At 59.8% G+C, this 113058-nt stretch carries 114 protein-coding genes and 2 pseudogenes (2 of these 116 cut by a window edge); 47 read left to right on the forward strand and 69 right to left on the reverse strand.

Annotated elements, in window-relative coordinates; all coding sequences use genetic code 11:
* The 3 genes from AF70_RS17360 to AF70_RS17370 all read right to left on the reverse strand — a co-directional run.
* Positions 1-279, reverse strand: partial view of a LysE family transporter gene (locus AF70_RS17360; RefSeq protein WP_019580514.1) — the start only. The gene continues 354 nt to the left of window position 1, outside the view; only the first 279 of its 633 coding nucleotides appear in the window; its start codon is at positions 277-279; its stop codon lies off the left edge, out of view.
* Between the two features lie 117 nt (positions 280-396).
* A complete protein-coding gene (locus AF70_RS17365) occupies positions 397-987 on the reverse strand; it encodes a mechanosensitive ion channel family protein (protein WP_018927552.1) in 591 nt (196 codons plus the stop codon).
* Positions 987-2897 carry an ATP-binding cassette domain-containing protein gene (locus AF70_RS17370; protein ID WP_019580513.1) on the reverse strand — a complete coding sequence of 637 codons (1911 nt, stop codon included), beginning with the start codon at positions 2895-2897 and terminating at the stop codon, positions 987-989. The genes AF70_RS17365 and AF70_RS17370 overlap by 1 nt, the downstream gene beginning before the upstream one ends.
* A 50-nt stretch (positions 2898-2947) precedes the next feature.
* On the opposite strand from AF70_RS17370, the gene AF70_RS17375 reads away from it, so the two are divergent.
* Positions 2948-3412 carry a TIGR02444 family protein gene (locus tag AF70_RS17375; protein ID WP_019580512.1) on the forward strand — a complete coding sequence of 155 codons (465 nt, stop codon included), beginning with the start codon at positions 2948-2950 and terminating at the stop codon, positions 3410-3412.
* On the opposite strand, the gene AF70_RS29655 is transcribed toward AF70_RS17375, so the two are convergent.
* Positions 3409-4611: an AlgP family protein gene (locus AF70_RS29655; protein WP_028939134.1), complete on the reverse strand. Its 1203-nt coding sequence runs from the start codon at positions 4609-4611 to the stop codon at positions 3409-3411. The genes AF70_RS17375 and AF70_RS29655 overlap by 4 nt on opposite strands.
* Positions 4612-4803: 192 nt before the next feature.
* On the opposite strand from AF70_RS29655, the gene AF70_RS17390 reads away from it, so the two are divergent.
* Positions 4804-5469, forward strand: coding sequence for an FKBP-type peptidyl-prolyl cis-trans isomerase (locus tag AF70_RS17390; RefSeq protein ID WP_028939135.1), 666 nt, complete (start codon positions 4804-4806; stop codon positions 5467-5469).
* A 61-nt stretch (positions 5470-5530) separates the two neighbouring features.
* Here the strand turns inward: AF70_RS17390 and AF70_RS17395 are convergent, their stop codons facing one another.
* From AF70_RS17395 to AF70_RS17425, 7 genes are all read right to left on the reverse strand, one after another.
* On the reverse strand, positions 5531-6001 hold the full coding sequence (locus AF70_RS17395) for an Rsd/AlgQ family anti-sigma factor (RefSeq protein WP_019580509.1): 471 nt from the start codon (positions 5999-6001) through the stop codon (positions 5531-5533).
* Between the two features lie 180 nt (positions 6002-6181).
* Positions 6182-6733, reverse strand: a complete 552-nt coding sequence (locus tag AF70_RS17400; RefSeq protein ID WP_019580508.1) for a disulfide bond formation protein B — start codon at positions 6731-6733, stop codon at positions 6182-6184.
* Positions 6734-7094: 361 nt separating this feature from the next.
* Positions 7095-8333, reverse strand: coding sequence for a heme biosynthesis protein HemY (locus AF70_RS17405; protein ID WP_018927545.1), 1239 nt, complete (start codon positions 8331-8333; stop codon positions 7095-7097).
* Positions 8330-9484: a uroporphyrinogen-III C-methyltransferase gene (locus AF70_RS17410; protein ID WP_019580507.1), complete on the reverse strand. Its 1155-nt coding sequence runs from the start codon at positions 9482-9484 to the stop codon at positions 8330-8332. The genes AF70_RS17405 and AF70_RS17410 overlap by 4 nt, the downstream gene beginning before the upstream one ends.
* A 16-nt stretch (positions 9485-9500) precedes the next feature.
* Positions 9501-10268 carry a uroporphyrinogen-III synthase gene (locus AF70_RS17415; protein ID WP_019580506.1) on the reverse strand — a complete coding sequence of 256 codons (768 nt, stop codon included), beginning with the start codon at positions 10266-10268 and terminating at the stop codon, positions 9501-9503.
* A complete protein-coding gene (gene hemC, locus AF70_RS17420) occupies positions 10265-11206 on the reverse strand; it encodes a hydroxymethylbilane synthase (RefSeq protein WP_028939136.1) in 942 nt (313 codons plus the stop codon). Before hemC ends, AF70_RS17415 begins: the two co-directional genes overlap by 4 nt.
* Before the next feature lie 136 nt (positions 11207-11342).
* Complete coding sequence (locus AF70_RS17425; RefSeq protein ID WP_007899317.1) at positions 11343-12089, reverse strand: LytTR family DNA-binding domain-containing protein; 747 nt, start codon at positions 12087-12089, stop codon at positions 11343-11345.
* Positions 12090-12551: 462 nt separating this feature from the next.
* Between AF70_RS17425 and argH the strand changes: the two genes are divergently transcribed.
* Positions 12552-13946 (forward strand): argininosuccinate lyase, encoded by a 1395-nt coding sequence (gene argH / locus AF70_RS17430; protein WP_019580504.1) that lies wholly within the window; start codon positions 12552-12554, stop codon positions 13944-13946.
* Between the two features lie 108 nt (positions 13947-14054).
* Here the strand turns inward: argH and AF70_RS17435 are convergent, their stop codons facing one another.
* Entirely contained in the window at positions 14055-14714 is a 660-nt protein-coding gene (locus tag AF70_RS17435; RefSeq protein WP_019580503.1) for a glutathione S-transferase family protein, read from the reverse strand.
* Positions 14715-14839: 125 nt separating this feature from the next.
* Between AF70_RS17435 and AF70_RS17440 the strand changes: the two genes are divergently transcribed.
* From AF70_RS17440 to AF70_RS17450, 3 genes are all read left to right on the forward strand, one after another.
* Positions 14840-15124 carry a hypothetical protein gene (locus tag AF70_RS17440; protein ID WP_018927538.1) on the forward strand — a complete coding sequence of 95 codons (285 nt, stop codon included), beginning with the start codon at positions 14840-14842 and terminating at the stop codon, positions 15122-15124.
* 177 nt (positions 15125-15301) lie between these two features.
* Positions 15302-15547: a TIGR02647 family protein gene (locus AF70_RS17445; RefSeq protein WP_007894898.1), complete on the forward strand. Its 246-nt coding sequence runs from the start codon at positions 15302-15304 to the stop codon at positions 15545-15547.
* 207 nt (positions 15548-15754) lie between these two features.
* On the forward strand, positions 15755-18601 hold the full coding sequence (locus AF70_RS17450) for a class I adenylate cyclase (RefSeq protein WP_028939137.1): 2847 nt from the start codon (positions 15755-15757) through the stop codon (positions 18599-18601).
* Positions 18602-18606: 5 nt separating this feature from the next.
* Here the strand turns inward: AF70_RS17450 and rnk are convergent, their stop codons facing one another.
* From rnk to cyaY, 3 genes are all read right to left on the reverse strand, one after another.
* The gene (rnk, locus tag AF70_RS17455) at positions 18607-19017 is read right to left on the reverse strand and encodes a nucleoside diphosphate kinase regulator (protein ID WP_028939138.1); all 411 of its coding nucleotides are present in this window, start codon (positions 19015-19017) and stop codon (positions 18607-18609) included.
* Between the two features lie 307 nt (positions 19018-19324).
* Positions 19325-19543, reverse strand: coding sequence for a DUF1289 domain-containing protein (locus AF70_RS17460; protein ID WP_081791024.1), 219 nt, complete (start codon positions 19541-19543; stop codon positions 19325-19327).
* Between the two features lie 4 nt (positions 19544-19547).
* Complete coding sequence (gene cyaY / locus AF70_RS17465) at positions 19548-19880, reverse strand: iron donor protein CyaY (RefSeq protein ID WP_019580500.1); 333 nt, start codon at positions 19878-19880, stop codon at positions 19548-19550.
* A gap of 238 nt (positions 19881-20118) precedes the next feature.
* Here cyaY and AF70_RS17470 point away from each other — a divergent pair, with 238 nt between their 5' ends.
* The 6 genes from AF70_RS17470 to AF70_RS17495 are packed head-to-tail and all read left to right on the forward strand — an operon-like array spanning position 20119 to position 24729.
* Complete coding sequence (locus AF70_RS17470) at positions 20119-20292, forward strand: lipoprotein (protein WP_007941283.1); 174 nt, start codon at positions 20119-20121, stop codon at positions 20290-20292.
* Positions 20293-20301: 9 nt separating this feature from the next.
* Positions 20302-21549, forward strand: a complete 1248-nt coding sequence (gene lysA, locus AF70_RS17475; RefSeq protein WP_028939139.1) for a diaminopimelate decarboxylase — start codon at positions 20302-20304, stop codon at positions 21547-21549.
* A gap of 4 nt (positions 21550-21553) precedes the next feature.
* On the forward strand, positions 21554-22384 hold the full coding sequence (gene dapF / locus AF70_RS17480) for a diaminopimelate epimerase (RefSeq protein ID WP_018927533.1): 831 nt from the start codon (positions 21554-21556) through the stop codon (positions 22382-22384).
* 13 nt (positions 22385-22397) lie between these two features.
* The gene (locus tag AF70_RS17485) at positions 22398-23123 is read left to right on the forward strand and encodes a DUF484 family protein (RefSeq protein WP_007941280.1); all 726 of its coding nucleotides are present in this window, start codon (positions 22398-22400) and stop codon (positions 23121-23123) included.
* Positions 23124-23125: 2 nt separating this feature from the next.
* The gene (xerC, locus tag AF70_RS17490) at positions 23126-24025 is read left to right on the forward strand and encodes a tyrosine recombinase XerC (RefSeq protein WP_007941279.1); all 900 of its coding nucleotides are present in this window, start codon (positions 23126-23128) and stop codon (positions 24023-24025) included.
* Complete coding sequence (locus tag AF70_RS17495) at positions 24022-24729, forward strand: HAD family hydrolase (protein WP_019580497.1); 708 nt, start codon at positions 24022-24024, stop codon at positions 24727-24729. The genes xerC and AF70_RS17495 overlap by 4 nt, the downstream gene beginning before the upstream one ends.
* An 80-nt stretch (positions 24730-24809) precedes the next feature.
* On the opposite strand, the gene sutA is transcribed toward AF70_RS17495, so the two are convergent.
* From sutA to glnK, 4 genes are all read right to left on the reverse strand, one after another.
* Positions 24810-25133: a transcriptional regulator SutA gene (sutA, locus tag AF70_RS17500; protein WP_007941277.1), complete on the reverse strand. Its 324-nt coding sequence runs from the start codon at positions 25131-25133 to the stop codon at positions 24810-24812.
* Positions 25134-25235: 102 nt separating this feature from the next.
* A complete protein-coding gene (locus AF70_RS17505) occupies positions 25236-25661 on the reverse strand; it encodes a secondary thiamine-phosphate synthase enzyme YjbQ (protein ID WP_018927529.1) in 426 nt (141 codons plus the stop codon).
* 213 nt (positions 25662-25874) lie between these two features.
* Positions 25875-27212 (reverse strand): ammonium transporter, encoded by a 1338-nt coding sequence (locus AF70_RS17510; protein ID WP_007941275.1) that lies wholly within the window; start codon positions 27210-27212, stop codon positions 25875-25877.
* Positions 27213-27247: 35 nt separating this feature from the next.
* On the reverse strand, positions 27248-27586 hold the full coding sequence (glnK, locus tag AF70_RS17515; protein ID WP_002555808.1) for a P-II family nitrogen regulator: 339 nt from the start codon (positions 27584-27586) through the stop codon (positions 27248-27250).
* Between the two features lie 416 nt (positions 27587-28002).
* Between glnK and AF70_RS17520 the strand changes: the two genes are divergently transcribed.
* Positions 28003-28269, forward strand: coding sequence for an accessory factor UbiK family protein (locus AF70_RS17520; protein ID WP_019580496.1), 267 nt, complete (start codon positions 28003-28005; stop codon positions 28267-28269).
* Between the two features lie 397 nt (positions 28270-28666).
* A complete protein-coding gene (locus AF70_RS17525; RefSeq protein ID WP_028939140.1) occupies positions 28667-29194 on the forward strand; it encodes a Bro-N domain-containing protein in 528 nt (175 codons plus the stop codon).
* A gap of 52 nt (positions 29195-29246) precedes the next feature.
* On the opposite strand, the gene AF70_RS17530 is transcribed toward AF70_RS17525, so the two are convergent.
* On the reverse strand, positions 29247-29552 hold the full coding sequence (locus AF70_RS17530) for a HigA family addiction module antitoxin (RefSeq protein ID WP_019580494.1): 306 nt from the start codon (positions 29550-29552) through the stop codon (positions 29247-29249).
* Between the two features lie 8 nt (positions 29553-29560).
* Positions 29561-29839 carry a type II toxin-antitoxin system RelE/ParE family toxin gene (locus AF70_RS17535; protein WP_026331819.1) on the reverse strand — a complete coding sequence of 93 codons (279 nt, stop codon included), beginning with the start codon at positions 29837-29839 and terminating at the stop codon, positions 29561-29563.
* A 248-nt stretch (positions 29840-30087) separates the two neighbouring features.
* Between AF70_RS17535 and AF70_RS17540 the strand changes: the two genes are divergently transcribed.
* Positions 30088-30273 (forward strand): hypothetical protein, encoded by a 186-nt coding sequence (locus tag AF70_RS17540; protein WP_019580492.1) that lies wholly within the window; start codon positions 30088-30090, stop codon positions 30271-30273.
* Between the two features lie 123 nt (positions 30274-30396).
* Entirely contained in the window at positions 30397-31890 is a 1494-nt protein-coding gene (locus AF70_RS17545) for a YifB family Mg chelatase-like AAA ATPase (protein ID WP_019580491.1), read from the forward strand.
* 6 nt (positions 31891-31896) lie between these two features.
* Here the strand turns inward: AF70_RS17545 and AF70_RS17550 are convergent, their stop codons facing one another.
* The 3 genes from AF70_RS17550 to AF70_RS17560 all read right to left on the reverse strand — a co-directional run bounded on the left by AF70_RS17550 (position 31897) and on the right by AF70_RS17560 (position 36376).
* On the reverse strand, positions 31897-33111 hold the full coding sequence (locus AF70_RS17550) for an aldose 1-epimerase family protein (RefSeq protein ID WP_028939141.1): 1215 nt from the start codon (positions 33109-33111) through the stop codon (positions 31897-31899).
* 182 nt (positions 33112-33293) lie between these two features.
* Positions 33294-35270 carry a methyl-accepting chemotaxis protein gene (locus AF70_RS17555; protein WP_028939142.1) on the reverse strand — a complete coding sequence of 659 codons (1977 nt, stop codon included), beginning with the start codon at positions 35268-35270 and terminating at the stop codon, positions 33294-33296.
* Between the two features lie 185 nt (positions 35271-35455).
* Positions 35456-36376 carry a LysR substrate-binding domain-containing protein gene (locus AF70_RS17560; protein WP_019580487.1) on the reverse strand — a complete coding sequence of 307 codons (921 nt, stop codon included), beginning with the start codon at positions 36374-36376 and terminating at the stop codon, positions 35456-35458.
* Between the two features lie 157 nt (positions 36377-36533).
* Between AF70_RS17560 and AF70_RS17565 the strand changes: the two genes are divergently transcribed.
* Positions 36534-37931 carry a NorM family multidrug efflux MATE transporter gene (locus AF70_RS17565; protein WP_018927512.1) on the forward strand — a complete coding sequence of 466 codons (1398 nt, stop codon included), beginning with the start codon at positions 36534-36536 and terminating at the stop codon, positions 37929-37931.
* 104 nt (positions 37932-38035) lie between these two features.
* Here the strand turns inward: AF70_RS17565 and AF70_RS17570 are convergent, their stop codons facing one another.
* On the reverse strand, positions 38036-39700 hold the full coding sequence (locus tag AF70_RS17570) for a bifunctional diguanylate cyclase/phosphodiesterase (protein ID WP_019580484.1): 1665 nt from the start codon (positions 39698-39700) through the stop codon (positions 38036-38038).
* A gap of 262 nt (positions 39701-39962) precedes the next feature.
* Here AF70_RS17570 and rep point away from each other — a divergent pair, with 262 nt between their 5' ends.
* Together rep and AF70_RS17580 are read left to right on the forward strand one after the other, a co-directional pair.
* Positions 39963-41972 carry a DNA helicase Rep gene (rep, locus tag AF70_RS17575; RefSeq protein ID WP_018927510.1) on the forward strand — a complete coding sequence of 670 codons (2010 nt, stop codon included), beginning with the start codon at positions 39963-39965 and terminating at the stop codon, positions 41970-41972.
* Positions 41973-42029: 57 nt separating this feature from the next.
* Positions 42030-42602 (forward strand): xanthine phosphoribosyltransferase, encoded by a 573-nt coding sequence (locus AF70_RS17580; RefSeq protein WP_018927509.1) that lies wholly within the window; start codon positions 42030-42032, stop codon positions 42600-42602.
* 130 nt (positions 42603-42732) lie between these two features.
* On the opposite strand, the gene AF70_RS17585 is transcribed toward AF70_RS17580, so the two are convergent.
* The 6 genes from AF70_RS17585 to dadA form a co-directional block, all read right to left on the reverse strand.
* Complete coding sequence (locus tag AF70_RS17585) at positions 42733-44655, reverse strand: acetyl-CoA hydrolase/transferase C-terminal domain-containing protein (RefSeq protein WP_028939143.1); 1923 nt, start codon at positions 44653-44655, stop codon at positions 42733-42735.
* A gap of 129 nt (positions 44656-44784) precedes the next feature.
* Positions 44785-45213 (reverse strand): cytochrome c5 family protein, encoded by a 429-nt coding sequence (locus tag AF70_RS17590; RefSeq protein ID WP_081625748.1) that lies wholly within the window; start codon positions 45211-45213, stop codon positions 44785-44787.
* A 170-nt stretch (positions 45214-45383) separates the two neighbouring features.
* Entirely contained in the window at positions 45384-45932 is a 549-nt protein-coding gene (locus AF70_RS17595) for a cupin domain-containing protein (protein ID WP_018927504.1), read from the reverse strand.
* A 128-nt stretch (positions 45933-46060) separates the two neighbouring features.
* Positions 46061-47134 carry an alanine racemase gene (gene alr / locus AF70_RS17600; RefSeq protein ID WP_028939144.1) on the reverse strand — a complete coding sequence of 358 codons (1074 nt, stop codon included), beginning with the start codon at positions 47132-47134 and terminating at the stop codon, positions 46061-46063.
* Positions 47135-47245: 111 nt separating this feature from the next.
* Complete coding sequence (locus tag AF70_RS17605) at positions 47246-47599, reverse strand: RidA family protein (protein WP_019580480.1); 354 nt, start codon at positions 47597-47599, stop codon at positions 47246-47248.
* The gene (gene dadA / locus AF70_RS17610) at positions 47571-48875 is read right to left on the reverse strand and encodes a D-amino acid dehydrogenase (RefSeq protein WP_026331818.1); all 1305 of its coding nucleotides are present in this window, start codon (positions 48873-48875) and stop codon (positions 47571-47573) included. The genes AF70_RS17605 and dadA overlap by 29 nt, the downstream gene beginning before the upstream one ends.
* A gap of 156 nt (positions 48876-49031) precedes the next feature.
* On the opposite strand from dadA, the gene AF70_RS17615 reads away from it, so the two are divergent.
* Positions 49032-49520, forward strand: a complete 489-nt coding sequence (locus AF70_RS17615; protein ID WP_003177284.1) for an Lrp/AsnC ligand binding domain-containing protein — start codon at positions 49032-49034, stop codon at positions 49518-49520.
* Positions 49521-49523: 3 nt separating this feature from the next.
* Here the strand turns inward: AF70_RS17615 and AF70_RS17620 are convergent, their stop codons facing one another.
* Positions 49524-49877, reverse strand: a complete 354-nt coding sequence (locus AF70_RS17620; protein WP_007934627.1) for a YkgJ family cysteine cluster protein — start codon at positions 49875-49877, stop codon at positions 49524-49526.
* Positions 49878-50024: 147 nt separating this feature from the next.
* Between AF70_RS17620 and AF70_RS17625 the strand changes: the two genes are divergently transcribed.
* Positions 50025-51338 (forward strand): FAD-binding oxidoreductase, encoded by a 1314-nt coding sequence (locus AF70_RS17625; RefSeq protein WP_028939145.1) that lies wholly within the window; start codon positions 50025-50027, stop codon positions 51336-51338.
* 46 nt (positions 51339-51384) lie between these two features.
* On the opposite strand, the gene AF70_RS17630 is transcribed toward AF70_RS17625, so the two are convergent.
* A complete protein-coding gene (locus tag AF70_RS17630; protein ID WP_028939146.1) occupies positions 51385-51630 on the reverse strand; it encodes a DUF1127 domain-containing protein in 246 nt (81 codons plus the stop codon).
* 179 nt (positions 51631-51809) lie between these two features.
* Between AF70_RS17630 and AF70_RS17635 the strand changes: the two genes are divergently transcribed.
* On the forward strand, positions 51810-53231 hold the full coding sequence (locus tag AF70_RS17635; RefSeq protein ID WP_019580476.1) for a PLP-dependent aminotransferase family protein: 1422 nt from the start codon (positions 51810-51812) through the stop codon (positions 53229-53231).
* 58 nt (positions 53232-53289) lie between these two features.
* Positions 53290-54861 carry a phospholipase D family protein gene (locus AF70_RS17640; protein WP_019580475.1) on the forward strand — a complete coding sequence of 524 codons (1572 nt, stop codon included), beginning with the start codon at positions 53290-53292 and terminating at the stop codon, positions 54859-54861.
* Between the two features lie 16 nt (positions 54862-54877).
* Here AF70_RS17640 and AF70_RS17645 read toward each other — a convergent pair whose 3' ends face one another.
* Together AF70_RS17645 and AF70_RS17650 are read right to left on the reverse strand one after the other, a co-directional pair.
* Complete coding sequence (locus AF70_RS17645; RefSeq protein ID WP_019580474.1) at positions 54878-56020, reverse strand: MFS transporter; 1143 nt, start codon at positions 56018-56020, stop codon at positions 54878-54880.
* Between the two features lie 189 nt (positions 56021-56209).
* Positions 56210-57703 (reverse strand): aldehyde dehydrogenase, encoded by a 1494-nt coding sequence (locus AF70_RS17650; RefSeq protein ID WP_028939147.1) that lies wholly within the window; start codon positions 57701-57703, stop codon positions 56210-56212.
* A 237-nt stretch (positions 57704-57940) separates the two neighbouring features.
* On the opposite strand from AF70_RS17650, the gene AF70_RS17655 reads away from it, so the two are divergent.
* Positions 57941-58303, forward strand: a complete 363-nt coding sequence (locus AF70_RS17655) for a cupin domain-containing protein (RefSeq protein WP_028939148.1) — start codon at positions 57941-57943, stop codon at positions 58301-58303.
* A gap of 84 nt (positions 58304-58387) precedes the next feature.
* Here AF70_RS17655 and rpmG read toward each other — a convergent pair whose 3' ends face one another.
* Together rpmG and rpmB are read right to left on the reverse strand one after the other, a co-directional pair.
* On the reverse strand, positions 58388-58543 hold the full coding sequence (rpmG, locus tag AF70_RS17660; protein WP_003177274.1) for a 50S ribosomal protein L33: 156 nt from the start codon (positions 58541-58543) through the stop codon (positions 58388-58390).
* Between the two features lie 11 nt (positions 58544-58554).
* Positions 58555-58788: a 50S ribosomal protein L28 gene (gene rpmB, locus AF70_RS17665; protein WP_007894701.1), complete on the reverse strand. Its 234-nt coding sequence runs from the start codon at positions 58786-58788 to the stop codon at positions 58555-58557.
* A gap of 446 nt (positions 58789-59234) precedes the next feature.
* Here rpmB and AF70_RS17670 point away from each other — a divergent pair, with 446 nt between their 5' ends.
* Entirely contained in the window at positions 59235-60821 is a 1587-nt protein-coding gene (locus AF70_RS17670; protein ID WP_019580471.1) for an ABC transporter substrate-binding protein, read from the forward strand.
* Between the two features lie 66 nt (positions 60822-60887).
* On the opposite strand, the gene radC is transcribed toward AF70_RS17670, so the two are convergent.
* Positions 60888-61562: a DNA repair protein RadC gene (gene radC / locus AF70_RS17675; RefSeq protein ID WP_019580470.1), complete on the reverse strand. Its 675-nt coding sequence runs from the start codon at positions 61560-61562 to the stop codon at positions 60888-60890.
* 135 nt (positions 61563-61697) lie between these two features.
* Between radC and coaBC the strand changes: the two genes are divergently transcribed.
* From coaBC to AF70_RS17705, 6 genes and pseudogenes are all read left to right on the forward strand, one after another.
* Positions 61698-62906 carry a bifunctional phosphopantothenoylcysteine decarboxylase/phosphopantothenate--cysteine ligase CoaBC gene (gene coaBC, locus AF70_RS17680; RefSeq protein ID WP_019580469.1) on the forward strand — a complete coding sequence of 403 codons (1209 nt, stop codon included), beginning with the start codon at positions 61698-61700 and terminating at the stop codon, positions 62904-62906.
* 5 nt (positions 62907-62911) lie between these two features.
* Positions 62912-63367 carry a dUTP diphosphatase gene (gene dut, locus AF70_RS17685; protein ID WP_019580468.1) on the forward strand — a complete coding sequence of 152 codons (456 nt, stop codon included), beginning with the start codon at positions 62912-62914 and terminating at the stop codon, positions 63365-63367.
* A gap of 65 nt (positions 63368-63432) precedes the next feature.
* Positions 63433-63633, forward strand: coding sequence for a hypothetical protein (locus AF70_RS17690; protein WP_019580467.1), 201 nt, complete (start codon positions 63433-63435; stop codon positions 63631-63633).
* A 17-nt stretch (positions 63634-63650) separates the two neighbouring features.
* Positions 63651-65027, forward strand: a pseudogene (locus AF70_RS17695) (phosphomannomutase/phosphoglucomutase); the annotation flags it as partial.
* A 25-nt stretch (positions 65028-65052) separates the two neighbouring features.
* Entirely contained in the window at positions 65053-65958 is a 906-nt protein-coding gene (gene argB, locus AF70_RS17700; protein WP_018927486.1) for an acetylglutamate kinase, read from the forward strand.
* Between the two features lie 196 nt (positions 65959-66154).
* Positions 66155-66415 carry a hypothetical protein gene (locus tag AF70_RS17705; RefSeq protein ID WP_019580466.1) on the forward strand — a complete coding sequence of 87 codons (261 nt, stop codon included), beginning with the start codon at positions 66155-66157 and terminating at the stop codon, positions 66413-66415.
* A 91-nt stretch (positions 66416-66506) separates the two neighbouring features.
* On the opposite strand, the gene pyrE is transcribed toward AF70_RS17705, so the two are convergent.
* The gene (gene pyrE, locus AF70_RS17710; RefSeq protein ID WP_018927484.1) at positions 66507-67151 is read right to left on the reverse strand and encodes an orotate phosphoribosyltransferase; all 645 of its coding nucleotides are present in this window, start codon (positions 67149-67151) and stop codon (positions 66507-66509) included.
* Positions 67152-67233: 82 nt separating this feature from the next.
* On the opposite strand from pyrE, the gene AF70_RS17715 reads away from it, so the two are divergent.
* Positions 67234-68013: an exodeoxyribonuclease III gene (locus AF70_RS17715; protein WP_007934608.1), complete on the forward strand. Its 780-nt coding sequence runs from the start codon at positions 67234-67236 to the stop codon at positions 68011-68013.
* A gap of 72 nt (positions 68014-68085) precedes the next feature.
* Here AF70_RS17715 and AF70_RS17720 read toward each other — a convergent pair whose 3' ends face one another.
* Both AF70_RS17720 and rph read right to left on the reverse strand, forming a co-directional pair.
* Positions 68086-68454 (reverse strand): DUF4870 domain-containing protein, encoded by a 369-nt coding sequence (locus AF70_RS17720; RefSeq protein ID WP_018927483.1) that lies wholly within the window; start codon positions 68452-68454, stop codon positions 68086-68088.
* Between the two features lie 30 nt (positions 68455-68484).
* Positions 68485-69207 carry a ribonuclease PH gene (gene rph, locus AF70_RS17725; protein WP_007934600.1) on the reverse strand — a complete coding sequence of 241 codons (723 nt, stop codon included), beginning with the start codon at positions 69205-69207 and terminating at the stop codon, positions 68485-68487.
* Positions 69208-69475: 268 nt separating this feature from the next.
* Here rph and AF70_RS17730 point away from each other — a divergent pair, with 268 nt between their 5' ends.
* The 6 genes from AF70_RS17730 (at position 69476) to AF70_RS17755 (ending at position 74780) form a co-directional block, all read left to right on the forward strand.
* Positions 69476-70339, forward strand: a complete 864-nt coding sequence (locus tag AF70_RS17730; protein ID WP_018927482.1) for a YicC/YloC family endoribonuclease — start codon at positions 69476-69478, stop codon at positions 70337-70339.
* A gap of 12 nt (positions 70340-70351) precedes the next feature.
* Positions 70352-70972, forward strand: coding sequence for a guanylate kinase (gmk, locus tag AF70_RS17735; protein ID WP_018927481.1), 621 nt, complete (start codon positions 70352-70354; stop codon positions 70970-70972).
* 167 nt (positions 70973-71139) lie between these two features.
* Entirely contained in the window at positions 71140-71403 is a 264-nt protein-coding gene (rpoZ, locus tag AF70_RS17740; RefSeq protein WP_003177259.1) for a DNA-directed RNA polymerase subunit omega, read from the forward strand.
* 56 nt (positions 71404-71459) lie between these two features.
* The gene (gene spoT, locus AF70_RS17745) at positions 71460-73565 is read left to right on the forward strand and encodes a bifunctional GTP diphosphokinase/guanosine-3',5'-bis pyrophosphate 3'-pyrophosphohydrolase (protein ID WP_007934594.1); all 2106 of its coding nucleotides are present in this window, start codon (positions 71460-71462) and stop codon (positions 73563-73565) included.
* Positions 73566-73589: 24 nt separating this feature from the next.
* Positions 73590-73970 (forward strand): RidA family protein, encoded by a 381-nt coding sequence (locus AF70_RS17750; RefSeq protein WP_003177257.1) that lies wholly within the window; start codon positions 73590-73592, stop codon positions 73968-73970.
* Positions 73971-74039: 69 nt separating this feature from the next.
* Positions 74040-74780, forward strand: a complete 741-nt coding sequence (locus AF70_RS17755; RefSeq protein ID WP_019580464.1) for a hypothetical protein — start codon at positions 74040-74042, stop codon at positions 74778-74780.
* A gap of 140 nt (positions 74781-74920) precedes the next feature.
* On the opposite strand, the gene AF70_RS17760 is transcribed toward AF70_RS17755, so the two are convergent.
* Positions 74921-75778, reverse strand: coding sequence for an SDR family oxidoreductase (locus AF70_RS17760; RefSeq protein WP_028939149.1), 858 nt, complete (start codon positions 75776-75778; stop codon positions 74921-74923).
* Between the two features lie 189 nt (positions 75779-75967).
* Here AF70_RS17760 and exbB point away from each other — a divergent pair, with 189 nt between their 5' ends.
* From exbB to AF70_RS17790, 6 genes are all read left to right on the forward strand, one after another.
* Positions 75968-76966: a tonB-system energizer ExbB gene (gene exbB, locus AF70_RS17765; protein ID WP_028939150.1), complete on the forward strand. Its 999-nt coding sequence runs from the start codon at positions 75968-75970 to the stop codon at positions 76964-76966.
* A 6-nt stretch (positions 76967-76972) separates the two neighbouring features.
* Positions 76973-77401: a TonB system transport protein ExbD gene (gene exbD / locus AF70_RS17770; protein WP_019580461.1), complete on the forward strand. Its 429-nt coding sequence runs from the start codon at positions 76973-76975 to the stop codon at positions 77399-77401.
* A complete protein-coding gene (locus AF70_RS17775) occupies positions 77398-78147 on the forward strand; it encodes an energy transducer TonB (RefSeq protein ID WP_019580460.1) in 750 nt (249 codons plus the stop codon). The genes exbD and AF70_RS17775 overlap by 4 nt, the downstream gene beginning before the upstream one ends.
* A gap of 188 nt (positions 78148-78335) precedes the next feature.
* Positions 78336-79265: a hydrogen peroxide-inducible genes activator gene (locus tag AF70_RS17780; protein WP_008007618.1), complete on the forward strand. Its 930-nt coding sequence runs from the start codon at positions 78336-78338 to the stop codon at positions 79263-79265.
* A gap of 9 nt (positions 79266-79274) precedes the next feature.
* Positions 79275-81350: an ATP-dependent DNA helicase RecG gene (gene recG, locus AF70_RS17785; protein ID WP_018927475.1), complete on the forward strand. Its 2076-nt coding sequence runs from the start codon at positions 79275-79277 to the stop codon at positions 81348-81350.
* Between the two features lie 78 nt (positions 81351-81428).
* On the forward strand, positions 81429-82829 hold the full coding sequence (locus AF70_RS17790) for an aminoacyl-tRNA deacylase and HDOD domain-containing protein (protein ID WP_028939151.1): 1401 nt from the start codon (positions 81429-81431) through the stop codon (positions 82827-82829).
* Between the two features lie 82 nt (positions 82830-82911).
* Here AF70_RS17790 and AF70_RS17795 read toward each other — a convergent pair whose 3' ends face one another.
* Complete coding sequence (locus AF70_RS17795; protein WP_028939152.1) at positions 82912-84276, reverse strand: hypothetical protein; 1365 nt, start codon at positions 84274-84276, stop codon at positions 82912-82914.
* Between the two features lie 289 nt (positions 84277-84565).
* On the opposite strand from AF70_RS17795, the gene AF70_RS17800 reads away from it, so the two are divergent.
* Together AF70_RS17800 and AF70_RS17805 are read left to right on the forward strand one after the other, a co-directional pair.
* On the forward strand, positions 84566-84823 hold the full coding sequence (locus AF70_RS17800) for a hypothetical protein (RefSeq protein ID WP_028939153.1): 258 nt from the start codon (positions 84566-84568) through the stop codon (positions 84821-84823).
* Positions 84820-85581 (forward strand): Fic family protein, encoded by a 762-nt coding sequence (locus AF70_RS17805; protein WP_028939154.1) that lies wholly within the window; start codon positions 84820-84822, stop codon positions 85579-85581. Before AF70_RS17800 ends, AF70_RS17805 begins: the two co-directional genes overlap by 4 nt.
* 36 nt (positions 85582-85617) lie before the next feature.
* On the opposite strand, the gene AF70_RS17810 is transcribed toward AF70_RS17805, so the two are convergent.
* The gene (locus AF70_RS17810) at positions 85618-86001 is read right to left on the reverse strand and encodes a hypothetical protein (protein ID WP_028939155.1); all 384 of its coding nucleotides are present in this window, start codon (positions 85999-86001) and stop codon (positions 85618-85620) included.
* 529 nt (positions 86002-86530) lie between these two features.
* Between AF70_RS17810 and AF70_RS17815 the strand changes: the two genes are divergently transcribed.
* A complete protein-coding gene (locus tag AF70_RS17815; RefSeq protein ID WP_028939156.1) occupies positions 86531-86911 on the forward strand; it encodes a DUF6124 family protein in 381 nt (126 codons plus the stop codon).
* Between the two features lie 72 nt (positions 86912-86983).
* Here the strand turns inward: AF70_RS17815 and AF70_RS17820 are convergent, their stop codons facing one another.
* The 25 genes and pseudogenes from AF70_RS17820 to tssC all read right to left on the reverse strand — a co-directional run.
* Positions 86984-88354 (reverse strand): lysozyme inhibitor LprI family protein, encoded by a 1371-nt coding sequence (locus AF70_RS17820; protein WP_019580454.1) that lies wholly within the window; start codon positions 88352-88354, stop codon positions 86984-86986.
* A 50-nt stretch (positions 88355-88404) separates the two neighbouring features.
* On the reverse strand, positions 88405-89136 hold the full coding sequence (locus tag AF70_RS17825; RefSeq protein ID WP_231380630.1) for a lysozyme inhibitor LprI family protein: 732 nt from the start codon (positions 89134-89136) through the stop codon (positions 88405-88407).
* A 144-nt stretch (positions 89137-89280) separates the two neighbouring features.
* Complete coding sequence (locus AF70_RS17830; RefSeq protein ID WP_026331816.1) at positions 89281-89745, reverse strand: hypothetical protein; 465 nt, start codon at positions 89743-89745, stop codon at positions 89281-89283.
* Positions 89746-89844: 99 nt separating this feature from the next.
* Positions 89845-90276 (reverse strand): hypothetical protein, encoded by a 432-nt coding sequence (locus tag AF70_RS17835; protein WP_231380629.1) that lies wholly within the window; start codon positions 90274-90276, stop codon positions 89845-89847.
* A 17-nt stretch (positions 90277-90293) separates the two neighbouring features.
* A complete protein-coding gene (locus AF70_RS17840; RefSeq protein WP_028939158.1) occupies positions 90294-90725 on the reverse strand; it encodes a hypothetical protein in 432 nt (143 codons plus the stop codon).
* A gap of 274 nt (positions 90726-90999) precedes the next feature.
* Positions 91000-91278 carry a lysozyme inhibitor LprI family protein gene (locus tag AF70_RS17845; RefSeq protein ID WP_081625747.1) on the reverse strand — a complete coding sequence of 93 codons (279 nt, stop codon included), beginning with the start codon at positions 91276-91278 and terminating at the stop codon, positions 91000-91002.
* Positions 91223-91994, reverse strand: a pseudogene (locus AF70_RS17850) (sel1 repeat family protein); the annotation flags it as partial. The gene AF70_RS17845 and the pseudogene AF70_RS17850, both read right to left, overlap by 56 nt.
* 5 nt (positions 91995-91999) lie before the next feature.
* Complete coding sequence (locus tag AF70_RS17855; protein ID WP_028939159.1) at positions 92000-94048, reverse strand: type VI secretion system tip protein VgrG; 2049 nt, start codon at positions 94046-94048, stop codon at positions 92000-92002.
* Positions 94049-94076: 28 nt separating this feature from the next.
* Complete coding sequence (locus tag AF70_RS17860) at positions 94077-95108, reverse strand: serine/threonine-protein kinase (RefSeq protein ID WP_028939160.1); 1032 nt, start codon at positions 95106-95108, stop codon at positions 94077-94079.
* Positions 95105-95833 (reverse strand): PP2C family serine/threonine-protein phosphatase, encoded by a 729-nt coding sequence (locus AF70_RS17865; RefSeq protein ID WP_028939161.1) that lies wholly within the window; start codon positions 95831-95833, stop codon positions 95105-95107. The genes AF70_RS17860 and AF70_RS17865 overlap by 4 nt, the downstream gene beginning before the upstream one ends.
* Entirely contained in the window at positions 95833-99372 is a 3540-nt protein-coding gene (gene tssM, locus AF70_RS17870; protein ID WP_028939162.1) for a type VI secretion system membrane subunit TssM, read from the reverse strand. Before tssM ends, AF70_RS17865 begins: the two co-directional genes overlap by 1 nt.
* 13 nt (positions 99373-99385) lie before the next feature.
* Positions 99386-100261, reverse strand: a complete 876-nt coding sequence (gene icmH, locus AF70_RS17875; protein ID WP_018927447.1) for a type IVB secretion system protein IcmH/DotU — start codon at positions 100259-100261, stop codon at positions 99386-99388.
* Positions 100262-100266: 5 nt separating this feature from the next.
* Complete coding sequence (tssK, locus tag AF70_RS17880; RefSeq protein ID WP_028939163.1) at positions 100267-101598, reverse strand: type VI secretion system baseplate subunit TssK; 1332 nt, start codon at positions 101596-101598, stop codon at positions 100267-100269.
* Positions 101599-101600: 2 nt separating this feature from the next.
* Positions 101601-102101: a type VI secretion system lipoprotein TssJ gene (gene tssJ, locus AF70_RS17885; protein ID WP_028939164.1), complete on the reverse strand. Its 501-nt coding sequence runs from the start codon at positions 102099-102101 to the stop codon at positions 101601-101603.
* A gap of 5 nt (positions 102102-102106) precedes the next feature.
* Positions 102107-103303 carry a type VI secretion system-associated FHA domain protein TagH gene (gene tagH / locus AF70_RS17890; protein ID WP_028939165.1) on the reverse strand — a complete coding sequence of 399 codons (1197 nt, stop codon included), beginning with the start codon at positions 103301-103303 and terminating at the stop codon, positions 102107-102109.
* A gap of 17 nt (positions 103304-103320) precedes the next feature.
* Positions 103321-103461 (reverse strand): hypothetical protein, encoded by a 141-nt coding sequence (locus AF70_RS17895; RefSeq protein WP_007894589.1) that lies wholly within the window; start codon positions 103459-103461, stop codon positions 103321-103323.
* Positions 103462-103554: 93 nt separating this feature from the next.
* Complete coding sequence (locus AF70_RS17900; RefSeq protein ID WP_028939166.1) at positions 103555-105072, reverse strand: sigma-54-dependent Fis family transcriptional regulator; 1518 nt, start codon at positions 105070-105072, stop codon at positions 103555-103557.
* A gap of 10 nt (positions 105073-105082) precedes the next feature.
* Positions 105083-107728 carry a type VI secretion system ATPase TssH gene (gene tssH / locus AF70_RS17905; protein ID WP_028939167.1) on the reverse strand — a complete coding sequence of 882 codons (2646 nt, stop codon included), beginning with the start codon at positions 107726-107728 and terminating at the stop codon, positions 105083-105085.
* Between the two features lie 13 nt (positions 107729-107741).
* The gene (gene tssG / locus AF70_RS17910; RefSeq protein ID WP_019580441.1) at positions 107742-108749 is read right to left on the reverse strand and encodes a type VI secretion system baseplate subunit TssG; all 1008 of its coding nucleotides are present in this window, start codon (positions 108747-108749) and stop codon (positions 107742-107744) included.
* Positions 108713-110500, reverse strand: a complete 1788-nt coding sequence (gene tssF / locus AF70_RS17915) for a type VI secretion system baseplate subunit TssF (protein ID WP_028939168.1) — start codon at positions 110498-110500, stop codon at positions 108713-108715. The genes tssG and tssF overlap by 37 nt, the downstream gene beginning before the upstream one ends.
* A gap of 288 nt (positions 110501-110788) precedes the next feature.
* Positions 110789-111133: a hypothetical protein gene (locus AF70_RS17920; RefSeq protein ID WP_019580439.1), complete on the reverse strand. Its 345-nt coding sequence runs from the start codon at positions 111131-111133 to the stop codon at positions 110789-110791.
* Positions 111123-111947, reverse strand: a complete 825-nt coding sequence (locus AF70_RS17925) for a hypothetical protein (protein ID WP_231508957.1) — start codon at positions 111945-111947, stop codon at positions 111123-111125. The genes AF70_RS17920 and AF70_RS17925 overlap by 11 nt, the downstream gene beginning before the upstream one ends.
* Positions 111948-111961: 14 nt before the next feature.
* A complete protein-coding gene (locus AF70_RS17930; protein WP_028939170.1) occupies positions 111962-112462 on the reverse strand; it encodes a PAAR domain-containing protein in 501 nt (166 codons plus the stop codon).
* 10 nt (positions 112463-112472) lie between these two features.
* Positions 112473-112880, reverse strand: a complete 408-nt coding sequence (gene tssE, locus AF70_RS17935; RefSeq protein ID WP_007894554.1) for a type VI secretion system baseplate subunit TssE — start codon at positions 112878-112880, stop codon at positions 112473-112475.
* Positions 112881-112892: 12 nt separating this feature from the next.
* Positions 112893-113058: the end of a type VI secretion system contractile sheath large subunit gene (tssC, locus tag AF70_RS17940; protein WP_019580436.1), read on the reverse strand. Its footprint extends 1310 nt past the window's final position; the window shows 166 of its 1476 coding nt (coding positions 1311-1476); the start codon falls outside the window, past its right edge; the stop codon is at positions 112893-112895.

Consider the following 113058-nt stretch of genomic DNA (forward strand, 5'->3'; position numbering starts at 1 on the left):
CGCGCGCCATTGCTTGACCGCGAGGTAGACCAGGTAGGCTACGCCGAACCATTTGATCACATAAAAGGCAGTGGCAGAGGCCGCGAGGATCGCACCGACACCGGCAGCGACAATCGCAATCTGCAACGCCAGGCCCAGTTGCAGGCCCAGGGCGTTCCAGTAACCGCGCCAGAAACCGTAGCGCAGACCGCTGGACATCGACGCAATGGCGCCGGCACCGGGGGAAAGACTGATCACCCAGCAGGCGGCAAAAAATGCCAGCCATGTTTGAAGCAGCATCGCACACCTCGACTCAGACTCGTGACAAACGTCTACGCTAATGCGCCTTACGGCCAATGACTATCGATTTTTTGCAGGACAGAGTGACTGCCGACCAGCGTTGATGGCGGTAGCGTCCTATCGAGCCTGTTTTTCGGACCCGTTTGAAGGGAATACATCAGTACCGCGCCAGCGTCGAACCGAGCGCTGGAAGAACAAGCTGTTGGGCACTTGCACCATGGCACTTCCGGTACCGAGTTCTTCGGCTTCGATCAGCGTGGTGTAGAGCAGATTGATCGCCACCACCCGGCCCTTGACGCCGGGCTTGTCGGTGGTGTCCACCAGCTCGACCACATCGCCGATTCGGAATGGGCCGACGGTGAAGATCAGGATCGCGCACAACAGGTTGGACAGCACGCTCCACATGGCGAAAAACGCCACGGCAGCCACCGCCACGAAACCGGACAACGCGGTCCAGAGCACTGTGGCCGACACCCCAAGGCGTTCCAGCACGAAGATCAGCGCGCTGCCCATGATCAGCCAACGCAAACCACCGCGCAGCGGCATCAAGAACTGCGGCGGGAACGGGTAGCGCTCGCCCAGGCGAGTCAGGCATTTGGCGACGACGCGCTGAGCGACATAGCCGGCCAGCAGGATCAGCAGGATTTGCACGACCAGCCAGAGCGGCTCGACCCACATCGCCGGCAACGGCAGCTTGAAGGCCTCCATCAAGACAGCGCCTCCAGCTCCGCCTGCATGCTTTCGAGCAATTCGAGCGCTTCCATCCAGGCTTCTTCCAGCTCGGCTTCACGCACCTTCAGCCGGGCCTGCTCGGCCAGCAGATCACGCAATTCGTTCTTGCGTGCCGGCTCGTAAATATCGCTGTCGCCGAGGCTGACGTCGATCTTCGCCAGTTTCTCGTGCAGCTTGCCCAACTCGGCTTCGAGCTTGTCGGCCTCGCGCTTATGCGGTGCCAGTTGCTGGCGCAACGCGGCGGCGGCCTGGCGCTGGGCTTTCTTGTCGGTCTTGTCCGGGTTGACCGGGGTGTTGCTGACCGGCACGTTGCGCTGACGGTACTCCACCAGCCAACGGGTGTAGTCTTCCAGGTCGCCGTCGAACTCCTCGACCTTGCCGTCTGCCACCAGATAGAAATTGTCAGTGGTGCTTTTGAGCAAATGACGATCGTGGGAGACCACCAGAACCGCACCACTGAATTCCTGCAAGGCCATGGTCAGCGCCAGGCGCATTTCCAGGTCCAGGTGGTTGGTCGGTTCGTCGAGCAGCAACAGGTTCGGCCGGCCCCAGGCGATCAGTGCCAGGGCCAGTCGCGCTTTTTCGCCACCGGAGAAATTCAACACCGGCTCATCGATGCGCGCCCCCCGGAAGTCGAAACCACCGAGGAAATCACGCAGGGTCTGCTCACGTTCGGTCGGCGCCAGGCGCTGCAAGTGCAGCAACGGGCTGGCCTTGGAATCGAGGGAATCCAGTTGATGCTGGGCGAAGTAGCCAACCACGGTGTTCTCGCCCCGGGTCAGTCGGCCCGCCAATGGTTCGAGCTCACCGGAGAGGTTCTTGATCAGGGTCGATTTACCGGCACCGTTGGGGCCGAGCAAACCGATCCGCGCGCCAGGGGTCAGTTGCAGCTTGACCTTCTCCAGCACGGTTTTGTCGCCGTAACCCAGGCGTGCATCCGACAGGTCGATCAGCGGACTGGAAATCTTCTGCGATTCGCGGAAGACGAAGTCGAACGGTGAGTCGACGTGCGCGGCGGACAGTTCTTCCATCCGCTCCAGCGCCTTGATCCGGCTCTGGGCCTGACGGGCCTTGGTGGCCTGGGCCTTGAAGCGGGCAATGTAGCTTTCCATGTGCGCACGCTGCGCCTGTTGCTTCTCGTACGCCTGCTGTTGCTGTGCCAGACGTTCGGCACGGGCCCGTTCAAACGCGGTGTAACCGCCGCGATAGAGGGTGATCTTGCGTTGATCGACGTGAGCTACGTGATCGACCACGGCATCGAGGAAGTCCCGGTCGTGGGAAATCAGCAATAAAGTGCCGGGGTAGCTTTTGAGCCACTCTTCGAGCCAGATGATGGCGTCGAGGTCCAAGTGGTTGGTCGGTTCGTCGAGCAGCAACAGGTCCGAAGGGCACATCAAAGCCTGCGCCAGATTCAGACGCATCCGCCAGCCACCGGAGAAATCTCCTACTTGCCGGTCCATTTGCTCGTTGGTGAACCCAAGGCCCGCCAATAGCTTGCGAGCCCGGGCATCGGCGGTGTACCCATCGGCGCTGTCGAGTTCCGAGTGCAGGCGGGCCTGAGCGGCGCCGTCATGGGCTGCTTCGGCCGCCGCCAGGTCGCGTTGCACCTGGCGCAGGCGCAGGTCGCCATCGAGCACGTAGTCGACCGCCAGGCGTTCGAGGGTGTCGACCTCCTGGCGCATGTGGGCGATGCGCCAGTCAGCCGGCAGGAAGCAGTCACCCGAGTCCGGGTGCAGCTCGCCCCGAAGCAAGGCGAACAGGCTCGATTTGCCGGCGCCATTGGCACCGATGAGGCCGGCTTTGTGGCCGGCGTGCAGGGTCAGCTCGGCGTCTTCTAGCAGACGTTGCGGGCCACGCTGTAAAGTCAGGTTCTGAAGTCGAATCATAATGGCGGCGGAGTCTACCAGCTTCGCTCGCAACTGGCGCGAGTAGCACTATGTCCTCTGACCTGTGGAGCTTTTCCCTCGACACTTACGCCCGTCCCGGCGTTGAACACGCCTGCCTGCAATTACAGGCAGCGGGTGTGAATGTGTGCCTGCTGCTCTGTGGATTGTGGCTGGGGCAACGTGGAGTCGCCTGCAACGAACAACGCTTGCAGCTGCTAGGCGATGTAGCCGGGCCTTGGGACGCGGATGTCGTGCAACCGTTGCGCACCTTGCGCCAGCAATGGAAAGCCGCTGCCAGCGAGGATGCCGGTCTGGATGATTTACGCGAACAAGTGAAGACACTGGAGATGGAAGCCGAAAGGCATTTGTTGCTGCGACTGGAGCGTTTGGCACAGAGTTGGCCGCAGTGTGAAGCGACCGATCTAACGGCCTGGCTGGAAGGTATGGCAGCAGGCGCTGCCAACCTGAGCCGCGACGCGCTGCATCAGCTGCGCGTCGCGGTAACCGGCACTTAGGAAGCGCTGGTTGGGGTAGTGCTGGTGCTCGACGATGCGGCTGGCGTTGGCGCAGGCGAAGCTGTCGAGGTAGTGGCTACCGGAGCCGGTGAAGCCGATGCAGCCGGGGCAGGAGCCGGAGTTGCTGGCTTGACAACAGGTGCGGCAGTCGGCTTCGCAGCAACGACTGGCTTTTTCACAGCCGGTTTTGCTGCTGGCTTGGCGGCAGGTTTTGCAACCGGTTTGGCAGCGGCAGGTTTGGCTGCTGGTTTCGCTACAGCTGGTTTGGCGGCAGTCGCTGGCTTGGCAGCAACGGCAGGTTTCGCAGCAGCAGTTTTGGCAGCCGGCTTAGCGGCGGGTTTGGCTGCAGCTTTTGCAGCAGGTTTCGCCGCCGGTTTTGCAGCAGGCTTGGCTGCAGCGGTTTTAGCCGCGACAGGTTTGGCAGCTGGTTTGGCGGCGGCAGTTTTGGCTGCTGGTTTTGCAGCAGGTTTAGCGGCCGGTTTTGCAGCCGGTTTGGCAGCTGCAGTTTTCGCCACGGCGGGTTTGGCAGCCGTGGTTTTTGCAGCGGGTTTAGCGGCAGCTGTTTTGGCAGCGACTGGCTTAGTGGCAGGTTTGGCAGCTGTCGTTTTAGCTGCTGGTTTCGCAGCGCTGGCAGCGACTGGTTTTTTCGCCGCAGGTTTTGCGGCTGGTTTCGCTGCAGCTTTTACCGGTGCTTTGGCGGCGGTTTTTTTAACAGGAGCCGCAGCAGGCTTGGCCGGTGCTTTTGCAGCAGCCGGTTTGGCAGCGGCTTTCTTCGCAGGTGCCGCGGCTGGCTTGGCCGAACGCAGGGACAACGCCTTGCCGACAGCCTCTTGGACACGACCGACACCCTGGGCCAGTTTCAGGCTTTCTTGAGCGTCGCGTTTGAGTTGCAGGATGTAGCTGCGAGTGTCGGACTGACGAGCCTTGAGGGCGTCGAGCAGGTCCTCAAGTTCTTTCACCGCATCTTTGGCCTTGGCTTGTGCCTTGGCTTTGCCGGCCGCCGCAGCGTCCTGCAATTTGGTGCGGGATTTATGCAGTTTTTCCTGCGCTTTTCCGCGCTGCTTTTCCAGTTTGGCGAGCAGTTTTTCAGCATCAGCCAAGGCTTGGGAACAAGCGTTTTCCAAGTGCTCGAGCAGGCTGCCCGAGAGTTGTTGGAGTAAGTGCAACGGAGTATTTACTGGCTTCTTGGTGGCCGACATGGTTTACCTCCTGGCTGACGTGAATGCGGCTCATACTAGACCTCTGCTGCAACCGCCGCTAGGGCATGTTGACAGTATCGAAAGCGCTGCGTTGCAACGAAGTAAAAATGTTCTGCGCTTACGCAAAACCAGTTCACCTTCGAGAGCATTCACACTGGCATAATCCTGCGCATCTCAGGTCGGAGAGTGCCTATGTCGCGCTACCTTTTTTTATCGCTGTGCATGTTTTTTTCCGTGGTCCAGGCCGCTGAAAAAACCGCCACAAATGACGCTCACGATCTCGCTTACAGCTTGGGTGCAAGCCTTGGCGAACGCTTGCGCCAGGAGGTTCCGGACCTGCAACTTCAGGCGCTGCTCGAAGGTTTGCAGCAAGCCTACCAAGGTAAGCCGCTGGCGCTGAAAGACGAGCAGATCGAACAGATTCTTGCCGAGCACGAAGCCCAGGTCGCCGAGCAACCCGCCGTCGCGCAAAGTGAAGTTGCCCTCGAAAAAGAGCGGCGCTTTCTCGATGAGGAAAAAACCAAACCCGGCGTCCGTCAATTGGCAGATGGAGTATTGCTGACCGAGCTGGCTCCCGGAACCGGCGCGAAGGCAGGACCGAACGGCAAAGTCCAGGTGCTGTATATCGGTCGCCTACCTGACGGCACCGTGTTCGATCAGAACAGTCAGCCGCAGTGGTTCAGTCTTGATAGTGTGATCAGCGGCTGGCGTAGCGCGCTGCAAAATATGCCGGTCGGCGCGAAATGGCGCCTGGTGATTCCATCAGCGCAAGCCTATGGCGCCGACGGTGCCGGCGACTTGATCGCGCCGTTCACGCCGCTGGTATTCGAAGTCGAATTGCGTGGTGCTACAAGCTGAATGCCGGAAACGAAAAACGGTGCGCATTGCGCACCGTTTTCAGTGTCTAGCCGGGAAAGGGTCAGGCCTGAACCGAACTCTCTTCCTTGTGGGCGGTGTGCAGCACTTCGATCAGGCAATCTTCCAGTTCGAAGCGTTCACGCAGTTGGCTGCCCAGCTTTTCCAGCGCTTCGGCGAAACGCTCGGTGTCGTTGCAGTCACCCTTGTGACAATGATCATTGAACGACAGCGCCATCTCGGTGCTCACGTCGATACGCGGGTTGATCTGCTTCACCAGTTCAAGGCCGCCATCGTCGCCAAAGGCCTTGGCCTCATTGACCAGATGCTCACTCACTTCGAAGTGCCAGGCAGAAACGTAATCGACAAGAATCTCGCAGAACCGACCGTTCAAGGACTTGTCGGCAAAAGCCGGTTTGGCATTTCGCAAGTCGTGGAACGACTTTACCAACTCTTCACGCTCTTGTAGCCAGCGGTCAATGAGCTTATGAACCCCACCCCAGCGTTCCTGAGCATTCTGACAACTATCTAACATGGCGATCTCTCTTCCCTAATGGGTCATGCCGTTCTACGCCTGCCCCCAAGACTCGGCACATCCGGTCTTGGTCAGGCAGAACAGCAACGAGCAACATAATTCCAATGATACGTGCGGGCCAGATTATGCCCGCGCGCCTATGGCTTCAAGGTACGCAGGAGATAAAGTTCATACAAGTGTTTAATCGCCCGCCAATACCCGGTGCGACGACTCGTCGCTGAGCGGTCGCTGACACGCGATCCAGACAAGGCGCAGCAATTGATACCCGCCCAGAATCATCATCGCAACGAAGAACAACAGGCTCCATTCCGGGATACTCAGGTCGAACAGCGTCCAGGAAATTTCCGCGCAGTCGGCGGTTCCCTTGAACAACCGTTGCACGGCACACAACCAGGGTGTACTGGCAAACAGATCAGTCAGGTTGGGCGAGCATGCCGAAAGCTGATGCACCGGATCGCTCTGCAACACAACCTGCCGCCACGCCGTGACGGTACCCGCCACACTGCATAGCAGACCCAGTAGCCAATACAGGAATGATCCCAAGCGACCAGGCCCCTGCACCGAAGCCGTCAGGCAGACACCCGTGAGCAGCGCCAGGCAAACCCGCTGCAACAGGCACAACCCGCAAGGCTTGAGGCCGACCGCATATTCCAGGTAATAGGAAACGCCCAAGGCCAGGGCACCTGCAATGAAAACCATGAAAAACAAGGAGCGTGAGCAGGCCAAAGACATGGCTTTTCCGTAACTGTAGAGACAAGCGGTTACGGTAGAGGAAAGCGCAACAGCCTTTCAAGGCAGGCCAGCACGGACACTTCACCAGAAGTGTAGGGAATTCCCGACAGAGTCGAGAGGATAAGATGTAGTCCGCTGTAGGACTTTGCCAGACAAGGACTACAACGCAAAAACAGTGGCAGACTCGGAGCGGTTGGATTGCCCTGACGAACGACTCCCCCCGTGGCAGCTCGCGCAGCCGGCGTTCGGCTGCGCAGCAGTCGTAATCGATTTAACACGACTCACCTGTTCCGACTGCGATGCCTGATTTACGACTGCTGCGCAGCCGAACGCAGCCTTCGGCAGCGGCTACAGGCCGGCATCAAGCATGAGCCGGCACCGGCAGCGGAGCCGACAGCAAGCGCTCGTCCAGCAGGCCCAAGCCCTCCTGGAACAACTGATTACTGCGTTCGGTGTCACCCAATTGCGCCAGCAACCGCGCCAGTTCGGCGCAGGCTTCAGGATTACGCTGTACACGCAGACTGTTTTCCAGATAGTCCCGGGCCTTGCCCCACAGACTGCTTTGCAGACACAAACGGCCCAACGTCAGCAACAGGCTCGGGTCGGCAGGATGATCCTTGAGCCAACCTTCAGCGGTGTGCAGCTGTCTGGCCGGATCGCTACCGCGAACCAGACCGTACAGGCGTGCCAGATGACTGTCGTATTTGCGCTTGAGAGCCGTACGCAGAACCTCTTCGGCTTCGACCTGCGCTCCCAGTTGCCGCAGTTGCTCGGCATAGGCCAGCACCAGTTGCGGTTCCTGCCGCTGAGCCGCGGTGAGCTGCTGCCAGGCACGAGCGAGCGATTGCAGACCGACCGTTCCGTCCTCTTCCCGGTGCGCCGCCAACGAAAGATTCTCACCCCAGGCGCGTTGCTCCAGTTCAGCCAGCTCGGCTGGCGGCAGCACCTTGTCCTTGCGTAACTCCGGTAGCAAGCGAATCACTGCCGACCAGTCTCCCCGCTGCTGATGCAGGCGTTGCAACTGGCGCAGGGTCTGGACGTTATGAGGATGACGCTCGTGCATGGCTTGCAGGGTGACCAGAGCGCCGTCGGTGTCGCCGCGGTCGGTCTGCAATTGGGCATGACTCAAGGCAATCGCCAGCTCGGCCTGGGGTTGTCGCTCCAAAGCGCGCTCCAGCAAGTTATCGCTTTCCTGGTAGAGACCTTGTTCGTTCGCTGCGCGGGCAGCACCCAGGTAGTAGAGCAGCGGCTGACGTTCGGCTTCTGCCGCGCGATACAGGTGACGCTGCGCACTGGCCCAGCGGCCCTCGGCCAAATCCAGCTGGCCGTGCTCGATCGCCACTTGCACCCGTCGACTGCGATTGCGCCGCGACCATGGGTTGACCACCCCACCGGAAGTCGTCACCAGTTCGACCAGCGCCTTGATGCCCCAGAACACCAGCCACAGCACGGCCACCAAGGCCAGGGTTGCCCACAGGCTCGATTCGTAACGGAAGCTCTTGTAGGCGATCAGCACATAGCCGGAATGCTCGGCAATCGCCAGCCCCAACGCGGCGGCGGCAGCGATGACCACGAACACGATCACATAGAGACGCTTCATGGTGTGGCCTCCTGCGCAGTGTTCGCGGCAGGTTTGGCTAGAGGTTTCACTGAGTCCTCGGCGTTGACGTTGCGTCGCTCAAGGTAAGCCTGGACGGCGCTCAACGTGCCTGTCAGATCCGGCGTGACCACCGTGACTGGCTGTTTGCTCAACTCGGCCACCTGCTCCAGCATGATCTTGCTCTGAGGGTTGTCCGGGTTGAAGTTACCCTTGAGCACGTCCCGCGCTTCGGTCAGCGCCTGAGTGTAAACCGCAGCCTGACCGTTGAGCGCGGCCCACTGCGCCTGTTCCAGCGCCAGGCTCAGGGCCAGACGCACCTGGCTCAGGCTCTGCCCTGCCAGCAATGGACGGACATTCTTGTCGGCGTTGAAATCGATTCGGATGTAACGCGAGATCTGATCCCACCATTGCGCCCAGCGACTGGCGCCGTCGCCATCGGCCGTCAGGCCCAGCAGGGATTCGCCACGGTCCTTGTACTCGGGCGCCAGTTCGGTGAGGCTGATCACTTGATCGCGCAAGGCACCCAGTCGCAGGAACAACCCGGTGCGATCCGGCTGTTCAGTACTGCGCAGGGCCACCAGGGTTTTGGCCACTTGCTCGCGAGCGGCAAAAGCCCCCGGGTCATTCTGTTCACGGAGTATCTCATCGGCACCCTGCACCAGGGCCTGGGCACTGCTGATGTCCTGCAAGGCCGACAGACGCAGGCTGGCCAGTCGCAGCAAATGCTCAGCCTCGGCCAGACGCCAATCCTTGCGGCTGGCACCGAGGACGGTTTCCAGGCGTTGATTCAAACGCTGTTGATCGCCCTGAAGTTGAGTGACCAGGCGACTGCGCGCATCGAGCTCTTCAGCGGCAGGCATTTGTTCGAGGCGAGCGGTCAGACGCTGCTCGTTGAGCTTCAGGCTCTGCGCCTGATCGTTCAACGCCTGTACCTGACTCAACTGTTGCAGGTTATTGGCTTGCAGGTGACGCACCTGCCAGACTCCCCAACCGCCTACGGCAACACCGGCAGCGCCCAACAGCAGCGCGACGATTGCCAGCCCATTGCCTCGGCGCGGCTCAGTAGCAGGTGGCCCGGTTACAACCGGTGCTTCTACCGGCGCATCGAGCACCGGCTGGACGTCATCTTTAGGCAAGGCTGTTTTGCTCACGTATCCATCCTTTGCATTAGAAAACGGGTACGGGGTGCTCCCGTAACGCCGTCAGCAAGGCCGCGGCACTGGCGCCACGACAATCCACAACTGTTTGGGCCCCGGCGGCGCGTGCCAGCTCGGCGACCCTGGGGCTTGGAACAAACAACGGCAACCGCGCCATGATCGGCCAGGCATCGCCAGCCAATCGGTGCAGGTGCTCAAAACCCTGTCCACTGCTGACCACCAGCCCGTTCAAGCGTTCCGCCTCGATCCGCTCAGGCAACGCTGCCGGTGGGTACTGCGGCAAGCCGCGTCGGTACAACTCCAGATACTCGACACTAGCACCAAGCTCGCGCAAACGCTCAGCCAGCAACTCGCGCCCACCCTCCCCACGCACGATCAACACCCGTGGCTCGGGACGGGCGATAGCCTCGCGCAACCGTGGAAGTTCAAGCAAGGCTTCGCTGTCATCACCGTCGGCCGGGAAGCTCACATCCAGCCCGTTAGCTTCGAGGATCTGTGCCGTCGCCGCGCCGACGCTGAACCACGTCAGAACCGGTGGTTGCGGCCAATGCTGGTGGAGCAGCTCGACAGCGATTCTGGCGGCCGGCTTGCTGACCACGATCACCGCGCAATAGTGATCCAGGTCCTGAATCACTGCGCGCATTGTGGCAGAGGCCGGCATCGGCTCGATGTCCAAAAGCGGCAAGCTGCTACTGAAAACCCCCGCGTCAGCCAACACACGGGCAAGCACCGCTGATTCATCCGCAGGGCGCGTCAGCAGCAGGCGCCAGCCAGTCACTCGTGCCCAGCCTCGCCATAGACTGCTTTGAGAATGGCGTCGGCGCCCTGACTCAGCAGGTCTTCGGCCACTTGCACGCCCAGGGCCTCGGCCTCGCTGCGTGGCGCTCGGGCCTCGGCGCAGAGCAGCAGGCCGCCGTTCGGATCGCCCACCAAGCCACGCAACCAGATCTGCTCGTCTTCAAGCACGGCGTAGCAGGCAATCGGCACCTGGCAGCCGCCATTCAGATGTTTGTTGAGGGCACGTTCAGCGGTCACGCGGATGGCCGTATCCTGATGATGCAGCGGCGCAAGCAGTGCATGAATCTCAGTGTCGGCGCTACGGCACTCGATACCGACCGCGCCCTGGCCACCGGCTGGCAGGCTGTCATCGACACTGATGGCCGAGGTGATGCGGTGTTCGAAGCCCAAACGAATCAAACCCGCCGCGGCGAGGATGATGGCGTCGTATTCGCCGGCATCGAGCTTTGCCAGGCGCGTGTTGACGTTGCCACGCAGGAAGCGGATTTCCAGATCCGGGCGACGGGTCAACAACTGAGCCTGGCGGCGCAGGCTGGAGGTGCCGACGATGCTGCCTGGCGGCAACTCATCCAGGCTGGCGAAGGTATTGGAGACAAATGCATCGCGCGGGTCTTCGCGCTCGCAGATGCAGAACAGACCGAGGCCTTCGGGGAAGTCCATCGGCACGTCTTTCATGGAGTGCACGGCGATGTCGGCTTCGTTTTCCAGCAGCGCGGTTTCCAGCTCCTTGACGAACAGGCCCTTGCCGCCGATTTTCGACAGGGGCGAATCGAGCAGCTTGTCGCCGCGACTGACCATGGGCACCAGTGTCACGAGCAGGCCCGGATGGGCCTGTTCCAGACGAGCCTTGACGTATTCGGCCTGCCATAGGGCCAGAGCACTTTTGCGGGTGGCGATGCGGATTTCGCGAGAGGACATGGATCAATCCGTACTGAATAGATACGGCGGATAATAACAGCTCAGCCAAATCCACTTTGACTTGTATCAGAAACTGCATGGCCTCCCTGGCCCTCAAGGTCCTAAAACAGGATAGAAATCCGCCCTGAATGGCGGATTAAAGCTGCTGCATCATTTTGCGCACACCGGCCACATGGCGTCGGCTGACGATCAGGGCGTCGCCGTTCAGGCCTTTGAGAAACAGCTGGAAATGCCCCAGGGGGGTGCGTTGCAGCCGTTCAATGCGTTCGCGGGCGACCAGTGCGTTGCGGTGGATCCGCACGAAACGGTCGCCAAATTCGTCTTCGAGGGCCTTGAGTGGCTCATCCAGCAGCACTTCGCCACCTTCATGGCGCAAGGTCACGTACTTGTGGTCGGCAATAAAGTAGACCACCTGGCCCAACGGGATCAGTTCAATACCTTTACGGGTGCGAGCGCTGATATGGCTGCGTGGGCCGCTGCCGGTTTCGGCGGCGGGACGAGTCAAGGCTGCGAGCTGGACGCGATTGGGGCGTTCGGCTTTTTTCAATGCTTCATGTAGCTGTTCTGTGCGCACGGGCTTCACCAGATAGCCCACGGCGCTGGCCTGTAGGGCTTCCACGGCAAATTCATCGGGCCCTGTGCAAAACACCACGGCGGGCGGGGTTTCGCGTTCGCACAATCGTGCCGCCACTTGCAGGCCATCGAGGCCCGGCATGCGAATATCGAGCAGAACGATATCCGGCTTGTGGCTGTCGATCAGTGCCAACGCCTCTTCGCCATTCGTGGCGCTGGGCTCCAGGACGTTGTATCCCTCGAGTTCGCCGACCATTCGGCTCAGGCGCTCGCGGGCCAGGGGTTCGTCATCAACGATCAGGACATTCATATTGCGCTGGATTCCTGCGTGAGTCTCGCACAAAGATAGCGTAGACAGGTGAAGTGACGTCCGTCACCGCGATCCACGCTAAGACTAGCGCGAGGGCCAAAAAGTGCCGCGAGACCGGCGGCTAAATTTTCATCTGCCGGGTGACTGACGGCCCAGGCCCGCGTTGGCGAGGCATCGCCATAGGGTTTGCTGATACACAATATGAACACCCCTCTTCTCTCTATAGTCAGCTGCAGCATCGAGAAGTGCGCTGATCCTACTGTCCAACTGTAGACGGTTGCCGCGACGATATTGCTCAAATGAGAAATATCGTTGCGCAATTTGCGCATCGCTGGCTTCGAGTATGGATCGCCCCATGAGAAAAAAACGTATCGACCAGTGTCAGCGACAGGATTGGCAACCCTGTTATTATCCGCGTCAGCGTTCCACGCCATCTTTCTTCAAGCCGATACGAGCGAATTCATGAGCACTGACAAGACCAATCAGTCCTGGGGCGGCCGCTTCAGTGAACCCGTCGACGCCTTCGTTGCCCGCTTCACCGCCTCCGTCACCTTCGACCAGCGCCTGTATCGCCACGACATCATGGGCTCGATCGCCCACGCCACGATGCTGGCCAAGGTCGGCGTGCTGACCGATGCCGAGCGCGACAGCATCATCGATGGCCTGAAGACCATCCAGGGTGAAATCGAGGCCGGCCAGTTCGACTGGCGCATCGACCTCGAAGACGTGCACATGAACATCGAGGCGCGCCTGACCGACCGCATCGGCGTGACCGGTAAAAAGCTGCACACCGGCCGTAGCCGCAACGACCAGGTCGCCACCGACATTCGTCTGTGGCTGCGTGACGAGATCGACCTGATCCTGGCCGAGATCACCCGCCTGCAAAAAGGCTTGCTGGAGCAGGCCGAGCGCGAAGCCGGCAGCATCATGCCGGGCTTCACTCACCTGCAAACCGCGCAGCCGGTGACCTTCGGGCACCACATGCTGGCCTGGTTCGAAATGCTCAGCCGCGACTACGAACGCCTGGTGGACTGCCGCAAGCGTACCAACCGCATGCCGCTGGGCAGCGCTGCACTGGCTGGCACCACTTACCCGATCGACCGCGAGTACACCGCACAGTTGCTGGGCTTCGACGCTGTTGGCGGCAACTCCCTGGACAACGTGTCCGATCGCGACTTCGCCATCGAGTTCTGCTCGGCCGCGAGCATCGCGATGATGCACTTGTCGCGGTTCTCCGAAGAGCTGGTGCTGTGGACCAGTGCGCAGTTCCAGTTCATCGATCTGCCGGACCGTTTCTGCACCGGCAGCTCGATCATGCCGCAAAAGAAAAACCCGGACGTGCCGGAGCTGGTTCGCGGCAAGACTGGCCGGGTGTTCGGCGCGCTGATGGGCCTGCTGACCCTGATGAAAGGCCAGCCGTTGGCTTACAACAAGGACAACCAGGAAGACAAGGAACCGCTGTTCGACGCCGCCGACACCCTGCGCGACTCGCTGCGGGCCTTTGCCGACATGATCCCGGCGATCAAGCCCAAGCACGCGATGATGCGCGAAGCGGCCCTGCGCGGTTTCTCGACCGCCACCGACCTGGCCGACTACCTGGTACGCCGCGGCTTGCCGTTCCGTGATTGCCACGAGATCGTTGGCCACGCGGTGAAATATGGCGTGGACAGCGGCAAGGACCTGGCGGAAATGAGCCTGGAAGAACTGCGCAAGTTCAGCGACCAGATCGAGCAGGACGTGTTTGCCGTGCTGACCCTGGAAGGTTCGGTGAATGCCCGTGACCATATCGGCGGAACCGCGCCGGCACAGGTCAAGGCTGCCGTGGCTCGCGGTCAGGCATTGCTCGCCAGCCGTTAAAAGCTTCGCGGGCAAGTCGGATTGCCGCACCGCTCGCGCCTACAGGGGACCGTGCTCCCTCAGGCGCGAGACTTGCCCGCGAAGGCATTCTCAAGATCGTTACACAATCTATTTCTTCGACGCGATCATCGCCAGAAACGCGGGCATTGATGCGTCCTTGTCTGCCGCAATTCGCTGCACGTTCGGATTCTGCCCCAGACGCTCCAGCAGCGCCTTGGCCGCCGGCATCTCAGCCAACGGATCGATATCGAACAGCTTCTGCGCCACGGCACAAGCCATCGGCACGCTGTACAGGAAATACAAATCCGCAATGCTGAGACGGTCGCCCGCCACGTAAGGGGCGAACTTGCCGTGCCTGCCCAGTGAGGCGAACCCCAGCAGCAACTCGGCCTTGGTCTTGTCCTTGATCGCTTCCGGCACTGACATGCCGAAAAACGCTTCGGGGTAGCAGGCGCGCGCCGGCAGTTCGATGTACAACTCGATTTCCTTGGCCAAAGCCAGCGCCTGCGCTCGCTCGAAAGGCTCGCTCGGCAGCAGCGGTGTGCCTTTCTGGCTCTGCTCGAGATACTCGAGAATCACGCTGGTTTCGTTGACGAAACCTTGCTCGACGCCCAGTACCGGAACCTTGCCGCGCGGGCTGATAGCCAGCGCCTCGGGGCTGGTGCCTGGGTAAAACGGCACTTCTTCAAACGACAGTCCCTTCTCCAGCAACGCCAGCTTGACCATGTTGTAATAGTTGCTGACGCAAAATCCATAAAGCTTGAGCATTACATAGCCTCCAGGCCGTGCAGGGGGTTGGCAGCGCCAGTTATAGAACGCCCAGGCACTTCTTGCCAGCAGCATCACAATGCTGAATGCAGGTAAACTGGCCGCCTTTCCTTGAGGAGCCTGCCATGAGCGAGCCAAACGACATCGACAACGACGAAGAAGAATTCGCCGAAACGACGCTGATCGAAGCAATCGAAAACCAGATCGAAAGCGACAACCCGCCAGCGGCCAAGGCAACCTTCAACAAGCTGACCCTGGTGGGTTACGAACGTGAAGAAATCCTCAACCTGATGGCCCATGTGCTGGCCTACGAGATCGACGCCATGCTCGATGAGGACCGTGCATTCGACACCGAATGGTATGAAACGGCGCTGCGCGCACTGCCAGAGTTGCCGCCGGAAAAGCAATAACCCCGCCCCCCCTGTAGGAGCGCGCTCGCTCCTACAGAAACCACCCCCGCTGTCCGTATCACCCTCCGGGGAATGCCTCTCGGGGAGAAAAACCCTGTTGCCAGCACTGGACATGCCTCACCGACGGGTTCACCTTAGGGGCGCTATCGTCTAATTCCTAGAAAGTCTGGAGTCCTTATGTCGCTTACCCCTGAGTTGGTTGCCGAACTGGAAATCCTCGCACTCTTCAACCTGGACAGTTCCCAGGAAGGTTTGAAAATTCATCAGACCGCTGCCCCGAAAGCCATTGCCGCCGCACAAAGACTGTTCGACAAAGAATTGATCACCCAGCCCGATGGCGGTTACCTGACCAGCCTGGGGCGTGACGCCGCACAAAACGTGCAAACCGTTCTCACCATTCTGTCCGTGCGGGAAACAGCCTGAGCATCACTGCATAGCCCACGGAAAGCTCTGTCACGGGATTTCCGCGGGCACACTTGATGACTGGCCCTGTTACCTGCCGTCGCCAAACGATAGAAATCTGACGCCAGGAAAACAAAATCAGCTTAAAAGTCCCGGGGCCGAGGCGCTAAACTGCCCCTCACCCTGAGCCCTCCCACGTCCGAGCCCCGCGAGCCGGATTGAGCTGACATGACCCGCACCCATGAAATCCGCCCCGATCTGGACGAGGGAATCGATCGCAAGGTTCTCAGCCAGCTGCGCGCCCGTTTTCTGAAGCTCAACGAGGGTCGCATGGCCCGTGCCATGGAAGGGTTGTCGACCCGCCAGCAAACGGTGCTGACCCTGCTGCCGCTGTTTTTCCACGTCAATCATCCGCTGTTGCCGGGTTACGTTTCGGGTAGCACCCCGGCCGGCCTGTCGAATTACGAACCCGACATCAACACCCTCGCCGAAGCCCAACGCCTGACCCGCTCGTTTTCCTACAAGCCGCGCCACGGCAGCAATCCGCCGCGCCCCATTCACGGCCTGTTCCTGATGGGCAGCCTCGGCACCCTGGCCCAGGCCGATCAGAGCGACATGGACGTGTGGGTCTGTCATGGGCCGGACCTGAGCGAAAGCGAGCTCGCTGAACTGCGCAAGAAATGCCAGTTGCTGGAAGTCTGGGCCGCCAGCCAGGGCGCCGAGGCGCACTTTTTCCTGATCGACCCGGCCCGCTTCGTGCTTGGCGAGCGCGATACGCAGTTGAGCTCGGAAGACTGTGGCACCACCCAGCACTATCTGCTGCTGGACGAGTTCTATCGAACCGCGATCTGGCTGGCCGGACGCACCCCCATCTGGTGGCTGGTGCCGGTCTACGAAGAGGTTGCGTACGACCGTTACACCCACACGTTGCTTTCCAAACGCTTCATCCGTGCCGACGAAACACTGGACCTGGGGCATCTGGCGCACATCCCGCCCGGGGAATTCATCGGTGCCGGGCTCTGGCAGTTGTTCAAAGGCATCGAATCGCCCTACAAATCAGTGCTAAAACTGCTGCTGACCGAGGTCTACGCCAGTGAACACCCGAAAGTCCACTGCCTGAGCCTGCGTTTCAAACAGGCGGTGTTTGCCAATCGACTGGACCTCGATGAACTGGACCCGTACATGGTGGTTTACCGGCGCATCGAGGAATACCTCACGGCTCGGGGCGAACCGGAGCGGCTCGAACTGGTACGCCGTGCGCTGTACCTGAAGGTCAATCGCAAGCTCACCGGCAGCAGCGGTCGCACCCAGAGCTGGCAGCGTTCGCTGCTCGAACGTCTGGCCCACGAATGGCATTGGGATCAGCGTCAGTTGGCGTTGCTCGACAGCCGCAGCCAGTGGAAAGTCCGCCAGGTCAGCGCCGAGCGCCGTGCCTTGGTCGGCGAACTGAATTACAGCTACCGCTTCCTGACACAGTTTGCCCGTAACGAGCAGACCGTCAGCCTGATCAACAAGCGCGACCTCAATGTGCTGGGCCGGCGGTTGTACGCGGCCTTCGAGCGCAAGGCCGACAAGGTCGAATGCATCAACCCGGGCATCGCCCCCGATCTGGCCGAAGACACCCTGACGCTGGTGCAGGCCCCGAACAAGAGAGAGCCGGGGCAAACCCAATGGGGTTTGTACAACGGCAGCCTGACCGCTCATGAGTGGGAGCATTTCGCGCCGATCAAGCGCAGCCGCCAGTTACTCGAACTGCTCACCTGGTGTCACCGTAACGGCGTGATCGACAGCAGCACCCGCCTGGCCCTGCACCCCGGCACCAGCGACTTGAGCGAGTTCGAACTGTTCAACCTGCTCGGCAGCCTGCAGCAAAGCATCGCCCTGCCCCTGACCACCATCGCCGAAGAGCCTTTGCTGCGCGCCAGCGTGCCGAGCGAAGTACTGATTCTGGTGAACGTCGGCGTCGATCCGCTCAAGCACCATCGCGACATGAACATCCTGATGACCACCGAGCGCACCGATTCCCTGAGCTACGCCGGCGTGCGGGAAAATCTGGTGCTGACCCTGGATCAGGTCACGCTAAACAGCTGGAACGAGGTGCTGGTCAGCCGCTTTGACGGTCCCCATGCCCTGCTCGACTGCCTGCGCGATTACCTCAACAACCTGCCGGACGGGCCACAGCAGCCCAAGCTGCGGGTACGTTGCTTCTGCCACAACCGCGCGCAATTCATAGCCCGACGAGTCGAAGAAGTTCTCGATACCGCGCAAAACCTGCTGCTGAGCAAACTCAATCATCGTTACCTGATTCAGGTCCAGCAGCATTACCACGTGCTGGAGCTGGTGCCCGGCCAGGTCAATCACGTTGCCCTCGCCACGCTGCCGGCGCTGTTTGACTACCTCGGCGAAGAGCTGGCGAGCTACAGCCCGCTGCATCTGGACCCGATGGCACTGGAAGACCACGATCTGGCGCTGATCCTGCCCATGGGGCAACCCGACTGCGTTCAGGTGTTCTACCGGATCAACGAACACCAGGCCGATCTGTACGTGCTGGATGAATTCAATGCCCTGTGGCAGCAGCGTTTGCCTTATCACGACGAACAAAGCCTGCTGGTGCCGCTGCAACGTTTCCTGCAATCGATCCAGTACCGGCGCGACGCCTTGCTACCGATGGACGCCGCCCAGCCGCTGAGCCTGGAGACTTTGTATTACCAGTTATTGCCTTCAGGCACCGCGCGGGCGCGTCGGGTCGAAGCCCGACCGGCGCCGCAAACCCCGGTCAACAAACCGTTCTATGACGTGCAGGCGATCGTCGGCAAAGCCGCACCGGGACAGGTGCAAGTCACGTTGTATTGCAATCAGCGGGAATTTTCAGAGCTGGAACACGGCGACCAACTGTTCAGTGTGGTCGCCCGGGAAATCGTCGAGCAGCGCCGCGAGACCGAACGCTATCGCTGCTACATCACCGACCTGGACCTGTCGGGCCTGCTCGGTGATGGTCAGAGTTCAAGCAATTTGTATTTGCGCTACAAGGCCGACCTGGAGCGCGCATTGAACGAGGCGCTCGAGCAGGTCTGAGGGGTTCATTCCGGGAAAGCGCCGCCGTTTGCAGGCTGCGATTCAACTTCCAGCAGGGTCAGTTTGAGCGTCTTGCCACCCGGTGCCGGCCAGTCGATGTGCTGGCCAACCTTCAGGCCGAGCAACGCACTGCCCACCGGCGCCAGAATGGAAATCCTGCCTTCGTCAGCGTTGGCATCCTTGGGGTAAACCAGAGTCAGGTGGTAGTCCTTGCCACTGCTCTCTTCGCGGCAGTGCACACGGGAATTCATGGTCACGACATCGGCCGGCACCTCTTCGTGACCGACCAGGGTATCGGCGCGATCCAGTTCGGTTTGCAGCGCGATAACGCCCGGCAGCGAGTCATCCAGGCTGTCGATCAGGCGCTCCAGACGTTGCACGTCCAGACGGGTAAGGGTGATGGAAGGTGCGGTCATGATCAGGGCAGACTCCTTTCTTCTGCACGAAAAAAGCAAAACCCCGCCAGAAAAAGGCGGGGTTTTCACGAGCCTCGATGGGTTGAGGCGTATCTGGACACTATCACAGCTCAATAAATAAACAAGCCGGGGGCGACCACGGCCCAGCGCTGACCATTGTGGCGAGGGAGCGATGTGGCGAGGGGGCTTGCCCCCGTTGGGTCGCGAAGCGGCCCCAAAAAGCTTACGACTGCTGCGCAGCCGAACGGGGGCAAGCCCCCTCGCCACAAAAGCCCTTAAGCCCTTAAGCCCTTAAGCCCTTAAGCCCTTAAGCCAAGATTTTGCGTTGTGCAGCCTGCGCACAAATTACCCGCCGCCGCTCATCATCGGCCGAGCGCCATTCGCGGATATCTTCGACATGCCGAAAACACCCCAGGCAAACCTTCTGCTCATCCAGCCGGCACACACCGCTGCACGGCGAAGGCACTGCCGGGCTAACGTTGCTATAGAGCGGTTTGGGCGGGCGAACGGGCGCAGGCTGGGTCACGATCTCACAGACCTTCGAATTCGAGTTCGACGTCGGCTTGCTGCTTGACGATGCGCTCGAGCATCTCACCCAGTTGCTCGTCGCTCTTGTCACACATCCAGCGCTTGCTCTCTTCGTCGTAGTCGAAGTGGAAGCCACCCGACACCGCCGCCAACCACAATTGCCGCAACGGCTCCTGACGACTGAAGATCAACTGGCTGCCGTTTTCGAACTTGACGGTGAGCACACCGGCCGAGCTCTCCAGATCGATATCCAGGTCACTCTCATCGAAAATATCCTCCAGCGTCTGCTGGGTGGCATCGACCAGATCGTGAAAACGGGCTTCAGTCAAACTCATTACGGGAACCTCAAAAAGTGTCTACTCACGCTCAAGCGCCGCAAGATACGGGCGAGCCCCGATGATTGCAAAGAATAACCACCAAGGACGAGGTGCGGTACGAAATATCCCTGCGCAACGCAGGACAAGTTACTGCGCCACAGTCAAAGGCCCGCCGGACGGGAGCCGCGTCACATAGGCAAGCTGCCGGGTGGCCGGTATACTCCGGCGCAATTAACGCATTTTCAAGGATTTCGCCATGAAGCGCCTGATCTCTTCCCTTGCTGCGCTCGTCGCGGTTGCCTGCCTGGTATCGGCCTGTGGTCAAAAAGGCCCGCTGTACCTGCCCGATGACAGCCAGGATCCTGCAGAGCAGGCCAAGTCGTCGCAACAGTCTCCGTCGAAAGCACACAAACACGACGTCTACCAATAAGGGAACGCCATGGACGCTTTTAACTACCGTGACGGTGAGCTGTTCGCGGAAGGTGTTGCCCTGTCCGCCATCGCCGAACGCTTTGGTACACCGACCTACGTCTACTCCCGTGCCCACATCGAAGCCCAGTACCTGGCTTACGCCGATGCGCTGGCCGGCACGTCTCACCTGGTCTGCTTTGCGGTCAAGGCCAACTCCAACCTGGGTGTACTGAATGTCCTGGCCCGTTTGGGCGCCGGTTTCGACATCGTTTCCCGTGGCGAACTGGAGCGTGTACTGGCCGCTGGCGGCAGCCCCGAAAAGATCGTGTTCTCCGGTGTCGGCAAGACCCGTGACGACATGCGTCGCGCCCTGGAAGTCGGCGTGCATTGCTTCAACGTCGAATCCACCGATGAGCTCGAACGTCTGCAAGTAGTCGCCGCCGAGCTGGGCGTTCGCGCGCCTATCTCGCTGCGCGTCAACCCGGACGTCGATGCCGGCACGCACCCGTACATTTCCACCGGTCTCAAAGAAAACAAGTTCGGCATCGCCATCGCCGACGCCGAAGACGTGTATGTCCGCGCCGCGCAACTGCCTAACCTGGAAGTGGTCGGCGTCGATTGCCACATCGGTTCGCAACTGACCACCCTGCCGCCCTTCATCGATGCCCTCGACCGCCTGCTGGGCCTGGTCGACCGCCTCGGCGATTGCGGCATCTACCTGCGCCACATCGATCTGGGTGGCGGTCTGGGCGTGCGTTATCGCGATGAAGAGCCGCCATTGGCCGCCGACTACATCAAGGCCGTGCGCGAGCGCCTCGACGGTCGTGACCTGGCGTTGGTGTTTGAGCCAGGCCGCTTTATCGTCGCCAACGCCGGCGTGCTGCTGACTCAGGTCGAGTATCTCAAGCACACCGAACACAAAGATTTCGCCATCGTCGATGCGGCCATGAACGATCTGATCCGCCCGGCGCTGTACCAGGCCTGGATGGACGTTACCGCCGTGCGCCCTCGCGATACCGCGACGCGTGCCTACGACATCGTCGGCCCGATCTGCGAAACCGGCGACTTCCTGGCCAAGGACCGTCAGCTGGCGCTGGAGGAAGGCGACCTGCTGGCCGTGCATTCGGCCGGTGCCTACGGGTTTGTCATGAGTTCCAACTACAACACCCGCGGCCGCGCCGCTGAAGTGTTGGTGGACGGTGATCAGGCAATCGAAGTGCGTCGCCGCGAGACGGTAGCCGAGTTGTTTGCTGGCGAAAGCCTGCTGCCGGAGTAACCCCATGCTGCTGCGTTTTACCAAGATGCACGGCCTGGGCAATGACTTCATGGTTCTCGACCTGGTCAGCCAGCACGCGCACATTCTGCCCAAGCATGCCAAGCAATGGGGCGATCGGCACACCGGCATCGGGTTCGACCAGTTGCTGATCGTCGAGGCGCCCAGCAACCCGGACGTGGATTTCCGCTATCGGATCTTCAACGCCGACGGCTCCGAAGTGGAACAGTGCGGTAACGGCGCTCGATGCTTCGCCCGCTTCGTGCTCGACAAGCGCCTGACCGCCAAGCGGCAGATTCGCGTCGAGACCAAAAGCGGCATCATCGAACTGGACATCCGCAACGATGGCCAGATCAGCGTCAACATGGGCGCCCCGCGCCTGGTGCCGGCCGAGATTCCGTTCGAAGCCCCAAGCCAGGCCCTGAGCTATCAGGTCGACGTCGACGGCACCATGGTCGAACTGGCTGCGGTGTCCATGGGCAACCCCCATGCCGTGTTGCGGGTCAACGACATCAACAAAGCACCGGTGCATGAACTGGGGCCGAAAATCGAACATCACCCGCGCTTTCCGGCGCGGGTCAATGTCGGTTTTCTCCAGGTCATCGACCGGAACCGCGCGCAGTTGCGCGTCTGGGAACGCGGGGCCGGGGAAACCCAGGCCTGCGGAACCGGCGCTTGTGCTGCCGCGGTGGCCGCGATCAGCCAGGGGTGGATGGATTCGCCGCTATTGATCGACCTGCCCGGCGGGCGCCTGTCCATTGAATGGGCAGGCCCTGGCCAACCGGTCATGATGACCGGCCCGGCAGTACGCGTATACGAAGGACAAGTGCGTCTTTGAGTGAGCGAAATCCATGACCGACAAGCCCCAGGTTCCCGCCCTACAGCCCGACGAATCCCCTTCCGAAAGCCTTGAGGCGGCGGCGATTGCCGCGTACCTGGAGGCTCATCCGGATTTCTTCATCGAGCATGAAGAACTGCTCCCGGCCCTGCGCATTCCGCACCAGCGCGGCGACACCATTTCGCTGGTCGAACGCCAGATGACAATTCTGCGCGATCGCAACATCGAGTTGCGTCATCGTCTCTCGCACTTGATGGACGTGGCCCGCGACAACGATCGCCTGTTCGACAAGACCCGCCGTCTGATTCTCACGCTGATGGACGCGACCAGCCTGGAAGACGTGGTGATCGGCGTCGAAGACAGCCTGCGCCAGGATTTCCAGGTGCCCTTCGTCAGCCTGATCCTGCTGGGCGACAACCCGATGCCGGTAGGTCGCTGGGTCACCCACGCCGACGCACAAACGGCCATCGGCGGCCTGCTCTCGGAAGACAAGAGCGTCTGCGGCAGCCTGCGTGAGCATGAACTGGACTTCCTGTTCGGCGAAGAACAGCGCAAGCAGATCGGCTCCACCGCCGTCGTCGCCATCAGCCACCAGGGCATCCACGGTGTTCTGGCCATCGCCAGCCGCGATCCGCAGCATTACAAGAGTTCGGTGGGCACGTTGTTCCTCAGCTACATCGCCGAAGTCATGGGCCGCGTACTGCCACGGGTCAACAACTCCCTGCGCTCGGTACGCTGATCGTGGAACGGCAACTGGACGCTTACTGCGAACACCTGCGCAGTGAGCGGCAAGTGTCGCCGCATACGCTGTACGCCTACCGCCGCGACCTCGACAAAGTGCTTGGCTGGTGCGTCAAACAGAACATCGGCAGCTGGGCCGCACTGGATATCCAGCGGCTGCGCAGCCTGATCGCCCGCCTGCATGCACAAGGCCAATCGTCCCGCAGCCTGGCGCGGCTACTGTCGGCGGTGCGCGGGCTCTATCATTATCTGAACCGCGAAGGCCTGTGCGACCACGACCCGGCCAATGGCCTGGCACCGCCCAAGGGCGAGCGTCGTCTGCCGAAAACCCTCGACACCGACCGTGCGCTGCAACTGCTAGAAGGCGCGGTGGAGGATGATTTCCTGGCCCGTCGGGATCAGGCGATTCTGGAGTTGTTCTATTCCTCCGGCTTGCGCCTTTCCGAACTGACCGGGCTCAACCTTGATCAACTGGACCTGGCTGACGGCATGGTCCAGGTCCTCGGTAAAGGCAGCAAGACCCGGCTGTTGCCGGTCGGCAAAAAGGCTCGCGAAGCATTGGAGTTATGGTTGCCGTTGCGGGCCATGGCCAACCCGGCGGACGACGCGGTGTTTGTCAGTCAGCAAGGCCGGCGCCTTGGCCCCCGGGCGATTCAGGTGCGGGTCAAGGCCGCCGGCGAGCGCGAGCTGGGGCAGAACCTGCACCCGCACATGTTGCGACACTCTTTCGCCAGCCATTTGCTGGAGTCCTCTCAGGACTTGCGCGCCGTACAGGAACTGCTCGGCCACTCGGACATCAAGACCACCCAGATCTACACCCACCTGGACTTCCAGCACCTGGCGACGGTCTACGACAGCGCCCATCCACGGGCCAAACGCATTAAAGGCGATGATTCATGACCATCCAACTGATCACCTTCGACCTCGACGACACCCTGTGGGACACCGCCCCGGTAATCGCCAGCGCCGAAGCCATATTGCGTGAATGGCTGACCGAGCATGCGCCGAACCTGGGCGCGGTGCCGGTGGAACATTTGTGGTCGATTCGCGAGCGGGTGTTGAGCAACGAGCCGAACCTCAAGCACCGAATCAGTGCGCTGCGTCGGCGGGTGCTTTTTCATGCTCTGGAAGAGGCTGGTTACGACCATGGTCAAGCCTCAGACCTGGCTGATCAAAGTTTTGAAGTGTTTCTGCATGCCCGGCATCAATTGGAAGTATTCCCCGAAGTCGAGCCGACGCTGGAGACACTCGCCAAGCACTACGCCCTCGGTGTAGTGACCAATGGCAACGCCGATGTGCGCCGACTGGGCCTGGCGGATTACTTCAGGTTTGCCCTGTGCGCCGAAGACATCGGCATCGCCAAACCGGATGCGCGACTGTTTCATGAAGCGTTGCAACGTGGCGGCGCGACCGCCGAAACCGCGGTGCATATCGGCGATCATCCTGGCGATGACATTGCCGGAGCACAGCAGGCGGGGTTGCGAGCGATCTGGTTTAACCCGGCGGGCAAAGTGTGGGAAGCCGAGAGGGCGCCGGATGCCGAGATTCGCAGTTTGACCGAGTTGCCGGGGTTGTTGGCTCGCTGGAACTCAGCCGATATTTGAGGTGCTGTGATCTTTTGATTTTCCCCCATGAAAAAGCCCGCAGCGACGGCGGGCTTTTTCAGCAAGCAGGAAGCAGGCGCTTAGATAGGCCGGCTGCCGTACTTGTTATCAGGCTTCTTGGGAGGATCGGCGACCACATTGGCCTCCACTTCCTGCACCTTGCCGCCCCGTGCCAGAAACTCTTCCATGGCCTTGGCCAGGGCATCGCGTTCCTTGTTCTTGGCTTCAACGCTCGGCAGCTCATCGACCGATACCGCTGCCTTGGCTTTGCCTTTGGCAGTGGGAACGGGCACATCAGCACCGTCATCGTCAGCAACGTCTTCCGCTGCTGCTTCCAGGCCTTCTTCGGCCTCGTCTTCGTCGCCTACTTCGAGGTCGTCGTTTTCCAGATCATCGTCGCTCATGTTCTACCTCATGACTTGCGAAAAGCAGATTAGTTATAGCCCAGCTTTGCCTTCTGTCGAAGGCCGCCGGAAAAAATTCAACCACCGCTGGTGACCAGCGGTTTATTCCCCTTCACCGTGCACGGTGGCGAGGACTTTACGGGCACCGCCATGATCACGGTGCTCGCCCAGATAAACGCCTTGCCAGGTTCCCAACGCCAGTCGGCCTGCCGAGATCGGCAAACTGAGCTGACAGCCAAGCACGCTGGCCTTGAAGTGCGCCGGGAGGTCGTCCTGGCCTTCGTCGTTATGCTCATAGTCGTCTGTTCCTTGTGGGATCAGACGATTGAAAAATCGTTCGAAGTCGCGACGTACCGCCGGATCGGCGTTCTCGTTGATGGTCAACGACGCCGAGGTATGCTGTAGCCACAAATGCAACAGACCGACCCGACACGCCTTGAGTTCAGGCAAGCCGGCGAGTAACTCGTCCGTTACCAGATGAAAGCCCCGGGGCCGTGCCCGCAGGGTAATCAGAGTCTGTTGCCACATACAGTTCTCCGCACGTTCGGGGCGCATTCTAGCGCGCTCTGGGAAAAAACAAAGGCCCTAATATTCCTTCAATCGTGTAAGCCATTGGCCGCAGAAAAACACCCGATGTAAACGCCCCTGAACGTGTATGAAAAAACCTTTCAGCCTTTCCTTCACTGACAAAATCAAGACAAAAAAATACCCGGCAAGCCGGGCATTTTTTTGTAGGCGTGCTTACAAGTTGTAGCCGCGTTCGTTGTGCAGCGCCAGATCGATGCCGACTGCCTCTTCTTCCTCGGTGATACGCAGACCGATGACAGCGTCCAGCACCTTGAGGATGATGAAGGTGACGATCGCGGTGTAGATCACCGTGAAGCCCACACCTTTGCACTGAATCCAGACTTGAGCCGCGATGTCGGTGACGGTGCCGAAACCACCCAGGGACGGTGCCGCGAACACACCGGTCAGGATCGCGCCGAGGATACCGCCGATACCGTGCACGCCAAAGGCATCCAGGGAATCGTCATAACCGAGTTTGCGTTTCAGGGTAGTCGCGCAGAAGAAGCACACCACGCCTGCTGCCAGACCGATCACCAGAGCGCCCATCGGGCCCACGGTGCCAGCGGCCGGAGTGATTGCAACCAGACCGGCCACCACACCCGAGGCGATACCCAGTGCACTTGGCTTGCCGTGAGTGATCCACTCGGCAAACATCCAGCCCAGCGCCGCAGCGGCGGTAGCGATCTGAGTCACCAGCATCGCCATGCCTGCAGTGCCGTTGGCTGCGGCAGCGGAACCGGCGTTGAAACCGAACCAGCCGACCCACAACATCGCAGCACCCATCAAGGTGTAACCGAGGTTGTGCGGCGCCATTGGAGTGGTCGGGAAGCCTTTACGCTTGCCCAGTACCAGGCAGGCAATCAGACCGGCCACACCGGCGTTGATATGAACCACGGTGCCACCGGCGAAGTCCAGAACACCCCAGTCCCACAACAGGCCGCCGTTGCCGGACCAGACCATGTGCGCAATCGGTGCGTAAACCAGGGTAAACCACACGCCCATGAAAATCAGCATGGCGGAGAACTTCATCCGCTCGGCGAAGGCGCCGACGATCAGTGCCGGGGTAATGATGGCGAAGGTCATCTGGAAGGTGACGAACACTGCCTCAGGGAACAGCGCCGCAGGCCCGGTCAGACTCGCAGGCGTGATACCGGCGAGGAAGGCCTTGTTCAGGCTCCCGAAGAACGAGTTGAAATTGATGACGCCCTGTTCCATACCAGTGGTGTCGAACGCGACGCTGTAGCCATAAATGACCCACAGCACGCTGATCAGACCGGTAATGGCGAAGCACTGCATCATCACGGAAAGAAGGTTTTTCGACCGAACCATGCCGCCGTAGAACAGCGCGAGGCCGGGAATGGTCATGAACAGCACCAGGGCTGTCGAGGTCATCATCCAGGCGGTGTCGCCGGAGTTGAGGACTGGGGCCGCCACTTCGTCTGCCGCCATGGCCAGGCCGGGCATTACGAGGGACAACAGGGCTCCTAGCCCTGCGATTTTACGCAGAGTCATATTGTTTTCTCCTGGGGCGTTGGGTTTGTGGCGGCTTAGATTGCGTCGGTATCGGTTTCGCCGGTACGGATGCGAATCGCCTGTTCCAGATTGACCACGAAGATCTTGCCGTCACCGATCTTGCCGGTGTTGGCGGCCTTGGTTATCGCCTCGATAACCCGGTCCAGATCCTTGTCGTCAATGGCGACATCGATCTTCACCTTGGGCAGAAAATCGACCACGTACTCCGCGCCGCGATACAGCTCGGTGTGACCCTTCTGCCGACCGAAGCCTTTGACCTCAGTAACGGTAATGCCCTGCACGCCGATCTCGGACAGCGACTCGCGCACGTCGTCCAGTTTGAACGGCTTGATGATGGCAGTGACTAGCTTCATGAAAACTCTCTCCCGAATTGGTGGACTTGCCCCAGGAAAACAAACCCGACTCAAGTCTAAGCGCAGTGCCTGGCTTTGTAACGCATCGTCGGCTTTACCTGCCCGTCCGACGCCAGCTAACCACTCCGCACGAAACTTCCCCCGTTCCGCTTGGCGCACTGCATTCGTCACAGCGACTGCATCAGTGCATGGGTCACCAGCGACTAAGCAGAAAGCTTGCCATCTATCCAAAACCCATTGATTTCAAGCCCTTGGCCGCTACCACAGACCCCTCCAGCCGATTGACGCCACGGTTACGCACAACAACAGTGCGCGACCGTCCACTCGCATGCGCGAAAAGCGTGCATCCCAGCCGCCGAGATTGACTATAGACACTGCGTGGTACACTGCCCGCCATTGTTGACAGGACATTTCCCATGCTCGCGCCCAAAGACTTCCTCGACGCCCTCAGCGGCACCGCCTCCCGCCTCTTCAGCGGCGACACCCCACTGCCGAAAAGCGAAATCGAAAGCCAGTTCAAGGCTTTGTTGCAAAGCGGCTTCAGCAAGCTGGACCTGGTGAGCCGGGAAGAATTCGATAGTCAGATGGTTGTGCTGGCGCGGACCCGGGCGCGGCTGGAAAGCCTTGAGGCTAAAGTGGCGGAGCTGGAAGCGAAGCTCAATCCAGTTGCTGACGCCGAGTAACCTGGTCGTTCCCGTGCTCTGCGTGGAAACGATCATTCAATGTGTCCTGTAGGAGCTGCCGAAGGCTGCGATCTTTTGATCTTAAGCCCTGCACACATCCCGGCAACGTCCTACAAAGAGCACCACCGCCGTCCGATTGCGCCGCAAAGCCCCGGTTCCTAAGCTCACCTTCTGCTGAATGTTCAGCACTGGGTTTGGCGACCCTGGAAGCTTAAGGCGCACGACAACCATCCGATAGCGGGCTAATTTCCGCCGCATCGAATCATGGCGGCTGTGCGTGGGAGACCTTCGGGTCTGCCGGGTTCCTTTTGCTCCGGTTCGCCAACCCGCGTACAGCTGCCACCCAATTGTTTGGCGACGATTGCAGGCAGCCCTTTAAGCAAAAGGAGCTGTATCAATGAATCGCGATGACGCTTACCTGATCCCCCACGTCTTCACCCGCCACAAACTCCACCTCCACGCCCTACTCCTCGAAAACCAGGCCTGGTTCAGCGCCCGCGACCTCGGCCGATTGCTCCGGCTTTTCCTGGACGAACGAGCGTTACGAAAACTCGATCCCGACCAACACCAAACCGTACAACTGCTCATCCACGGCACTGTAGAAAACACACTGCTGATCAGCGAATCCGGCGTCTACGCATTACTGGTCTACCACTACTGCCCCGAATACCGAGGCCTGCGCGAATGGCTGACCCACGACGTGGTCCCAGCCCTCAGAGACGCCCAACATCCCACCTCAATCGAACGCCCGATTCTGAGCCTGCTCAATTGGCCGCAGATGTCGTTGAGTTTGCTGCACTGGAATAACCAGCCGTGGATTCGGTTGCAGGATGTTCCGCAACTGCTGCCGAATGAGGAACGACCGCGAAGTATGGTCAATGCTCCGTGGTGGAAGCGTGCGTCACGAATACTCCAGGCATTCTGAACGACAAAAAAACCCCACGTTTATCGCGTGGGGTTCGTTCAGGAACAGAGGTTCAGGCGCAGTGCGGGAGCCGCTCAACCTGATCCCGGATCGCAGCCCCTCGTTCGATCTCGGCTTTTCGCAAATCGTATGTCGATTGCAGGTTCAGCCAAAACTCGGGAGTCGTGCCCAGGCAGATAGATAGCCTTAGAGCCATATCGGCACTGACACCTCGACGCTGTAGTACGATGTCGTTCACAGTAGGCGTCGAAACGCTCAACGCTCTGGCCAAGGCTGCAGCCGTAAGGCTCAGAGGCTCCAGGTATTCCTCTTTGAGGATCTCGCCAGGGTGAACCGGGCGCATACCATTCTTAGTCATTACTCACCTCAGTGATAATCGACGATTTCGACATTCTCTGGTCCGTTAAGACCCCAAACAAAGCAAATTCGCCATTGAGCGTTGATGCGGATGCTGTGCTGACCTTTTCGATCTCCTTCCAGCGCCTCCAATCGATTGCCTGGTGGTGATCGAAGGTCCATCAGCACCGCAGCAGCATCAAGCATCGTCAGCTTTCGTTCCACGACACTCAGAATGGCTGACCACATACGGGTCTTTCCGTTGCGAAACAGGTACTCGGTCTCAGAACACTTAAAGCCAACGATCATAATTTAAAGCTTAACGTTATGCATTAATCTTGAGTGTATAACCTGAATTCACTAATGCAAACGCGTGTTGCGATTCCTGGTCCCCCTCTCAAAACTTTAGGAAAAGGACTACCTGAGCCCTTCAGAAGGCTTTCGAAATCCAGCCGAATCCTACAAAAACAAGCGCCAATTCCCATTGCATCAAAACCGTGTCCACCTCCTAAGCTGACTGACCCAAAAAAACCAATCTACAAATCGAAAAGGTCGCTATGAAATCTAAAAAACAAAAAGCCAAACTGTTACTCGCCACTAAATATCATGCTGAGGCACTCCGGTTAGCCGGGAGCGTATCGGCCAATCAACGCCGCTTTTTTGATGTCGCCGCTGCTCAGGGCAAAGAACTTGAACCGAGTGGCTGGCTTGCAGGCACGAGCCTGACGAAGCTCCCGGATTAGCTCACCAAAACTCGCAACATCCTGCGAAAGTTTCCTTCCCTTGCCGCCACGCTAAACCCTCACTCCCCGTCTACCCTTCAAAAACCCGCAGGAAGCGGTTCCCTGTCAGCTCAAGGAACGACCATGTCCCTATCCATCGTCCACAGCCGCGCCCAAGTCGGCGTGGATGCGCCCGCCGTCACCGTCGAAGTGCATCTGGCTAACGGCTTGCCGTCGCTGACCATGGTCGGGCTGCCCGAGGCGGCGGTGAAAGAAAGCAAGGACCGGGTGCGTAGCGCGATCATCAATTCCGGCCTGCAATTTCCAGCGCGGCGCATCACCTTGAATCTCGCACCAGCCGATTTACCGAAGGACGGCGGGCGGTTCGATCTGGCGATTGCCTTGGGGATTTTGTCGGCCAGTGTGCAGGTGCCGACGTTGACGCTGGATGACGTGGAGTGCCTGGGAGAGCTGGCGCTGTCGGGCGCGGTGCGGGCGGTTCGCGGGGTGTTGCCGGCGGCGTTGGCGGCACGCAAGGCCGGGCGCACGCTGGTAGTCCCGCGAGCGAACGCAGAAGAAGCCTGCCTGGCGTCGGGGTTGAAGGTGATTGCGGTGGATCATCTGCTTCAAGCGGTCGCGCATTTCAATGGTCACACGCCCATCGAACCCTACGCTTCCAATGGTTTGCTCTACGCCAGCAAACCCTATCCCGACTTGAACGAAGTGCAGGGACAACTTGCGGCCAAGCGAGCCTTGCTGATTGCAGCGGCGGGGGCTCATAACCTGCTGTTCAGCGGTCCGCCGGGGACGGGAAAAACGTTGTTGGCGAGTCGTCTGCCGGGGCTGTTACCGCCATTGGCCGAGAGCGAAGCACTGGAAGTCGCGGCGATTCAATCGGTCGCCAGTTGTGTGCCGCTGAGTCATTGGCCACAGCGCCCCTTCCGACAGCCTCACCACTCCGCTTCAGGCCCTGCACTGGTAGGCGGCGGCTCGAAACCGCAACCCGGTGAAATCACCCTCGCCCACCATGGCGTGCTGTTCCTCGATGAACTCCCGGAATTTGATCGCAAGGTATTGGAGGTATTGAGAGAGCCATTGGAGTCCGGTCACATCGTGATTTCCCGCGCCAAGGACCGCGTACGCTTTCCGGCGCGCTTTCAATTGGTGGCTGCGATGAACCCCTGCCCCTGTGGATATCTTGGCGAGCCAAGCGGCCGTTGTTCCTGTACGCCGGACATGGTGCAGCGCTATCGCAACAAACTGTCGGGGCCGCTGCTGGACCGCATCGATCTGCACCTGACGGTTGCTCGGGAGGCTACGGCGCTGAATCCTGCGTTAAAACCCGGCGACGATACAGCCACCGCCGCCAAGCTGGTTGCTGATGCAAGAGAGCGGCAACACAAACGCCAAGGTTGCGCCAATGCCTTTCTCGACCTGCCAGGCCTACGCCGACACTGTAAGTTATCCACAGCCGATGAAAACTGGCTGGAATCCGCCTGCGAGCGTTTAACGCTGTCGTTGCGAGCGGCCCATCGACTGCTCAAGGTCGCGCGCACGCTGGCGGACCTTGAGCAGGCTGACGGGATCAGACGCGAACACCTGGCCGAAGCGCTGCAATATCGGCCAACAACACTCTAGTCCGTGTCACCCCTTGGTCAGATCAACCAACGGCGTCTGCCGCACTTCAGTCTCCCGACCACCCTGAATCTCGCTCACCCGCTTCAACGCCTTATCCACAGCCGCCTTATCCGCCAACAAGCTGTAGCTGATACGGAACTGCTTCTGTTCCTTCGGCGCAATTGTCGGCACCAGGTTCAGTGGCCGCTGATACCGGCGGTTATAGGAAAAGCTCGTTCCCGGCTCCAGCCCCGTGACGTAGCCCTGGCCTTGGGTATCGGTGTTTTTCCACAGGGAGAACACCGGCAGTGTTTGAGTGTTGAAACCGACCGAGACACCCAGGCTGCCGGCCTTGTTATGCAGCACGGTCAACGTATCGCCCTTGGCATCGGCATATGGCACCACGTTGTAAACCGTCTCGTCGTAGTCCTTGGTCGGTGCGCGGTAGGTTTGCCAGTCCGGCAGATCGCCCTTGGCTTTGTCGTTGAACGGCGACACCTGCTTCACCGGAGCGGCGAAACGGGCGCCCTGTTCCAGGAACGGAGTGCTGAAGTTGCTGTGATACAGCGCCTGATATTCCTTCGGATAATCACCGTTGTTGGTCAGGGTGTCGTTGAGGGCGAACACGACGCTGCCGGGTTCGGTGACCAGTTCGGTCGCGACGGAGAAGTCGACTTTCTTGAATGCCTGCTCTTTCAGTTCACCGCGCAGGCTGATGGCGTATGGCGGTTTTTCATCAATATGCAGGGTGACTTTGTTGGCCGGGATGTTGGCGGCGCGACCGTGCAGGGTCAGCAGCTCGCCATTGTCCATGCCGGGATGGCCGACCCATTCGTAGCCGCAGCGGGTGACCAGTTCATTGAAACCTTCCAGCCAGCCCAGGCCACCGCGACCGTTGAGTTCGATGAAGGACGGGTTGACCACTTCCTTGACCGGCGAATCCCAGCCCATGCGCACATTGCCGACCGAAGCTTGCAGCACGTTCATACCGCGAGTCGGCACCACCGAGAGTTTCATCGTGCCGTTATCGATGTCGACGATGCTGACACCCTCCTGCCGACCGCCGTGCAAGGTGCGCAGGGTTACGGAGAAGGGTTTGGCGGTTTTTACGCCGAGTTGCTGGCTGGTGATCTGCCAGTTCTGGGCGGCTTTGTCGGTATCGAGCAGGACGTAATCCCAGGCCATGGCGTGGGAAGCAGCGGACAGTGCGCTGAGGGCAACGAAGAGTTTGAGCGGGGTCATGGCAGCAGCCTTTATTGGAGTTGTGCCATTTTTATAAACTTGAAGAAACGTTTCAGCAAGTATAAAAATCGAGATCACGACGGCAAATGCCAAATGATCGTCGATACGGGGCTTGTGGGTAACGCGGAGAATCGAGTTGATGCCATCGCGAGCCTACTCGCGATGGCGATTTGGGCAGCGCCTCAACGAAACCGGTCAACCTCATGCCGCAAGTCCGCCGCGAGCTTCTCCAGCTCTTTGGCAGTCACCGCCAGGTTCGACACCACTTCCCGCTGCTCACTGTTCGCCAGGGCAATGCTTTGCAGATTGCTGCTGAGCAAGGTCGCGGTACTGCTTTGCTCTTGGGTGGCGGTGGTGATGGCGGCGAACTGCTGACCGGCCGAGCGGCTTTGCTCATCGATTCGCGCCAGGGCTGAAGCGACGTTGGCGTTGCGCGACAAGCCTTCCTGCATCAGCACGTTACCCTGCTCCATGGTGCTGATCGCGTTGCCGGTTTCCTGCTGGATACTCTGGATCATCCCGGAAATTTCGTCAGTGGCCTGGCGAGTACGTGAGGCCAGGTTACGCACCTCATCGGCCACCACCGCAAACCCACGACCTTGTTCACCGGCACGGGCGGCTTCGATGGCAGCGTTGAGTGCCAGCAAATTGGTTTGCTCGGCGATCGCGGTGATCACCCCGACAATGCCGCCGATTTCCTGGGAGCGCTGACCCAAGGTGTTGATCACAGTCGCGGTGCTGTTCAGCGCACCAGCGATTTGTTCCAGGGATGAGGACGCTTCGTCCATCGACGTACGACCGATCTGGGTTTGCTGTGCATTTTCCTGCGCCAAGCGCTGGGTGTTGCCCATGTTGTCGGCAATGTTCAACGAGGTGGCGCTGAACTCTTCCACGGCGCCGGCCATGCTGGTGATCTCGCCGGACTGCTGCTCCATCCCTTCATAGGCACCACCGGACAAGCCAGACAACGCCTGGGCGCGGCTGTTGACCTCTTCCGAGGCTCTACGAATGTGCTCGACCATGGTCGACAAGGCCTGGCTCATCTGGTTGAAAGCGCGGGCCAACTGACCGATTTCGTCGTTGCTCGACACGCTCAGGCGCACGCTCAAATCACCGGCACCCAAGGCTTCGGCCTGACGCACCAGATCCCCCAGCGGCGCCAGTTTGCTGCGCAACAACCAGACCGCCGAACCCACCGCCAGCAACATCGCCAACAGGCTGCCGATGGCCAGGCGAATGCCGACGCTCCAGGTCACCGCGCGGATTTCCGCTTTCGGCATGCTCGCCACCACCGACCACGGCCCGCCTTCGAACGGCACGGCAATGCTGTAGAAGTCTTGCGACTTGTCGCTCCAGAAATCGCCCTTGCCCGGTGTCTTGGCCAGACCGACGATGGCCGGTGCTGCCACGTCCAACGCTTGCACACCGGCGATCGGTACCAGCCATTTGCTCTGCTCATCGAGCAGCGCCAGGGAGCCGGTCTGGCCGATGCGGAAGCGCTTGAGGTTTTCGAATTGGGCGTTCTGGGCGTCGGTGTAATCGAATCCCACGAATAGCACGGCAATCACCTTACCGCCGCTGTCGCGTACGGGGGTGTATTGAGTCATGTAGGACCGTTCGAAGAGCAAGGCGCGACCGACGTAGCTCTGCCCGGCCATCAAGCGCGCATAGGCCGGATGAGCGTGATCCAGCAATGTGCCGATGGCCCGGGTGCCGTCCTGTTTGCTCAGGGACGTGCTGACCCGAATGAAATCTTCGCCACTGCGCACGAACAGTGTCGCAACGCCGGCGGTCATTTGCTTGAACTCGTCCACTTCCTTGAAGTTGTTGTTCAACACTTCGCCGCCCAGGTGCAGGCCCGGGGTCTGCACGCCCGCCACGGCCACCGGCTCATCCGGGTGCACGCTCAAACCGGCGCTGAAGCGCTTCTCGAACAGGCCGCTGAGGCGCTGGGTACTCTCACGCAACGTGCCGTGGAACGTGCTCAGCTGATCGGCCAGCAGCCGCGCCTCGCTGGCCAGGTGCTCTTCGCGGGTGGCGAGGTTGGCGGCGTCCAGCGAGCGCAGGGCAAACACGGCGCTGCCGCTGATGACAATCGCCAGTATCACGGCAAGCGCAAGACCCAGCTGTGAAGCAATCCGAGCACGAGGTTGAGACATGACAGCTCCTGACCCAGTGGGCCGGATCATCCTGATCCCGTCGCACTCGGCTAAATTTCTGATTGTGGGGAAAACGTGGAGCCTGGTACGAAGGTTCCATCAGCAGATTTTCGGCGGCAAAGCCGAATACTTGAGTGATTAACGGGGATATGGCTCAAGGCCGCCATTGCAGCGACTCCATCGATTCAGCCCAGGCGCTCGACATCCGGTAATTCCATAGCCCGGACTTCGCCTTGCAGGAAATCGCTGAGCCGGCGCAAACGTTCACCTCCCGGGCGGGTTTTCGGCCAGACCAGGTAATAATTCTCACCACTGGCGACGGCCGTCGGCCACGGCAAACTCAGACGTCCCTGCGCGACATCCTCCGCCACCATCAGCAAATCACCCATGGACACGCCGTAGCCACGGGCGGCAGCGATCATGCCCAGTTCCAGGGTGTCGAACACCTGCCCGCCCTTGAGCGAGACCTGATCGCTCAGGCCCATGCGCTCCAGCCAGTTGCGCCAGTCACGGCGGTCCGGCGTCGGGTGCAGCAGTTCGGTGCTGGCCAGGCGCGCAACGTCCCACGGTTGATCCTTCAGCAGATTCGGCGCGCCCACCGGAATCAACTCTTCGGGGAACAGCAAAGTCGTCTCCCAGTCCGGTGGAAAATGCCCGTTGCTGAGGATGACGGCGCAGTCGAAGGGTTCGTGGTTGAAGTCCACCGTATCGACGTCCATCCAGGCGCTGGTCAATTGCACCTCGTTCCCCGGGCGCAAATGCCGAAAGCGACTGAGCCGCGCCAACAGCCAACGCATGGTCAGGGTCGACGGGGCTTTCATGCGCAGGATGTCGTCTTCGGCGCGCAAGGTGTTGCAGGCCCGCTCAAGGGCGGTGAAGCCTTCGCGAATGCCCGGCAGGATCAGCCGCGCTGACTCGGTCAGTTGCAGGTTGCGCCCGCTGCGATGAAACAGCCGACAGGCGAAATGCTCTTCGAGCGTACGAATGTGCCGGCTGACCGCACTTTGCGTGATCGACAACTCTTCGGCGGCGCGGGTAAACGAACTATGCCGCGCCGCCGCTTCGAATGCTCGGAGGGCATACAAGGGAGGAAGACGACGAGACATTGGGAAACCTCCTATAGCGCGGTTGCCTCAACTTATCAGAAAGTCCCGAGCATGAGTTTAAATCATGCCACCCATCCTTTTTATCCCTTTGTGGAAACCCCGCAGAGCGCCGAGAATCGACGCTTCCTGTTTTCTCTGACAATCGAGCGTGATGATCATGCAGCATCCAGCGCGTATTGAACTCTGGGCCATCCTGCGGCTGGCGGGGCCGTTGATTGCCTCGCAGTTGGCGCACATGTTGATGGTCCTCACCGACACCTTGATGATGGCGCGCCTGAGTCCCGAGGCGCTGGCCGGCGGCGGTCTGGGCGCGGCGACGTATTCGTTCGTGTCGATCTTCTGCATCGGCGTGATCGCGGCGGTCGGCACCCTGGTGGCGATCCGTCAGGGCGCGGGCGACATCATCGGCGCAGCGCGGCTGACCCAGGCCGGTTTGTGGCTGGCCTGGTTGATGGCGCTGGTGGCGGGCCTGCTGCTGTGGAACCTCAAACCGGTGCTGCTGCTGTTCGGCCAGACCGCAACCAACGTCCAGGCTGCCGGCCAGTTTCTGTTGATCCTGCCGTTCGCCCTGCCCGGCTACCTGAGTTTCATGGCGCTGCGCGGCTTCACCAGCGCCATCGGCCGGGCGACGCCGGTGATGGTCATCAGCCTCGGCGGCACCGTGGCCAACTTCCTGCTCAACTATGCGTTGATCACCGGCATGTTCGGCCTGCCGAAAATGGGCCTGATGGGCATCGGTCTGGTCACAGCGATCGTGGCCAACCTGATGGCGCTGGCGCTCGCGCTGCACATTCGTCGGCACCCGGCCTATGACGCTTATCCGTTGCGCCAGGGGCTGTCGCGGCCCAATCGTCAGTACTTGAAGGAGTTGTGGCGCCTGGGCCTGCCGATTGGCGGCACCTATGCGGTGGAAGTCGGCCTGTTTGCCTTCGCCGCGCTGTGCATGGGCACCATGGGCAGCACGCAACTGGCGGCGCACCAGATCGCCCTGCAAATCGTCTCGGTGGCGTTCATGGTGCCGGCGGGGCTTTCCTACGCGATCACCATGCGCATCGGCCAGCATTACGGCGCCGGGCAATTGCTGGATGCGCGGCTGGCCGGACGGGTCGGGATCGCCTTCGGGGCGGTGTCGATGCTGGGGTTTGCGATGGTCTTCTGGCTGCTGCCGAATCAGTTGATCGGCTTGTTCCTCGACCACAACGACCCGGCGTTTCGCCCGGTCATCGAACTGGCCGTGAGCTTGTTGGCGGTCGCGGCGTGGTTCGAGCTGTTCGACGGCACGCAAACCATTGCCATGGGCTGCATTCGCGGACTCAAGGACGCCAAGACCACGTTCCTGGTGGGTTTGGGCTGCTATTGGCTGATTGGTGCGCCGGCCGCCTGGTGGATGGCCTTCCATCTGAACTGGGGGCCGACGGGCGTCTGGTGGGGGTTGGCGCTGGGGCTGGCGTGTGCGGCGGTGAGCCTGACGCTGGCGTTTGAGTGGAAGATGACGCGGATGATTCGGCGCGAGCCATCGTCGCAGCCGAGCTTCCAAATCACCCAGCCTGATTAAACCCTGCAGGAGCGAGGCTTGCCCGCGAAGGCGGAGTGTCAGTTAACAACAATATCGACTGACACTCCGCCTTCGCGGGCAGGCCTCGCTCCTACGGTACGTTGTTAAGCCAGCACAGCCTGCTGGCTGGAGCCGAAGGTCAAATACTCAACCAATTCCGCCAACGGCAACGGCTTGCTGATCAGATACCCCTGCACCTGATCGCAACCAAATCCGCGCAACAAATCCAGCTGCTCCGGTGTTTCCACCCCTTCGGCAACCACTTCGAGGTTGAGGTTGTGCGCCAGGTTGATCATTGCGTGCACCAGTTTGCGATTCTCTTCCCGCTCTTCCATGCCGCCGACAAAGCTCTTGTCGACCTTCAACAAGGCGATCGGCAGGCTGTTCAGGTGCACGAACGATGAGAACCCGGTACCGAAATCGTCCAGCGAGAAGCGCACACCGAGCCGCCCGAGGGCGTCCATGGTCTGCTTGACCAGGTCACTGCGACGCATCACCGCGGTTTCGGTCAGTTCGAATTCCAGCCATTGCGCCTCGACGCCACGCTCGGCAATCAGCCGGCTCAGGGTCGACAGTAACTGGCTGTCCTGAAACTGCCGGAACGACAGGTTGATCGCCATGTGCAGCGCCGGCAGACCCCGCTCACGCAACGCCTGCATGTCCCGCAGGGCTCGGGAAATCACCCAGTAACCCAGCGGCACGATCAAGCCGCTTTGCTCGGCCAGCGGCACGAACTCGCTGGGGGGCAGCAAACCGCGTTCGCCATGACGCCAGCGCACCAAAGCTTCGAGGCCGACGATCTGACCGTCCTCAAGGTTCAGGCGCGGCTGGTAATGCAACTCCAGCTCATCGCGGCGTAAGGCCCGGCGCAGCTCGCTTTCAAGGTCGGCGATGCTGCGGGCATTGCGATTGATCCGCTCGTTGAAGATGTGAAAGGTGCAGCCTTGAGTACTCTTGGCCTGCTGCATGGCGATGTGCGCGTGCCACATCAGCGGGTCGGCGCCGGCCTGCGCCCGGGCGTGAGCAATGCCGAGACTGGAACCGATCAACAGGCTTTCGCCGTCGATCCAGTAGGGTTCGGACAAGGCTTCGGTAATCCGTTCGGCCATCCATTCAGCGCGCTGCGGGGCGCGGCGGGTGTCGATCAGCAGGGCGAACTCATCGCTACCCAGCCGCGCCAGTTGATCGCCGGCCTCCAGCTGGCTTTTCAGCCGCGAGACCACTTGCAGAATCAACCGGTCGCCTGCCTGATGGCCGAGGGCGTCGTTGGCATGTCGAAAGTTGTCGAGGTCGAGGTGACCGAGGGCCAGGCCGCGGCCGTCGTTGTCCGCCAGACGCGCCGCCAGCAAGGTCTGGAAACCCTGACGGTTGGCGATGCCGGTCAGCGGATCCTGCTCGGCCAGGCGCTGCAAGGTGTTCTCCAACACCCCGCGCTCACGAACATGACGCAGACAGCGGCGCAACATGCCGGGATCCAGCAGGTTGCGCACCAGCCAGTCGCTCACACCGTCGGGCGGCGCCAGCGGCTCGTGTTCGAGCAGCAACACCGTCGGCAGGCTGCAACGGCCAGGTGCCGGCTGCAGAGCAGGAATCGTCAACAACACCGCGCTGCGGTTGTCATCGAACAGGTTGCTGACCGACTCCCAGCTCGGCGCGCTGAGCAGCACTGCCGAACTCCCCATTGGAGCCAGACACTCGCGCAACAACGCTGCCCACGCCGGCTCTTCGGCCAGTAGCAGCAAACGCAAGGGTTCGACAGGCGTAGACAAGCTAGCTCCCTAGACTCTGCAAAGATGTAGGCGGCGCGCATTATGCCGCTCGGGTAACCAATGACCCAATATCATCGGTTATCAAACACGACTTCGAGTCTTGAATACGTACATTAGACGCGAATTCATTGCGCATCCTGCGTGAAAGTATCAAAACCGGCAAATAGAGATCGCGTGTTGCGTCACAAGTCGGAGAGAGCAGCACAATTCTCAGAGCCTGTTAAAATGCCGGCCCATTTCGCTAACGACTCCCTGATTTCGTATGTCCCGACTCAATCCCCGGCAGCAAGAAGCCGTGAGCTACGTCGGCGGCCCTCTTTTGGTGCTCGCCGGCGCAGGCTCCGGCAAGACCAGCGTGATCACCCGCAAAATTGCGCATCTGATCCAGAGCTGCGGCATCCGTGCCCAGTACATCGTCGCCATGACCTTTACCAACAAGGCCGCGCGGGAGATGAAGGAACGGGTCGGCACGCTGCTCAAGGGCGGTGAAGGCCGCGGCCTGACGGTGTGCACCTTTCACAACCTGGGCCTGAACATCATCCGCAAGGAACATGTGCGGCTGGGCTATAAACCGGGCTTCTCGATCTTCGACGAGACCGACGTCAAAGCCCTGATGACCGACATCATGCAGAAGGAATACTCGGGCGACGACGGCGTCGACGAGATCAAGAACATGATCGGCGCCTGGAAAAACGACCTGATCCTGCCGCCCGAAGCCCTGGAAAACGCACGCAACCCCAAGGAACAGACCGCCGCCATCGTCTACACCCACTACCAGCGCACGCTCAAGGCGTTCAACGCGGTGGACTTCGACGACCTGATCCTGCTGCCGGTAAAACTGTTCCAGGAACACGACGACATCCTGGAAAAATGGCAGAACAAGGTCCGCTACCTGCTGGTGGACGAATACCAGGACACCAACGCCAGCCAGTATTTGCTGGTGAAACTGCTGATCGGCAAACGCAACCAGTTCACCGTGGTAGGCGACGACGACCAGTCGATCTACGCCTGGCGCGGCGCCCGCCCGGAAAACCTGATGCTGCTCAAGGACGATTACCCGTCCCTGAAAGTGGTGATGCTGGAGCAGAACTACCGCTCCACCAGCCGCATCCTGCGCTGCGCCAACGTGCTGATTTCGAACAACCCGCACGAATTCGAAAAGCAGCTGTGGAGTGAAATGGGTCACGGCGACGAGATCCGCGTGATCCGCTGCCGCAACGAAGACGCCGAAGCCGAGCGCGTGGCCGTGGAAATCCTCAGCCTGCACTTGCGCACCGACCGGCCCTACAGCGATTTCGCGATTCTGTATCGCGGCAACTACCAGGCCAAGCTGATCGAGCTGAAGCTGCAGCATCACCAGGTGCCTTACCGACTGTCCGGCGGCAACAGCTTTTTCGGACGCCAGGAAGTGAAGGACCTGATGGCCTACTTCCGCCTGATCGTGAACCCGGACGACGACAACGCCTTCCTGCGGGTGATCAACGTCCCACGCCGGGAGATCGGTTCGACCACCCTGGAGAAGCTGGGCAACTACGCCACCGAGCGAAAAATCTCGATGTACGCCGCCACCGACGAAATCGGCCTGGGCGAACACCTGGACAGCCGCTTCACCGATCGCCTGTCGCGCTTCAAGCGTTTCATGGACAAGGTCCGCGAGCAGTGCGCCGGCGAAGACCCGATCTCCGCCCTGCGCAGCATGGTCATGGACATCGACTACGAGAACTGGCTGCGCACCAACAGCTCCAGCGACAAGGCCGCCGATTACCGCATGGGTAACGTCTGGTTCCTGATCGAGGCGCTGAAGAACACGCTGGAGAAAGACGAAGACGGCGAGATGACCGTCGAAGACGCCATCGGCAAACTCGTGCTGCGCGACATGCTGGAGCGTCAGCAGGAAGAGGAAGACGGCGCCGAAGGTGTGCAGATGATGACCTTGCACGCCTCCAAGGGCCTGGAATTCCCTTACGTGTTCATCATGGGCATGGAAGAGGAAATCCTCCCGCACCGTTCCAGCATCGAAGCCGACACTATCGAAGAGGAACGCCGCCTGGCCTACGTCGGGATTACCCGAGCGCGTCAGACACTGGCTTTCACCTTCGCCGCCAAGCGTAAGCAATATGGCGAGATCATCGACTGCGCGCCCAGCCGCTTCCTCGATGAACTGCCGCCGGACGACCTGGCCTGGGAAGGCAACGACGACACCCCGACCGAAGTCAAAGCCGTTCGTGGCAACAGCGCATTGGCAGATATACGCGCAATGCTAAAGCGCTAGAATTGACCACATTTATTTAGACCTTCGGCGCAACAGACGCCAACAGAGGACAGCTTCATGGAAGCACTGCACAAGAAAATTCGCGAAGAAGGCATCGTGCTTTCCGACCAGGTCCTGAAAGTCGACGCCTTTCTGAACCACCAGATCGACCCGGCCCTGATGAAGCTGATCGGCGACGAATTCGCCTCGCTGTTCAAGGATTCCGGCATCACCAAGATCGTCACCATCGAAGCCTCGGGTATCGCCCCGGCGATCATGACCGGCCTGAACCTCGGCGTACCGGTGATTTTCGCGCGCAAGCATCAGTCCCTGACCCTGACTGAAAACCTGCTGTCGGCGACGGTCTACTCGTTCACCAAGCAGACCGAAAGCACTGTGGCGATCTCCCCGCGTCACCTGACCAGCAGCGACCGCGTGCTGATCATCGACGACTTCTTGGCCAACGGTAAGGCGTCGCAAGCGCTGATCTCGATCATCAAACAGGCCGGCGCGACCGTGGCCGGTCTGGGCATCGTGATCGAGAAATCGTTCCAGGGTGGCCGGGCGGAGCTGGATGCCCAGGGTTATCGCGTGGAATCGTTGGCTCGGGTGCAGTCGCTGAAGGATGGCGTTGTAACCTTCATCGAATAAAGCCGCCATACCGCAAAACCAATGTGGGAGCGGGCTTGCTCGCGAATACGGGGTGTCAGTCAAAGAGGATGTCGACTGATACACCGTATTCGCGAGCAAGCCCGCTCCCACATTTGAGCTATGTTCGCCGCTACTGAGCGGTGGCTTTGAGTCCGGTGAGCAATAGCCGCTGAAACAAATCCTCTTTCAACCCCTCCGGCTTCGTCAGCTGCATCCGCTCCAGATGCACGGGAAACTCCGAAGGTTCTGGCGCATCCAGCGCCGCCTTACCCAATTCCAGAATCTCCGTGAGCTTGAACTTGCTCTTCAACCAGTTCAGCGCCCGCAATAAATCCCGTTCTTCAGCGGTGAAATCACACCCCAACGGATATTCCGGAAACAAATTCGAATGCCGGGCCTGAATCGCCTGTAAACGCTGCGGGCTGTTGTCGGCGAAACGCGGATCGAGGCGGAAATGCTTCGGCAATTTGCCAACGTTCTGTGCCTGTTCGATCAGCCCCGGCTGGAAGCGTGAGTCGCAGATGTTCAGCAACGCCTCGATCACCGCCGCGTCGGTCTTGCCCCGCAGATCGGCGATGCCGTACTCAGTGACGACGATGTCCCGCAGATGCCGTGGGATCGTGCAATGGCCGTATTCCCAGACGATGTTCGAACTGACCTCACCGCCCGACTCGCGCCAACTGCGCAGGAGCAGGATTGAGCGCGCGCCTTCCAGTGCATGACCCTGGGCCACGAAGTTGTATTGCCCGCCAACGCCGCTGAGTACCCGCCCGTCTTCGAGCTGATCCGCCACGCCCGCACCGAGCAACGTCATGGTGAACACAGTGTTGATGAAGCGCGCATCAAGGCGCTGCAAGCGTTTGAGTTCTTCCTGACCGTAGAGCTCGTTGATGTAGCTGATGCGGGTCATGTTGAATTCGAGCCGCTTGCTCTGCGGCAACTCGCGCAAGCGCTCGTAGAAACTGCGCGGCCCGAGGAAAAAACCGCCATGTACCGAGATGCCATCGGTTTGCGCGGCTTCGTTCAACGTGCCGGCGTTGGCCTGCTGCTGGGTCGACACATCCGGGTAGACCTTGCGTCGCACTATCCCGGCGTCGGCCAACACCAGCAAGCCGTTGACGAACATTTCGCTGCAACCATAAAGGCCCTTGGCGAACGGTTCGATGCCCCCTTCGCGCTCGATCAGCTGCGCCCACTGGCTGAGATTCAGATCCGCCAGCAACGCCTTGTAACCATCACTGTCCGCCTGCCGCGCCAGCAGCGCCGCCGTCAGGGCATCGCCCATTGCACCAATGCCGATCTGCAAGGTGCCGCCATCGCGCACCAGTGTGCTGGCGTGCAGCCCGATGAAATGATCCTGGCAACCCACCGGCATGTTCGGCGTGGAGAACAACGTGGTGCTGTCCTTGGCGTCGATCAGCAGGTCGAAGGTGTCGATGCCGACTTCCGCATCGCCGGGCATGTACGGCAAGTCGTTGTGCACCTGGCCCACCATCAGGATCGTCTCCCCCGCCGCCCGGCGTTTGGCGATCATCGGCAACAGGTCGAGGGTGATGTCCGGGTTGCAGCTCAGGCTCAGACGATCGGGATGTTCGCTGTGGCTGGCGACCAGTTGCGCCACCAGGTTCAAACCGGCGGCATTGATGTCCCGCGCGGCGTGGCTGTAATTGCTGCTGACGTAATCCTGCTGGGCCGGGGCGCTGTTCAGCAGGCTGCCCGGCTGCATGAAGAATTGATGAATGTGGATGTTGTTCGGCAGGCTGTCGCGATGCAGGTCAGCGAGGAAATCCAGTTCCGGGTAATCGCCGAACACCCGGTCGATGAAGGGTTCGAGGAAACGCTTTTGCAAACCATCGCCCAAGGGCGGGCGTCCAAGGCACAGGGCGGTGTAGACCGTCAGCTGCCGCTCGGGCAGTTGCGCGATGCGTTGATACAGCGCGTTGACGAAGTGGTTGGGTTTGCCCAGCCCCAGCGGCAGGCCCATGTGGATATGCGCCGGCAATCGTGCCAGGACGTCATCGACCGCCTGCTCGATAGAACACAACTGCACCATCTGATCCTCCCGCACACCCCATGAATTGGGTTGGACCGAGCTTGCCGGGTCTTTGCTGCAAAGAATAGTCTCAGGCAAATCGCAGGCACAAAAAAGCCGCTCGTAAGCGGCTTTTCGTTGAAAACAGGCTTATTTCAGGCCAGACATCTTCTGGATGGCGCCTTCAAGGTCTTTCAGTTCGCAGTCACTGCATGTGCCTTTTGGCGGCATCGCATTGAGCCCGCTCAACGCTACCTTCGCCAAGCCAGCAGCGGTGCCGCCTTCTTTATCGGCACGTTTTTTCCAGTCTGCGGCATCACCGATCTTCGGTGCGCCCAACAGGCCGGTGCCATGGCAAGCATTGCAGTGTTTGGCAATAATTTCGTCAGGCGTTTTCGACGCACCGCCGCCAACCGAAGCAGCGACTTCCATCCCCTTGCACTCTTTGCCCTGAACACAGACCTGGCCGACTGGTTCAAGACGTTTAGCGATATCGTCGTTGGTCGCAGCTTGTGCGCTGACTGCCCAAAGGGCCAATACGGTTGCTGGTGCGGCCAGCATTTTCATAATTAGGTTCACGCGTACACCCTCAATGGTGGCTAGTCACGCCTGCAGCCACGGTTCGCAGGCGGGCGCAAGTATAGCGGTAAGCCCGTCACACTGAAACAACCCCAAAGTCGAAGGGGTCTTATCCCAAGGCAGAAATACCGCATGGGCGTCTGCGCAATCCGGGCACGACGCCGTGTCTCTTAGAAATTCGCTGGAGTGGCTGCGCTGATTAGTCGCGCCGGGGCATCGAACGGATTCCGGAAACGGTGCGGCTTGGTACTCTCAAAGTAGTAGCTGTCGCCGGCCTCGAGCACAAATGTTTCGAGCCCTACCACCAGTTCCAGCCGACCTTCCACCAGAATCCCGGTTTCCTCGCCCTCGTGGGTAAGCATCTCCTCACCGGTGTCGGCGCCTGGCGGGTAGATTTCGTTGAGGAACGCGATCGCCCGGCTCGGGTGAGCCCGACCGACCAGTTTCATGGTCACTGCACCATCGGAAATATCGATCAGCTCGTGGGCCTTGTAGACGATCTGAGTCGGCTTTTCCTGCAGGATTTCTTCGGAAAAGAACTCGACCATGGACATGGGAATCCCGCCCAGTACCTTCCTCAGCGAACTGATCGAAGGGCTGACGCTGTTCTTCTCGATCATCGAAATGGTGCTGTTGGTAACACCCGCGCGTTTGGCGAGCTCACGCTGGGAAAGACCTTTGAGCTTACGGATCGACTGCAGTCGTTCACCGACGTCCAATGCTGGAGCCTCCAGGGATTCAGGTTGCAAGAATATTGAGCGTTATCATGGCGACAGCGTTCAGTATTTACAACACTTGCGCCTGAATCCAGCCTGGCGAAGCGACTTTCGGTTCGGAGGACTGTTCGTCAGACCCCGGAATAGAGCAGCGGCACCCGGCGCAGGTTGCAGAATATCTGATAAGGAATCGTGTCGGCGGCCGTCGCGACGTCACTGGCGAGGATATTTTTGCCCCACAACTCGACGGGCGAACCGAGGCCGGCTTGCGGTACGTCGGTCAGGTCGACGCAGAGCATGTCCATCGATACCCGCCCCAGCAACTGACTGCGCTGCCCGGCCACCAGCACCGGCGTGCCGCTCGGTGCCTGACGCGGATAACCGTCGGCATACCCCATCGCCACCACACCCACACGCATCGGTTTGGGGGTGATGAATTTCGCGCCGTAACCAATCGGCTCGCCGGCCGGCAGTTCACGCACGCAAATCACCTTCGATTCCAGAGTCATCACCGGTTGCAGGCGAGACGCCACGGCATTGGCCTCTTCGAACGGCGTCGCGCCGTAGAGCATGATGCCCGGGCGCACCCAATCGCTCGGAATCTGCGGCCAACCAAGCACCGCCGGCGAGTTACGCAGGCTGATTTCGGCCGCCAAACCCTTACGCGCCGCTTCGAATACCGCGACCTGATCGACGCTGGCGTGGCAGTGCAGTTCATCGGCGCGGGCGAAGTGACTCATCAACACGATCTTCGCCACCTGGCCGCTGGCCAGCAGTCGTTGATAGGCTGCCTGGTAATCCGCTGGATGCAGGCCGACCCGATGCATGCCGGAGTCGAGCTTGAGCCACACCGTGATCGGCTTGCTCAGCGTGGCTTTTTCGATAGCTTCGAGTTGCCACAACGAATGCACCACACACCAGAAGTCATGCTCGACGATCAGCGCCAACTCATCGGCTTCGAAAAAACCTTCCAGCAGCAACACCGGCGCACGAATACCGGCGGCGCGCAGCTCCAGGGCCTCTTCGATACACGCCACGGCAAAGCCATCCGCCTCGGCTTCCAGCGCCTGGGCGCAACGCACCGCGCCATGGCCATAGGCATCTGCCTTGATCACCGCGAGGGCACGGGCACCCGTGACTTCACGGGCAATCCGGTAGTTGTGACGCAGGGCTTGAAGGTCGATCAGGGCACGGGCAGGACGCATGGCGGCAGACTTCTAGTCGGTCATTGGGAAAAAAACCGGCGCTGGCTGACAGCGTGAACCACCAACAGCGCCGGGAGAGGGATCTTTGTGACTTGATTCAGGGCAGAGCGTTTATGGCAGCGCGGCAACGACCGACAGCTCGACCAGGATTTGCGGTTCACACAGCTTCGATTCGACCGTGGCACGGGCCGGCGCGACGCCTTTTGGCAGCCACTGGTCCCACACCGAATTCATGCCTGCAAAGTGCGCGTCGATGTCTTTCAGATAAATGGTCACCGACAGCAGACGGTTCTTGTCCGTCCCGGCCAGATCCAGCAAACGCTCGATATTGGCGAGGGCTTCACGGGTCTGCTGTTCAATCCCGGCGCCCATGTCGTCGCCGACCTGTCCTGCCAGATACACAGTACCGTTATGGACAACGATCTGGCTCATGCGCTCATTGGTGAGCTGGCGCTGGATTGACATGTTTTGCAGGCTCCTTAAGTTTGTTGCCATAACGAGAAATATCGAGGCCTTCGGCGCTGATCTGCGGCGTTCTCTTGGCCATCAGGTCAGCCAGCAAACGACCGGAACCACAAGCCATGGTCCAGCCGAGCGTACCGTGGCCCGTATTCAAGAACAGGTTTTTGAACGGTGTGGCACCGACAATCGGCGTGCCGTCCGGAGTGGTCGGACGCAGGCCAGTCCAGAAACTCGCTTCGGGTAGATTGCCGCCCTGAGGATAAAGGTCGTTGACGATCATCTCCAGGGTTTCGCGCCGGCGCGGGTTCAACGACAGGTCAAAACCGGCGATTTCAGCCATGCCGCCGACGCGGATGCGGTTGTCGAAGCGGGTGATCGCGACCTTGTAGGTCTCGTCGAGAATGGTCGACGTCGGGGCCATCGCCGGGTTAGTGATCGGCACGGTCAGCGAGTAACCCTTGAGTGGGTACACCGGGGCCTTGATGCCCAGCGGCTTGAGCAACTGCGGCGAGTAACTGCCGAGGGCCAGCACGTAACGGTCGGCGGTTTCCAGCTTGCCGTCGATCCACACACCGTTGATGCGATCACCGGCGAAGTCGAGACGCTGGATGTCCTGGCCGAAACGGAACTCCACACCCAGTTTCACGGCCATTTCGGCCAGGCGGGTGGTGAAAATCTGGCAGTCGCCGGTCTGGTCGTTCGGCAGGCGCAAGGCACCGGCGAGGATGTCGGTGACGCTGGCCAGGGCCGGTTCGACCCGGGCAATACCGGCGCGGTCGAGCAGCTCGAACGGCACACCGGACTCTTTCAGCACGGCGATGTCTTTGGCGGCGCCATCGAGCTGCGCCTGGGTGCGGAACAGCTGGGTAGTCCCCAGGCTACGGCCTTCGTAGGCAATGCCGGTTTCGGCGCGCAATTCGTCGAGGCAGTCGCGGCTGTACTCGGACAGACGCACCATGCGCTCCTTGTTCACCGCGTAACGGCTGGCGGTGCAGTTGCGCAGCATCTGCGCCATCCACAGGTATTGGTCGATGTCGGCGGTGGCCTTGATCGCCAATGGCGCATGGCGCTGCAGCAGCCACTTGATGGCTTTGAGCGGCACGCCCGGTGCGGCCCACGGCGAGGCATAACCCGGCGAAACCTGCCCGGCGTTGGCGAAACTGGTTTCCATGGCCGGCGCTGGCTGACGGTCCACAACCGTCACTTCAAAGCCGGCTCGTGCCAGATAATAGGCACTGGCGGTACCGATGACGCCGCTACCCAAGACCAGAACGCGCATTTTCATATCCCTCATCGCGGCTTACCGCTGACGTTTATTGTGCAGACCGAAGATGTGGGCAGTTTAAAAAAGATTAGCCAGTGCTTTTCACTATATAAGTGCTTATATTTGGCGACAATTCTCGGCAAAAACCCTTTTCACGGAGGCGCATCCCCTATGCGGACCAATACTCAGACCAAACGTGAGCTGGACAAGATCGACCGCAACATCCTGCGGATTCTGCAAGCGGATGGGCGTATCTCCTTCACCGAACTGGGGGAAAAGGTCGGCCTCTCCACCACTCCCTGCACTGAACGGGTACGGCGCCTGGAGCGCGAAGGGATCATCATGGGCTACAACGCCCGGCTGAATCCGCAGCACCTGAAGGGTAGTCTGTTGGTGTTCGTCGAGATCAGTCTCGACTACAAATCCGGCGACACTTTCGAAGAGTTCCGACGTGCGGTGCTGAAACTGCCCCACGTCCTTGAATGCCATTTGGTGTCAGGGGACTTCGATTACCTGGTGAAAGCGCGGATTTCCGAGATGGCCTCGTACCGCAAATTGCTGGGCGACATCCTGCTCAAGTTGCCGCATGTGCGCGAATCCAAGAGCTATATCGTGATGGAAGAAGTGAAAGAGAGTTTGAGTCTGCCGATTCCGGATTGAGCCCTACACCAACACCTGCCGGGTACTGGCCATGTATTCGTGGATCTGCTTCTCGACCCGCGGGTGAATCAGCTCCACCGGCCGCCGCCCGTTGGGGCAAGGCAACGTCTTGGTGGTACCGAACAGACGACAAATCAGCGGTCGCTCGTCATACACCGTGCAGCCGTTGGGCCCAAGATGGACGCAATTGAGTTCGTCCATCGCCGCGTCCTGCTCGGCCCGGGTCTTGCGCGGCAGGCGGGACATTTCTTCGGGCGAGGTGGTGACCGGCCCACAGCAGTCATGGCAGCCGGGCACGCACTCGAAGGTGGGAATCTGCTGGCGCAGCGTGCGAATTTTCTGACTGTTGCAGCTCATCTGAACGGTGACCGAATGCGGAATAGGTGGGGATTCTGACGCAAAAGCCCCGACCCAGACAGCACCAACCGACCAATGTTGCCCGTATCCGAAGGGGCGGCTTATGCTCCGTCAACTTTTTCAAACACACGCATCAGGATGACGTCCATGAACGCCCCCGTTCAGCAACCTGCCCCTAACCACCGGCACGTCGCCTCTTATTACGCCGCCAGCAGCCTGCCGCAACCCGACCTTCCAGCACTCACAGGTGAGCTGGTCGCGGACGTGTGCGTGGTGGGCGGCGGGTTCTCGGGGCTGAACACCGCGCTGGAACTGGCTGAACGAGGCTTGCGCGTGGTGCTGCTGGAAGCGCACAAGATCGGTTGGGGCGCCAGTGGACGCAATGGCGGGCAATTGATTCGCGGCGTCGGCCATGGCCTCGATCAGTTCACCAACGTGATCGGTGCAGACGGCGTGCGTCAGATGAAACTGATGGGACTGGAAGCGGTGGAAATCGTCCGACAGCGAATCGAGCGCTTTCAGATCGCTTGCGACCTGACCTGGGGTTACTGTGACCTCGCCAACAAAGCCCATGACCTGGAAGGCTTCGCTGAAGACGCCAGCGAGCTGCGCAGCCTCTGTTACCGTTACGAAACCCGTCTGCTGCAAGCTAACGAAATGCACAGCGTGGTGGGTTCCGATCGCTATGTCGGTGGTTTGATCGACATGGGCTCCGGGCATCTGCACCCACTGAACCTGGCGCTGGGCGAAGCGGCCGCCGCCCGACAATTGGGCGCTAAACTGTTCGAGCAATCGGCCGTAACCCGCATCGATTATGGCCGCGAGGTCAAGGTCCACACCGCCCGGGGCTCGGTCCGTGCCAAGACCCTGGTGCTGGGCTGCAACGCCTACCTCAACGATCTCAACCCGCAACTTGGCGGCAAGGTGCTGCCCGCCGGCAGTTACATCATCGCCACCGAACCCTTGAGTGAAGAGCAGGCTCACGCTCTGCTGCCGCAGAACATGGCGGTCTGCGATCAACGGGTAGCGCTGGATTATTACCGACTCTCGGCGGACCGCCGCCTGCTGTTCGGCGGCGCCTGCCATTATTCAGGACGCGATCCGAAAGACATCGCCGCGTACATGCGTCCGAAGATGCTGGCGGTGTTCCCGCAACTGGCCGGGGTGAAAATCGACTATCAGTGGGGCGGGATGATCGGCATCGGGGCTAATCGCCTGCCGCAGATCGGCCGGCTCAAGGAGCAACCGAATGTGTATTACGCCCAGGCCTATTCCGGTCATGGCGTAAACGCCACGCACCTGGCAGGCAAGTTGTTGGCTGAGGCCATCAGCGGCCAGCAGAGTGGTGGTTTCGATCTGTTTGCCAAGGTGCCGCACATTACCTTTCCAGGCGGCAAACATTTGCGCTCGCCGTTGTTGGCCCTGGGGATGTTGTGGCATCGACTTAAAGAGTTGGTTTGAGGAAGATGATCGTTCCCTCGCTCCTGCGTGGGAACGATCAACAGTACTAGATCCGCCAGAAAGGTTTAAGCCCCTCCTCCCGCGCCTGCTCCCGACTCAACCCGACATCCTTGAGTTGCTCCGGCGTCAGCTCCAACAACGCCTTACGCGTGTGCAGACGATGCCAGAACAGACCCCAGCGACCCAGGCAGGACGGTGCGTTGCGCATAATTGCCTCGCGCGCGCCGTTCTGTTGCCCTGCCGCCAGTTCCTGACTGTGTAACGTCAGCCGCACATCGCTCAAGCCGTTCATTTTCGTCGCTCCTGTTTACTTGGGTAGCCAGAGCTTTCATGATGCGCGGACGGCAAAAAGCATTACAGATTCAACAGAGCAGTATTAATTCCATACAGCTTTTCTGTTTCAGCCTCTGAATCGCTTATTTTTGCCCCATCTGTATTGGTTAACCGAATCACCCACATCGAGACTGCACCATGACCCTTTACGTCAACCTCGCCGAGCTGCTCGGCACACGTATCGAACAGGGCTTCTATCGCCCCGGTGACCGGCTGCCCTCGGTACGGGCGCTGAGTGTCGAGCACGGGGTCAGTCTGAGCACGGTGCAACAGGCCTATCGAGTGCTGGAGGACGTGGGCCTGGCGATGCCCAAACCCAAATCCGGCTATTTCGTACCGGTGAGCCGCGAACTGCCAGAGCTCCCCGTGGTTGGCCGCCCAGCCCAACGACCGGTGGATATTTCACAGTGGGATCAGGTGCTGGAACTGATCCGCGCCGTGCCGCGCAAGGATGTCGTGCAATTGGGCCGCGGCATGCCGGATATCACCTCGCCGACCATGAAACCGCTGCTGCGCAATCTGGCGCAAATCAGCCGTCGGCAGGACATGCCCGGCCTGTATTACGACAATATCTACGGCACCCTGGAGCTGCGCGAGCAGATCGCTCGCCTGATGCTCGACTCCGGCTGCCAGTTGAGCGCCAACGATCTGGTGGTCACCACCGGTTGCCACGAAGCGCTGTCCACCAGCATCCGCGCCATCTGCGAGCCCGGCGACATCGTGGCGGTTGATTCACCAAGCTTTCACGGCGCCATGCAGACGCTCAAGGGGCTGGGCATGAAAGCCCTGGAAATTCCCACCGACCCGCTCACCGGCATCAGCCTCGAAGCGTTGGAGCTGGCGTTGGAGCAATGGCCGATCAAGGCCATACAGTTGACCCCCAACTGCAACAACCCACTGGGCTACATCATGCCCGAGTCACGCAAACGTGCGCTGTTGACGCTCGCGCAGCGTTTTGACGTGGCGATTATCGAGGACGATGTGTATGGCGAACTGGCCTACACCTACCCACGCCCGCGCACGATCAAATCCTTCGACGAAGACGGCCGCGTCCTGCTCTGCAGTTCCTTTTCCAAGACCCTGGCACCGGGCCTGCGCATTGGCTGGGTGGCACCGGGCCGTTATCTGGAACGGGTGCTGCACATGAAGTACATCAGCACCGGCTGCACCGCGCCGCAGCCACAGATTGCAATTGCCGAATTTCTCAAGGCCGGACACTTCGAACCACATTTGCGGCGGATGCGGATGCAATACCAGCGCAATCGCGACGTAATGATCGATTGGGTCACCCGTTATTTCCCCGCCGGTACCCGCGCCAGCCGTCCGCAAGGCAGCTTCATGCTGTGGGTCGAACTGCCGGAGGGCTTTGACACCCTGAAACTCAATCGTGCACTGCATGATCAAGGCGTACAGATTGCCGTGGGCAGTATCTTTTCCGCCTCGGGCAAATACCGTAATTGCCTGCGGATGAACTACGCTGCCAAAACGACCCCGCAGATTGAAGAAGCTGTGCGCAAGGTCGGTGCAGCGGCGATCAAACTGCTGGCGGAAACCGACTGACCTTTCTTCGGGATCCAGCGTCGATATGCTAACGACGGCCGCCACCGGAACATTCCACGTGAGAATCAGACAGCCCCTGCTTGCTCTGCTGTTACTCGCCTCGTTCCTGGGTGGCTGCACGACGCTCCACACCCCTCGCGAACCGAGCCAGGCCCTGCCGGCGACCGACTCTGCTTTCGGCCGCTCGATCCAGGCCCAGGCGACACCCTACAAGGGCCAGTCGGGCTTCCGCTTGCTGTCCGATAGCACCGAGGCCTTCACCGCTCGCGCCGAGCTGATTCGAAATGCCCAAAGCAGCCTCGACTTGCAGTACTACATCGTCCATGACGGCATCAGCACACGGATACTGATAAGCGAGCTGCTCAAAGCCGCCGACCGCGGCGTGCGGGTGCGGATTCTGCTCGACGACACCACCAGCGATGGCCTGGACCGGATCATCGCAACTCTTGCCGCGCATCCGCAGATTCAGATCCGCGTGTTCAACCCACTGCACCTGGGCCGCAGTACTGGCGTCACGCGAACCATGGGCCGGTTATTCAACGTGTCACTGCAACACCGGCGCATGCACAACAAACTGTGGGTGGCGGACAACAGCGCGGCAATCGTGGGCGGGCGCAACCTGGGGGATGAGTATTTCGATGCAGAGCCCAAACTGAATTTCACCGACATCGACATGCTCAGTGTCGGCCCGGTTGCAGAGCAGTTGGGACACAGCTTCGATCAATACTGGAACAGCGCCCTGAGCAAGCCGATCGAGCAGTTTCTCTCAAGCAGGCCGAGCGCCAGGGACCTGAGAAATACCCGGACCCGCCTGGACGAATCCCTGGAAGAAACGCGCAAGCAGAACCACGCGCTCTATCTGCAGTTGATGACCTACACCACTCATCCACGCCTGGACGCCTGGCGGCAGGAGCTGATCTGGGCCTGGAACAAGGCGCTATGGGACGCACCGAGCAAGGTGTTGTCCGACGGAGAACCTGATCCGCACTTGCTGCTGACCACCCAGTTGGCGCCTGAACTCAACGGGGTCAGCAAAGAGCTGATCATGATCTCGGCCTACGTCGTACCCGGCCAACCGGGACTGGTGTACCTGACCGGTCGCGCCGATGCCGGGGTGTCGGTCAGTTTGCTGACCAACTCACTGGAAGCCACCGATGTACCCGCCGTGCATGGTGGGTATGCGCCTTATCGCAAAGCCTTGCTGGAGCATGGCGTGCAGCTGTTCGAATTACGCCGCCAGCCCGGGGACAACGGCGGCAGCGGACCGAGCCTGTTTCACAGAGGATCATCCAACCAAAGCTCCGATTCCAGCCTGCACAGCAAGGCCATGATCTTCGACCGACAAAAAGCCTTCATCGGCTCATTCAATTTCGACCCGCGCTCGGTGCTCTGGAACACCGAAGTCGGGGTGCTGGTGGACAACCCGGAACTTGCCGAGCGTGTGCGCGAACTGGCGCTGGAGGGTATGGCCCCGGCCCTCAGCTATCACGCGCGACTGGAAAAGGGTCAGATAGTCTGGGTCACCGAAGACGACGGCAAGCAGCACACATTGACCAAGGAACCGGGGAGCTGGTGGCGGCATTTCAATTCGTGGTTCAGCAGTACGATTGGCCTGGAAAAGATGCTGTAGCTTGAGTTGCCAGGATCTACGCCGGCTGCACCGTCCCAAACGCCCCTTGCCGCGATACCAGAATCACCAGCCCCAACGCGCCCGCCGCCATCAGCAACGGCAAGGCATGCCCGCTGATCCACTGGCTCCCGGCACCGGCCGCCAACGGCCCGATCAGGCAACCGATCCCCCACAGCTGCGCGATATGGGCATTGGCCCGCACCAGCGCATCGTCGCGATAACGCTCACCGATCAGGATCAGCGACAAGGTGAACAGACCGCCAGCGCTGGCGCCAAACAACACCCACAGCGGCCAGATCAGCAACGTATCGATCAGCAATGGAATCGCCAGGCTCGACAGCAGCAAGAGCATCGCGCAGCCGGTAAACAATGTACGCCGCGACAAGCGATCAGCCAGCGCACCAATCGGCAATTGCAGCAAGGCATCCCCCACCACCACCGTACTGACCATCGCCAAAGCGATTTCCGTGGTGAAGCCCTGACGCAGGCAGTAGACCGGCAACAAGGTCAGGATCATCGCTTCGAACGCAGCAAACAGCGACACCGCCCAGGCAATTGCCGGCAGGCCGCGGCAGAAGTTCAGCAAATCGTTGAGGGTCACGCTGCAGGCCTCACTGGTGGGCGCTCCGCTACGGCCCAGCAGCAGGAACGGTGACGTCATCAGCAAACCGACGCCCACCCAGAAACCGTAATCGTGCTCGGTGCCCAACGCCCCCAACAGTAGCGGCCCGGCCAGCTGACTCAGCGCATAACTGCTGCCATACAGCGCTACCAATCGGCCGCGCCATTGCTCGACCACCAGTTGGTTGATCCAGCTTTCACCAAGGATGAAGACGAGTGTCAGGATCACCCCGATCATCAACCGCAGCACCAGCCAGATCGGGTAGCTCGGCCATAGCGCCAGCAAGCCGATGGACACCGCCCCGGCCCACAGGCACAGGCGCATCAGATTGGCCGTGCCAAGACGGGCCGCGAGATGGCTGGAGATCTTCGCCCCCAGCAACACGCCAATGGCCGGCATCGCCGCCATCACGCCAATCGCGAACGAGCCGTAACCCCAGCCTTCCAGGCGCAGCGACACTAACGGCATGCTGACGCCCAGGGCCAGGCCGACACTCAAGACAGACGCCAAGACGGCGAAATAAGTCGCCCAACGCATGTTCCACGCTCCTGTGGATTGTTATTTTTACTGGCCGCACAAAGTAAATGTGGGAGCGGGCTTGCTCGCGAAGAGGTCATCACATCCAACATCATCGTTGGCTGTTACGGCGCCTTCGCGAGCAAGCCCGCTCCCACAGGGGATCTGTGTCGCTCGGGAGCCCGATGTTCGATCGGGCTCCACACAGGCTTACAACTTGATCCAGGTCGCCTTCAGCTCGGTGTACTTGTCGAACGCGTGCAATGACTTGTCGCGACCGTTCCCGGACTGTTTGAAGCCACCGAACGGCGCGGTCATGTCGCCGCCATCGTACTGGTTGACCCAAACGCTACCCGCACGCAATGCCTTGGCGGTGAGGTGGGCCTTCGAGATGTCCGTGGTCCATACTGCCGCCGCGAGGCCGTAAGGGGTGTCGTTGGCAATCGCAACGGCTTCTTCGGCGGTATCGAACGTGATCACCGACAACACCGGGCCAAAGATTTCTTCCTGGGCAATTTTCATCGCGTTGCTGACACCGTCGAAAATCGTCGGCTCGACGTAGGTGCCCCCGGTCTCCTGAAGAATACGCTTGCCGCCAGCCACCAGTTTGGCGCCATCGGAGTGACCGGATTCGATGTAGGACAGCACGGTGTTCATCTGCTGGGTATCCACCAGCGCACCGACGTTGGTCGCCGGGTCCAGCGGATTGCCTGGCTTCCAGGCCTTGAGGGCTTCGATTACCAGCGGCAGGAATTTGTCTTTGATCGAACGCTCGACCAGCAAGCGCGAACCGGCGGTGCAGACTTCGCCCTGGTTGAAGGCAATAGCGCTGGCAGCCGATTCGGCGGCGGCTTGCAGGTCCGGCGCATCGGCGAACACGATGTTCGGGCTCTTGCCACCGGCTTCGAGCCAGACACGCTTCATGTTCGATTCGCCGGAGTAGATCAGCAGTTGCTTGGCGATCTTGGTCGAACCGGTGAACACCAGGGTATCGACATCATTGTGCAAGGCCAGGGCCTTGCCGACGGTATGACCGTAACCCGGCAGCACGTTCAGCACACCTTTCGGAATACCGGCTTCAACTGCCAGCGCTGCAATACGAATAGCCGTCAGCGGCGATTTTTCCGAAGGCTTGAGGATCACTGAGTTACCGGTAGACAGCGCCGGGCCGAGTTTCCAGCAGGCCATCATCAACGGGAAGTTCCACGGCACGATCGCACCGACCACGCCAACCGGCTCGCGAGTCACCAGCCCCAGCTGATCGTGCGGGGTGGCGGCGACTTCGTCGTAGAGCTTGTCGATGGCCTCACCGCTCCAGCTCAAGGCTTGCGCCGCGCCGGGAACGTCGATGTACAGGGAATCGCTGATCGGCTTGCCCATGTCCAGGGTTTCGAGCAGGGCCAGCTCTTCGGCGTGCTGTTTCAGCAGGCCGGCAAAACGAATCATGGTGGCTTTGCGCTTGGTCGGCGCCAGGCGCGACCAAGCACCGGAATTGAACGTGGCGCGAGCGTTTTCCACGGCGCGCTGGGCGTCGGCGGCATCACAGCTGGCAATCTTGCCCAGCAGACGGCCATCGACAGGGCTGATGCACTCGAAGGTCTCACCGGAGACGGCATCGGTGTATTCGCCATTGATGTAGGCGCGGCCTTCGATCTTCAGATCGCAAGCCCGTTGTTCCCAGTCGGCACGAGTCAGGGTGGTCATACGAGTGTCCTCCTCTTATTGAATACGAGCACCCCGCGCTATTCGCGGGTGCTGTCAGGAATTCTGCCCGGCCAGCCTGTTTTTCGGCTCAAGGCAACCGTTACCCTAAACCAGCGGCGGGTGAAGTTTCAATATATTTGACACAAGGCCGTTAAACGGCCTTGCGATGTTCATTTTAATAAACATAGACTTTCAATTTTCCAGCCAGTCGCGCCGTAATCACGGGGGAATACCAGCATGAGCATTCAGGATATCGTCGATTTCAGTCAGGCCACCACCCAGCCCGATCGCTATCGGCCAGACCCGGCCAAAGTCCTCAAGGGCGACCCCGAGCAAGCGGTGTACAACCACTACAACAGCCCGTGCGGCCAGATGAGTGCAGGTGTCTGGGAAGGCGAAATCGGTCAGTGGCGGGTGAACTACACGGAACACGAATACTGCGAAATCGTTCAGGGGGTGTCAGTGCTGCGCGATGACGACGGCGGCGCCAAGACCCTGCGCGTGGGCGATCGCTTCGTGATTCCGGCCGGCTTCAAAGGCACCTGGGAAGTGCTGGAGCCGTGCCGCAAGATTTATGTGGTGTTTGAACAGAAGGCTTGAAGGTTTGTGCCACTTGAACCGACAGCCAACAAAAAAGGCCCGTATCTCGCGATATGGGCCTTTTTCGTAAGAGGGAAAAATCAATTACTTGATTTTGCCTTCTTTGTAGATCACGTGCTTGCGAACAACCGGATCATATTTCTTGATCTCGATTTTGTCCGGAGTAGTGCGCTTGTTCTTGTCAGTAGTGTAGAAGTGACCAGTACCGGCGCTCGAAATCAAACGAATCAATTCACGCATGATTAGCTCCCTTAGATCTTGCCAGCTTTGCGGATTTCGGCCAGCACGACAGTGATGCCACGCTTGTCGATGATACGCATGCCTTTGGCAGATACGCGCAGACGCACGAAACGTTTCTCTTCTTCAACCCAGAAGCGGTGATGCTGCAGGTTCGGCAGGAAACGACGACGGGTTTTGTTGTTTGCGTGGGAAATGTTATTCCCAGTCACCGGACCCTTACCGGTAACTTGACAGACTCTCGACATGCCTCAGCCCTCTAAAACCACATGCCCAACCCGGCATGGGTTGGCCGCTTAATCTCTCAGTCATTTGGCGCCAGGCGCCGCGTTTCTTTAAGGGTCTTACCGGCTACACCTACAAGCGAAGGAACCGGGCCCCTAGAAAAGAGCGCTGCTTTATACCAGAAAGACCAGAGAGCAACAACAACCGGTGTGAATTGAGTTGATAAAAACCCGGCTTTTCGGGCGCCGAGTGCCTTGGACAAAGGCTGAGCCCGATAGCGACCGCTCGTCGCAGAAAATCGGCCAACAGGCCAATCCAGGGGTTTTATCAATCGTCACCCACCGAAAACAATCGCCCATACTCCCCTCAAAATGAAAAAGGGGATAGTCATTTTCAAAAGAGCCCACTAGGGTAGGCCTTTTCCAGACTGCACTTGCAGATGGGCCTTCATCTGTAAAGGAATCCAACCATGCGCCTCGCTGCCCTACCGCTGCTGCTCGCACCGCTTCTACTGAGCCCCCTGGCCCATGCAGCCGCCCTGAGCGTCTGCACCGAGGCCAGCCCGGAAGGGTTCGATGTGGTGCAATACAACTCGTTGACCACCACCAATGCCTCGGCCGATGTGCTGATGAACCGCCTGGTGGACTTCGATACCGTCAGCGGCAAGGTGGTCGCCAGCCTCGCGGACAGCTGGGAAGTTACGCCGGACGGCCTGACTTACGTTTTCAAATTGCACCCGCAGGTGAAATTTCACCACACCGAGTACTTCAGCCCGACGCGCGACCTGACCGCCGAAGACGTCAAGTTCAGCTTCGACCGCATGCTCGACCCGGCGAACCCGTGGCACAAAGTAGCCCAGAGTGGTTTCCCACACGCTCAATCGATGCAGTTACCGACGCTGATCAAGAAGATCGACGCACTAGACCCGCTGACCATTCGCTTCACCCTCGATCACCCGGACTCGACGTTCCTGCCGACCCTGAGCATGGGCTTCGCCTCGATCTATTCGGCCGAGTACGCCGACCAACTGATGAAGGCCGGCACTCCGGAGAAGCTCAATAGCCAGCCGATCGGCAGCGGCCCGTTCATCTTCACGCGCTTCCAGAAGGATGCGTCGATTCGCTACAAGGCCAACCGCGACTACTTCCAGGGCAGGCCATCGGTGGACCCGTTGATCTTCGCAATCACTCCGGATGCCAACGTACGCCTGCAGAAATTGCGCCGCAACGAGTGCCAGATCGCCCTGTCGCCGAAACCGCTGGACGTACAGGCTGCGAAGCAGGAACCGACCTTGAAGGTGGAAAAGACTGACGCGTTCATGACCGCATTCGTCGGCATCAACAGCCAGCATCCGCCGCTGGACAAGCCGGAAGTGCGCCAGGCAATCAACCTGGCGTTCGACAAGGCCAACTACCTCAAGGCCGTATTCGAAGACACCGCCGAGCCTGCCAATGGGCCCTACCCGCCCAATACCTGGAGCTATGCCAAAAACCTGCCGGGCTACCCGCATGATGTCGAGAAAGCCCGGGCACTGATGGCCAAGGCCGGGCTCAAGAATGGCTTCCAGACCACCATCTGGACCCGCCCTTCCGGCAGCCTCCTGAATCCCAATCCGAGCCTCGGCGCACAGTTGCTTCAGTCGGACCTGGCGGAAATCGGCATTCAGGCCGAGATCCGCGTGATCGAATGGGGCGAGCTGATTCGTCGCGCCAAGGCCGGCGAACATGACCTGCTGTTCATGGGCTGGGCCGGCGACAATGGTGACCCGGACAACTTCCTCACACCGCAGTTTTCCTGCGCGGCGATCAAATCCGGCACCAACTTCGCCCGTTACTGCAACCAGGACCTGGACAAACTGATCAGCGCCGGCAAGACCACTGGCGAGCAAGGTGTGCGCACCAAGCTCTATGAACAGGCCCAGGCGCAGATCCAGCAACAGGCGTTGTGGCTGCCACTGGCTCACCCAACGGCCTTCGCCTTGACGCGCAAAGACGTCGAGGGTTATCAGGTCAGCCCGTTTGGCCGGCAGGATTACTCCAAGGTCAACTTCAAGTAATCAGCGTCGCCACAAAAGCTGTGGGAGCAGGCTCGCTCCCACAGGGACTCATCTAGCCTTTCCCCTTCACATCCACCCGTACTCGGCCATGGACAACGGATCGCCGTCACCAACGATGAAATGGTCGAGCACCCGCACATCGATCAGGTCCAGCGCCTCTTGCAGGCGCTTGGTCAGCATTCGGTCGGCTTGACTGGGGTTGGAGTTACCCGACGGATGGTTGTGGCAGAGGATCAACGCTGCGGCGTTGTGGGCTAAAGCGCGTTTAACCACTTGCCTTGGATAGACACTGGTGCTGTCGATAGAGCCACGAAACAGCACCTCAAAGGTCAGCACTTGATGCTTGGAATCCAGAAACAGACACCCGAACACCTCGTGAGGCTCGTGGCGCAGCATCGACTTCAGGTAATCACGAACCGCCTGCGGATTTTCCAGCGCCGACTTCTGGCGCGCACGCTCGGCTAAATGCCGCCTGCCCATTTCCTGTGCCGCTTGCAACTGAGCGAATTTCGCCGGCCCGAGCCCCAATTGCCTGCTGAACGCAGCCTGATCGGCTTCGAGCAATGAACGCAGGCTGCCAAACTGACTCAACAGATGTCGCGCCAGATCTACTGCACTTTTACCCGACACACCGGTACGTAAAAAAATCGCCAGCAACTCGGCGTCCGAAAGACTCGCCGAACCCAACTCAAGTAACCTCTCCCGCGGTCGCTCCGCCGCTGGCCAATCGCGAATGCTCATAACACCTCCATGTCTGTGGGCGCCGCTGTTCCGTAGCGGTCGCTGTGATATCGTAGCCCATCTTTTTTGCGGGCGATTTCACCCCTGGGGAGGGGGTATCGCCATGCAGTCATCAACGAAATGAAAGGCAGACCTATGCAGCGGCTGTATCGGAAACGCATCGTTCTGGGCGTCGGCGGCGGCATTGCTGCCTACAAGAGCGCCGAGCTGGTTCGCCGCCTGATCGACCAGGGCGCTGAAGTGCGCGTGGTCATGACCCGTGGCGGCAGCGAATTCATTACCCCGCTGACCATGCAGGCCCTGTCCGGGCACCCGGTCCACCTGGACCTGCTGGACCCGGCGGCCGAAGCCGCAATGGGCCACATCGAACTGGCCAAATGGGCCGATCTGGTATTGATCGCCCCCGCCACTGCGGACCTGATCGCTCGCCTGGCCCAAGGCATTGCCGACGACCTGCTGACCACGCTGGTGCTGGCCACCGACGCGGTAGTCGCCGTGGCGCCGGCGATGAATCAGGCCATGTGGCGCGACCCGGCGACCCAGGCCAACCTGCAAACCCTCGAAAGCCGCAACTTCAAAGTCTTCGGCCCGGCCTCCGGCAGCCAGGCCTGCGGCGACGTCGGCATGGGCCGCATGCTCGAAGCCACCGACCTCGCCCAGTGCGCGGCAGACTGCTTCCAGCGTCAGGCGCTGACCGGTAAACACGTGCTGATCACCGCCGGCCCGACCCAGGAAAACATCGACCCGGTGCGCTACATCACCAACCACAGCTCCGGCAAAATGGGCTTTGCCCTGGCCGAGGCAGCGGTGGAAGCCGGCGCCCGCGTGACCCTGATCACCGGCCCGGTGCACCTGCCGACTCCGGATCGCGTCACGCGCATCGACGTGGTCAGCGCCCGGGACATGCTCGCCGCTTGTGAAGCCGCGATTCCTTGCGACCTGTTCATCGCCTCGGCAGCGGTCGCGGACTACCGTCCGGAAGTCGTGGCCCCACAGAAACTCAAGAAAGACCCTACAAGCGGCGACGGCTTGTTGCTACAGATGGTGCGCAACCCAGACATTCTGGCCACCATCGCCACCCGTCCCGACCGTCCGTTCAGTGTCGGCTTTGCCGCCGAAACCGAACACCTGCTCGACTACGCTGCCCGCAAGTTGAAAGACAAGAACCTCGATCTGATCGTCGCCAACGACGTCGCCAACCCGAGTATTGGCTTCAACAGCGAAGAAAACGCCTGCAGCGTGATCGACCGGGAATTGCACGCCACTATTTTTGCCCAGACCAGCAAAGGCAAGATTGCCCGCCAGCTGATCACTTTTATCGCCGAACGTCTGAACCAGGTTTAATTTACATGCACGCTTTGCAAGCCAAGATCCTCGACCCACGCATCGGCACCGAATTTCCGCTGCCGCAGTACGCCACGCCCGGCTCCGCCGGCCTCGACCTGCGCGCCATGCTGGAAAAAGACACTGTCATCAAGCCGGGCGAAACCCTGCTGATCCCTACCGGCCTGTCGGTGTACATCGGCGATCCGGGCCTGGCAGCATTGATTCTGCCGCGCTCGGGTCTGGGCCATAAGCACGGCATCGTACTGGGCAACCTGGTCGGCCTGATCGACTCCGATTACCAGGGCCCGCTGATGGTGTCGTGCTGGAACCGTGGCCAGACCGATTTCAACATCGTTGTCGGCGAACGCCTGGCCCAATTGGTGCTGGTACCGGTGGTTCAAGCGCATTTTGAAATGGTCGAAGAGTTCGTCGAAACCCAGCGCGGCACCGGCGGGTTCGGCCACTCCGGCAGCCACTGATCATCGGCATTCAGGCTGGGAGCACTGCCTGGCCTGACCTGCCCTCTGCATTTTAAGGATGAAAATTGCACAGACGTCATCTGGAAGGTTTACCACTGGAAATCAAGGCATTGGCCGGCCAATTGCTCGCCGATGTTGATGGCATGGCCTTTTCACACCACGAACTCTCGGTGGAAAACACCGTCATACCCTTCAGTTTGAGCCTGCCGACGAGTTTTTCGCCGGCAGGTCCAGCCACTTTCAAGATGGAGCATTCCTACAGATGAGCACCCCAGCCCAAGTCGCACCCAAGTTCCCCGACAGCATCTTCCGCGCCTACGACATTCGTGGCACCGTCCCGGAATTCTTGAACGCTGAAACGGCTTATTGGCTCGGCCGCGCCATCGGCTCCCAGAGCCTGGCCCAGGGCGAACCCAATGTGTCCGTCGGCCGCGACGGTCGCCTGTCCGGCCCGGAACTGGTGGAACAACTGATTCAGGGCCTGGCCGACAGCGGTTGCCACGTCAGCGACGTCGGCCTGGTGCCAACGCCAGCGCTGTACTACGCCGCCAACGTACTGGCCGGCAAATCCGGGGTGATGCTCACCGGCAGCCACAACCCGTCGAACTACAACGGCTTCAAGATCGTCATTGCTGGCGATACCCTGGCCAACGAACAGATCCAGGCCCTGCACGACCGCCTCAAGACCAACAACCTGAGCAGCGGCAAGGGCAGCATCACCAAGGTCGAGATTCTCGACCGCTACAACACCGAAATCGTCCAGGACATCAAACTCGCCCGCCGCCTGAAAGTGGTGGTCGATTGCGGTAACGGCGCGGCCGGCGTGATTGCCCCGCAACTGATCGAAGCCCTGAACTGCGAAGTCATCCCGCTGTTCTGCGATGTCGATGGCAACTTCCCGAACCATCACCCGGACCCGGGCAAGCTGGAAAACCTGGTAGACCTGATCGCCAAGGTCAAGGAAACCAACGCCGACCTGGGCCTGGCCTTCGACGGCGATGGCGACCGCGTGGGCGTGGTCACCAACACCGGTAGCGTTGTGTTCCCGGACCGCCTGCTGATGCTGTTCGCCAAAGATGTGGTAGCGCGCAACCCCGACGCGGAAATCATCTTCGACGTCAAATGCACCCGCCGCCTGATCCCGCTGATCAAGGAATATGGCGGTCGTCCGCTGATGTGGAAAACAGGTCACTCGCTGATCAAAAAGAAAATGAAACAATCCGGCGCCCTGTTGGCCGGCGAAATGAGCGGGCATATCTTCTTCAAGGAGCGCTGGTTCGGTTTCGACGACGGCATTTACAGCGCCGCGCGGCTGCTGGAGATCCTCAGCAAAGAGAAATCCACCGCGGAAGAGTTGTTCGCGACCTTCCCGAACGATATTTCTACGCCGGAAATCAATATCCATGTGACCGAAGAGAGCAAATTCAGCATCATTGATGCACTGCATGACGCACAGTGGGGTGAAGGCGCCGACCTGACCACCATTGACGGCGTGCGAGTCGACTATGCCAAAGGCTGGGGCCTGGTTCGCGCCTCCAACACCACACCGGTGCTGGTGCTGCGCTTCGAGGCCGATGACGAGGCTGAATTGCAGCGCATCAAGGATGTATTCCACGTCCAGCTGAAGCGCGTTGCACCTGATCTCCAACTACCGTTTTGATCTATTGAAGCACCCGGAGCCCTGAATGACCCTCGAACGCGAAGCCGCCGCCAACACCGCCAAGGTCCTGTCCGAAGCGCTGCCTTACATTCGCCGCTATGTCGGCAAGACGCTGGTGATCAAATACGGCGGCAACGCGATGGAAAGCGAGGAGCTGAAAACCGGCTTCGCCCGTGACATCGTGCTGATGAAAGCCGTCGGCATCAACCCGGTGGTGGTTCACGGCGGCGGCCCGCAAATCGGCGACCTGCTCAAGCGACTCTCGATCGAGAGCCACTTTGTCGATGGCATGCGCGTCACCGACGCCGCGACCATGGACGTGGTGGAAATGGTCCTCGGCGGCCAGGTCAACAAGGACATCGTCAACCTGATCAACCGTCACGGCGGCAGCGCCATCGGCCTGACTGGTAAAGACGCCGAGCTGATTCGCGCGAAGAAGCTCACCGTCACCCGCCAGACCCCTGAGATGACCCAGCCGGAAATCATCGACATCGGCCACGTCGGCGAAGTGGTCGGGATCAACACCGACCTGCTGAACCTGCTGGTCAAAGGCGATTTCATTCCGGTGATCGCGCCGATCGGCGTCGGTGCCAACGGCGAGTCGTACAACATCAACGCCGATCTGGTGGCCGGTAAAGTGGCCGAGGCTCTGAAAGCTGAGAAGCTGATGCTGCTGACCAACATTGCCGGCCTGATGGACAAGAGCGGCAAGGTCCTGACTGGCCTGAGCACCCAGCAAGTCGACGATCTGATCGCCGACGGCACCATTTACGGCGGCATGCTGCCGAAGATCCGTTGCGCACTGGAAGCGGTACAGGGTGGCGTGGGCAGCTCGCTGATCATTGATGGTCGGGTGCCAAATGCAATTCTGCTGGAAATCTTCACCGACACCGGTGTGGGTACGCTGATCAGCAATCGCAAGCGTCCCTGATTCAAAACCTTAAAAAGATCGCAGCCTTCGGCAGCACCTACGGATTTCGGATGTACGAAAAACCTGTAGGAGCTGACGAAGTCTGCGATCTTTTTTATGCGCGCCGGAAATGCCTGACCTGATTGGGCGAAACGTCCGACTTCACGAAGAAAGCAATCTGCATAGGATCTTCTCTGAATCCACAGGAGGTCTACCCATGCAAAAAGACTACGTCCCTTACGGCAGCGATGTTTCACCTGGCACCTATGCCTGTGTCGATTGCGGTCACGAATACTCGAATCAGGGCAAAACATCGATGCCGCCCTGCCCGCAACTCCGCAAAACCGCACACACCCGTCATGGCTGGAGAATTCTGACTGGCCAGGGCGATGCTGTGGCTGATCCGTACCCGGAGAAAACCAATAAACCCACCGGGATCAAAAAGGCCGAGACATTCAGCAGCACCAGCAAAAAATAAAGCTGGGGGACTGGGCCATACATAAACAAAAGACCCCGCTCAGCTTGCTGAGCGGGGTCTTTTGCTGCCTGCGACCCCTGTGGAAACGTGGTTACACGCCGAACTGGGCGCGGTAGGCTTCAACCGCAGGCAAATGTTGCTTGAGCTGCGGATCGTCAGCCAGGAACTCCAGCACCTGGTTCAGCGAAACGATGCTGATCACTGGAATGCCGAAGTCACGTTCCACTTCCTGGATGGCCGACAATTCACCATTGCCACGTTCCTGACGGTTCAGGGCGATCAGCACACCGGCAGCTTTGGCGCCGTCCTGGGAAGCGATGATCTGCATCACTTCCCGGATGGCGGTGCCCGCGGTGATCACGTCGTCGATGATCAGCACGTCACCGGTCAATGGCGCGCCGACCAGGCTGCCGCCTTCGCCATGGGCCTTGGCTTCCTTGCGGTTGAAGCACCATGGCAGGTCACGGTCGTGATGTTCGGCCAGCGCCACGGCGGTGGCTGCCGCCAACGGGATGCCTTTGTAGGCCGGGCCGAACAGTACGTCGAAGGAAATACCGCTCTCGACGATGGCTGCCGCGTAGAAACGGCCCAACTGCGCCAGGGCCTTCCCTGAGTTGAACAGGCCGGCATTGAAGAAGTATGGACTGGTGCGCCCGGACTTCAGGGTGAACTCACCGAAGCGCAAAACGCCGCGATCGATGGCAAAACGAATGAAATCGCGTTGATACGCTTGCATGAAAAAAACCCCAAATACCACGGATTTAGCTAATTAGGTAGACGCCGTGTATCATACCCGCACGCGATTTTTGGGGCCACTTATGCGGATCATCAGTGTGAACGTCAATGGTATTCAGGCTGCAGTCGAGCGTGGTTTGCTCAGTTGGCTGCAAGCACAGAATGCCGACGTCATCTGCCTGCAGGACACCCGCGCCTCCGCCTTTGAACTGGACGATCCAGCCTTCCAACTGGATGGCTACTTCCTTTATGCCTGCGAAGCCGAAGTTCCCGCCCAAGGTGGCGTGGCTTTGTACTCGCGGTTGCAACCGAAGGCTGTCATCAGCGGTCTCGGCTTCGAGACGGCCGACCGCTACGGGCGCTACCTGCAAGCCGATTTCGACAAGGTCAGCATCGCGACCTTGCTGCTCCCTTCGGGGCAGAATGGCGATGAAGACTTGAACCAGAAGTTCAAGCTAATGGACGACTTCGCCCGTTATCTGGATAAACAGCGACGCAAACGTCGCGAGTACATTTATTGTGGCTCGCTGTACGTGGCGCAACAGAAGCTGGATATCAAGAACTGGCGCGACAGCCAGCAATCCCCGGGCTTCCTGGCGCCTGAGCGTGCCTGGATGGACGAGATTGTCGGCAACATGGGTTATGTCGACGCCCTGCGGGAAGTCAGCCGCGAAGGCGACCAGTACAGCTGGTGGCCGGACAACGAACAGGCCGAGATGCTCAACCTGGGCTGGCGTTTCGACTACCAGTTGCTGACCCCTGGCCTGCGCCGCTTCGTACGCAGCGCACGCCTGCCACGTCAGCCACGGTTCTCGCAGCACGCACCGCTGATCGTGGACTACGACTGGACGCTGACCATCTAAGCGTCTTTTCGCAGATGCAAAAAAGCCGACATCGCTGTCGGCTTTTTTGTGCGCGCTGATTTTTACTGCCTGTTATTTGATCAACCGCCAGGTGAAGGGATAGCGGTAAGGCACCCCGTCATTGGCCTTGAGCCCGGCAATGATGCACAGCACCATCGCCCCGATCAGGACCAGCGGCAGCAGCGCAAAACCGATCAACACCAGCATCAGCACGTAACAGATGCCCGAGACCAGGGCCACGGTGATCTGAAAGTTCAGCGCTTCTTTGCCTTGGGCATCGATGAACGGGTCGGCTTCACGCTTCCACTGCCAGAGTATCAGCGGCCCGATCAGGTGACCGAACGGAAACCAGACACCGAGAAACGCCGAGAGGTGACAAAACATCGCCCACTGGCGAGCCTCGGAGCTCGGGGTGGGAAGCAACTGCTGTTCATCACTCATGGCGCTCTCCTTTGCCGGACATCAACACAATCAGTCAGCCAGTGCAGCCTTCTGCAGTTCGAAAATCTCGATCATGCCTTTCTTCGCCAGTGCCAGCATCGCGTTCAGCTCTTCCGGCTGGAACGGTGCGCCTTCGGCGGTGCCCTGGACTTCGATGAAACCACCAGTGCTGGTCATCACCACGTTGAGGTCAGTCTCGGCAGCCGAGTCTTCCAGGTAGTCGAGGTCAAGCACAGGTTCGCCCTGATACATGCCCACCGAAACGGCAGCGATCATTTGCTTGAGCGGGTCGCCACCTTTGAGGCCGCCGCGCTTCTTGATCACTTTCAAGGCATCGACCAGTGCAACCATGGCGCCGGTGATGGACGCGGTGCGGGTGCCGCCATCAGCCTGGATCACATCGCAGTCGACGTACAAGGTGACGTCGCCCAGCTTGGACATGTCCAGCGCAGCGCGCAGGGAACGACCGATCAGACGCTGGATTTCCAGAGTGCGGCCGCCTTGCTTGCCGCGGCTCGCCTCACGCTGGTTACGCTCGCCAGTGGCGCGCGGCAGCATGCCGTATTCAGCGGTCAACCAGCCCTGGCCCTGCCCCTTGAGGAAACGCGGCACGCCGTTCTCGACGCTGACGGTGCAGATGACCTTGGTATCACCGAACTCGACCAGTACAGATCCCTCGGCGTGTTTGGTGTAGTTGCGGGTAATGCGGATCGAGCGGAGCTGATCGGCAGCGCGACCACTTGGACGTTTCATAGGGATTACCTGTACGGGGGACGGAAAACTGCCGAGCATTATAGAGCCGTGGGCCGCGAGTGGGCACTTCTAAAAAAATCACCCGACGATTGAAGGCTCTGAATAGAGCGTAGCCGACGGCCTGCAGCTCATTGTCACCGCGTGTGATTGGGCGCATCCGCCCCACTGCGCTACAATCCTGCGCCTTTGCTGCCTGTCGGCTTTAATTCACAGATAGCGGGTCCGCGAACCATGGGTTACGCGCCGACCTGCATTGCGAGGTACCTCCATGGTGCACAGCATGACCGCCTTCGCCCGCGTCGAGAAAGCCGGCGTCCAGGGCACCCTGAGCTGGGAGCTGCGCTCGGTCAACAGCCGCTACCTGGAACCCCATCTGCGCCTGCCGGAATCTTTCCGCGACCTCGAGGGCGCCGTCCGCGAAGCCCTGCGCCAGGGAATTTCCCGGGGCAAGCTCGAATGCACCCTGCGTTTCACCGAAGAAAGCACTGGCAAACCACTGCAAGTGGACCGCGAGCGCGCCGCGCAATTGGTCGCTGCCGCCGAGACCGTCGCCAGCCTGATCAAGAACCCTGCCGCGCTGAACCCGCTGGAAGTCCTGGCCTGGCCCGGCGTGCTGGTGGCCGACGCCGCCGACCCGCAAGCGCTGAATGCCGAAGCCATGGCGCTGTTCAACCAAGGCCTGAAAGAACTCAAGGCCGGCCGCGAGCGCGAAGGCGCGGAGCTGGCGCGGTTGATCAACGAACGCCTGACGTCCATCGAAGAAGATGTGGTGATCCTGCGTGAGCTGGTCCCGCAGATGCTCGCCACGCAGCGTCAGAAAGTCCTCGACCGCTTCACCGACATGAAGGCCGACCTCGACCCGCAGCGCCTGGAGCAGGAAATGGTCATGCTCGCGCAAAAGAGCGACGTCGCCGAAGAACTGGATCGCCTGAGCACTCACATCATCGAAGTTCGCCGGGTGCTCAAATCCGGCGGCGCTGCCGGTCGACGCCTGGATTTCCTGATGCAGGAGCTCAACCGCGAAGCCAACACACTGGGCTCCAAAGCCTTCGACCCGCGCAGCACCCAAGCGGCGGTCAACCTCAAGGTGTTGATCGAGCAGATGCGCGAACAAGTACAGAATATTGAGTAAGGCAAACCTGACATGACCCACAGTACCGGCACCCTGTACATCATTTCCGCACCTTCGGGTGCGGGCAAGAGCAGCCTGGTCAAAGCCCTGACCGATGCTGACCAGGAGATCCGCGTCTCGGTCTCCCACACCACCCGCGCCATGCGCCCTGGTGAAGTGAACGGCGTGAACTATCACTTCGTCGAACGTAGCGAGTTCGTGAAGATGATCGAGCACGGAGATTTCCTCGAGCGCGCCGAAGTGTTCGGCAATCTCTATGGCACTTCGCAAAGCCACCTGCAGCAGACCCTGGATGAAGGCCACGACCTGATTCTGGAAATTGACTGGCAGGGTGCAGAGCAAGTGCGCAAGTTGATGCCCCAGGCCCGCTCGATCTTCATTCTGCCGCCGTCCCTGGAGGCCTTGCACCAGCGCCTGACCAATCGCGGCCAGGACAGTGACGAGATCATCGAAGGCCGGATGCGCGAAGCCGTCAGCGAGATGAGCCATTACGTCGACTACGATTACCTGATCATCAACGACAATTTCGCCCACGCACTGGACGATCTGAAGGCGATTTTCCGCGCCAATCAGCTACATCAGAAGCGTCAGCAGCAGCGTCATGGCAAATTATTGGCTGAATTGCTCGGCTAATCAGCTCTTCCCAAAACCGCTGCAAGGGCTTTACATTGGTGCTTATAGCGCGTTGAAGAGCCTGGTCAAAAAATCAGCGCTTCCCTAATCGCTGGTGATTTTTTAAACTGTTGAGTCCGCTCGCCCAACCGGGCAGCGCGCATATTGCATTCGCTCCGAGGAATACCATGGCCCGCGTAACCGTTGAAGACTGCCTAGAACACGTGGAAAACCGCTTTGAGCTGGTCATGCTCTCTACCAAGCGTGCCCGTCAACTGGCCACTGGTGGCAAAGAGCCCCTGGTTCAGTGGGAAAACGACAAGCCTACAGTTGTAGCGCTGCGTGAAATCGCTGAAGGCCTGATGAGCTACGAGTTCATCGCCAACGCTGAAATCGTCGAAGACGAACCGCTGTTCGCAGCGTTCGAGGACGAGTCCAACGAGGCAGTATAAGCCATGCCTGGTCGACGTAGCACGGCGCGGGGTCATAGCAAACGGCAGGTGTCATCATGCCGAGCATAGACGCCCTCGCCGATCGCTTATCGACCTACCTCGGCAAGGACCAGGTCAACCTGGTCCGCCGAGCGTACTTCTACGCCGAACAAGCCCACGACGGTCAACGCCGCCGCAGCGGTGAGGCGTACGTCACGCATCCTCTTGCGGTGGCGAATATTCTTGCCGACATGCACATGGACCATCAGAGCTTGATGGCTGCAATGCTGCATGACGTGATCGAAGACACCGGTATTGCCAAGGAAGCGCTGCAAGCGCAGTTCGGCGAAACCGTGGCCGAACTGGTCGACGGGGTCAGCAAACTGACCCAGATGAACTTCGAGACCAAAGCCGAAGCCCAGGCCGAAAACTTCCAGAAAATGGCCATGGCCATGGCACGCGACATTCGAGTGATCCTGGTCAAGCTGGCCGACCGCCTGCACAACATGCGCACCCTGGAAGTGCTGTCCGGCGAAAAGCGCCGGCGGATCGCCAAGGAAACCCTGGAAATCTATGCGCCCATCGCCAACCGGCTGGGCATGCACGCCATCCGCATAGAATTCGAAGACCTCGGCTTCAAGGCCATGCACCCGATGCGTTCCGCGCGGATCAACCAGGCGGTCAAGCGCGCCCGGGGCAACCGCAAGGAAATCGTCAACAAGATCGAAGAGTCCCTCAGCCACTGCCTGGCCATCGACGGCATCCAGGGCGAGGTCAGCGGTCGTCAGAAACACCTCTACGGCATCTACAAGAAAATGCGCGGCAAGCGTCGGGCCTTCAACGAGATCATGGACGTGTATGCGTTCCGGATCATCGTCGACAAGGTCGACACCTGCTACCGCGTGCTGGGTGCTGTGCATAATTTGTACAAACCGTTGCCGGGGCGCTTCAAGGATTACATCGCGATTCCCAAGGCCAACGGCTACCAGTCGCTGCACACCACGCTGTTCGGCATGCACGGTGTACCGATCGAGATCCAGATCCGCACCCGTGAAATGGAAGAGATGGCCAACAACGGCATCGCCGCCCATTGGCTGTACAAATCCAGCGGCGACGAACAGCCCAAAGGCACTCATGCCCGCGCCCGCCAGTGGGTCAAAGGCGTGCTGGAGATGCAGCAACGGGCCGGCAACTCGCTGGAATTCATCGAGAGCGTGAAGATCGACCTGTTCCCGGACGAGGTCTACGTGTTCACGCCCAAGGGCCGGATCATGGAGCTTCCAAAAGGCTCCACGGCAGTCGACTTCGCTTATGCGGTGCACACCGATGTGGGCAACAGCTGCATTGCCTGCCGGATCAACCGTCGTCTCGCGCCGCTGTCCGAACCGCTGCAAAGCGGCTCCACGGTCGAGATCGTCAGCGCCCCCGGCGCACGGCCGAACCCGGCATGGCTCAACTTCGTGGTCACCGGCAAGGCGCGGACCCACATCCGCCATGCGCTTAAGCTGCAACGCCGCTCCGAATCCATCAGCCTCGGCGAACGCCTGCTGAACAAGGTGCTCAACGGCTTCGACAGCTCGCTGGAAAAAGTCCCGGCCGAGCGTGTGCAGTTGATGCTCCACGAATATCGCCTGGAACTGATCGAAGACCTGCTCGAAGACATCGGCCTGGGCAATCGCATGGCTTACGTAGTCGCCCGCCGCCTGCTCGGCGAAGGCGAGCAGCTGCCAAGCCCGGAAGGTCCGCTGGCCATTCGCGGCACCGAAGGCCTGGTGCTCAGTTACGCCAAGTGCTGCACGCCGATCCCGGGCGACCCGATCGTTGGCCATCTGTCCGCCGGCAAAGGGATGGTGGTGCACCTGGACAACTGCCGCAACATCAGCGAAATCCGCCACAACCCGGAAAAATGCATCCAGCTCTCGTGGGCCAAGGATGTCACCGGCGAATTCAACGTCGAGCTGCGCGTCGAACTGGAACACCAGCGCGGCCTGATCGCCCTGCTGGCCAGCAGTGTCAACGCGGCCGACGGCAATATCGAAAAAATCAGCATGGACGAACGCGACGGTCGTATCAGCGTGGTCCAACTGGTGGTCAGCGTGCACGACCGCGTGCACCTGGCCCGCGTGATCAAGAAACTGCGCGCCCTGACCGGGGTCATCCGCATCACCCGCATGCGTGCGTAGCCCACCCTTCACAAGGAGTCATACATGACCAAGACCGTTATCAACAGCGACAAGGCCCCGGCCGCCATCGGTACTTACTCCCAGGCGATCAAGGCTGGCAACACCGTGTACATGTCGGGTCAGATTCCTCTGGACCCAAAAACCATGGAATTGGTCGAAGGCTTCGAAGCCCAGACCGTCCAGGTGTTCGAGAACCTCAAAGCCGTGGCTGAAGCCGCTGGCGGTTCGTTCAAGGACATCGTCAAACTGAACATTTTCCTCACTGACCTGAGCCACTTCGCCAAGGTCAACGAGATCATGGGCAAGTACTTCGACCAGCCTTACCCAGCCCGCGCCGCCATCGGTGTTGCAGCCCTGCCAAAGGGTTCGCAGGTTGAAATGGATGCCATTCTGGTCATCGAGTAATGTGTCCGGCGCAACCTTGCGAGGCTGCGCCGACTGATCTTGTACAAAGGGTTCTGAAAGGATTCCATCATGCGCCATGCGCTAGCTCTCTCGCTGGTCGCCCTACTCCTGGGCGGATGTGCCAGCAACCCTGCCGACCGTGATATCAGCGGCACCTGGATCAATCAGGCGGCGATCGATTCAGCCTCCAAAGGCGGCTCCCTGCGTGAAGCGCTCCAGGCCTATGGCCCGAACCTGGAATGGGATGTCAACACCAGAGCAGGTCAGGCGCGCTACACCAATGGTTTTGAAAACGTCGAAGGCAAGCTGCTGGGCGAAGAATCCGGCGCCTGGAAAGTCGATTTTTATGGCAGTTCCGCCAGCGAGCTGAAGCGTGATGGCAAGCAACTGCACCAAGTCGCCAGCGAAAACGAACCAGAGCAGCTTTTCGACCGCGCCCAGATCCAGGTCCCGGACGGAGCACCAATCGGTGCCAGCTTCGAGCGCGCGCTGTACTCGGCCTACATGGGCGGCAGCTGGAAAATCATCAGCGGTCCAGGTGAAGGTGGCACTGTGCAGTTTCAGGCCGACGGCCAAGTGTCCGGCCTGCCCGGCGCCGACCGTTACGCCCTGTGCCTGACCGGCGATTGCGCATCGATGAGCATCGGCAACGACAACATCTGGCTGCAACTCAATGGCCAAGGCAATACCTGGATCTTCGCCCGCAAAGGCAAGGAACTGGAGCTATTTCAGGCCGTGAACACCGCCTTGGCGGACGAGATGCCGCAGTTTGCACCCGGCGAGCGCAAGTGGTTGCTCAAAAAGCAGTAACCCGGCCCTAAGGCCAACGCAAAACCCATTGTAGGAGCGAGGCTTGCCCGCGAAGACGGTGTAACAATCAACGTTGATGTTGGATGTTACGACGTCTTCGCGGGCAAGCCTCGCTCCTACAATATTGATGGGCCCGGAAATTAGCAGCGACCTTCAAGAATCGCGGCATAGCCCTCGCGGAAACTCGAATACTTCGGCGTCCAACCCAACGCCTTCGCCCGAGCATTGCTGCAGCGCTTGCTGCCGGCACGACGCACACTGGCATCCTCGGCCCATTCGGTAACGCCCAGATACTCACGCAACCAGCCCACCACCTCGGCCATTGGCGCAGGCGCATCATCGACACCTATATAGGCATCATCCAGCGCCACTCCACGCCGATCCGCCTCAAGCAGGAACGCCAGCAACCCCGCCGCGTCGTCGACGTGAATCCGATTGGCGTACAGCGGCGGATCGATCGCCACGCGATAACCGCGACGAACCTGAGTCAGCAGCCACTCTCGACCTGGACCATAAATACCGGTCAGACGCACGATGCTGGCCGGGATGCCGCTATCACGCGCTACTTGCTCGGCCTCCAGCATCACACGCCCTGAATAGCCAGCCGCCACGGTCGGCGAATTCTCGTCGACCCACTCACCCTCTTGCTGGCCGTAAACACTGCTGCTGGAAACGAATAGCAGCCGATTGGGCACTTGCCCGTAGTCGCCCAGCCATTCCAGCACGTGCTGCAAACCCTGAACATAAGCGGCGCGGTATCCGGCCTCATCGTGATCGGTAGCCGCCGCGCAATACACCAGGTAATCCACCGCCCCGATTGGCCAGGTCGCCGGGCAGTCTTTATTGAACAAGTCACCGGCAACGCCAATCACCCCTTGGGGTAGGCGTGAGACGTCACGCCGCAAGCCGTGAACCTCCCACCCCGAATTCAACAATTGCGTAGCCAGACGGCTGCCGACATCACCGCAGCCGGCGATCAAAACAGAAGGCGCGGACATCAGAAGACTCCCTCAAGAAAGGTACAGACTAGCGCCCGAAATGGATGGACAGCTAGCAATGGAAGAAAAAAAGAGACGCTATTACTTTTGTTAACAAGAATTAATTGCAATAATGCCAGCCACTTTTGTTCTCGGCCTTACGAGGCCTGGAAGAACACTTACCGTCTTTTCCTCTCAGGTCCGGCCAGCATGACACGCAATCAACTCTCCGCTTCGCCAACCAAACGACCTCGCGCCTGGAGCGCGGTAGCCGCCCTGCTGCTCAGCCTGATGCTGGCGCCGACCGCCGCATTCGCTACTGAAACTTCTGTTCCCGCAGCCACCAACGTGCCAGCTGCTCATGCCACGCCTGACGTACCGAGAAACCCCGACGGCAGTGTCGATACTTCATCACTGCCGCCAGAAGTGCAAAAGGCTTTGGCTGAATTCGGTGAACAGACAAAGCTGATGGAAAAGCAGCTGGAAGAAGGTAACTCCCTGGGCATGGCCCACGACCTGTCGCCATGGGGCATGTACCAGAACGCCGATATTATCGTGAAGATCGTGATGATCGGCCTGGCCATCGCCTCGATCATCACCTGGACCATCTGGATCGCCAAGGGCTTCGAGTTGATCGGCGCCAAGCGTCGTCTGCGCGTTGAAATCACCCACCTGAAAAAAGCCGCCACCCTTAAGGAAGCCAGCACAACGGCGGCCAAGGAAGGCACCCTGGCCAACCTGCTGGTCCATGACGCGCTGGAAGAAATGCGCCTGTCGGCCAACAGCCGCGAGAAAGAAGGCATCAAGGAACGCGTGAGCTTCCGCCTTGAGCGCCTCGTCGCAGCCTGCGGTCGCAACATGAGCAGCGGCACCGGCGTGCTGGCCACCATTGGTTCTACCGCGCCGTTCGTCGGCCTGTTCGGTACCGTATGGGGCATCATGAACAGCTTCATCGGCATCGCCAAAACCCAGACCACCAACCTCGCCGTCGTGGCCCCCGGCATCGCCGAAGCCCTGCTGGCGACCGCGCTGGGTCTGGTTGCAGCGATTCCTGCGGTGGTCATCTACAACGTCTTCGCCCGCTCCATTGCCGGTTACAAGGCACAAGTGTCCGACGCCTCGGCGGAAGTCCTGCTGCTGGTCAGCCGCGACCTCGACCACCAGCCGCCCGAGCGCAGCTCGCAACCGCACATGGTGAAAGTGGGGTAATCGGCCATGGGCCTGCATTTGAAAGAAGGCGCAGACGACGATCTGGCCGAGAACCACGAAATCAACGTCACGCCGTTCATCGACGTGATGCTGGTGCTGTTGATCATCTTCATGGTGGCGGCACCGCTGGCCACCGTGGACATCAAGGTCGACCTGCCCGCCTCCACCGCCAAACCGGCGCCGCGGCCAGAGAAGCCGGTGTTCCTCAGCGTCAAGGCTGACCAGCGCCTGTTCCTCGGCGAAGACGAAGTGAAGGCCGAAGCCCTCGGCGCCACACTCGACGCCAAGACCCAGGGCAAGAAAGACACGACGATCTTCTTCCAGGCCGATAAAGGCGTGGATTACGGTGACCTGATGAGCGTGATGGACGCCCTGCGCGCCGCCGGCTACCTGAAGGTCGGTCTGGTCGGACTCGAGACGGCAGCCAAAAAATGATCAACACGCGCCAAAAGCTGACGCGTTACAGCGGTAGCCTGGCCGTGGTGCTGGGCGTCCATGCGCTGGCCATTGCGCTGGCGCTGAACTGGACGTCACGCCCGCCGATCGAGCTGCCGCCGCAAGCGATGATGGTCGAGCTAGCGCCGATGCCGGCCCCGCCACCGCCCGCACCGCCGAAGGTGATCACGCCGCCACAGCCACCGGCACCGGTGGAAGAACTGCCGATTCCAAAACTCGCTGAAGCGCCGAAGGCCGAGATTGCCGTGCCGAAACCGGTCAAACCCAAGCCGAAGCCGCAACCGCCCAAGCCTGTGGAGAAAAAGCCGGAGCCACCGAAGGAAAAGCCTTCCGAGGAGAAGCCTAGCGACACGCAGCCAACCCAGGCGCCGACGGAGAAATCCGCTCAGCCGGCTCCCGGTCCATCACCGGCACAGCAAGCGGCTAAAGCTAACTGGCAAGGAACCCTGCTCGCGCACTTGGCCAAGTACAAAGAGTACCCGGCCAGTGCACGGATGCGAGGCAAGGAAGGTTTGAATCGCCTGCGCTTCGTGGTAGATGCCGAAGGTAACGTGTTGTCATTTGAACTGGTGGACCGCTCGGGCACTGCCGACCTGGACCGGGCCACACTGCAAATGATCCGCCGCGCCCAACCGCTGCCCAAGCCACCGGCCGACATGCTGAACAACGGCACCATCGAAATCACTGCACCGTTTGTTTACTCGCTGGAAAAACGCCGACGCTGAAACACCGCCGCTCCCACAGGTTCTTCGGCAGCCACAAAACCTATAAAAAGGCACCGAAAGGTGCCTTTTTGCATATCTGGAAACGGCAAACCTGCATTGCCCAGTGTCACTTAGCACACTCAGTCTGATAACGTGCGTCTATCGATTGCAGCCGGTATGCTTGGCCCGCAACTTCATGGACGCTTGCTATGACTCTCACAGAATTACGCTACATCGTTACCCTCGCCCAAGAGCAGCACTTCGGCCACGCAGCCGAGCGTTGCCACGTCAGCCAGCCGACCCTGTCGGTGGGCGTGAAAAAGCTTGAAGACGAACTCGGTGTGCTGATTTTCGAGCGCAGCAAGAGCGCCGTGCGCCTGACCCCGGTCGGCGAAGGCATTGTTGCCCAGGCACAGAAAGTCCTGGAACAGGCCCAAGGCATCCGCGAACTGGCCCAGGCCGGCAAGAACCAGCTGACCGCCCCATTGAAAGTCGGCGCGATCTACACCGTCGGCCCGTACCTGTTCCCGCACCTGATTCCACAATTGCACCGGGTCGCCCCGCAGATGCCGTTGTACATCGAAGAAAACTTCACCCACGTGCTGCGCGACAAACTGCGCAACGGCGAGCTCGACGCGATCATCATCGCCCTGCCGTTCAACGAAGCCGATGTACTGACTCTGCAGCTCTACGACGAGCCGTTCTACGTCCTGATGCCGGCCCAGCACCCGTGGACGCAAAAAGAATCCATCGACGCCGCCCTGCTCAACGACAAGAGCCTGCTGCTGCTCGGCGAAGGCCACTGCTTCCGCGATCAAGTGCTTGAGGCCTGCCCGACCCTGGCCAAAGGCAACGACGGCGCCAAACACACCACGGTGGAATCCAGCTCTTTGGAAACCATCCGCCACATGGTCGCCTCTGGCCTGGGCATTTCGATCCTGCCGCTGTCGGCGGTGGACAGCCACCACTACGCCCCGGGCGTGATCGAAGTGCGTCCATTGAGTGCGCCGGTGCCGTTCCGCACCGTAGCCATCGCCTGGCGCGCGAGCTTCCCGCGGCCCAAGGCGATTGAAATCCTCGCCGACTCCATTCGCCTGTGCTCGGTGGCCAAGCCGCCAGCGCCGGTGGTGGCCGGTTAAGTCGCTGTCATGACCGAGTTGTCGCAAGTGTCGGTGACGGCACTCAAGGGTGTCGGCGAAGCCATGGCCGAGAAACTCGCCAAGGTCGGCCTGGAGAATCTCCAGGACGTGCTGTTCCACCTGCCGTTGCGCTATCAGGACCGCACTCGCGTGGTCCCGATCGGCCATTTGCGACCCGGGCAAGACGCGGTGATCGAAGGCACCGTCAGCGGCGCCGACGTGGTCATGGGCCGGCGCCGCAGCCTGGTTGTCCGTCTGCAGGACGGCACCGGCGGGCTCAGCCTACGCTTCTACCATTTCAGCAACGCCCAGAAAGAAGGCCTCAAACGCGGCACGCGTATTCGCTGCTACGGCGAAGCCCGGCCCGGTGCCTCGGGGCTGGAGATCTACCACCCCGAATACCGCGCCATTACCGGCGACGAACCGCCGCCGGTGGATGAGACCCTGACCCCGGTCTACCCGCTCACCGAAGGCCTGACCCAGCAGCGTTTGCGCCAATTGTGCATGCAAACCCTGACCCTGCTCGGCCCCAGCAGCCTGCCCGACTGGCTACCGACCGAACTGGCCCGGGACTATCAACTGGCGCCGCTGGCCGATGCGATCCGCTACCTGCATCACCCGCCCGCCGATGCCGACGTCGACGAACTCGCCCTCGGTCATCACTGGGCCCAGCATCGTCTGGCCTTCGAAGAACTGCTGACCCATCAACTGTCCCAGCAGCGCCTGCGCGAAAGCATGCGTGCCCTGCGCGCGCCGGCCATGCCCAAAGCCACGAAACTGCCACAACAGTATCTGGCCAACCTCGGCTTCACCCCGACCGGCGCCCAGCAACGGGTCGGCAACGAAATCGCTTACGACCTCAGCCAGCACGAACCGATGCTGCGGCTGATTCAGGGCGACGTTGGCGCGGGCAAAACCGTGGTCGCCGCCCTCGCCGCGCTTCAGGCGCTGGAAGCGGGTTATCAGGTCGCACTGATGGCGCCCACCGAAATCCTCGCCGAGCAGCACTTCATCACCTTCAAGCGCTGGCTCGAACCGCTGGGCATCGAAGTTGCGTGGCTGGCGGGCAAGCTCAAAGGCAAAAACCGCGTGGCCGCGCTGGAGCAGATCGCGGGCGGCGCACCGATGGTGGTCGGCACCCACGCGTTGTTCCAGGACGAAGTGCAGTTCAAGAACCTGGCACTGGCGATCATCGACGAACAGCACCGCTTCGGCGTGCAGCAGCGCCTGGCTCTGCGGCAGAAAGGCGTCGGCGGGCGGATGTGTCCGCACCAGCTGATCATGACCGCCACGCCGATCCCCCGGACGCTGGCCATGAGCGCCTACGCCGACCTCGACACCTCGATCCTCGACGAACTGCCGCCCGGCCGTACCCCGGTGAACACGGTGCTGGTCACCGACACCCGGCGCGTTGAAGTGATCGAACGGGTGCGCGGCGCTTGTGCCGAGGGCCGTCAGGCCTATTGGGTGTGCACGCTGATCGAAGAGTCGGAAGAGCTGACCTGCCAGGCCGCCGAAACCACACACGAAGACCTCACCGCCGCCCTCGGCGAGTTGAAGGTCGGCTTGATCCACGGCCGCATGAAGCCCGCCGAAAAAGCTGCCGTCATGGCCGAATTCAAGGCCGGCAACCTGCAACTGCTGGTCGCCACCACCGTGATCGAAGTTGGCGTGGACGTGCCCAACGCCAGCCTGATGATCATCGAAAACCCTGAACGCCTTGGCCTCGCACAATTGCACCAGTTGCGTGGCCGCGTCGGCCGGGGCAGCGCCGTCAGCCATTGCGTGCTGCTCTACCATCCACCGCTGTCGCAGATCGGCCGTCAGCGGCTGGGCATCATGCGCGAAACCAACGACGGTTTTGTCATCGCCGAAAAAGACCTCGAGCTGCGCGGCCCCGGCGAAATGCTCGGCACACGCCAGACCGGCCTGCTGCAATTCAAGGTCGCGGACCTGATGCGCGACGCCGACTTGCTGCCCGCCGTACGCGACGCCGCTCAGGCTTTGCTCGAGCGCTGGCCGGATCACGTCAGCCCGCTGCTCGACCGCTGGCTACGCCATGGGCAGCAATACGGCCAAGTGTGAGCACTGTCGCAGTTTCTGGACCCTGGCCGTAAACAAGCTGGTTATACTCCTGCAATTGTTTGAAAACGGATACAGACCATGACAGAAGCTGCCCTCGCCCCTGAAACCCCGCACGCTCCGTCTGTTATTCGGCTGCTGCTCGGCAAACTGGGCATCGCCTACCAGGAAGTCCTAGACCATCACGGCCTGAACGCCGCGCGTAAAGTGCAGGCGGTTTTGCTGGACGATGCCGTCGGCGCGCTCATGGTGCTGTTTCCGCAAAGCCAATTGCTCGACCTCAACCGCCTCGCCGAACTCACCGGCCGCCGGTTGACCGCCGTATCCACCGAACGCTTGGTAAAAATGCTAGGCAAACACAGCCTGAGCCTGCTGCCCGGCCTGCCGGCGCTCACCAGTTCGCCGTGCCTGTATGACGAAAGCCTGCTGCGCGAGCCTAAGTTGCTGATCAACTCAGGCGAGCCAGGCGTGCTGCTGGAAATCACCAGCGAAGATTTCAAAACCATGCTCACCAAGGCCAGCGCCGGCAACTTCGGCGAAGCCGTGCACAGCATCCGCCCGAACCTCGACCGCCCCGACGATGACCGCGAGGAAATCACCCAGGCCGTGCAAGCGTTCACCGCGCGGCGCATTCAGCAACGCCTGGAAGCGACCATCGAGATTCCGCCGCTGGCCGAAACCGCGCAAAAAATCATCAAACTGCGGGTCGACCCCAACGCCACCATCGACGACATCACCGGCGTGGTCGAAACCGACCCAGCCCTGGCCGCCCAAGTCGTCAGCTGGGCAGCGTCGCCGTACTACGCCTCGCCGGGCAAGATTCGTTCAGTGGAAGACGCCATCGTCCGCGTGCTGGGTTTCGACCTGGTGATCAACCTGGCGCTGGGCCTGGCCCTGGGCAAAACCCTGAGCCTGCCCAAAGACCACCCGCAACACACCACGCCGTACTGGCAGCAATCGATCTACACCGCCGCCGTCATCGAAGGCCTGACCCGCGCCATGCCCCGCGCCCAGCGCCCGGAAGCCGGCCTGACCTACCTCGCCGGCCTGCTGCACAACTTCGGCTACTTGCTGCTGGCCCACGTCTTCCCGCCGCACTTCTCGCTGATCTGCCGCCACCTGGAGGTCAACCCGCACCTGTGCCACAGCTATGTGGAACAACACCTGCTGGGCATCAGCCGCGAACAGATCGGCTCATGGCTGATGCGCTACTGGGACATGCCCGAAGAACTGGCCACCGCCCTGCGCTTCCAGCACGACCCGAGCTACGACGGCGACTACGCGGAATACCCGAACCTCGTGTGTTTGGCGGTGCGTTTGCTGCGTAGTCGCGGGATTGGCTCTGGTCCGGATGAAGACATTCCGGATGCCTTGCTGGAGCGTGTGGGGCTGACTCGCGACAAAGCCAACGACGTCGTGAGTAAAGTCCTCGAAGCTGAAGTCCTGCTGCGCGAACTGGCTTCGCAATTCAGCCAGGCCTAAAAGCATCGCGGGCAAGCCTCATTCCTACAGATCACCGAAACCCTGTAGGAGCGAGGCTTGCCCGCGAAGAATCCAACTCGGTCTAAGCCAGGTAGCGCACAACAAACCCAGTAGTCGGCTCCGGAATGGAGATCAGATAGCCGCAAATAACGATGCGGTTGTCCGCCATCACGGCGCAACCCCGGAACAAATCGATACCTTTTTCATCGTTCCGATCTACCCATCCTTTACCCGCAAACGTCACATCCAGAGAGCCGTCAGAGGTATAACGCGCTGTCGTGACCGAACTGTTTTCGTCAAGGAATGCGTCTCCCCCCTGCCCACTGACAACCAGCTTTCCATCAGCCTGCAGGACGCAACGCCGCCACGAAACACCATGCTCAGTGAAGTTGGAGAACAGCGGTTTACCGTTATTAAAGACAAGATTGAAACTGCCGCTGACGTTTAGCGAGACGACCAACCCTTCGCGCAGGCCCTCTGCCTCCGCAGCCCCCACTGCTACAACCCCACCGTCAGCCTTCAAGGCCATTGAGACAAGATCGAGCCATCGACTGCTGTCGGTGATTGTCACAACACCGATCTTGTCGTCGCCATAGCTTTCATCAACGCTGCCATCTTGGTGATAGCGAATTACATAAGCATCAGGCCGTTCACCTGAGGCCTCTCTACTGAAATCACCACAGACCAGAACTTTGCCGTCCTGTTGGACGGCGACACCATAAGCGTAATTCCAGTTGTGATTAATGCCCGGAAGTTCGACTAATACAAAGCCTTTGCCATTAAGCGTCTTGTCCAGTGAGCCATCAGTATTCAGGCGCACTACAATTCCCCTCAAGTAGTCGAAGGCGAACATAACAGTGCTGACCAGGACAATTTTTCCATCCTGCTGACCGACGGCCACTATCCCGACATCGCCCGCACTTACCGACGATTTCTCTGCCTTCTTTTCGTCATGGCGGCGGGTAACAAAACTAGCACCGGGATTGGCGCGAGAATCGATAAGGTCATAAACATTGAGGGTGACCTTGCCGTCTTTATCAACACCGAAGGTAGAATCCAGCTCACCATTCTGAAGTTGGCGAACGACCGCGAGATCAACTTTACCGTCCGAGTGTTCTACGGTGCCGGTGATCAGCCATCCGCCATTTTCCGAAGGCCGCAGATGGCGCGCAGAAAATGACGACCCATCCTTGAATGGGACATCGACGGTTCCCCCTGGCCCAAATTGCAAATCAAGCGAGCCATCCTCATTCAGCCTTGCCACCTTTGTTGGAGAATTCTCTGATGGTGGAGCGTTGAAAAGAAGCAGTAATTTTTTGTCGGATAATGGAAGAACCGAATTAGCAAATCTGCCAGCAATCCCTTCGAAAGGCAGTTCAACAAGACCAGTTTTATTAAAGGTTTTATCTTGAAATTCCGTGGATTTATTGCGTTGTGCTTGAGTCATGACCGCGCTCCATCGTGGCGTGAAAGGATGCCCTTCTAGGGACACAATCACAGTGGAGCACGGTGGCATTGCCCAATACACCTGTCATAAATGACAGTTCAGCATTCATTAAAAGCCAAATGAATGGCCTGTCGAGCCACTGAATCACCCAAAAGGTAAGCCAGATACACCGCCCCGGGCCTTTTCAGTTGCAAATATCGCCCTATTTCCACAGATTTTGGCCTTTGAGCCAGCAACGACAGGAAGCAAGCGCCCTGCTATGATTTGACGGCAAATAGAGGGATTTCCGATGACCCAAACAGCTGCTGTCAGCGTCGCAAGCCAAGTCCGCAAGCTTGCTAAAGACAACAAGGTTACTGCTAGACGTGACGGCATGAGTCGCATGGCCGTGTGCATTACCCGTTTGGCTGGCGATGTCGTCGAGTTGGATGGCATCGAACAGTTGCTCGTCAACCTCAAGAGAAAAGGCGTTCTGAGCAAGTCTGAAATCCTGGCGCTCCAAGGGCGTTATCTTCAGGAAAGGCGTGCACAGAAACGTAGCGCATGACTTTTGATCCGTTCGGCGACTTCGAAACTGCTGGATATCTTCAAAACTCGCTGCAACTGAAAGATCCCACCGAAGTAAAAGAGTCAGAGCATCTTTCGTTCGAATTGAGTATCGAAGATGCGCTTGCCTATTTGGCTAAGAAGAAGCCAATCGATTACAAGACAGTACTCAAAGTTCACGAAATCCTGTTCTCAGGCTTCTATCACTGGGCAGGAAAAGACCGGAACGAGCTTGTCCCTCACCTGGCAGTCTTCAAGGGCTCCCTCGACGATCCACGCAGCACCGTCTTCGAGCGCCCGGACTCCATCAAAATGTCTGTCGACTATGCGCTTCAGCTAGCAGCTGACAAGAAACGCTTCAGAGACCATCCCGGCGGGGTGATGGGCCAGCTGGCTTTCGCACACCCCTTCCTGGACGGCAATGGGCGCACGATTCTATTAGTCTTCATGGAACTCTGTTATCGGGCCGGGTTCGCCATCGACTGGTCAAGGACAAGCAAAGACGACTATCTGCGGGCACTCAGCGACGAGATCCGAGAACCTCGCGAAAGGCATCTCGATAACTACCTCAACCCGTTCGTAGTCGATATATCCAGTCGTGACGAATGGCCAGAGACCATCGGTGGTATCAGAGGCCTGGATGGCCTGGACAAGGAAGACATCACATACGAGAACCTGGACAACCCGCAAGTCCAGCAGATCTACAAGACATACCGGGGCCAGCCACTGGACGCCGGGCCTCCTGAGCCGGATAGCTGAAGAGGCTGACTTATCCTGGCGAGCTACCTGAAAGACCTATGACTTCGGCTTGGCCTTCCGCGGCTTCAAATACTTGGTCAACCCCTGAAACCAGATCACCAACGCCGGGTTGCCCTTGATCTGAATCGACTTGTCCTGAATCCCCTGCATAAACGCCAATTGCTTGTTCTTCGCCTGCATCGTGGCAAAGCCATACGCCGCGTCTTTAAAGGCAATCGCAAACGCAGGCTCGGCATACACGCCGGACTTGCTGGTAATGCGCTGATCCTTCACCACGAAATGCCGCGCCACCTTCCCGTCCAGGGTCTGTAGCTGAAACACCAACGCCTTGTCACCCAACTGCTGCTGAAACGCAGGATTCGTCCGACTGGCCTTACCCATCAACAAACCCAGCATCCACAGAAGAAAACGAAATTTCATGCGCACAGCCTCAAAAGAAAAATGAACGGCCGGCGCAGTGTAGCCGCTTCAAGCAAGAACGCCACCGTCGTGTTGCGTTAGAAGAAGATGAACCTCTTTTCCCGCATGATGACTGCCAAGTCACGCTTTACACTTCATTCTGAGAGACCCGCCCTACACCTGAAGAAACACATTTCTGTAGGAGCTGCCGAAGGCTGCGATCTTTTGATCTTGATGCCCTCAAACCTCTCGGACATTTCCTTCAAAACGCCGGGCTGTTCATGAACTAGGCGACTTGGGCCATCACCGATAACCTCTGTTCGTCACCGCAAAATCGGTGATTCGGACGTGCAAGTCCGGTGGGATACACAATGGTTATGGCAATTCATCGAGCATTTTTCTATGCTCGCGAACCGTTATGGCGGCTGTGTATGGGAGACCTTCGGGTCTGCCGGGTAATCCCGCCGGTCTTGCACACCTATGCACAGCTGCCACCTCTTTCGAAGTGCACGCGAAACGGTGTCGGCTCCTTAATTACGGGATTACATCTATGTTCAAGCCAACACCAAATCCTCCTGAAAACGAAGCCACATCCCCCTACGAATCATTAGATTCCAGAAAACTCCACGAAGCCGCCGAACGCGCCCTCGACCACCATTTCGCCCCGCCACCCAACGAAAAACCCAAGCGCAAAGGCAAACTCTTCACCGTCTCCCCCGACATCGATACCGAAGCCCTTTTGGCCAATGCCTCCGAAGACCTGAAGTCCATAAGCGCCATCGCCGCCGACCTGGCTGACGACATCGACGGCACCCGCCGCTCAGTCGCCCTGGCGCTCAGCAGAATGGCGGATGGGGCGCAGTTGTTGGTGGAGCGAGCGCTGGATCATATTGATTCGCCGAATCCGGCGGAGCATCGGGCTAAGGCGTAGCAAAAATAAGAAGGGGATTTAACGTCCCCTTCTTTCATTCAAAATGCATTGGTCACGTCTGCGCTCGGAGCTTTAGATGCAGTGACTTGCCTTGATCGATTCTGTGCCTTGTGATTCCAAGCGCTTCACGTTGTTGATACCCGCCTGGTCACCCTTGCCGGCAGACAATTGATAACAGGCCAACGCTCGAGAAATATCTTTGGTTCCTAGGTCGCCACTCTCAAAAGAGGAAGCCAGAGAGTTGAGCGCATTCGTAGATCCCATGGAAACCGCGCGAATCAGCTCCTTTTCTGCCTGTTCGGGGTGCTGGCAAGGGCCGTCATAATCGGTGGAATTACCAGTACAGTAAAACATGGAAAGACTCAGCGCCCCGTCCGGCAGCGTCGTTGCTGCGGCTTTAAACAATGCCTCAAGCTTGCTGGTTTCCAATTGAGGTGCCATCTGCGAAAGACTCAAACTTGCCGCCGACAGACTCGCCCGTGGATCGCCCGACTCTGCAGCACATACGTAGTTTTCCAAGGATGCTTCATACAGCTCCTTAGTCAACCGGTATTGTTCAAGTGCCCCTAAACCACCCAAACCCTCTGCGCGTTGATAACAGAAGTTCTCGGCGCGGCTCATTCCAGGTCTACCGGATGCGACAAGCTCCTTCTCGCTGATCGACCAATCCTCAATCCCCACCAGCGCCCAGCACGACTTCTTAGCAAAGTTAAAAATCTTGATGTTGCTGTTACCGGCTCGTTTATCCACAACGTTCATGTGAGTGTCGTCGACCGTTTCGATCTCAATTCCTTCAGTCTTGCCTTCCATCGCAGTCATCAACGGAAACGTCAAACTGGAGCCAGTCTCCGCAGTAATTTGCGGTTCAAATCGACCAGGGTCCGAGGTCCGCTTCAACACCAATATTTTCACCGCCAGTGCGGTTAGGCGCTTCTGGGACTCGGCATTGGCGGAAAACGCTGGCAGAAACTGCGCGAAGTCTGAGGATGGACACGAAGCACTTCCCCCGCCCCCACTGCCTGAACGACCCACAGTCTCAGGCGCGATCCCGTCCAAATAAGCCGAACGCTCCCGACTCATTTTTGCAATGCAATTGTTCACTACCGCCACATGAGCAGGCTTGGCTGCCTCAATCTCGAACGCCTCTACGGTGCAATTCGTATCCCGTAATTTGATCCACGCACGCTGGGATTCCTTTACCTGCGTCGAATACTCCACCCCTAATTTCGGGTCAACTGAATATTGAGATTCAAGCCTTGCCATCAGTTGGTGATAGCTCGTATTCAACTGAGAATCTGCGGAATTCTTTGCAGCCTCGGAACACGGGACAACCTGCGGGCTAGAGCTGATTTCACTGCAGTCGTCTTGGGCGAACGCGGCTGAAAACGGTAGTAGCGCGAACGCGATTAACACGCTGGTCAACCCTAAAACAAAGCGTTTCACTGTCTTCAATCCTTGATTATGGAACATACCTATTTTTAAGTTTATTTCAGCTACTTTGATGGCGGAGCAACCGCGATTTGCCTGGCACGATCAAGGGTCAGACGAATCAAGCAACTAGCAGATTGCTCACCATATATAGACTTTACGCACTCGAGATCCCGAAACTTCATCCAAGCTCGTTGAACCTCACGAAACGCGGTTCTTTTTTCGTCACTTAAACGATTTGCCTTATCATGGTAAGCCGAATTAAGCAGCGCATCCGCATCCGCCAAAACCAACTGATAAATATCGCTCTCTTGCACTATTTTTACTTGAGGCAAACTCTGAGGCAGATCCGCATCCCAGTTATTCAATCCATTATTGTCATCAACTCTTAGCTTAACCGTTTTATTATCAAACCACCCATATTGATTTTTTGTCTGCTCCGATTTGTAAAGCAACTCAATATAAATTGGGTCGCTTCCCCGTTGCGGATCATTTAGCAGAGTCTGCTTTAAAACACCGACATTTCCATCTCCCTCATCCAGCTCGAAAGAAAAGCAAGGGGTTGGCCCAGGCTGAGCAGCTGACTTGCTCGCACGCATACAGTCCGCTCGAGTAGAGCCGCTCGGCTCATTACTTCCCGTTTCTACATCTTGAATTCTAATTAGCAGTCTCAAGTTAGGGGCCGCAGAATAGTCGGCCTGTAATATCTTCGCGGAATAGAACGGTTCTGCTTGAACGGTAGCGACGCTAAATACAAAAAATGCTGAGCACGCCAAGAAAATTGTATTTTTAACCACAGAGCTTAACTCCATTTAATTTAAAAAATGGGGAGATATTTATTTATCGAAAGTTAAAACCTACTTTACAAAATAAATTCGTCCCCTTTTTGCTGATCAGCACCCGCTTGTAGGCGCCGCCGGCAAACGGGTTGGACTTGCTCACTATCTTTCTGGAGGGGATTTCCGACGATCATGGCGCAGCAACCAGACCAGCGGCGGCAACAGCACCAGCAGCGCAAAACCGTCGAGCCACAGATGCGACCAGACCTGTTTTTGCGCTGAAAGCCACATGTCCTGCGGTGCCCATAACAGAACGCCAGCCATCAACCATCCCCAAATTGCGGGTGCTTTAAGACGGTTGCCGAGGTGCACCAACGCGAGCATGTACAGCGAATAACTTTGCAGCGTCGCGCCGAACAACGCGAGCCACCAGACCTGCTGCTCGTGACCGGCAGCAGGAACCGCATCGGCGCCCCAGAACGCGAGTTCGAGGGTGTGAAGATAGCCGTCAAGTAATCCGGAATGACCGGCCCAGGTCAGCGTGAGACCGGCGAGCACATGCACGATCGCGGCGGCATACAGCCAAAGCACCATCGTGGAGCGAAGAGAGAAAGAGGGGGCTGGCATTCCGTGTCCTGAGCGCATTCCTTGAGGGCGGGGAGTTTAATGGAAAATGGGGGTTGTCAGATGCACAAGCGTTAAACGTTTACCGTGACGGGTTCAGGCTCAGCGCTTGTGAAAGCGCGTCACGCATGACTGCGGCCCGTCCATTCCCCAGTAGGTGCTGAGCAAGACTTTGCGTTTCTTGTCTACACGGAGATTGACGAAACCATCGCCACAATCCGGCTGCACTTCCTCGAAGTCAGCGGTTTTCGGCCGGTAGATGAAAATCCGGTGGATCGTGTAGGTGCCCATGCCGTCGTCGATCTGCCAGACAGAAAAATCTTTCATGCCATCGAAGTTGAAATCATCGATAGCGACGTGCAGGGATTTTTCAGCGGCAAAGTCGATGGTTCGCGGCTCGCGAGCATCGACTTGAACCGTCACCTTCACCTTCGGCCCGTTCACTTCCAACATCGCTTCAACGTTTTTAACAGGGTTGAACGATGTTACCTCGGCCCCCGCCGACGCCGAACCCAATAACCCGAACAGCGCCAAACCCAAACTCACCCGAGTCATTGATCGCCCTGCTCCCACTTGCAACCACCGTCTAGAGAAACATCGACATTGGGGTTAAGCAGGAAACTGTATTCCTTGCCGTTGGACTTCTTGGTGTAAACCATCGAAACGCTCATCGCTGCTTGGGTGACCCACTCATAGGTTCCCGTGACCTTGCCGTCGACAATCTCGGACCAGGTACTGGCATTTTGCGTGGGTGCGTCCGGGGCAAGTATTTCTTCCTGATGATCCGTCAGTACGATGGAAATCGGCGTTTTCGACTTGACGTATTTGACGAAACCACCCGACCAGTTGCTGTCGTGGTCGTAGTAGGTTCTGAATTCGAACTTGATCGAGTTGGTGCCTTCGAAGCAGTAGCTTTCGGACGTGACCTCGCTGTGGGCGGTCAGGGGAAGGAAAACCATGAGTAACGGGAGTAGCTTTTTCATCTTGAATCCGTTCAGGAGAAAGGGCGCGCCTTGGCACTAGTCACAGAGAGAGGAAGGCTGTTATTGGCTTTCAACGGAGGCAGGCCCTACCGCGCACTGGCCGTCCTGGAGGGCTGCGCTGGCCGGTAATGCAAAAGTCATCATCAGCGAGCAAAAAACAGCAAACCTCATTTCATTGAGTCCTCTAAAAATATCAAACCACAAAACTCAATGCCCGCGTCATGCGCAGCTTTCCAGCCTCTATTTAATAACACCAACCACTGTTCGAAGACTATCAACTCGCAGGTAGAATGCCGTTCAGATAGGCAGCTCTTTCCAGACTCATCTTTGCCACGCACCTATCGACATCTTCAGAATAGGCTTTTCTATCCCATTCATTTTCAAAACCCTCTAGCACGCAGTTCGTATCCCTCAACTTTAGCCACGCGCGCTGAGAATTTTTCAATCGAACTAGAAAAGCTTTATATACCTCATGTTGTGATTGGTATTGAAAAATCTTCCGGTACGGCGTTATTCCCATAACAGTAAAATGTTGAAAGTGCAGCGGCACCATCAGCAAGGGTGGTTGCCGCTGCTTTGAATAAGATCTCGACCTTCTCCGTCTCCAACTGCGACGCCATTCCTGAAAGGCTCAAACTCGCTGCATTGAAACTAGCCTGTGGATCACCAGAAGCTGCCGCGCACACATAATTTTCCAACGACGCTTCGAAAAACTCTCGAGTCAGCCGGTATTCACCAACCCCCAATCCACCAAATGCTTCTGCACGCTGATAACAAAAATTCTCTGCAGTACTCATGGTCGGAGAGCTCGCCACAACAAGGTCCTTCTCGCTGACAGACCAATCCTCAACGCCCTCCAGAACCCAACACGCCTGGCGAGAAAAGTTGAAAATCTTGATGTTGCTGTTGCCCGCTCGCTTATCCACTACGTTGAAATGACTATCGTCGATCGCTTCGACCTCAACACCCTCAGTCTTGTCTGTGCCCACAGGCGCCATTAGCGGAAACGGCAAATTGGAGCTCTTGACTCCCGTCGTTTGTGGCTCAAAAGCTCCATGCTCTCCCCACCGGTTTCAAAACCAGCGACTTCACCGTCATCGCAGTCAACCGCTGCTGAGTTTCAGCATTCGCAGAGAACGCCGGAAGGAACTGGGAAAAATCTTCAGACGGACATTCATCCGCATAAGCGCTGCCATGAAACAGGCTCAGCAGTGAGGCGGTGAAAGCCGCTACGGCGAAGCCATTCCTCTTGTTCAAAAAACCATTCATGTCGATCACTCAGAAAACACAAAAAAAGCCTTCGGCTTAACCTTCTCAGGCGGCGCATTCAACAACGCCTGATCCATCAAACTCCCCGCCTTATCCTTATCCGCCGCCCCCGGCAGCACCGGCGGTTGAATCCCGATCCCGGTCCCCGACCCAGCCGACCCACCCGCATTAATCTTCACCACCGGCCCAACCACCGTCACACCACCGCCATCCAGCTTGATAAAGCTCCCGCCCCCCAAAATGGTCAGCTCAGTCCCCGCCTCAATGACAATCTTGTCCCCAGCCTTGATGTGAATCTCTTTCCCGGCGCTGGTCAGTTGCGCGGTGCCGAGTTTCACGTGCTGGTTTTCGCCGATGGCCAGGTGGTCGTCCATCCGTGCTTCGATCTTGCGGTCGCTGATGGTGGTGCGGTGTTCCTCAGCCTTCAGTTCGGTGTAGGTGTTCTTCACCACCGTGTCGTGGCGTTCATTCCCCACCCGAATCTTCTGGTCGTGCTCGATGTTTTCATCCCAATCCCGCTGGGCATGGATGAAGATCTGCTCGGCACCTTTCTTGTCTTCAATCCGCAGTTCATTGAACCCGCCGCCCCCCGGTGAGCTGAGGGTTTTGAAGACGGTGCGGGTTTTGTTCGCTGGCAGGTCGTAGGGAACCTGGTTTTCCTTGTGGTACAGGCAACCGGTTACCAGCGGTTGGTCGGGGTCGCCTTCGAGGAAGGTGACGAGCACTTCCATGCCGATGCGCGGGATGGCGATGGCGCCGTAGCGGTCGCCGGCCCAGCTCAAAGAGACGCGCATCCAGCAACTGGTTTTGTCGTCGGCCAGGCCTTCGCGGTCCCAGTGGAATTGCACTTTGATGCGGCCGTATGGGTCGCAGTGGATTTCTTCGCCTTTGGGGCCGGTGACCATGGCGGTCTGGCTGCCGAGGACGCGTGGTTTTGGGTGTTCCAGGGCCGGGCGGTAGAACACGTTCCACGGGGTGGCGAGGAAACGGTTGCGGTAGCCCTGGTGGAAGTCGTCTTTGTTGTCGGTGGTGTCGCTGGTCACCGCCTCTTCGAGCACTTGCGGCTGTTTGCCTTCGTGGACGATTTCGGTAAGCAGCCAGAGGTCGTTCCACTCGGTGCGCGGGTGGTCGGAGATTTCCAGGAAGTGGCCGCTGACGAGGGTGGCTTGGTCGCCATGGCCTTCGGCTTGCTGGTAGTCGGCGCGGTGGCGTTCCAGGGCGTGTTGGCTTAGGAATTTGCCGCGGGCGCGGTCGAGGAAGCGGCCGGGGTAGTCGTAGTCTTCGAGGTCCGGTTCGGTGCTTTCGCCGTCGGGTTTGCCGTCGGGTTTATAGCCGGCTTCGAGTCGCAGGTTGGGCTTTTCGAAGTCGTAGTCGCGACGGGTGACGCGGCCGGTGCGGGTTTCCAGGCGCAGTTTGAAGCCTTTGATCACCGGTTCGTCGGCGACCATGCCGCTGCCTTGGACGTAGGCGGTGGGCTGGCCGAGTTTGGGGAACACGGTCTGGTCGTCGCCGAACACCAGCAGATGGGCTTTTTCGCTGTGCTGGAAGTGGTAGTGAATGCCTTCTTCTTCGCACAAGCGCTGGACGAAGTGCAGGTCGGTTTCGTCGTATTGCACGCAGTAGTCGCGGTCCGGGCACGGCTGGCTCAACTGGATTTTGTAGGCGTTGCCTTTGATGCCGTGTTCTTCGAGGATCAGGGCGATGATTTTCGGCGCCGACATCTGCTGGTAGATTCGCTGGTTGGTGCGGTGATGCAGGTATTGCAGGTGCGGCACCAGGGAGACTTTGTAGCGGGTCAGGCGCTTGCCGGCATCGCCTTGGGCGACGCGGTAGATCTGGCCGTGGATGCCGCTACCTTTCGGATCGAATGCGAGGAACGCCTGCTTGTGCAGGAGTTTTTCCAGGTCCAGGTCCGGGTTTTCGCTGACCAGTTCCAGGTCGAAGCGATACGGCTGGCTGATGCCTTCGGTGCCTGTGAACGACAGCACTTGCAGGTCGCCGACGTAGTCTTCGACGGTGAGGCTGAAGTGCGTTTCGCTAGCTGAGTTGAACATTGCTTGCTCCCTGTTCGGTAGTCATCCGTTACGCCCACAGTCGAAGGCGTTGCAGCAAAGACGAAGTGGCACCCAGGGCGTCACGCAATTGGGCGGCGGTGATGGTGCGCTTGGCCGCATCGAAAGCCAGCGCCGTTCGCAGGGCTGGCCAGCAGTGTTTGGGTAGGTTTCGAGGTGCATGCAGCTCGCGGTCGAGGCGCCCGTCGCGGGCTTCGGTCGACGGCAAGCGGCGGAACGGGTGTTTGCCGCCCGCCAGTTCATAGAGCACGCAGGCCACGCCGTACACGTCCGCGCTGGCCGAGAGTGGCTGGCCTTCAAGCAGTTCGGGGGCGGCGTAGCCGGGGGTCCAGGCGTTGAAGCGGTCGCGGCTCAGGTGCGGCAGGCCGGGCAAGATGCCCTCCTCGGCCTGGCCAAGACCGAAGTCGAACAGGCGCACGCCCTCTTCGCTGAGCATCACGTTGCTCGGCTTCATGTCACCATGCAGCACGCCGCGCGCGTGGGTGTAGGCCAGTGCGTCGAGCAGCGGCAGCGCGATGTCGCGCAGTTCTTTCCACGGCAGGCCCAAGGGCCGCTCGCAGAGTAATTTGTCCAGGGTCAGCCCACGCATGAGTTCCATGGTGATGAAGGCACGCTGGCAGTCGGTGTCCACTTCAAAGGTGTGCAAACGCAGCACGTTGTCGTGGCGCAATCGTCGGGTCAGGGTGAACTCGCTGTAGAGCAAGGCACTGGCGTCCGGCGATTCGGCGAATTCTTCGCTGAGGATTTTCAGCGCAATGTAAGGGTCGGGATCGCCGAACTGTTCGCGCAGCAGATCCCGTGCACGGTAAACCGCGCCCATACCACCGGCACCGAGCAGGCGCTCGATGCGGTAACGCCCCGCGAGCACGTCGGGCAGTTCACCGATGCTGGCCCGGGTCGGCGCCAGCGCAGGTTCGGCCTGATGCGGTTTTCCGTTTAGCGGCTTTCCGTTTAGCCGCGTGGCGAAAGCGAAGTAAGTCAGGTTATTGGCTTCTTCCTCGGTCACCAGCAGGTCGTCGATCGGTGGCATGAATTCAGTCATTGGCGGATCACCACGGCAGTCAGGTTATCCCGGGCCGAGCCACGCAGAGCGCCGTCGAACAGACGCTCCAGCGCAACGTGCGGCGCGGTCAGGCTCAGGGCGTTGCCCAGGGCATCGCTAGTCAGCCCTTGATACAAACCGTCGCTGCACAACAGAAACGCATCGCCGGGATAGACCTCGAGTTCCAACACATCCAGCGTCAGTTGCTCGGCAGCGCCGACCGCACGGGTCAGCGCATGAGCAGCAGGATGCGCGCGAGCGTCTTCGACGCTCATGTTCTGTTCGTCGATCAGTTGCTGTTGCAGCGAATGGTCCTTGGACAGCTGATACAAACGCTGGCCGCGCCACAGGTAGCAGCGGCTGTCGCCGGCCCAGATGCAGGCCGCGCGATTGCCTTCCACCAGCAGCGCCACCACGGTGCTGCCCATGATGCTGTCGTGACGCCCGGCGGTGACGGTCAACTCCTGACCCAAGCGGCGGTTGAGCCAGTGCAAGCACTGGCGAATGCCTTTGAGTCGTTCGTCGAAGTCGTCCTGCACCGGCAATTCCGCCAGGCTGGCGACGATCAATTGGCTGGCGATGTCGCCACCCTGATGACCGCCCATGCCGTCCGCGACCACCCACAGCCCCTGCTGTGGACAGTCGAGAAAGGCATCTTCGTTGCGCGCCCGAACCTTGCCCGGATCGGTACGCGCAGCGCTGCGCCAGGGGTTGGCAACCAGCATCAGAGCTGCACCGGCATACGGAAGGTGCGCAGCACGCCCATGTCGAACGGGTTCGGCGTGCGCTGGCTCGACAGCAAGTAGTTGGCGCGCAGGCCACCCACGTCTGCCTTGAGCACCAGCACGTCGCGACCGGTCAGGTACTCGGTCTGCATCAGGTCGAACAGACGGAACAGCGACCATGGGCCGGTGTTCTTCTCGATGCCGATCGGGCGGCCAGCCATTTTGTCGAGGACCAGGCTGGTGCGACCGTCTTCGGCATCGGTCGGCCATTTGAACGACACCGGCACGATCGGGCCGTGGCGGTATTCAATGGTCTTATCGCCAAACTTGAACTCGGAACGGCTGACCGCCGGGTCGAGGGTGTACGGCTCCAGTTTGAACTGCACTTGCGGCTCGGCCGGGTTGATCGAGAAGAAGCTCTGGCGGATCACTTGTGCCGCGGCCATCTGGTCGAGGTAGACCTTGGAGATCGGCATGCTGTGACCGTCGATGCTGCGCAGGCGATAGTTGCCTGGATCGCCACTGACGAATGGACGCATGTAGGTATCAAAGAACCGATCGGCGATGCCCTGGGCCTTGAAGAACTCGCGGAAGTCGCTGATCGCGACGTCGCTGGTGCTGTGGGCGCTGAACGGGTAACGCTTGTTGATCGCCTTGCCGTAGAAGCTGTACAGCTCACTCTGATAACGCTGGTTCAGGTACTGGTAAGAATCGTTGAGCACCAGACGCCAGGTGTCTTCGGCCAGCACGTTGAACCACACACTCACCGGACGTGGCAGGCGGTTAGACGCATTGCGCAGGTTGCTCAGTGAGTCGCGCTGGTCGCTCATGCGGGTCTTGGCCATTTCGAACGCGGCCTGCTCTGGAGAACTGGCGCGGGCCAGGCTGGCCATTTGCATTTGCAGGTCGTTGAGTGCCTGCAGGGCCGGAGTCAAATCAGCGGCCGGGCCGTTGTTGTCATCCAGCAAGCGGTGCAGCGGTTCGAAGCGACGTTGCAGGGATTTCTTCGCGGTGTCCGGCAGGTTTTTGGTCGCGGCCATGTCAGACGCCGCATCCGCTGCGGCCGACGCCAGTTTGCCCAACTTGCCGAGCTTGCCCTTCTGCTCGCCCAGTTTTGCAGCGGCATCGGCCGCCTCATCAACCGGTTCGGCTTCCGCCGGGAAACGGGTGTTCTCGCGCACTTCCACCAGCAGTTGCAGTACCGGGGAATTGGCCGACGTCAGGCCCGCCAGTTGCTCGGCACCCTCACTGAAATCGCTGATCGCGGGCAGTGCCACCTGGCCGACCGCTTCACTCCAGAAGTTGGCGTAGTCGCGGAAGTACAGCTGCTCCAGTTCGACCATCAGGCGACGCAAGTCCATGCCGCTGATGCCCGAGCCTTCGCCCAGCACCCAGTTGTCGCGCAGGATATCGGTAACCAGCGCGGCACCCTGGACCGAGAAGTACTGCTGATAGCCTTGCTGGGTGTAGAACCCCGGAATCACGTAATCGGTGCCGACAAACAACGAACCCTGCGGGCCGATGTGTTGGCTCAGGCGGTATTCCGGCAGGTTGCGAGCCTGCTCGCGCAGCATCCGGTAAACCACGTTGGCCAGCGACTCGCTGCGCAGCACCTGACGCGCCTGCGCCACCAGTTGTTCGTTGAGCGGGTAGATAAACGGCTGCTTGAGCAAACGCTCGAAGTGGGTGTTCAAACCATTCTGCACCGCAGTGTTGCCGGCGTAGCGCAGGGACCAGTCAGTGGCGACCCAATCCTTGAGCCATGCCGCATCGCGACGATCTTTCATGTTCAGCATCAGGTACGCGCGCAGGCTGTTGAGCAGACGTTCGCGGTCTTTCATGTTGGCGCGGATCTGCCCTTCGAGCAGCGTCGCAACCCGTGGCAGCAGTTGCGCTTCGAGCTCACGCTCATAGGCGCTCTTGACCACCGGGTTGGCGTCTTCGCCTTGGTACAGGCCACCACGTTCGTGGTACGACACGTCACCTTTGTTCGGGAACACTTGTGTCGCCGCGTAGCTGGTGTCGAGGGTCTTGAGCACCGCCATGGAGTCATCGCGCGCAGTCAGGGCCGAGCGTTGCTGGTTCCAGGTTTGTGCCAGGGAACGCAGGTTTTCCAGACGCTCATAGTTGGCCGAGAAGCCGCCCGCCCAGAGCATGCCGAACAGCGCCAATGCCGCCAGTGCGCCCACGTACAGGGCACGTTGACCCCAGTGGATGCGGCTGCGCTCGCGCTTGTCCAGACCGGCCAGGTCGGCCTCGGGGAAGATCACCCGGCTGAGCAAATGGTGAATGAACCGCGAACGGCCGCTGCGCAGGGTTGGCAGCATGCCGGCGCTCATGCCCAGGTTGGCGCCGATACTGGCGGTGGTCTGGTCCATCTGTTGAGTCAGGTGCGGTGCGCTGGTCAGGTAGAAACCGCGCAACTGGCTGACACGCTGGTAGCGGTTGCCGGTGAACGCCAGGTCGACGAACAGGCACAGGCGCTCGCCGATCTGCCCCAGTTGATGCGGGAAGTCGAGGATGCGGCCACGGCGCTGGGTGTCGCGCTCCTGGTGCATGCGCATGATCACCTGGCTGTTGAGACGACGCAGCAGCTCTTCGAATTCGGCGCGCAGCACGGCCACATCGGTGCCGCTCTGCTCTTTGCGGAAGCTGGTGCCGAGGACCTGATCGCTTTCTTCGCGGGTCAGTTGATCGAAGAACTCGTCGAAACCGAGCAGGCGATCGGCCTTGCTCAACACCAGATAAATCGGCACATCGACGTGCAGTTTCTGATGCACGTCTTGCAGGCGCGCACGCACCTGGCGGGCCAGGGTTTCGAGGTCCTGCTCGCTGCCGCTCAGCAGGGTTTCCACCGGAATGGTCACCAGCACGCCGTTCAACGGGCGGTTGCGGCGACGCTTGCGCAGCAGGTCGAGCAAGGTGCTCCAGGCACTGCCATCGACTTCGGCATCCGGCTGGGTCAGGTAACGCCCGGCGGTGTCGATCAGCACGCCGTGGTCGGCGAAGTACCAGTCGCAATGCCGCGTGCCGAGGGTGTCGCGGGTGAGTTTGCGGTCGATCTTGTTGATCGGAAACTCAAGGCCCGAGAAGTCCAGCAGGCTGGTCTTGCCGCTGGCCTGCGGGCCGATCAGCAAGTACCACGGCAAATCACTGCGCCAGCGTTCGCTGCGGCCGCGATACAGGCTCGAGGTTTTCAGGGTTTTCAGGGCGTCCTTGAAACGCACCTTCAACTCTTTCTCTTCTTCGTCGATAAGCTCTTCACGGCGAATGCGGTCCTGGCCGTCTTCGGTGGCTTCCACAGCCTTTTTGCGCACACCGGCGCGCCAGCTGACGAAGACCATGGTCAGGCCCCAGATCAGGAACAGCACACTGATGGTCAGCAAACGGGAGGTCGAACCTTCCCAGAATTTGTAGTCATTGACCGCCAGCAGCGGCCCGACGAACCACACCAGCAGCGCAACGAACAGCACCAGCAACAGGGTCCAGACCCAGGTCTGGCGCAGGAATGCGCCGACTTTCTTGAAAAACTTTTTCATCACACGTCCCTGTTTACGGCTTCGACTGCGGCTGAGCCGTGGCCGGATCAAGCTGCTGATAAGGTTGCAGAACGGTTTCGCGTTGTTCGCCCAGCACCCAGGCGAAGCCCGAATACATCACCACCAGGCAGACTACGGTGAACAGCACCACCATCCACGCCGGCACGATGCGCACCAGGCTGCGACGCTGATCGTTCAAGCCTTCCCAATGCGGCGACAACTCGCGAGGCACGTCGCCGCGCAGTTGGCGAATCTGCCGATACAGAGCGTCGCGGATGCCTTCGAGCTCGAGCATGCCGCGGGCTTGCACGCGGTACTTGCCTTCGAAGCCGAGGGACAGGCACAGGTACATCAGCTCCAGCATCGGCAGGTGCTTGACCGGGTTTTTCGACAGGCGATCCAGCAGCTGGAAGAACTTCTCGCCACCGAAGGTTTCGTTGTGGAAGCTGCTGAGCAGGCTCATCTGCGACCACTCGCTTTCGTTGCCCCACGGCGTGGTGACGACGGCTTCGTCGACCACGGTGCAGAGCACGTAACGGGCGGCCATCACCTGGCTGCTTTCGGCGCCATTGTGCAGCGCCCGCACTTCAAACAGTTTCAGCCCGGCGGTCAGCCGTTCGTTGAGCGCGTACAGGTCTTCGCGGGTGTCGCTGTGCTTGAGCCGCACCACTTCCGACAGCAGTTCGGACGCCGCCGCCACCAGCGAATTGAGGCTGATGTTGAACGCTTCGGCCGGGCGCAGGCGCGCGGCATAGATCATCCGTTCTTCCAACTGTTCAAAACGCGGTGGTGCCGCGAAGTCAGTCAGCGGACTCGAGGCCGGGCCGTGGCCCTGGCGGTCGAGCAGGACGGTTTTGTCGTCCTGGGTGTGTTCCATGTCCTTGATCATGTCGGTCAGTTCCTGATGGCCCAGAATTTCAGTTCAAGCTCGGCGAATTCGCCGGACACGTGGAACGCGAAGCCGCCGGAGCGCTCGAGTTGCGCCAGGTCTTCGGAACTGAGTTCGAGGATGAAATAGGTTTTGTTGGAGTGGAACGCGATCTGCCGTGGGGCCACCGGCAACGGTTTGACCTTGATGCCCGGCAGGTGCAGGTTGACCAGTTGGCGGATACGCTCCACCGGGCCGACCTTGAGGTGCGCCGGCAAGCGATGGCGCAGCTCTTCGGAGTCGCAGTTGGCACTGGCCGCGAGCACGAACGAAGCCGAGCCCAGCAGTTTGTGGTCGTGCAACGGCGACACGATGATCCCGTACTGACGCGCTTGCAGGATCAGCTCGATGGCGTGCTGTTCGAGCACCATCGACAGCACCTGACGAATCGCTTCCATCAGTTTGCGGAAGCTCGCGCCCTGGTCGCTGTGCTGGTAACGGCTGTCCAGGCGCGGGCGTTTGCTGTCGCTGGAAAACGTCGCCAGATCACCGAGCATGGTCAGCAGCGTGCGGTACAACTCTTCCGGGTGAACCTGTTCCAGGCCGAGGTAATGGCGCAGCAGCATTTCGGTGCGGTTTATCAGTTGCAGCATCATGAAGTCGCCGACTTCCGCGCCGCCGACCTTGCCGTTGGAACGGAGCCGTTCAGCGATGGTGTCGCCCCGGTGGCCGAGCATGCTGATCACTTCTTTGAGGCACGACAGCAGGTAGCTGGACGAGTGCGCCTGAATGTAGGTCGGCACGAAATCCGGGTCGAGGCTGATCACGCCGTCGGGCGTGGTATCGAGCACTTCGCAGATCTTCAGTTTCACGTAGGCCTGATCGCTCTGCTGCTCGCCGAGCAATAGCTTGAAGTCCGGACGGGCGCAGCTGACCTGGCTGGCGGAGTCGTCGCCGGCATTGGAGTCGGCGACTTCCGCTTCGTACGCGGTGTAGCGCGCCAGCACGTCGGATTGCTCCGGGCGACGGGCTTCGATGTGGTTACCGGTCACCAGCGGCAGCGCCAGATAGATCGGCGTGTTGCCGGTGTTCGGCGGCACGTCCAGGGCCAGCGGCTCGGTGTTGCCGCCCAGTTCGAACAGGCTGCCATCCGGCAGAATCCCCGAGGCCTGGCTGATCACCAGTTTGCCCATGTTGAGGAACTGCAAGTCGATTTCCAGGTTGAGGAAGCCCCAGGTGTAGCTACCCAGCAACTGGGTGCGGGTCTTCATCTGGTGGTCGTAGTAACGATCGTTGTGCTGGAAGTGCTGCGGACGCAGCAGCATGCCTTCCTGCCAAATGACTTTATGGGCATTCATGTTCAGTCATCCGCCTTGGCGAGCGTTTCATGGGTATTGCGGATGCCGGCCTGATCGAGGGTCAGGTCAGCCGCGGTGACTTGCACCGGAGTGATTTGCACGGTGTAGCGCCACTTGGTTTCCGGCAGGTCGCGGTAGGCGGCGAGCACGCCAACGTAACGGCTGCCCTCTTCCACGCTGAGCTTGAGCTCGACGGTTTCGCCTGGGCGCAGTTCCAGTTCTTCGCTGGCCACCAGGTCCGGGGCCAGGGATTCCTTGGCGCGTTCGTAGAGGCTGAAGAAATCAGCGTTCTCGAAGGCCACCGGGTGCTTGAGCTCGAACAGGCGCACGACGATCGGCGATGGACGACCGTTGAGGTCCGGGTTCAATTGATCGCTGGCGGTCAGCTTCAGGTTGAGTTTGGTCACGGTGGAATACGGCGACAGCGACGAGCAACCGGCCAGCAGCACCAAAGCAGCGAACGCAGTCAGCATATTGAAAAAAGCGGTGGAACAGCGAGACATGCGCATCATCCTTGGTGGTCGGTGTGAAGGGTGGAAATTAGGCGGATCTGTTCTTCGTAGGCCTGGGCGAAGTCGCGGGCCAGCAGGCGCTCGCTCCAGTCATCGTCCTGACGCAGGGCCTGGTGATAACGCCCATAAGCTCTCCAGCGACTGCCGGAGGTGGCGAGCAACGGCTTGTTGTCGCGCTCGAAACGCAGGGTCAGCTGTTGTGGCGAGAAGTGTTCAAGAGTGCCGCGAACGGCGGCGCGGCTGGCGGTCAGCAAGGCCACCTGATGCGCCTGCAAATCGCGGAACGCACGGGAGATCGCTTGCTCGGCCGGCAATTGGCCCGGCTTGTTGCCCTGCAACAGAATGCCCAGCGCTTCACCGGCATCGACGGCGAATTTCAACGGGTTCTTTTGGCTGCCTTGTACGGTGGTCTGGGCCAGGCGCAGTTCGTTTTTCAGCTCGCTGCGGGTGCGCAGGCTCTGCTGCAAACCGCCGACGCTCTGCTTGAGCAGGCGTGCGGCGTTCAGGGCCAGGGCTTCGCGGGCATCGTGGTCGAGGCCTTTGAGGTCCACGCCCAACGCCGCACCGAAGTGCTCCCAGAAACCTTCGCTCTGACGCTCAACCGCTTTTGGCGGCGGGGCTGGCGCAGGCTCTGCCGTGGCGGCGATCAGCTCCGGCACCATCAGGCTTTCCATGTCGATGCGCGCGTAGTCGGCGCGCTGACGGGTGTCCTCAATCACCGTGCTCGGGGAAATCAGCTCCTCGATTTCCGAGTACACGCGCTCTTGCTGGTCAAGAGCATTGAGCGGATCGAGGTCGAGGAACGCATCGTCCGGGATGATGCTGCCCGCGGCCTGCGGACGGCCGACTTCGACGTCGAACGTCGCCGGGTCGCGCACCAGTCGCGCGCGAATCTCGAAGTCACCCAGCACATACACGCTGCCGTGCTCGATGCGCATCGGCTCGCCCTTGCGCAGGCGTGCGCCGCTTTCGCTGTCCTGGATACCGTTGCTGCTGGTATCGGTCAGGAAAAACGTGCCTTCGCGGTAGCTGATCACCGCGTGGTGGTTAGACAGATGACGCTTGCGGTCGGGGATGATCCAGTCGCAGTCCTCGTCCCGGCCGATCACGCCACCGGCCTGTTTGAAGGTCTTCTGGCACAAATCCGTGGGCACGAACTGCTTGGTGTTCAGCATTTCGAAAACCAGTTCCATGATGATGCTCCTTGCGGTCACTTGCCGCGATTGACCGCCTGCGGATCACCCAATGGGCGATAGGTGTTGTCGTTGTATTTGTAATTGCCGCTACAGCCACCGAGGCCGCATAGAACGACGAGGGTCAGCAGGACGGCTTGCCAGTGACGAACAGGCATCAGAGGGTCTCCAGAGGTAGACAAAGCACAAAGCGCCGACCCTTTCGGGTGGCGCTGTTAGAAGCAAATGAGGCGAAATCGAAGGTCTTTTGCCTACCCATCAAAGTCACCCAAATTGATATTCAGCCGCCCGAGGCGGTACAGCAGCGTGCGCCGTGGCAGCCCGAGTTCGCGGGCGGCGAGGGTCTGGTTGCCGTCGTTTTTGCGCAGGCAGTCGAGCAGCAGACTGCGCTCGACCTGCTCCAGGCGTTCGCGCAGGTTCAGGCTGCTGTCTTCCGGCATGGCTTCCATGCGCAGGGAGAAATGCTCGGCCAGCAACTCGCCGCCCTCGCACAGCAGTACCGCGCGCTCGACCAACCCTTTGAGTTCGCGAACGTTGCCGGGGAAGGCATAACCGGACAGGTGAACCAGCGCCGCGTCGGACCAACGCAACGCATCGCGCTGCAGAAACGCGCAAGCCTTGTCGGCGAAGTGCCGCGCCAGATCGAGAATGTCGCCTTCACGCTGACGCAGCGCCGGCAGTTCGATCGGGAATTGCGCGAGGCGGTAGTACAAGTCCTCGCGGAACTTGCCTTCGCTGACCAGCACCGACAAATCCCGGTGCGTCGCGGCAATGATCCGCACGTCGATCTTGTGGGTGTCGTTGGAGCCCAGCGGGCGGATCTCGCCCTCCTGCAATACCCGCAGCAACTTGGCTTGCAGCGATAACGGCATGTCACCGATTTCATCGAGCAGCAAGGTGCCGCCGTTGGCCGCATCGAACAGCCCGGCGCGGTCGCGGTCGGCACCGGTGAAGGCGCCTTTGCGGTAGCCGAACAGCTCGCTTTCCAGCAGGTTCTCGGGGAACGCTGCGCAGTTCTGCACGATGAACGCCTGGGACCGGCGCGGGCCGCAATCGTGAATCGCCCGCGCAACCACTTCCTTGCCAGTGCCGGTCTCGCCGCGCAGCAGCACGGTGTACGGGCTGTGCAGGACTTTGCTGATCAACGAGTAGGTCTGGCGCATCGCCGCGCTCTTGCCGATCAGGCCATAACCGCTGGCGCTCGGGACGTTGAGCGGCGCCGGGCGTGTATCACCGGTCGGCTGACGCAAACGCTGCAGCAAGTGCAGTTGACCGAGCACGAACGAGCCCAGTTGACCGAGGGAATCGGCAAAGCCTTGCAGGTCGATTACCCGGCGACTGGCGCACAGCAGCAACCCTTCGACAGCCTTCTGCTGATTGACCAGCGGCACGCACAGCAGCGACTGCCAGGGCATGGCCTGGGGTGGCAGGAAACTGGTTTCGTGCAGGCTGCCGCTCAGCTCGCTGAGGCACACCACGCGGTTCTGGCACAGGGCGTATTGCAGCAGTTGTTCACCGTTGTAATCCGCCGGCAGGCTGGCCCCTTCCCGGGGTTGCAGAACGCCGTTCAGGCACTCGGCGTTCATCCCCAGGCAGGTGTGGGTCGCGTCCAGCAGGTACAACTGCGTCAGCTCGCAACCGCTGAGCTCGGCCAGGCCGCGCACGAAGTCACCCAGCAGCACAGTGCTGTCCGCCGCCCGCGACAGGCTGGCGAACTGCGCCAGCAAGGCTTCGGCATAGACCAGCGGTTGCGGCACTTGAGTGAACATCACACCCACCTCAGGCGAACTCGCACGTCACGCTGGCATTGCCGTCGAGCGTCGCATGCACGCGCTTGAGGCTTTCACCGGTGGCCATCGCATCGAGCAAACGGTCGGCCACCAACGGCAGCACATGCAGGTCGAGCAAGTGGTCGATCAGGCGCGCGCCGCTGTCGCTTTGAGTGCAGCGTTCGGCCAGGTGATCGACGAGGTCCTGGGAGTAAGTGAAATCCAGCTGACGGCGGTTCAGGCGCTCACCCAAACGACCGAGTTTGATTTCGATCAGCTCGCGCAGCACCGGGCCGCCCACCGGGTAGTAAGGCACCACGCGCATGCGCGCCAGCAATGCCGGTTTGAAGTGTTTGCTGAGCACCGGGCGAATGGTTTCTTCGAGGACTTCGGCGGTCGGCCGCGCACCGTCTTCGCAGAGTTCGCTGATGCGGTCGCTGCCCAGGTTCGAGGTCATCAGGATCAGCGTGTTGCGGAAATCGATCTCGCGCCCTTCCCCGTCGTTGGCCACGCCTTTGTCGAAGATTTGGTAGAACAGGTTGAGCACGTCCGGGTCGGCTTTTTCGACTTCATCAAGCAACACCACCGAGTACGGTTTCTGCCGCACGGCTTCGGTGAGCATGCCGCCCTCGCCGTAACCGACGTAGCCCGGCGGCGCACCGATCAGACGCGACACGGTGTGCTTCTCCTGGAACTCGGACATGTTGATGGTGGTGATGAAACGATCACCGCCGTACAACAAATCAGCGAGGGCCAGCGCGGTTTCGGTCTTGCCAACGCCGCTCGGGCCGACCAGCAGGAACACGCCGACCGGTGCATCAGGTTTGTTCAGGCCAGCAGCGGTGGCACGCATCGAACGGTCCAGCGCATGAACCGCTTGTTCCTGACCACGAATACGGGTGCGCAGGTCGGTGGCGAAGCTTGCGACCTTGGCGTTGTGTTCGCGGGCTAGTTGCGCCAATGGCACACCGGTCCAGGCGCTGATCACTTCGGCCACCAGACGCGGGCAGACTTCGAAGCTCACCAGGCGTTCTTTGACCTGAAGCTCGGTCAGCGCTTTGTGAGTTTCGTTGAGCGCGGTTTCCAGGGTTTCAACGCTTTGCGCTTCGTCCACCGGCAACGTTTCGATCACGGTGCCTTCGGCGTCTTCCTCGACCGTGATGGTCAGCTCGGCGGCGGCTTCGCGAGCCTTGGCCAGTTGCTGACGCAATTCCAGCAGGCGCTCGGCCAGTTCTTTCCGCTCGGTCCACAGCGTTTCGAGGGCGACCTTTTCGTCCTCGGCGTCGGCCAGGCGATCTTCCAGAGCGTCCAGCGCTTCGTGATCGATCAGCAGACCGGCTTCGGCGTCACGACGCAGGGCCTGACGCTGGCGGCCACCTTCGGCCAGCTCGCCACGCAGGCGTTCCAGGCTTTCCGGGGCTGCGGCGAGGCTGATGCGTACGCGGGCGCAGGCGGTGTCGAGCACGTCGACGGCCTTGTCCGGCAGCTGACGACCCGCCAGGTAACGGGCGGACAATTCGGCCGCAGCAACCACCGCGTCATCGCGCAGGTAGATGCCGTGGCTCTTCTCGTAGACCTGAGCCAGGCCACGCAGAATGGTCACCGCTTCGCTGACAGTCGGTTCGTGCAGCTGCACCGGTTGGAAACGACGGGCCAGGGCCGGGTCTTTCTCGAAGTATTTTTTGTACTCCGCCCAGGTGGTGGCGGCGATGGTGCGCAACTCGCCACGGGCCAAGGCCGGTTTCAACAGATTGGCCGCGTCGGAACCGCCGGCGTTGCCGCCCGCGCCGATCAGGGTGTGGGCTTCGTCGATGAACAGGATGATTGGCTTCGGCGAGGCTTTGACTTCGTCAATCACGCCTTTGAGGCGACGTTCGAACTCGCCTTTGACGCTGGCGCCGGCCTGCAACAGGCCCATGTCCAGCGACAGCAGCTCAACGCCTTTCAAGACTTGCGGCACTTCACCGGCGGCGATGCGCGAGGCCAGGCCTTCGACGATGGAGGTTTTACCGACCCCCGCTTCACCCACCACAATCGGGTTGTTCTTGCGCCGACGAGCGAGGATGTCGACCATCTGACGGATCGCGCCATCGCGGCACAGCACCGGGTCGAGTTTGCCGTCGCGGGCCTGTTGGGTCAGGTTGTGGGTGAAGCGCTCCAGCAGCGATTCGCCGGGCACCGCCGGTTTGCCGGTGGCCGGTTGTTCTTTCTGCGACAGGGCGAATTCTTTCAGGCGCTCGATGTTCAGCTTGGCCAGCAACGACTGATAACGGCTGCCGGCATAGCGCATCGGGTTGCGCAGCAATGCGAGGATCAACGCGGCCTGCTCGACCTGGCTCTGGCCCAGTTCGAGGTTGGCCACCAGCAAGGCGTCTTGCAGCCACTGCACCAGCTCCGGGGCGAACACCGGGTTGCGCGAGGCGCTGTGCTCGACCCGCGATTGCAGCGCGGCGCTCAGCTCGCCAGCGTCCACTTCGGCATCCTGCAACGCCCGTGCGAGCAGACCTTGCGGACGCTCCAGCAGGCCCAGCAGCAAGTCTTCGACGAGGATCTTGCTGCCGCCACGGGCGACGCAGCGTTCGGCAGAACTTTCCAGATCACGACGGGTTTCGGCGTCCAGCGCCTGGATAAGTTGTTGCAGGTCTACGTTGATCATGTGTCATCTGTCCTTAATGAATTTTGCTGCCCAGGGTCACCACGCCATCCGCTTTTTCGCGGCCGAGCCAACTGGTCCACCCCAGGCGACAGGCGTTCTGCTCACCGATGCGAAGTTCGCGGATTTCTTCCTGGCGCAGCACCAGGCGAATGTCGTAATCGAGCGGGTCACGCAGGGTGAACCGAACCAGCGCGCACAGCGGCTGGTAGCCGAAACCGATCGGCAGGAATTCGTGAAAGCGTTGCCAGTCGAGCTCGCGGATGTGAATGCGGAATTTGCCGCTGCGGTCGCGTACGTGTTCACCCAGCACCAGGTCTTCGCCGAGCATGCTGTTGCCGCGACCGAGGCGATTACGCTGCTCGTCGAGGATTTCGACGCGGCGCTCGATGCACTGTTCGATCGTCAGCTCGGCGTGCTTGAAGTAGTAGCGCAGCACCGCTTCGATCAACGCCGCCGAGTGCGCCCGCAAGCTGAGCAGGCCGAGGTACGGCAGCAGGCGTTTCCAGTTCAGTTCCTGGGCCTTGCGGATCTCTTCGCCGCCGAGGCCGATCAGGGCAAACAGCTGCGCCGAAAACGGGTCGAGCGCGCCGCTCTGGAAACTCGCGCGGTAGCGATACTTTTGCCAGATCGGCAGCATCAGCCGTTGCAGGCGATGGTGGAACAGGTCGAGGAAATTGCGAGTCGGGTTGCCGTCTTCGCTGTCACCCAGCGCTTGTTCGCCATAAAACGCAGGCAACGGTGAACCGGAGCCGACCAGGCCGATCAGGTTGAAGCGCAGACGCGCGCGCCTCATCCCGTGTTCTTCGAAAAACTCCACGCGATCGACATCGCTGCCAGGGAAACCCAGGCTCGGGTTGGCCTGGAATTCCAGCTGGTCGTACAGGTCGTCTTCGCTCAGGTGCGGGTGTGCATCGCGCAGCCGGTCAATCACCAGCAGCACGGCCTGAAACAGCGAGTACTCGCGTATTACCCGGGTCAGCCCGCTTAAAGCAGGGGCTGCAGGCCCATACGTGGTGTCCATTGGTACACCTCTCCCTGTGTGCTTTTTACCCGCAGCTCGTGGTACGAATTGAGACTGGCGTAGAGCGCGAAAAACTCGTTAAGAACCGAAGCGAACACGAACAGGTCGCCCTCGCCGATGTACCCTTCCGGGTCGATGGTCAGCTCGGTGCGCAACCCGCGAACCGGCAACCCTCGGTGCAATCTGTCGACATGCTGGTGCTTGATCGACTTGAGCCCGCCCAGCAGGCGTTTGCTGACTTTTTCCGCATGCTGGTCGTAGTAGCGCGGCAGGTCGTAGGTTTCGAGAATCACCTTCAACGCGTTGACGTCGGCCAGCGACAGATAGTTGAGCGACATGTTGCTGATCAGCTTCCAGAGGAAGTCGCGGTTCAGCGGCGGCGCGAAACTCGACGTGGCCGGGGTGATGTTGCGGAAGCTCAAAAACTCCGGGGTCTCTTCACAGGCCATGCGGATGTCGCCGAGCTTGAGCTTGCGCGGCAGGTTCTGGTTGGTGCACATCAGCTCGATCGACAGGGTTTCGTGGGCTTCGGTGTGGCGGATGCCGAAGCTCAGGTAGGTGTCGAGGCCGTCGTGCAGCAAGGACGAACGCTGGCGGATGCTGTAATGCGGACGGCTGTTGGGCACGTCGAAACTCGGGTCGTGCTCGAAGGATTCGAACGGCACGTACTCTTGATAGCCGAGGCCGCCGGGCTTCCAGCCAGTCACGGTTTCCACCGAAAACACGCCGCAGTTTTCCAGGTCGTATTCGGCCGGCAGCAGCAGGTATTCGTCTTGTTTGCCGTCGAGGCGAATCGGCAGCGCATCGTGCTCGAACAGGTTGACGATCGGCGTGCAGTAGAGCTTCACGTTATCCAGGGTCGGCCGCATCCGCATGATGCCGCTCTTGCGAATATCGAAGCGCAACTCAAGGCCGCGCATTTGCTTGAGGGTGTCTTCCGGCAATGCCTTGAGCAGGTCCAGACCGTTGATATCAACGAAGAGGAATTTGTCCTGAAAGGCGAAATATTCCTGCAGGTAGCGATAGCCTCGGAAGGTGTTCAGCGGATACGGGATCAACGCTTCCTCTTCGGCAAAACCCACCGGCTGCACACGGTCACCGGGCATCTTGAACGCCATCGGTTGACCGCTTACGCCGTTGATGGGCTTACCGGCGCCGTCCAGCGGGATCAGCTCAATGCCTTCGAGGTTGCGCAACAGGCTCAGGTAAAGCATCTGGCTGATGTAACGCTCACCGGCGAAGTACAAACGCAAACGGCTCAGTTCCAGTTCGCCGAGGTGACCGTCAGCGCTCATCTCCAGACGCAGGCTCAACAACGAACCGTCGCCCTTCACCGAGTAATTCAGCGCAGCCAGATCCAGCGGCAACACTTCGGTCGGGTAGCAGGTGCGAAAGCGGCAACGCACGTCATCGATCGGCACGCTCTCAACCGGAGTGTCGCGCTCGACCATCAACGCAGGACCCGAACGCTTCAGCGGGTCGAACTGCAGAATGCTGAACGCCGGCAGCGGCCGCATGTAGTTGGGCCACAGCAGGTGCATCAACGAATGGCTCAGCTCCGGCAACTCGTCATCGAGCTTCTGGCGCAGGCGCCCGGTCAGGAATGCAAAACCTTCCAGCAACCGCTCCACGTCCGGATCCCGCCCGGCCTGACCGAGAAAAGGCGCCAACGCCGGGCTACGCTCGGCGAAACGACGACCTAACTGGCGAAGTGCGGTGAGTTCGCTTTGGTAGTAGTGGTTAAAGGACACGGGGTACCTTCCTGGTAGTGGAACTCATGAAAAAAACGTCCTGTAGAGCGCGACTGTCAGACCGACAACTACGTAACTGGCGATGAGCAGGTACGGTAAAAAAGCCAGCCCGCCAAACATCATCGGGAACCCGGCGAGGCGCTACCGTGTTCGACCAACATCAAAATCAGCAGCGCCGCGAGTGGAAGCCAAAGTGTCACTCTCACCGCTAGTTACTTCCCACGAATTTGTTAGACGCTGAGTAAGACACGCCCAAACCAGCGTATATTAGCCAAACCGAAAACCCGATCACTTCTCACCGCCCGGTTTCGCCGCGCACCATGTTTTGAAGTTCAACCGGTCAAAGCCCTGACAATTATTAGACTTTAAAATAAATATATAAGGCGACGTCGCCTCGTAGGAAAAATAATAATAGTTATCGCTATCCTGACCATAGATCCAATAAGAGGAAGATCCTTGATTTATCTCATACGGTTCGAAAGAGAAAATTGAAGATTCCGCAGGAATGAAATTAACGCGATCCATTGCCAACATCAGCGCATTGGAAAAAAAGTTAGTCCACATGACGATCCCCAAGACTAAAACACCGGTTGCCAACACGAAAATGGTAGATCCCGAGATTTTATTTTTCATAGAAATACAACCATGCAGTGCCTGCCTTTGCATTTTCTAACAACGTCATTGCATCGCTTGAATACCTTTCGGCAAGCGGACCTGAACCGTTGTAAGACGCAATGACTTTCTTTAGCAGCTCCGGTGTCAATGACCCTGAATGGCAGCGGTCCCCTGTGGCTCGGTCTATGAGTTCACGCAGGTGACCCGCGGCATAATAAAGATCTGCTTTCCAGTCATCGCCAGGGATTCGAGTGTCTTGGTTCCAACCAAAAATCCGGTACTGAACATCTTCGGGCAATGGCTTTTTGCAGTAATAATTCTCGGTGTATTTAACGGAGTTCTGCAACGCAGCTCGACTCATATTGGCAAAACCGCTAGAGCCACCGGCCAACTTATCAGGAACGGCGTCAAAAGCCATATTGTCGACAATCGCCAGCAAAGTTGTTAATGATCGCTCGCCGAACTGCATTGCTTGAAGAAACTTGCTGCCTTTAGGTCCATTTTCCTGTTGCAGAATGACCGCCAGCAGAATATGAGGAATCCCATAATATTCCGCGGCCTGTTTTATCCACACACGTATTTCAGTGTCAGAAAAACTTGCTTTGAGAAGCTCTTTGGTCTTGGGTACATACCACATTATTTGTAGAGGAGAAGGCAGCTCTCCGGAGTAACTCGGAACACTATCGTATCCGCTTAGTGTAGTTACTTCTTTTCCATTACAACGACATACTTTTAATTCTACGGGCGTAATTTCTGAAGTCTTAGTGCTTGGAGCAGCGCCAGCGGGCACATATTCCTGTCCATCTTTTTTGATTTTTTCAGGCTCTGCCATGAACGACTACTCCCTTAGCTCTCAATAAATACTTCGATTTTTTCGGAGCTCGTATGCGCAGCTACCCGATGAGTCAAACCCAACTCATTGGTGATTCCGCTTTCGAGCGACCCGTCCTGACGTCGAATTAAATATTTGGTATCAGCCAACGGATTGCCTAAACCATTCTTCAGTTGAAACTGCGCATCGAATCCCGGGATCACCAACGGAGTTGGCGCCACAAACGGCACCGGCGAATGCGAATTCCCGATAATCACCGTCCCGGACCCGGCCGTAACCTTGTTGCCATGTGTCCCAACCGAATCCACCGTCGCCGCCGGTTTGCCGTTGATCAAAACCGTCGTCGCCAACCCGCCCGACATCGCACCACCACACGCCGAGGCATCGCCTTGGCGGGCGGCCGCGAGGCCGTCGAAGAACACGTCGCCGGAGCCGGCGGCGATCGGGTTGGTGCTGTGGCCGGGGAGCGGGCAAGCGGTGGGGTCGGATACGCGTGCTGCGGGTTTGCCGGACATCGGAGTCTCCTTAATTGACCTTTACTTGACCGCTGCCATCCAGGCGCGCGGCGAAACTGACCTGGCGCTTGAAACCATCAACTTCCAGCAGGCCTTCGATGCTGAAGGACAGCCGAAGCTGATCGTTGTCACGCGGCAGGGAGATGACACGCACGTTGCTCAGGCGCGGTTCGTAGGCTTCGATGAAATTTTCGATGGCCAGTCGGGCCTGACTCAGGGAGTCGTGCAGGCTCAGACGCATGTCATTGAGATCGGGTAGCCCGTAGTCGGACAGCGTTTGCACGCTGCCCGCACGGGTGCTGAGCATCTTGGCCAGATGGGCAGCCACCGACGCCATGGCGGAAACCTCGCGGCTCCAGCCGACGCGTTTGTCCGCGTCGCCACCCAGGCGTTCGAAAAGGCTGCCGTATCCAGTCATGAGTCGCTCCGCTTACTCTTTGTCCAGCTTGCCAACCAGCGACAGGGTGAAATCGGCACCCATGTACTTGAAGTGCGGGCGCACGTTCAGGCTGACGCGGTACCAGCCCGGCTCGCCTTCAACATCGCTGACGATGATTTGGGCTGCGCGCAGTGGACGACGGCCACGGACTTCGGCG

Origin of the sequence: Pseudomonas sp. KD5 (assembly GCF_012932895.1) — a bacterium.
Classification (GTDB): Bacteria; Pseudomonadota; Gammaproteobacteria; order Pseudomonadales; family Pseudomonadaceae; genus Aquipseudomonas.

Coding starts and splice junctions, on each gene's coding strand:
- AF70_RS17365 (WP_018927552.1), bottom strand. CDS start 987: ATGGAGGCCTTCAAGCTGCCGTTGCCGGCGATGTGGGTCGAGCCGCTC.
- AF70_RS17370 (WP_019580513.1), bottom strand. CDS start 2,897: ATGATTCGACTTCAGAACCTGACTTTACAGCGTGGCCCGCAACGTCTG.
- AF70_RS17375 (WP_019580512.1), top strand. CDS start 2,948: ATGTCCTCTGACCTGTGGAGCTTTTCCCTCGACACTTACGCCCGTCCC.
- AF70_RS29655 (WP_028939134.1), bottom strand. CDS start 4,611: ATGTCGGCCACCAAGAAGCCAGTAAATACTCCGTTGCACTTACTCCAA.
- AF70_RS17390 (WP_028939135.1), top strand. CDS start 4,804: ATGTCGCGCTACCTTTTTTTATCGCTGTGCATGTTTTTTTCCGTGGTC.
- AF70_RS17395 (WP_019580509.1), bottom strand. CDS start 6,001: ATGTTAGATAGTTGTCAGAATGCTCAGGAACGCTGGGGTGGGGTTCAT.
- AF70_RS17400 (WP_019580508.1), bottom strand. CDS start 6,733: ATGTCTTTGGCCTGCTCACGCTCCTTGTTTTTCATGGTTTTCATTGCA.
- AF70_RS17405 (WP_018927545.1), bottom strand. CDS start 8,333: ATGAAGCGTCTCTATGTGATCGTGTTCGTGGTCATCGCTGCCGCCGCC.
- hemC (WP_028939136.1), bottom strand. CDS start 11,206: ATGTCCTCTCGCGAAATCCGCATCGCCACCCGCAAAAGTGCTCTGGCC.
- AF70_RS17425 (WP_007899317.1), bottom strand. CDS start 12,089: ATGAATGTCCTGATCGTTGATGACGAACCCCTGGCCCGCGAGCGCCTG.
- argH (WP_019580504.1), top strand. CDS start 12,552: ATGAGCACTGACAAGACCAATCAGTCCTGGGGCGGCCGCTTCAGTGAA.
- AF70_RS17435 (WP_019580503.1), bottom strand. CDS start 14,714: ATGCTCAAGCTTTATGGATTTTGCGTCAGCAACTATTACAACATGGTC.
- AF70_RS17440 (WP_018927538.1), top strand. CDS start 14,840: ATGAGCGAGCCAAACGACATCGACAACGACGAAGAAGAATTCGCCGAA.
- AF70_RS17445 (WP_007894898.1), top strand. CDS start 15,302: ATGTCGCTTACCCCTGAGTTGGTTGCCGAACTGGAAATCCTCGCACTC.
- AF70_RS17450 (WP_028939137.1), top strand. CDS start 15,755: ATGACCCGCACCCATGAAATCCGCCCCGATCTGGACGAGGGAATCGAT.
- rnk (WP_028939138.1), bottom strand. CDS start 19,017: ATGACCGCACCTTCCATCACCCTTACCCGTCTGGACGTGCAACGTCTG.
- cyaY (WP_019580500.1), bottom strand. CDS start 19,880: ATGAGTTTGACTGAAGCCCGTTTTCACGATCTGGTCGATGCCACCCAG.
- AF70_RS17470 (WP_007941283.1), top strand. CDS start 20,119: ATGAAGCGCCTGATCTCTTCCCTTGCTGCGCTCGTCGCGGTTGCCTGC.
- lysA (WP_028939139.1), top strand. CDS start 20,302: ATGGACGCTTTTAACTACCGTGACGGTGAGCTGTTCGCGGAAGGTGTT.
- dapF (WP_018927533.1), top strand. CDS start 21,554: ATGCTGCTGCGTTTTACCAAGATGCACGGCCTGGGCAATGACTTCATG.
- AF70_RS17485 (WP_007941280.1), top strand. CDS start 22,398: ATGACCGACAAGCCCCAGGTTCCCGCCCTACAGCCCGACGAATCCCCT.
- AF70_RS17495 (WP_019580497.1), top strand. CDS start 24,022: ATGACCATCCAACTGATCACCTTCGACCTCGACGACACCCTGTGGGAC.
- sutA (WP_007941277.1), bottom strand. CDS start 25,133: ATGAGCGACGATGATCTGGAAAACGACGACCTCGAAGTAGGCGACGAA.
- AF70_RS17505 (WP_018927529.1), bottom strand. CDS start 25,661: ATGTGGCAACAGACTCTGATTACCCTGCGGGCACGGCCCCGGGGCTTT.
- AF70_RS17510 (WP_007941275.1), bottom strand. CDS start 27,212: ATGACTCTGCGTAAAATCGCAGGGCTAGGAGCCCTGTTGTCCCTCGTA.
- glnK (WP_002555808.1), bottom strand. CDS start 27,586: ATGAAGCTAGTCACTGCCATCATCAAGCCGTTCAAACTGGACGACGTG.
- AF70_RS17520 (WP_019580496.1), top strand. CDS start 28,003: ATGCTCGCGCCCAAAGACTTCCTCGACGCCCTCAGCGGCACCGCCTCC.
- AF70_RS17525 (WP_028939140.1), top strand. CDS start 28,667: ATGAATCGCGATGACGCTTACCTGATCCCCCACGTCTTCACCCGCCAC.
- AF70_RS17530 (WP_019580494.1), bottom strand. CDS start 29,552: ATGACTAAGAATGGTATGCGCCCGGTTCACCCTGGCGAGATCCTCAAA.
- AF70_RS17535 (WP_026331819.1), bottom strand. CDS start 29,839: ATGATCGTTGGCTTTAAGTGTTCTGAGACCGAGTACCTGTTTCGCAAC.
- AF70_RS17540 (WP_019580492.1), top strand. CDS start 30,088: ATGAAATCTAAAAAACAAAAAGCCAAACTGTTACTCGCCACTAAATAT.
- AF70_RS17545 (WP_019580491.1), top strand. CDS start 30,397: ATGTCCCTATCCATCGTCCACAGCCGCGCCCAAGTCGGCGTGGATGCG.
- AF70_RS17550 (WP_028939141.1), bottom strand. CDS start 33,111: ATGACCCCGCTCAAACTCTTCGTTGCCCTCAGCGCACTGTCCGCTGCT.
- AF70_RS17555 (WP_028939142.1), bottom strand. CDS start 35,270: ATGTCTCAACCTCGTGCTCGGATTGCTTCACAGCTGGGTCTTGCGCTT.
- AF70_RS17560 (WP_019580487.1), bottom strand. CDS start 36,376: ATGTCTCGTCGTCTTCCTCCCTTGTATGCCCTCCGAGCATTCGAAGCG.
- AF70_RS17565 (WP_018927512.1), top strand. CDS start 36,534: ATGCAGCATCCAGCGCGTATTGAACTCTGGGCCATCCTGCGGCTGGCG.
- rep (WP_018927510.1), top strand. CDS start 39,963: ATGTCCCGACTCAATCCCCGGCAGCAAGAAGCCGTGAGCTACGTCGGC.
- AF70_RS17580 (WP_018927509.1), top strand. CDS start 42,030: ATGGAAGCACTGCACAAGAAAATTCGCGAAGAAGGCATCGTGCTTTCC.
- AF70_RS17585 (WP_028939143.1), bottom strand. CDS start 44,655: ATGGTGCAGTTGTGTTCTATCGAGCAGGCGGTCGATGACGTCCTGGCA.
- alr (WP_028939144.1), bottom strand. CDS start 47,134: ATGCGTCCTGCCCGTGCCCTGATCGACCTTCAAGCCCTGCGTCACAAC.
- AF70_RS17605 (WP_019580480.1), bottom strand. CDS start 47,599: ATGTCAATCCAGCGCCAGCTCACCAATGAGCGCATGAGCCAGATCGTT.
- dadA (WP_026331818.1), bottom strand. CDS start 48,875: ATGCGCGTTCTGGTCTTGGGTAGCGGCGTCATCGGTACCGCCAGTGCC.
- AF70_RS17615 (WP_003177284.1), top strand. CDS start 49,032: ATGCGGACCAATACTCAGACCAAACGTGAGCTGGACAAGATCGACCGC.
- AF70_RS17620 (WP_007934627.1), bottom strand. CDS start 49,877: ATGAGCTGCAACAGTCAGAAAATTCGCACGCTGCGCCAGCAGATTCCC.
- AF70_RS17625 (WP_028939145.1), top strand. CDS start 50,025: ATGAACGCCCCCGTTCAGCAACCTGCCCCTAACCACCGGCACGTCGCC.
- AF70_RS17630 (WP_028939146.1), bottom strand. CDS start 51,630: ATGAACGGCTTGAGCGATGTGCGGCTGACGTTACACAGTCAGGAACTG.
- AF70_RS17635 (WP_019580476.1), top strand. CDS start 51,810: ATGACCCTTTACGTCAACCTCGCCGAGCTGCTCGGCACACGTATCGAA.
- AF70_RS17645 (WP_019580474.1), bottom strand. CDS start 56,020: ATGCGTTGGGCGACTTATTTCGCCGTCTTGGCGTCTGTCTTGAGTGTC.
- AF70_RS17650 (WP_028939147.1), bottom strand. CDS start 57,703: ATGACCACCCTGACTCGTGCCGACTGGGAACAACGGGCTTGCGATCTG.
- AF70_RS17655 (WP_028939148.1), top strand. CDS start 57,941: ATGAGCATTCAGGATATCGTCGATTTCAGTCAGGCCACCACCCAGCCC.
- rpmG (WP_003177274.1), bottom strand. CDS start 58,543: ATGCGTGAATTGATTCGTTTGATTTCGAGCGCCGGTACTGGTCACTTC.
- rpmB (WP_007894701.1), bottom strand. CDS start 58,788: ATGTCGAGAGTCTGTCAAGTTACCGGTAAGGGTCCGGTGACTGGGAAT.
- AF70_RS17670 (WP_019580471.1), top strand. CDS start 59,235: ATGCGCCTCGCTGCCCTACCGCTGCTGCTCGCACCGCTTCTACTGAGC.
- radC (WP_019580470.1), bottom strand. CDS start 61,562: ATGAGCATTCGCGATTGGCCAGCGGCGGAGCGACCGCGGGAGAGGTTA.
- coaBC (WP_019580469.1), top strand. CDS start 61,698: ATGCAGCGGCTGTATCGGAAACGCATCGTTCTGGGCGTCGGCGGCGGC.
- dut (WP_019580468.1), top strand. CDS start 62,912: ATGCACGCTTTGCAAGCCAAGATCCTCGACCCACGCATCGGCACCGAA.
- argB (WP_018927486.1), top strand. CDS start 65,053: ATGACCCTCGAACGCGAAGCCGCCGCCAACACCGCCAAGGTCCTGTCC.
- AF70_RS17705 (WP_019580466.1), top strand. CDS start 66,155: ATGCAAAAAGACTACGTCCCTTACGGCAGCGATGTTTCACCTGGCACC.
- pyrE (WP_018927484.1), bottom strand. CDS start 67,151: ATGCAAGCGTATCAACGCGATTTCATTCGTTTTGCCATCGATCGCGGC.
- AF70_RS17715 (WP_007934608.1), top strand. CDS start 67,234: ATGCGGATCATCAGTGTGAACGTCAATGGTATTCAGGCTGCAGTCGAG.
- AF70_RS17720 (WP_018927483.1), bottom strand. CDS start 68,454: ATGAGTGATGAACAGCAGTTGCTTCCCACCCCGAGCTCCGAGGCTCGC.
- rph (WP_007934600.1), bottom strand. CDS start 69,207: ATGAAACGTCCAAGTGGTCGCGCTGCCGATCAGCTCCGCTCGATCCGC.
- AF70_RS17730 (WP_018927482.1), top strand. CDS start 69,476: ATGGTGCACAGCATGACCGCCTTCGCCCGCGTCGAGAAAGCCGGCGTC.
- gmk (WP_018927481.1), top strand. CDS start 70,352: ATGACCCACAGTACCGGCACCCTGTACATCATTTCCGCACCTTCGGGT.
- rpoZ (WP_003177259.1), top strand. CDS start 71,140: ATGGCCCGCGTAACCGTTGAAGACTGCCTAGAACACGTGGAAAACCGC.
- spoT (WP_007934594.1), top strand. CDS start 71,460: ATGCCGAGCATAGACGCCCTCGCCGATCGCTTATCGACCTACCTCGGC.
- AF70_RS17750 (WP_003177257.1), top strand. CDS start 73,590: ATGACCAAGACCGTTATCAACAGCGACAAGGCCCCGGCCGCCATCGGT.
- AF70_RS17755 (WP_019580464.1), top strand. CDS start 74,040: ATGCGCCATGCGCTAGCTCTCTCGCTGGTCGCCCTACTCCTGGGCGGA.
- AF70_RS17760 (WP_028939149.1), bottom strand. CDS start 75,778: ATGTCCGCGCCTTCTGTTTTGATCGCCGGCTGCGGTGATGTCGGCAGC.
- exbB (WP_028939150.1), top strand. CDS start 75,968: ATGACACGCAATCAACTCTCCGCTTCGCCAACCAAACGACCTCGCGCC.
- exbD (WP_019580461.1), top strand. CDS start 76,973: ATGGGCCTGCATTTGAAAGAAGGCGCAGACGACGATCTGGCCGAGAAC.
- AF70_RS17775 (WP_019580460.1), top strand. CDS start 77,398: ATGATCAACACGCGCCAAAAGCTGACGCGTTACAGCGGTAGCCTGGCC.
- AF70_RS17780 (WP_008007618.1), top strand. CDS start 78,336: ATGACTCTCACAGAATTACGCTACATCGTTACCCTCGCCCAAGAGCAG.
- recG (WP_018927475.1), top strand. CDS start 79,275: ATGACCGAGTTGTCGCAAGTGTCGGTGACGGCACTCAAGGGTGTCGGC.
- AF70_RS17790 (WP_028939151.1), top strand. CDS start 81,429: ATGACAGAAGCTGCCCTCGCCCCTGAAACCCCGCACGCTCCGTCTGTT.
- AF70_RS17795 (WP_028939152.1), bottom strand. CDS start 84,276: ATGACTCAAGCACAACGCAATAAATCCACGGAATTTCAAGATAAAACC.
- AF70_RS17800 (WP_028939153.1), top strand. CDS start 84,566: ATGACCCAAACAGCTGCTGTCAGCGTCGCAAGCCAAGTCCGCAAGCTT.
- AF70_RS17805 (WP_028939154.1), top strand. CDS start 84,820: ATGACTTTTGATCCGTTCGGCGACTTCGAAACTGCTGGATATCTTCAA.
- AF70_RS17810 (WP_028939155.1), bottom strand. CDS start 86,001: ATGAAATTTCGTTTTCTTCTGTGGATGCTGGGTTTGTTGATGGGTAAG.
- AF70_RS17815 (WP_028939156.1), top strand. CDS start 86,531: ATGTTCAAGCCAACACCAAATCCTCCTGAAAACGAAGCCACATCCCCC.
- AF70_RS17830 (WP_026331816.1), bottom strand. CDS start 89,745: ATGCCAGCCCCCTCTTTCTCTCTTCGCTCCACGATGGTGCTTTGGCTG.
- AF70_RS17840 (WP_028939158.1), bottom strand. CDS start 90,725: ATGAAAAAGCTACTCCCGTTACTCATGGTTTTCCTTCCCCTGACCGCC.
- AF70_RS17845 (WP_081625747.1), bottom strand. CDS start 91,278: ATGGTGCCGCTGCACTTTCAACATTTTACTGTTATGGGAATAACGCCG.
- AF70_RS17855 (WP_028939159.1), bottom strand. CDS start 94,048: ATGTTCAACTCAGCTAGCGAAACGCACTTCAGCCTCACCGTCGAAGAC.
- AF70_RS17860 (WP_028939160.1), bottom strand. CDS start 95,108: ATGACTGAATTCATGCCACCGATCGACGACCTGCTGGTGACCGAGGAA.
- AF70_RS17865 (WP_028939161.1), bottom strand. CDS start 95,833: ATGCTGGTTGCCAACCCCTGGCGCAGCGCTGCGCGTACCGATCCGGGC.
- tssM (WP_028939162.1), bottom strand. CDS start 99,372: ATGAAAAAGTTTTTCAAGAAAGTCGGCGCATTCCTGCGCCAGACCTGG.
- icmH (WP_018927447.1), bottom strand. CDS start 100,261: ATGATCAAGGACATGGAACACACCCAGGACGACAAAACCGTCCTGCTC.
- tssK (WP_028939163.1), bottom strand. CDS start 101,598: ATGAATGCCCATAAAGTCATTTGGCAGGAAGGCATGCTGCTGCGTCCG.
- tssJ (WP_028939164.1), bottom strand. CDS start 102,101: ATGTCTCGCTGTTCCACCGCTTTTTTCAATATGCTGACTGCGTTCGCT.
- tagH (WP_028939165.1), bottom strand. CDS start 103,303: ATGGAACTGGTTTTCGAAATGCTGAACACCAAGCAGTTCGTGCCCACG.
- AF70_RS17895 (WP_007894589.1), bottom strand. CDS start 103,461: ATGCCTGTTCGTCACTGGCAAGCCGTCCTGCTGACCCTCGTCGTTCTA.
- AF70_RS17900 (WP_028939166.1), bottom strand. CDS start 105,072: ATGTTCACTCAAGTGCCGCAACCGCTGGTCTATGCCGAAGCCTTGCTG.
- tssH (WP_028939167.1), bottom strand. CDS start 107,728: ATGATCAACGTAGACCTGCAACAACTTATCCAGGCGCTGGACGCCGAA.
- tssG (WP_019580441.1), bottom strand. CDS start 108,749: ATGGACACCACGTATGGGCCTGCAGCCCCTGCTTTAAGCGGGCTGACC.
- AF70_RS17920 (WP_019580439.1), bottom strand. CDS start 111,133: ATGAAAAATAAAATCTCGGGATCTACCATTTTCGTGTTGGCAACCGGT.
- AF70_RS17925 (WP_231508957.1), bottom strand. CDS start 111,947: ATGGCAGAGCCTGAAAAAATCAAAAAAGATGGACAGGAATATGTGCCC.
- AF70_RS17930 (WP_028939170.1), bottom strand. CDS start 112,462: ATGTCCGGCAAACCCGCAGCACGCGTATCCGACCCCACCGCTTGCCCG.
- tssE (WP_007894554.1), bottom strand. CDS start 112,880: ATGACTGGATACGGCAGCCTTTTCGAACGCCTGGGTGGCGACGCGGAC.